This window comes from Halogeometricum rufum (genome assembly GCF_900112175.1).
GTDB classification, from domain to species: domain Archaea; phylum Halobacteriota; class Halobacteria; order Halobacteriales; family Haloferacaceae; genus Halogeometricum; species Halogeometricum rufum.
Map to the genome: position 1 here is coordinate 57,672 of NZ_FOYT01000003.1, position 111,594 is coordinate 169,265.

113 protein-coding genes and 2 pseudogenes (2 of these 115 running past the window's edge) are annotated in these 111,594 nt (G+C 65.3%); 61 read left to right on the forward strand and 54 right to left on the reverse strand.

Features of this window, described 5'->3' with window-relative positions; genetic code table 11:
- A protein-coding gene (locus tag BM310_RS15415) for a helix-turn-helix domain-containing protein (RefSeq protein WP_089809385.1) crosses the window boundary here: on the reverse strand, positions 1 to 307 show its 5' portion. It extends 428 nt beyond the left edge of the window; 307 of the gene's 735 nt are visible here — the first part of the coding sequence; it begins with the start codon at positions 305 to 307; its stop codon lies off the left edge, out of view.
- 88 nt (positions 308 to 395) lie between these two features.
- On the opposite strand from BM310_RS15415, the gene BM310_RS15420 reads away from it, so the two are divergent.
- The 5 genes and pseudogenes from BM310_RS15420 (at position 396) to BM310_RS21480 (ending at position 4,457) form a co-directional block, all read left to right on the forward strand.
- The gene (locus BM310_RS15420; protein ID WP_089809387.1) at positions 396 to 1,508 is read left to right on the forward strand and encodes an MBL fold metallo-hydrolase; all 1,113 of its coding nucleotides are present in this window, start codon (positions 396 to 398) and stop codon (positions 1,506 to 1,508) included.
- Between the two features lie 3 nt (positions 1,509 to 1,511).
- Complete coding sequence (locus BM310_RS15425) at positions 1,512 to 2,804, forward strand: MFS transporter (protein WP_089809389.1); 1,293 nt, start codon at positions 1,512 to 1,514, stop codon at positions 2,802 to 2,804.
- Positions 2,805 to 3,563: 759 nt separating this feature from the next.
- On the forward strand, positions 3,564 to 3,857 hold the full coding sequence (locus tag BM310_RS15430) for a hypothetical protein (protein ID WP_245778513.1): 294 nt from the start codon (positions 3,564 to 3,566) through the stop codon (positions 3,855 to 3,857).
- 157 nt (positions 3,858 to 4,014) lie between these two features.
- Positions 4,015 to 4,293 (forward strand): annotated as a pseudogene (locus BM310_RS15435) (DUF7342 family protein); the annotation flags it as partial.
- 17 nt (positions 4,294 to 4,310) lie between these two features.
- A complete protein-coding gene (locus BM310_RS21480; protein ID WP_177232658.1) occupies positions 4,311 to 4,457 on the forward strand; it encodes a hypothetical protein in 147 nt (48 codons plus the stop codon).
- Positions 4,458 to 4,755: 298 nt separating this feature from the next.
- Here the strand turns inward: BM310_RS21480 and BM310_RS21945 are convergent, their stop codons facing one another.
- The 7 genes from BM310_RS21945 to BM310_RS15470 form a co-directional block, all read right to left on the reverse strand.
- Positions 4,756 to 4,920, reverse strand: coding sequence for a hypothetical protein (locus BM310_RS21945; protein ID WP_177232663.1), 165 nt, complete (start codon positions 4,918 to 4,920; stop codon positions 4,756 to 4,758).
- 161 nt (positions 4,921 to 5,081) lie between these two features.
- The gene (locus tag BM310_RS15445; protein ID WP_089809391.1) at positions 5,082 to 5,936 is read right to left on the reverse strand and encodes an ABC transporter permease subunit; all 855 of its coding nucleotides are present in this window, start codon (positions 5,934 to 5,936) and stop codon (positions 5,082 to 5,084) included.
- A complete protein-coding gene (locus tag BM310_RS15450) occupies positions 5,933 to 6,955 on the reverse strand; it encodes an ABC transporter ATP-binding protein (protein ID WP_089809393.1) in 1,023 nt (340 codons plus the stop codon). Before BM310_RS15450 ends, BM310_RS15445 begins: the two co-directional genes overlap by 4 nt.
- A gap of 100 nt (positions 6,956 to 7,055) precedes the next feature.
- A complete protein-coding gene (locus BM310_RS15455) occupies positions 7,056 to 7,922 on the reverse strand; it encodes a CPBP family intramembrane glutamic endopeptidase (protein ID WP_177232664.1) in 867 nt (288 codons plus the stop codon).
- Between the two features lie 239 nt (positions 7,923 to 8,161).
- Positions 8,162 to 9,160 carry a CPBP family intramembrane glutamic endopeptidase gene (locus BM310_RS15460; protein ID WP_177232665.1) on the reverse strand — a complete coding sequence of 333 codons (999 nt, stop codon included), beginning with the start codon at positions 9,158 to 9,160 and terminating at the stop codon, positions 8,162 to 8,164.
- 344 nt (positions 9,161 to 9,504) lie between these two features.
- Positions 9,505 to 10,185, reverse strand: a complete 681-nt coding sequence (locus BM310_RS15465; RefSeq protein WP_089809399.1) for a helix-turn-helix domain-containing protein — start codon at positions 10,183 to 10,185, stop codon at positions 9,505 to 9,507.
- 202 nt (positions 10,186 to 10,387) lie between these two features.
- Positions 10,388 to 11,347 carry an alpha/beta fold hydrolase gene (locus BM310_RS15470; RefSeq protein WP_089809401.1) on the reverse strand — a complete coding sequence of 320 codons (960 nt, stop codon included), beginning with the start codon at positions 11,345 to 11,347 and terminating at the stop codon, positions 10,388 to 10,390.
- Positions 11,348 to 11,491: 144 nt separating this feature from the next.
- Here BM310_RS15470 and BM310_RS15475 point away from each other — a divergent pair.
- A pseudogene (locus BM310_RS15475) lies at positions 11,492 to 11,848 on the forward strand (YbjQ family protein).
- A 418-nt stretch (positions 11,849 to 12,266) separates the two neighbouring features.
- Here the strand turns inward: BM310_RS15475 and BM310_RS15480 are convergent.
- Positions 12,267 to 13,475 carry a CBS domain-containing protein gene (locus tag BM310_RS15480; protein WP_089809403.1) on the reverse strand — a complete coding sequence of 403 codons (1,209 nt, stop codon included), beginning with the start codon at positions 13,473 to 13,475 and terminating at the stop codon, positions 12,267 to 12,269.
- Between the two features lie 429 nt (positions 13,476 to 13,904).
- On the opposite strand from BM310_RS15480, the gene BM310_RS15485 reads away from it, so the two are divergent.
- From BM310_RS15485 to BM310_RS15495, 3 genes are all read left to right on the forward strand, one after another.
- A complete protein-coding gene (locus BM310_RS15485; RefSeq protein WP_089809405.1) occupies positions 13,905 to 15,683 on the forward strand; it encodes a BCCT family transporter in 1,779 nt (592 codons plus the stop codon).
- Positions 15,684 to 15,988: 305 nt separating this feature from the next.
- The gene (locus BM310_RS15490) at positions 15,989 to 16,720 is read left to right on the forward strand and encodes a CPBP family intramembrane glutamic endopeptidase (RefSeq protein ID WP_177232666.1); all 732 of its coding nucleotides are present in this window, start codon (positions 15,989 to 15,991) and stop codon (positions 16,718 to 16,720) included.
- Positions 16,721 to 17,333: 613 nt separating this feature from the next.
- Entirely contained in the window at positions 17,334 to 17,636 is a 303-nt protein-coding gene (locus BM310_RS15495) for a HalOD1 output domain-containing protein (RefSeq protein WP_089809409.1), read from the forward strand.
- Between the two features lie 30 nt (positions 17,637 to 17,666).
- On the opposite strand, the gene BM310_RS15500 is transcribed toward BM310_RS15495, so the two are convergent.
- Positions 17,667 to 18,470: a TrmB family transcriptional regulator gene (locus tag BM310_RS15500; RefSeq protein WP_089809411.1), complete on the reverse strand. Its 804-nt coding sequence runs from the start codon at positions 18,468 to 18,470 to the stop codon at positions 17,667 to 17,669.
- 390 nt (positions 18,471 to 18,860) lie between these two features.
- On the opposite strand from BM310_RS15500, the gene BM310_RS15505 reads away from it, so the two are divergent.
- Positions 18,861 to 19,658 (forward strand): TrmB family transcriptional regulator, encoded by a 798-nt coding sequence (locus tag BM310_RS15505; protein ID WP_089809413.1) that lies wholly within the window; start codon positions 18,861 to 18,863, stop codon positions 19,656 to 19,658.
- 256 nt (positions 19,659 to 19,914) lie between these two features.
- Here BM310_RS15505 and BM310_RS15510 read toward each other — a convergent pair whose 3' ends face one another.
- Positions 19,915 to 20,250, reverse strand: coding sequence for a DUF7344 domain-containing protein (locus BM310_RS15510; RefSeq protein ID WP_089809415.1), 336 nt, complete (start codon positions 20,248 to 20,250; stop codon positions 19,915 to 19,917).
- 332 nt (positions 20,251 to 20,582) lie between these two features.
- Here BM310_RS15510 and BM310_RS22000 point away from each other — a divergent pair, with 332 nt between their 5' ends.
- The 6 genes from BM310_RS22000 (at position 20,583) to BM310_RS15535 (ending at position 26,048) form a co-directional block, all read left to right on the forward strand.
- Complete coding sequence (locus BM310_RS22000) at positions 20,583 to 20,729, forward strand: DUF7563 family protein (RefSeq protein ID WP_449271707.1); 147 nt, start codon at positions 20,583 to 20,585, stop codon at positions 20,727 to 20,729.
- A 721-nt stretch (positions 20,730 to 21,450) separates the two neighbouring features.
- Positions 21,451 to 23,259, forward strand: coding sequence for an SLC13 family permease (locus tag BM310_RS15515; protein ID WP_089809417.1), 1,809 nt, complete (start codon positions 21,451 to 21,453; stop codon positions 23,257 to 23,259).
- Positions 23,260 to 23,355: 96 nt separating this feature from the next.
- Complete coding sequence (locus BM310_RS15520) at positions 23,356 to 23,778, forward strand: DUF7539 family protein (RefSeq protein ID WP_089809419.1); 423 nt, start codon at positions 23,356 to 23,358, stop codon at positions 23,776 to 23,778.
- Positions 23,779 to 24,046: 268 nt separating this feature from the next.
- Complete coding sequence (locus BM310_RS15525; RefSeq protein WP_089809421.1) at positions 24,047 to 24,619, forward strand: diadenylate cyclase; 573 nt, start codon at positions 24,047 to 24,049, stop codon at positions 24,617 to 24,619.
- Positions 24,620 to 24,773: 154 nt separating this feature from the next.
- Positions 24,774 to 25,067 (forward strand): hypothetical protein, encoded by a 294-nt coding sequence (locus tag BM310_RS15530; protein ID WP_245778515.1) that lies wholly within the window; start codon positions 24,774 to 24,776, stop codon positions 25,065 to 25,067.
- Positions 25,068 to 25,235: 168 nt separating this feature from the next.
- On the forward strand, positions 25,236 to 26,048 hold the full coding sequence (locus tag BM310_RS15535; RefSeq protein WP_089809909.1) for a sodium:calcium antiporter: 813 nt from the start codon (positions 25,236 to 25,238) through the stop codon (positions 26,046 to 26,048).
- 206 nt (positions 26,049 to 26,254) lie between these two features.
- Here the strand turns inward: BM310_RS15535 and BM310_RS15540 are convergent, their stop codons facing one another.
- Both BM310_RS15540 and BM310_RS15545 read right to left on the reverse strand, forming a co-directional pair.
- On the reverse strand, positions 26,255 to 27,388 hold the full coding sequence (locus BM310_RS15540; RefSeq protein ID WP_089809423.1) for an SPFH domain-containing protein: 1,134 nt from the start codon (positions 27,386 to 27,388) through the stop codon (positions 26,255 to 26,257).
- 244 nt (positions 27,389 to 27,632) lie between these two features.
- Positions 27,633 to 27,938 carry a DUF5789 family protein gene (locus BM310_RS15545; protein WP_089809425.1) on the reverse strand — a complete coding sequence of 102 codons (306 nt, stop codon included), beginning with the start codon at positions 27,936 to 27,938 and terminating at the stop codon, positions 27,633 to 27,635.
- Positions 27,939 to 28,335: 397 nt separating this feature from the next.
- On the opposite strand from BM310_RS15545, the gene BM310_RS15550 reads away from it, so the two are divergent.
- Complete coding sequence (locus BM310_RS15550; protein WP_089809427.1) at positions 28,336 to 28,668, forward strand: DUF5789 family protein; 333 nt, start codon at positions 28,336 to 28,338, stop codon at positions 28,666 to 28,668.
- Positions 28,669 to 28,907: 239 nt separating this feature from the next.
- Positions 28,908 to 29,927: a HEAT repeat domain-containing protein gene (locus tag BM310_RS15555; protein ID WP_089809428.1), complete on the forward strand. Its 1,020-nt coding sequence runs from the start codon at positions 28,908 to 28,910 to the stop codon at positions 29,925 to 29,927.
- A 300-nt stretch (positions 29,928 to 30,227) separates the two neighbouring features.
- Here the strand turns inward: BM310_RS15555 and BM310_RS15560 are convergent, their stop codons facing one another.
- Complete coding sequence (locus tag BM310_RS15560; RefSeq protein ID WP_089809430.1) at positions 30,228 to 30,686, reverse strand: pyridoxamine 5'-phosphate oxidase family protein; 459 nt, start codon at positions 30,684 to 30,686, stop codon at positions 30,228 to 30,230.
- A gap of 309 nt (positions 30,687 to 30,995) precedes the next feature.
- Between BM310_RS15560 and BM310_RS15565 the strand changes: the two genes are divergently transcribed.
- The 3 genes from BM310_RS15565 (at position 30,996) to BM310_RS21765 (ending at position 33,861) form a co-directional block, all read left to right on the forward strand.
- Positions 30,996 to 31,889, forward strand: a complete 894-nt coding sequence (locus BM310_RS15565) for a universal stress protein (protein ID WP_089809432.1) — start codon at positions 30,996 to 30,998, stop codon at positions 31,887 to 31,889.
- Positions 31,890 to 32,219: 330 nt separating this feature from the next.
- Positions 32,220 to 33,479 carry an ABC transporter substrate-binding protein gene (locus BM310_RS15570; RefSeq protein WP_089809435.1) on the forward strand — a complete coding sequence of 420 codons (1,260 nt, stop codon included), beginning with the start codon at positions 32,220 to 32,222 and terminating at the stop codon, positions 33,477 to 33,479.
- Positions 33,466 to 33,861 carry an FAD-dependent oxidoreductase gene (locus BM310_RS21765; protein WP_394328067.1) on the forward strand — a complete coding sequence of 132 codons (396 nt, stop codon included), beginning with the start codon at positions 33,466 to 33,468 and terminating at the stop codon, positions 33,859 to 33,861. The genes BM310_RS15570 and BM310_RS21765 overlap by 14 nt, the downstream gene beginning before the upstream one ends.
- Here BM310_RS21765 and BM310_RS15575 read toward each other — a convergent pair.
- Positions 33,833 to 34,252: a universal stress protein gene (locus BM310_RS15575; RefSeq protein WP_089809437.1), complete on the reverse strand. Its 420-nt coding sequence runs from the start codon at positions 34,250 to 34,252 to the stop codon at positions 33,833 to 33,835. The genes BM310_RS21765 and BM310_RS15575 overlap by 29 nt on opposite strands.
- A gap of 319 nt (positions 34,253 to 34,571) precedes the next feature.
- Between BM310_RS15575 and BM310_RS21055 the strand changes: the two genes are divergently transcribed.
- The 5 genes from BM310_RS21055 to BM310_RS15595 all read left to right on the forward strand — a co-directional run bounded on the left by BM310_RS21055 (position 34,572) and on the right by BM310_RS15595 (position 38,179).
- On the forward strand, positions 34,572 to 34,760 hold the full coding sequence (locus BM310_RS21055) for a hypothetical protein (RefSeq protein WP_143105175.1): 189 nt from the start codon (positions 34,572 to 34,574) through the stop codon (positions 34,758 to 34,760).
- A 139-nt stretch (positions 34,761 to 34,899) separates the two neighbouring features.
- Complete coding sequence (locus BM310_RS15580; protein WP_089809439.1) at positions 34,900 to 36,126, forward strand: ABC transporter substrate-binding protein; 1,227 nt, start codon at positions 34,900 to 34,902, stop codon at positions 36,124 to 36,126.
- Between the two features lie 95 nt (positions 36,127 to 36,221).
- The gene (locus tag BM310_RS21490; protein ID WP_177232667.1) at positions 36,222 to 36,398 is read left to right on the forward strand and encodes a hypothetical protein; all 177 of its coding nucleotides are present in this window, start codon (positions 36,222 to 36,224) and stop codon (positions 36,396 to 36,398) included.
- A 516-nt stretch (positions 36,399 to 36,914) separates the two neighbouring features.
- Positions 36,915 to 37,520, forward strand: coding sequence for a hypothetical protein (locus BM310_RS15590; protein ID WP_177232668.1), 606 nt, complete (start codon positions 36,915 to 36,917; stop codon positions 37,518 to 37,520).
- Entirely contained in the window at positions 37,517 to 38,179 is a 663-nt protein-coding gene (locus BM310_RS15595) for a hypothetical protein (RefSeq protein WP_089809443.1), read from the forward strand. Before BM310_RS15590 ends, BM310_RS15595 begins: the two co-directional genes overlap by 4 nt.
- Positions 38,180 to 38,234: 55 nt before the next feature.
- Here BM310_RS15595 and BM310_RS15600 read toward each other — a convergent pair whose 3' ends face one another.
- Both BM310_RS15600 and BM310_RS15605 read right to left on the reverse strand, forming a co-directional pair.
- On the reverse strand, positions 38,235 to 38,699 hold the full coding sequence (locus BM310_RS15600) for a DUF1269 domain-containing protein (protein WP_089809445.1): 465 nt from the start codon (positions 38,697 to 38,699) through the stop codon (positions 38,235 to 38,237).
- A 258-nt stretch (positions 38,700 to 38,957) separates the two neighbouring features.
- Positions 38,958 to 40,286, reverse strand: a complete 1,329-nt coding sequence (locus BM310_RS15605; protein WP_089809447.1) for an AI-2E family transporter — start codon at positions 40,284 to 40,286, stop codon at positions 38,958 to 38,960.
- A gap of 64 nt (positions 40,287 to 40,350) precedes the next feature.
- Between BM310_RS15605 and BM310_RS15610 the strand changes: the two genes are divergently transcribed.
- A complete protein-coding gene (locus BM310_RS15610) occupies positions 40,351 to 40,923 on the forward strand; it encodes a hypothetical protein (protein ID WP_245778517.1) in 573 nt (190 codons plus the stop codon).
- Positions 40,924 to 41,061: 138 nt separating this feature from the next.
- Here BM310_RS15610 and BM310_RS15615 read toward each other — a convergent pair whose 3' ends face one another.
- The gene (locus tag BM310_RS15615; protein WP_177232669.1) at positions 41,062 to 41,658 is read right to left on the reverse strand and encodes an HdeD family acid-resistance protein; all 597 of its coding nucleotides are present in this window, start codon (positions 41,656 to 41,658) and stop codon (positions 41,062 to 41,064) included.
- Between the two features lie 167 nt (positions 41,659 to 41,825).
- On the opposite strand from BM310_RS15615, the gene BM310_RS15620 reads away from it, so the two are divergent.
- The 4 genes from BM310_RS15620 to BM310_RS21875 all read left to right on the forward strand — a co-directional run bounded on the left by BM310_RS15620 (position 41,826) and on the right by BM310_RS21875 (position 48,538).
- Positions 41,826 to 43,178: a TIGR00341 family protein gene (locus BM310_RS15620; RefSeq protein ID WP_089809451.1), complete on the forward strand. Its 1,353-nt coding sequence runs from the start codon at positions 41,826 to 41,828 to the stop codon at positions 43,176 to 43,178.
- Between the two features lie 204 nt (positions 43,179 to 43,382).
- On the forward strand, positions 43,383 to 44,717 hold the full coding sequence (locus tag BM310_RS15625) for a metallophosphoesterase (RefSeq protein ID WP_089809453.1): 1,335 nt from the start codon (positions 43,383 to 43,385) through the stop codon (positions 44,715 to 44,717).
- Between the two features lie 195 nt (positions 44,718 to 44,912).
- The gene (locus BM310_RS15630) at positions 44,913 to 46,580 is read left to right on the forward strand and encodes an MFS transporter (protein WP_089809455.1); all 1,668 of its coding nucleotides are present in this window, start codon (positions 44,913 to 44,915) and stop codon (positions 46,578 to 46,580) included.
- Positions 46,581 to 47,044: 464 nt separating this feature from the next.
- The gene (locus BM310_RS21875; protein ID WP_089809457.1) at positions 47,045 to 48,538 is read left to right on the forward strand and encodes a multicopper oxidase family protein; all 1,494 of its coding nucleotides are present in this window, start codon (positions 47,045 to 47,047) and stop codon (positions 48,536 to 48,538) included.
- Between the two features lie 22 nt (positions 48,539 to 48,560).
- Here BM310_RS21875 and BM310_RS15640 read toward each other — a convergent pair whose 3' ends face one another.
- The 3 genes from BM310_RS15640 to BM310_RS15650 all read right to left on the reverse strand — a co-directional run bounded on the left by BM310_RS15640 (position 48,561) and on the right by BM310_RS15650 (position 51,364).
- Complete coding sequence (locus BM310_RS15640) at positions 48,561 to 49,535, reverse strand: hypothetical protein (protein WP_218156455.1); 975 nt, start codon at positions 49,533 to 49,535, stop codon at positions 48,561 to 48,563.
- Positions 49,536 to 49,544: 9 nt separating this feature from the next.
- Entirely contained in the window at positions 49,545 to 50,291 is a 747-nt protein-coding gene (locus tag BM310_RS15645; RefSeq protein WP_089809458.1) for a DUF4396 domain-containing protein, read from the reverse strand.
- Between the two features lie 404 nt (positions 50,292 to 50,695).
- Positions 50,696 to 51,364, reverse strand: coding sequence for an AIM24 family protein (locus tag BM310_RS15650; protein WP_089809461.1), 669 nt, complete (start codon positions 51,362 to 51,364; stop codon positions 50,696 to 50,698).
- A gap of 135 nt (positions 51,365 to 51,499) precedes the next feature.
- Here BM310_RS15650 and BM310_RS15655 point away from each other — a divergent pair, with 135 nt between their 5' ends.
- Positions 51,500 to 52,882, forward strand: a complete 1,383-nt coding sequence (locus BM310_RS15655; protein WP_089809462.1) for an FAD-binding oxidoreductase — start codon at positions 51,500 to 51,502, stop codon at positions 52,880 to 52,882.
- A gap of 50 nt (positions 52,883 to 52,932) precedes the next feature.
- Here the strand turns inward: BM310_RS15655 and BM310_RS15660 are convergent, their stop codons facing one another.
- On the reverse strand, positions 52,933 to 53,343 hold the full coding sequence (locus BM310_RS15660) for a GlcG/HbpS family heme-binding protein (protein ID WP_089809464.1): 411 nt from the start codon (positions 53,341 to 53,343) through the stop codon (positions 52,933 to 52,935).
- 264 nt (positions 53,344 to 53,607) lie between these two features.
- Here BM310_RS15660 and BM310_RS15665 point away from each other — a divergent pair, with 264 nt between their 5' ends.
- Together BM310_RS15665 and BM310_RS15670 are read left to right on the forward strand one after the other, a co-directional pair.
- Complete coding sequence (locus BM310_RS15665; RefSeq protein WP_089809465.1) at positions 53,608 to 55,023, forward strand: ADP-dependent glucokinase/phosphofructokinase; 1,416 nt, start codon at positions 53,608 to 53,610, stop codon at positions 55,021 to 55,023.
- Between the two features lie 10 nt (positions 55,024 to 55,033).
- Positions 55,034 to 55,687, forward strand: coding sequence for a hypothetical protein (locus tag BM310_RS15670; RefSeq protein WP_089809467.1), 654 nt, complete (start codon positions 55,034 to 55,036; stop codon positions 55,685 to 55,687).
- 48 nt (positions 55,688 to 55,735) lie between these two features.
- On the opposite strand, the gene BM310_RS15675 is transcribed toward BM310_RS15670, so the two are convergent.
- A complete protein-coding gene (locus BM310_RS15675; protein WP_089809470.1) occupies positions 55,736 to 56,380 on the reverse strand; it encodes a phosphoribosyltransferase in 645 nt (214 codons plus the stop codon).
- Between the two features lie 106 nt (positions 56,381 to 56,486).
- On the opposite strand from BM310_RS15675, the gene BM310_RS15680 reads away from it, so the two are divergent.
- The gene (locus tag BM310_RS15680) at positions 56,487 to 57,125 is read left to right on the forward strand and encodes a dienelactone hydrolase family protein (RefSeq protein WP_089809472.1); all 639 of its coding nucleotides are present in this window, start codon (positions 56,487 to 56,489) and stop codon (positions 57,123 to 57,125) included.
- A 57-nt stretch (positions 57,126 to 57,182) separates the two neighbouring features.
- Here the strand turns inward: BM310_RS15680 and BM310_RS15685 are convergent, their stop codons facing one another.
- From BM310_RS15685 to thiL, 3 genes are all read right to left on the reverse strand, one after another.
- Positions 57,183 to 58,052 (reverse strand): universal stress protein, encoded by an 870-nt coding sequence (locus tag BM310_RS15685; protein ID WP_089809474.1) that lies wholly within the window; start codon positions 58,050 to 58,052, stop codon positions 57,183 to 57,185.
- A gap of 142 nt (positions 58,053 to 58,194) precedes the next feature.
- A complete protein-coding gene (locus BM310_RS21495) occupies positions 58,195 to 58,344 on the reverse strand; it encodes a DUF7557 family protein (RefSeq protein ID WP_449271708.1) in 150 nt (49 codons plus the stop codon).
- A 123-nt stretch (positions 58,345 to 58,467) separates the two neighbouring features.
- Positions 58,468 to 59,343, reverse strand: a complete 876-nt coding sequence (gene thiL, locus BM310_RS15690) for a thiamine-phosphate kinase (RefSeq protein ID WP_089809476.1) — start codon at positions 59,341 to 59,343, stop codon at positions 58,468 to 58,470.
- Between the two features lie 60 nt (positions 59,344 to 59,403).
- Between thiL and BM310_RS15695 the strand changes: the two genes are divergently transcribed.
- Positions 59,404 to 60,564, forward strand: coding sequence for a methionine adenosyltransferase (locus BM310_RS15695; protein WP_089809478.1), 1,161 nt, complete (start codon positions 59,404 to 59,406; stop codon positions 60,562 to 60,564).
- Positions 60,565 to 60,658: 94 nt separating this feature from the next.
- Here the strand turns inward: BM310_RS15695 and BM310_RS15700 are convergent, their stop codons facing one another.
- Positions 60,659 to 61,288, reverse strand: a complete 630-nt coding sequence (locus BM310_RS15700; RefSeq protein WP_089809480.1) for a class I SAM-dependent methyltransferase — start codon at positions 61,286 to 61,288, stop codon at positions 60,659 to 60,661.
- Between the two features lie 95 nt (positions 61,289 to 61,383).
- Here BM310_RS15700 and BM310_RS15705 point away from each other — a divergent pair, with 95 nt between their 5' ends.
- A complete protein-coding gene (locus BM310_RS15705) occupies positions 61,384 to 62,391 on the forward strand; it encodes a pyridoxal phosphate-dependent aminotransferase (protein WP_089809482.1) in 1,008 nt (335 codons plus the stop codon).
- 10 nt (positions 62,392 to 62,401) lie between these two features.
- Here BM310_RS15705 and BM310_RS15710 read toward each other — a convergent pair whose 3' ends face one another.
- The gene (locus tag BM310_RS15710; RefSeq protein WP_089809483.1) at positions 62,402 to 63,160 is read right to left on the reverse strand and encodes a ZIP family metal transporter; all 759 of its coding nucleotides are present in this window, start codon (positions 63,158 to 63,160) and stop codon (positions 62,402 to 62,404) included.
- Positions 63,161 to 63,243: 83 nt separating this feature from the next.
- Between BM310_RS15710 and BM310_RS15715 the strand changes: the two genes are divergently transcribed.
- Entirely contained in the window at positions 63,244 to 63,633 is a 390-nt protein-coding gene (locus tag BM310_RS15715; protein WP_089809485.1) for a VanZ family protein, read from the forward strand.
- A 57-nt stretch (positions 63,634 to 63,690) separates the two neighbouring features.
- Here BM310_RS15715 and BM310_RS15720 read toward each other — a convergent pair whose 3' ends face one another.
- Both BM310_RS15720 and BM310_RS15725 read right to left on the reverse strand, forming a co-directional pair.
- Positions 63,691 to 64,119 carry a universal stress protein gene (locus BM310_RS15720; RefSeq protein WP_089809487.1) on the reverse strand — a complete coding sequence of 143 codons (429 nt, stop codon included), beginning with the start codon at positions 64,117 to 64,119 and terminating at the stop codon, positions 63,691 to 63,693.
- 101 nt (positions 64,120 to 64,220) lie between these two features.
- Positions 64,221 to 65,309, reverse strand: a complete 1,089-nt coding sequence (locus tag BM310_RS15725; RefSeq protein WP_245778518.1) for a Na/Pi cotransporter family protein — start codon at positions 65,307 to 65,309, stop codon at positions 64,221 to 64,223.
- A 188-nt stretch (positions 65,310 to 65,497) separates the two neighbouring features.
- On the opposite strand from BM310_RS15725, the gene BM310_RS15730 reads away from it, so the two are divergent.
- Entirely contained in the window at positions 65,498 to 65,785 is a 288-nt protein-coding gene (locus BM310_RS15730; protein ID WP_089809489.1) for an amphi-Trp domain-containing protein, read from the forward strand.
- Positions 65,786 to 65,870: 85 nt separating this feature from the next.
- Here the strand turns inward: BM310_RS15730 and BM310_RS15735 are convergent, their stop codons facing one another.
- From BM310_RS15735 to BM310_RS15750, 4 genes are all read right to left on the reverse strand, one after another.
- The gene (locus tag BM310_RS15735; protein WP_089809491.1) at positions 65,871 to 66,299 is read right to left on the reverse strand and encodes a CBS domain-containing protein; all 429 of its coding nucleotides are present in this window, start codon (positions 66,297 to 66,299) and stop codon (positions 65,871 to 65,873) included.
- 113 nt (positions 66,300 to 66,412) lie between these two features.
- Complete coding sequence (locus tag BM310_RS15740; protein WP_089809492.1) at positions 66,413 to 66,619, reverse strand: DUF7511 domain-containing protein; 207 nt, start codon at positions 66,617 to 66,619, stop codon at positions 66,413 to 66,415.
- Positions 66,620 to 67,249: 630 nt separating this feature from the next.
- Positions 67,250 to 67,603, reverse strand: a complete 354-nt coding sequence (locus BM310_RS15745) for a 4a-hydroxytetrahydrobiopterin dehydratase (protein ID WP_089809495.1) — start codon at positions 67,601 to 67,603, stop codon at positions 67,250 to 67,252.
- Between the two features lie 155 nt (positions 67,604 to 67,758).
- Positions 67,759 to 70,779: an FAD-binding and (Fe-S)-binding domain-containing protein gene (locus BM310_RS15750; protein ID WP_089809919.1), complete on the reverse strand. Its 3,021-nt coding sequence runs from the start codon at positions 70,777 to 70,779 to the stop codon at positions 67,759 to 67,761.
- A gap of 169 nt (positions 70,780 to 70,948) precedes the next feature.
- Here BM310_RS15750 and BM310_RS15755 point away from each other — a divergent pair, with 169 nt between their 5' ends.
- The gene (locus tag BM310_RS15755) at positions 70,949 to 71,329 is read left to right on the forward strand and encodes a VOC family protein (protein ID WP_089809497.1); all 381 of its coding nucleotides are present in this window, start codon (positions 70,949 to 70,951) and stop codon (positions 71,327 to 71,329) included.
- A 54-nt stretch (positions 71,330 to 71,383) separates the two neighbouring features.
- Here the strand turns inward: BM310_RS15755 and aceB are convergent, their stop codons facing one another.
- Entirely contained in the window at positions 71,384 to 72,688 is a 1,305-nt protein-coding gene (aceB, locus tag BM310_RS15760) for a malate synthase AceB (RefSeq protein ID WP_089809499.1), read from the reverse strand.
- A 434-nt stretch (positions 72,689 to 73,122) separates the two neighbouring features.
- Here aceB and BM310_RS15765 point away from each other — a divergent pair, with 434 nt between their 5' ends.
- The 5 genes from BM310_RS15765 to BM310_RS15785 all read left to right on the forward strand — a co-directional run bounded on the left by BM310_RS15765 (position 73,123) and on the right by BM310_RS15785 (position 77,192).
- Entirely contained in the window at positions 73,123 to 73,887 is a 765-nt protein-coding gene (locus tag BM310_RS15765; protein ID WP_089809501.1) for an IclR family transcriptional regulator, read from the forward strand.
- Between the two features lie 180 nt (positions 73,888 to 74,067).
- Positions 74,068 to 74,871, forward strand: a complete 804-nt coding sequence (locus tag BM310_RS15770) for an HpcH/HpaI aldolase family protein (protein ID WP_089809503.1) — start codon at positions 74,068 to 74,070, stop codon at positions 74,869 to 74,871.
- A 686-nt stretch (positions 74,872 to 75,557) separates the two neighbouring features.
- Positions 75,558 to 76,010 carry an ester cyclase gene (locus tag BM310_RS15775; protein WP_089809506.1) on the forward strand — a complete coding sequence of 151 codons (453 nt, stop codon included), beginning with the start codon at positions 75,558 to 75,560 and terminating at the stop codon, positions 76,008 to 76,010.
- A 204-nt stretch (positions 76,011 to 76,214) separates the two neighbouring features.
- The gene (locus BM310_RS15780) at positions 76,215 to 76,766 is read left to right on the forward strand and encodes a type 1 glutamine amidotransferase domain-containing protein (protein ID WP_089809507.1); all 552 of its coding nucleotides are present in this window, start codon (positions 76,215 to 76,217) and stop codon (positions 76,764 to 76,766) included.
- A 108-nt stretch (positions 76,767 to 76,874) separates the two neighbouring features.
- Positions 76,875 to 77,192 (forward strand): hypothetical protein, encoded by a 318-nt coding sequence (locus BM310_RS15785; RefSeq protein WP_089809509.1) that lies wholly within the window; start codon positions 76,875 to 76,877, stop codon positions 77,190 to 77,192.
- A 162-nt stretch (positions 77,193 to 77,354) separates the two neighbouring features.
- On the opposite strand, the gene BM310_RS15790 is transcribed toward BM310_RS15785, so the two are convergent.
- The 4 genes from BM310_RS15790 to BM310_RS15800 are packed head-to-tail and all read right to left on the reverse strand — an operon-like array spanning position 77,355 to position 81,185.
- Complete coding sequence (locus BM310_RS15790; RefSeq protein WP_089809511.1) at positions 77,355 to 77,642, reverse strand: hypothetical protein; 288 nt, start codon at positions 77,640 to 77,642, stop codon at positions 77,355 to 77,357.
- 2 nt (positions 77,643 to 77,644) lie between these two features.
- Entirely contained in the window at positions 77,645 to 77,815 is a 171-nt protein-coding gene (locus BM310_RS21500) for a hypothetical protein (protein ID WP_177232670.1), read from the reverse strand.
- Positions 77,816 to 77,841: 26 nt separating this feature from the next.
- The gene (gene fdhF / locus BM310_RS15795; protein WP_089809513.1) at positions 77,842 to 80,229 is read right to left on the reverse strand and encodes a formate dehydrogenase subunit alpha; all 2,388 of its coding nucleotides are present in this window, start codon (positions 80,227 to 80,229) and stop codon (positions 77,842 to 77,844) included.
- Positions 80,226 to 81,185: a 2Fe-2S iron-sulfur cluster-binding protein gene (locus BM310_RS15800; protein WP_089809514.1), complete on the reverse strand. Its 960-nt coding sequence runs from the start codon at positions 81,183 to 81,185 to the stop codon at positions 80,226 to 80,228. The genes fdhF and BM310_RS15800 overlap by 4 nt, the downstream gene beginning before the upstream one ends.
- A 793-nt stretch (positions 81,186 to 81,978) precedes the next feature.
- Between BM310_RS15800 and BM310_RS15805 the strand changes: the two genes are divergently transcribed.
- From BM310_RS15805 to BM310_RS15815, 3 genes are all read left to right on the forward strand, one after another.
- Positions 81,979 to 85,152 (forward strand): DUF7827 domain-containing protein, encoded by a 3,174-nt coding sequence (locus BM310_RS15805; protein WP_245778519.1) that lies wholly within the window; start codon positions 81,979 to 81,981, stop codon positions 85,150 to 85,152.
- A 51-nt stretch (positions 85,153 to 85,203) separates the two neighbouring features.
- Positions 85,204 to 85,914: a CPBP family intramembrane glutamic endopeptidase gene (locus BM310_RS15810; RefSeq protein ID WP_089809518.1), complete on the forward strand. Its 711-nt coding sequence runs from the start codon at positions 85,204 to 85,206 to the stop codon at positions 85,912 to 85,914.
- A gap of 94 nt (positions 85,915 to 86,008) precedes the next feature.
- Entirely contained in the window at positions 86,009 to 88,057 is a 2,049-nt protein-coding gene (locus BM310_RS15815; RefSeq protein WP_089809520.1) for a glycoside hydrolase family 15 protein, read from the forward strand.
- A 38-nt stretch (positions 88,058 to 88,095) separates the two neighbouring features.
- Here BM310_RS15815 and BM310_RS15820 read toward each other — a convergent pair whose 3' ends face one another.
- Positions 88,096 to 88,830: an ATP-grasp domain-containing protein gene (locus tag BM310_RS15820; RefSeq protein WP_089809522.1), complete on the reverse strand. Its 735-nt coding sequence runs from the start codon at positions 88,828 to 88,830 to the stop codon at positions 88,096 to 88,098.
- A 6-nt stretch (positions 88,831 to 88,836) separates the two neighbouring features.
- On the reverse strand, positions 88,837 to 89,598 hold the full coding sequence (locus tag BM310_RS15825) for a sugar phosphate isomerase/epimerase family protein (RefSeq protein WP_089809524.1): 762 nt from the start codon (positions 89,596 to 89,598) through the stop codon (positions 88,837 to 88,839).
- 563 nt (positions 89,599 to 90,161) lie between these two features.
- Between BM310_RS15825 and tenA the strand changes: the two genes are divergently transcribed.
- From tenA to BM310_RS21505, 6 genes are all read left to right on the forward strand, one after another.
- Positions 90,162 to 90,827: a thiaminase II gene (tenA, locus tag BM310_RS15830; protein ID WP_089809526.1), complete on the forward strand. Its 666-nt coding sequence runs from the start codon at positions 90,162 to 90,164 to the stop codon at positions 90,825 to 90,827.
- Positions 90,824 to 91,669 (forward strand): TenA family protein, encoded by an 846-nt coding sequence (locus BM310_RS15835; protein WP_089809528.1) that lies wholly within the window; start codon positions 90,824 to 90,826, stop codon positions 91,667 to 91,669. The genes tenA and BM310_RS15835 overlap by 4 nt, the downstream gene beginning before the upstream one ends.
- Positions 91,663 to 93,279, forward strand: a complete 1,617-nt coding sequence (locus BM310_RS15840) for a sodium:solute symporter family transporter (RefSeq protein ID WP_089809530.1) — start codon at positions 91,663 to 91,665, stop codon at positions 93,277 to 93,279. Before BM310_RS15835 ends, BM310_RS15840 begins: the two co-directional genes overlap by 7 nt.
- Positions 93,279 to 93,401 (forward strand): hypothetical protein, encoded by a 123-nt coding sequence (locus BM310_RS21880; protein ID WP_255473503.1) that lies wholly within the window; start codon positions 93,279 to 93,281, stop codon positions 93,399 to 93,401. The genes BM310_RS15840 and BM310_RS21880 overlap by 1 nt, the downstream gene beginning before the upstream one ends.
- 39 nt (positions 93,402 to 93,440) lie before the next feature.
- Positions 93,441 to 94,766, forward strand: coding sequence for an NRAMP family divalent metal transporter (locus BM310_RS15845; protein ID WP_089809532.1), 1,326 nt, complete (start codon positions 93,441 to 93,443; stop codon positions 94,764 to 94,766).
- Positions 94,767 to 94,850: 84 nt separating this feature from the next.
- Entirely contained in the window at positions 94,851 to 95,024 is a 174-nt protein-coding gene (locus BM310_RS21505; protein WP_177232671.1) for a hypothetical protein, read from the forward strand.
- A 27-nt stretch (positions 95,025 to 95,051) separates the two neighbouring features.
- Here BM310_RS21505 and BM310_RS15850 read toward each other — a convergent pair whose 3' ends face one another.
- The 4 genes from BM310_RS15850 to BM310_RS15865 all read right to left on the reverse strand — a co-directional run bounded on the left by BM310_RS15850 (position 95,052) and on the right by BM310_RS15865 (position 98,516).
- On the reverse strand, positions 95,052 to 95,288 hold the full coding sequence (locus BM310_RS15850; RefSeq protein ID WP_089809534.1) for a hypothetical protein: 237 nt from the start codon (positions 95,286 to 95,288) through the stop codon (positions 95,052 to 95,054).
- A 105-nt stretch (positions 95,289 to 95,393) separates the two neighbouring features.
- Positions 95,394 to 96,710, reverse strand: coding sequence for a hydroxyacid-oxoacid transhydrogenase (locus BM310_RS15855; RefSeq protein WP_089809536.1), 1,317 nt, complete (start codon positions 96,708 to 96,710; stop codon positions 95,394 to 95,396).
- Positions 96,711 to 97,514, reverse strand: coding sequence for an N-acyl homoserine lactonase family protein (locus BM310_RS15860; protein WP_089809538.1), 804 nt, complete (start codon positions 97,512 to 97,514; stop codon positions 96,711 to 96,713).
- Between the two features lie 144 nt (positions 97,515 to 97,658).
- Positions 97,659 to 98,516, reverse strand: coding sequence for a CPBP family intramembrane glutamic endopeptidase (locus tag BM310_RS15865; protein ID WP_143105176.1), 858 nt, complete (start codon positions 98,514 to 98,516; stop codon positions 97,659 to 97,661).
- A 157-nt stretch (positions 98,517 to 98,673) separates the two neighbouring features.
- Here BM310_RS15865 and BM310_RS15870 point away from each other — a divergent pair, with 157 nt between their 5' ends.
- A complete protein-coding gene (locus tag BM310_RS15870) occupies positions 98,674 to 99,324 on the forward strand; it encodes a hypothetical protein (RefSeq protein WP_089809542.1) in 651 nt (216 codons plus the stop codon).
- 41 nt (positions 99,325 to 99,365) lie between these two features.
- On the opposite strand, the gene BM310_RS15875 is transcribed toward BM310_RS15870, so the two are convergent.
- Positions 99,366 to 100,253 (reverse strand): CPBP family intramembrane glutamic endopeptidase, encoded by an 888-nt coding sequence (locus BM310_RS15875; protein WP_089809544.1) that lies wholly within the window; start codon positions 100,251 to 100,253, stop codon positions 99,366 to 99,368.
- Positions 100,254 to 100,421: 168 nt separating this feature from the next.
- Here BM310_RS15875 and BM310_RS15880 point away from each other — a divergent pair, with 168 nt between their 5' ends.
- The gene (locus tag BM310_RS15880) at positions 100,422 to 101,315 is read left to right on the forward strand and encodes a universal stress protein (RefSeq protein ID WP_089809546.1); all 894 of its coding nucleotides are present in this window, start codon (positions 100,422 to 100,424) and stop codon (positions 101,313 to 101,315) included.
- Positions 101,316 to 101,336: 21 nt separating this feature from the next.
- Here the strand turns inward: BM310_RS15880 and BM310_RS15885 are convergent, their stop codons facing one another.
- From BM310_RS15885 to BM310_RS21510, 4 genes are all read right to left on the reverse strand, one after another.
- Complete coding sequence (locus tag BM310_RS15885; protein ID WP_245778521.1) at positions 101,337 to 101,771, reverse strand: winged helix-turn-helix domain-containing protein; 435 nt, start codon at positions 101,769 to 101,771, stop codon at positions 101,337 to 101,339.
- Positions 101,772 to 101,867: 96 nt separating this feature from the next.
- Complete coding sequence (locus tag BM310_RS15890) at positions 101,868 to 102,503, reverse strand: helix-turn-helix domain-containing protein (protein ID WP_089809551.1); 636 nt, start codon at positions 102,501 to 102,503, stop codon at positions 101,868 to 101,870.
- Positions 102,504 to 102,578: 75 nt separating this feature from the next.
- Positions 102,579 to 103,028 carry a pyridoxamine 5'-phosphate oxidase family protein gene (locus BM310_RS15895; protein WP_089809553.1) on the reverse strand — a complete coding sequence of 150 codons (450 nt, stop codon included), beginning with the start codon at positions 103,026 to 103,028 and terminating at the stop codon, positions 102,579 to 102,581.
- 122 nt (positions 103,029 to 103,150) lie between these two features.
- Positions 103,151 to 103,321, reverse strand: a complete 171-nt coding sequence (locus tag BM310_RS21510) for a DUF7560 family zinc ribbon protein (RefSeq protein ID WP_177232672.1) — start codon at positions 103,319 to 103,321, stop codon at positions 103,151 to 103,153.
- A gap of 162 nt (positions 103,322 to 103,483) precedes the next feature.
- Between BM310_RS21510 and BM310_RS15900 the strand changes: the two genes are divergently transcribed.
- The 4 genes from BM310_RS15900 to BM310_RS15915 all read left to right on the forward strand — a co-directional run bounded on the left by BM310_RS15900 (position 103,484) and on the right by BM310_RS15915 (position 107,406).
- Positions 103,484 to 104,902, forward strand: coding sequence for an APC family permease (locus BM310_RS15900; protein WP_089809555.1), 1,419 nt, complete (start codon positions 103,484 to 103,486; stop codon positions 104,900 to 104,902).
- Between the two features lie 2 nt (positions 104,903 to 104,904).
- Positions 104,905 to 105,690, forward strand: coding sequence for a universal stress protein (locus tag BM310_RS15905; RefSeq protein ID WP_089809557.1), 786 nt, complete (start codon positions 104,905 to 104,907; stop codon positions 105,688 to 105,690).
- Between the two features lie 122 nt (positions 105,691 to 105,812).
- Complete coding sequence (locus tag BM310_RS15910) at positions 105,813 to 106,415, forward strand: plastocyanin/azurin family copper-binding protein (protein ID WP_245778522.1); 603 nt, start codon at positions 105,813 to 105,815, stop codon at positions 106,413 to 106,415.
- A gap of 73 nt (positions 106,416 to 106,488) precedes the next feature.
- The gene (locus tag BM310_RS15915; RefSeq protein ID WP_089809559.1) at positions 106,489 to 107,406 is read left to right on the forward strand and encodes a sodium:calcium antiporter; all 918 of its coding nucleotides are present in this window, start codon (positions 106,489 to 106,491) and stop codon (positions 107,404 to 107,406) included.
- An 86-nt stretch (positions 107,407 to 107,492) separates the two neighbouring features.
- Here BM310_RS15915 and BM310_RS15920 read toward each other — a convergent pair whose 3' ends face one another.
- Complete coding sequence (locus BM310_RS15920; RefSeq protein WP_089809561.1) at positions 107,493 to 108,704, reverse strand: CBS domain-containing protein; 1,212 nt, start codon at positions 108,702 to 108,704, stop codon at positions 107,493 to 107,495.
- Between the two features lie 351 nt (positions 108,705 to 109,055).
- On the opposite strand from BM310_RS15920, the gene BM310_RS15925 reads away from it, so the two are divergent.
- Positions 109,056 to 109,760 (forward strand): type 1 glutamine amidotransferase, encoded by a 705-nt coding sequence (locus tag BM310_RS15925; protein WP_089809563.1) that lies wholly within the window; start codon positions 109,056 to 109,058, stop codon positions 109,758 to 109,760.
- A 30-nt stretch (positions 109,761 to 109,790) separates the two neighbouring features.
- On the opposite strand, the gene BM310_RS15930 is transcribed toward BM310_RS15925, so the two are convergent.
- The 3 genes from BM310_RS15930 to BM310_RS15940 form a co-directional block, all read right to left on the reverse strand.
- Entirely contained in the window at positions 109,791 to 110,183 is a 393-nt protein-coding gene (locus tag BM310_RS15930) for a secondary thiamine-phosphate synthase enzyme YjbQ (RefSeq protein ID WP_089809565.1), read from the reverse strand.
- Between the two features lie 88 nt (positions 110,184 to 110,271).
- Complete coding sequence (locus tag BM310_RS15935; protein WP_089809568.1) at positions 110,272 to 110,601, reverse strand: hypothetical protein; 330 nt, start codon at positions 110,599 to 110,601, stop codon at positions 110,272 to 110,274.
- A gap of 85 nt (positions 110,602 to 110,686) precedes the next feature.
- On the reverse strand, positions 110,687 to 111,594 hold the end of the coding sequence (locus tag BM310_RS15940; protein WP_089809570.1) for a heavy metal translocating P-type ATPase. The gene runs 1,486 nt beyond the window's last position; only the last 908 of its 2,394 coding nucleotides appear in the window; its start codon lies off the right edge, out of view; its stop codon occupies positions 110,687 to 110,689.

Consider the following 111,594-nt stretch of genomic DNA (forward strand, 5'->3'; position numbering starts at 1 on the left):
GAATCGTCGGTGGCTGGTACAGGCAATTGTGTGTCTCGAACCGTTCGATGATAGAATCCTCTAGTGAGCAGAGGCACGATTGTGTGACGACGTGGAGGCCAGTATCGTCGATTGACTCGTGAAGAATTGTTCCTAAGCGGTCGATCTCATCGAGGAGATCGTCAGTCGGAGTCCCCGGCGCTGTGATTTCGATCACTTGGCAGTCGTCCAGATACCACTCACGAATCGTGAGATCCGGATACCGCTCGGAGATCTCTCGATACGGACACTCGTGTTTAACCCGGAACGAGGCCTCGTAGAGACTCATATAGACACATTCGTCTGTACATAATTAACAGTGCCGGTCATGTCCGGCAGTGCCTATATTCTACTACTACTCATACCGAATAACACTGATGTCGGATATTTCCCCCGAGGAACTCGGTGAACGACTGCAGGACAGCAAAAACAACCTGCTCGTAGTCGATATTCGCCACCAAAGAGAGTTCGATGACTGGCACGTTCCGGGTAGCGTCAACGTCGACGTCTACGACGAACTGGCTGGCGACCCTGACGAAGCCAAGGCCGCTCTTTCGGACCTCCCAGAAGCGAAAGAGATCGTTACGGTCTGTGGTGCAGGACTCGCCGCGGAGACGGCAACGGAAGTCCTCCAAGAGATGAACTACAACGCGGAAACGCTCGAAGACGGAATGAACGGATGGAGTCGCGTTCACCGCCATGCGTCGGTCTCTGTCGACCTCGATGAAACGCTCGTTCAGATCGCACGACCAGGGAAAGGCTGTCTCTCACACGTGCTTGTCTCGGACGGTAACGCAGCCGTCTTCGACCCGTCGCACTACCTCGAGGAATACGAGGGAATTCTCGACGAGTACGACGCCGAACTCGTCGGTGTCTTCGACACGCACGCCCACGCCGACCACGTTTCAGGAGGTGCAGAACTGGCCGATCGACACGGCGTTCCCTACTACCTCCACCCGAAGGACGCACTTGCCATCGGTGCAACGCCCATTGAGGATGGACAGACTGTAGCGGTCGGCAGCCTCGATATCGAGGTCATCCACACGCCGGGACACAGCGAAGGAAGCGTCTCGTTCGATATCGAGGGGGCGGCACTGATTACGGGCGACACGCTCTTCCACGAGAGCGTGGGTCGCGTCGAACTTGGCGTCGAAGCCGGAATTGAAGATTCCAACGTCGAGCAGAACGCCGCGACGCTCTACGAGAGCCTCCAGCGACTCCAAGACCGAGCAGACGACGCGTTCGTCCTGCCGGCACACGATCCCGGTTCGCCGGAACCGCCGGTGACCGCCACGCTGAGCGAGGTCCGAGAGCGGAACGAGGACCTCGGCCGCGACCGCGAGGAGTTCATCCAGGTGCTCGCGTCAGATATCCCGGATCATCCGCCGAACTTCGAGCGTGTCAAGCGAACGAACGTGGGGCAAGAATCAGTTCCCGTCGACGAACTGGCCGAGCTCGAACTGGGCCCCAACAACTGCGCAGCGGAGTGATCGATGAGTACAGAAACTGAACTCAAACAGGGCATCCGCGAGCACCTCGGGCAGTTCTCCCTGCACGTCCTGCTGGTGTTCGCCACCGGGCTGACGATCGGTTCCGAACGCGCCGTCGTGCCCGTGTTGGGTCGTGACGTCCTCGGCGTCGAGTCGCTGTTCGTCATCGGCTCGTTCGTCGTCTCGTTCGGCTTCGTCAAGGGACTCCTCAACCTCTACGCCGGCAAATGGGGTGGTGAATACGGCCGCAAGCCCGTGCTCATCCTCGGATGGGTGACCGCACTCCCACTCCCGATCATCCTCATCTTCGCGCCGAGCTGGGGCTGGATCACCGTCGGGAACATCCTGCTGGGCATCAACCAGGCGTTGACCTGGAGTATGGCCATCAACGCGAAGATCGACATCGCGGGGCCCGAACAGCGAGGGCTGGCCGTCGGTATCGACGAGGCCTTTGGGTACAGCGGCGTCGCCGTCGGTGCATGGGTCACGGGCGTCATCGCCGCCCAGACGAGCCTCCGACCTGAGCCGTTCTACTTCCTCGCCGTCGTCGTCGTGCTGGCGTTCCTCATCTCGGTCTTCCTGATCAAGGAGACGGTCCAACTCGCGGAGGCCGAAATCGATGATGAAGACCACTATGACGCGAACCTCCCGTTCGTTGAGGTACTGAAGCGGGCGACCTACGGGGATAAGACGCTGTTCGCCGCGGCACAGGCAGGGCACATCGAGAAGTTCGTCGATACGCTGTTCTGGCTCGCCGTCCCGTTGTATCTCACGAGCCAAGGGCTCGGAATCGCAGCGGTTGGGTTCATCGTCGGTGTCCACAGCGCGATGTACTTCCTCCAGATCGCAACTGGAGGACTCGCCGACCGTATCGGCCGCCGTCCGCCAGTCGTTGCGGGGATGTTCCTCACCGGCGCAGGCGTTTTCGGGATGGTCCTCGTCGAAGGGTACCTCCCGTGGGCCGTGCTCTCCGGCGTGTCCGGGCTCGGGATGGCGTTGCTCTACCCCAATCTCATGACCGTCCCCGGCGACGCCGCCCACCCGACGTGGCGAGCGACCGGAATGGGCGTCTACCGAATGTGGCGCGACTCGGGGTATGGCGTCGGCGCAATCCTCATCGGCCTCTCGATGGAGTTCGTGAACGCCGAAGCCGCGTTCTACATGACCGCCGCCCTGATGTTCGTCTCCGGGGCGATCGTGTACGTGTGGATGGAAGAGACCCACCCCGAGTTCGGAACCCACGAACCACCTGCCCCTGCAGCCGAGCAACCTGCCCGGTCGGTGGCACAAGACTAACTCGGAAGAACAGCTGTTCCACCTTCAGAATATATCATCGAATAACACATAGCTGCTCCAAGTTCCTGACGCTGACAGACCAACAATCATATTTCCTATGATTCTATTCGAGATGGAAATCGAGATTGTTAGAAAGACCGTCGTGCACTTTTCAGACCCAGTATTGCACGATCTGCGTTGAAAGAGCGGATTATTAGCGATTGTAGAAAATGTGCCGCTATTTGGCGTCAACCGGTATTGACTAAAATCGTTCTCAGGTTTCCCTCTATTCCCCGATTTCGCTGGTCTTAGCTACTCGTCAAACACAATTCTCGCCGATTGTCTCCGCTGTATCTCGTCGAGGACATCAATAGGGCCTTAGAACAGCCCGGCGAGCCTATCGCCAAATATGAACGTGTTTCAATTCTCCCTGCACCTTCAGAATCATCCAAAGGAAGGCTAGGGTACACCGGTGCAAACGCCGCGGGTTCTCTCCGCCCGAGGGGGTATCAAACGACAAGTGTCTACAGCAGACATATCAGAATTCACTCATCGGATGGTGACGCGATTCGCGGTGGGTTTTCTCACCCCCCAAGAGGGGTGAGGAGCGCAGTGAGCGCCCATCGAACTACGATGTCTTCAGAACACGAGCGACAGCAATCGCGGCTACGTGGCTAACAGAGAGAACAATCAAGCGAAGCGCCGTGGGCGGATCTCGAACTGACGGTTCCCAACGAGAGAAGTCAGCTCTCCATCGTCTCATTTGTCGAGTGTGTCCTCGTGGAGCTCACCCACGAAGAGGTTGGTGCGAAGTACGTCTCTACGAACGTGTGGGGAGCGAAGCGAACGCAGTTCATCTCCATCGACGACAACGGGGAGATATTTCGGAAACGACACTACGACGAACGACTTGGGTGGCACGAGTCGACGGTCAGTCGGCAGGCTGTTCGTGAGGATCTCATCACCCGGCTCACTCGGTCGTCGTCACAGGCAACTGATCGCAGTCACGGCGTGCCGGTCGACAAGCCAGATACGTTCAGCGTCAAACCTGCTCGAAAGCTCCGGATGCACTAACCTGCGTGGGTTAACCAACAACTCTCTGAGTCCGGGCATACTGTTGGTTAAGGCCGTGCTCCTGTCGAAGCTAACCAGGCGGCACCCAGTACGCCCCACGTGTCGGGAAACTCTACCTCGAAGTAAGAACGATATTCGTAGCCCCGCAAGAACACGTATGCCCGGCACAGTGTCCACGGACGGTCCCCCCTCTTTCGATGACCCATTTAGCGAGGACGACGTCGAACAGCGTATCTATGGAACCATCCTCCAGACTCGGGAACCAGCGACGGCGAGCGCTATCGCCGAACGGGCTGCCAGTGACCTGAAAACTGCTCGGAAGTACCTTAGCTGGTTCAGCGAACTCGGCATCGTCACACGCTATGGCGGTCATCCGGCCACCTACGGGCGCAACGACGCGTACTTCGAGTGGCGACGCATCAACCAGCTCGTCGCCACTGATAAAGGGACACAATGAGTACGTTCGATACAGTGATGGCGTCCAGCACCGATTCCTCGGCGACGGTCGACGAAGAAGTCCGCCGACTGTACGAGCGGTATCAGGCGGCCGAGAGCGACGCCGAACGCCACCAGATCGCCCTCGAGATGGGGGAAACTTGACGGATGCCGACGCGGAGATCTACGCAGCGCTCGAAGACGAGTGAGTGAACAGGGTTCTCAGCCCCTCCGTAGCTATCGACGGCTGCTTTGCTACCCAGTGACGACGCCTCTTGGCCGACCGACCATCGCGACGGGCTGACGCTTGTCCTCGAAAAGATCGAAGAGCGGATCGTGGCCCCCTGGAGTGAGTAGGCGATCCAGCAGGTGTGACTGTTTATGCGCGCCAGTACGCGTGAGGCGCGCTCTCGCGCGTCCTGCGAGATCTATCATGACAGGCCCCGATGCATTCGACGACACGTCAGCCGACCACGAACAATTCGAAGCCAAACTCATCGCTCACGATCAGGATGCCGCCCGGGTCACGACAGCGGACGTCGACCACGAAAGAGCCCGGCAACTCGTCAGTGACCTCGCCGACGCAGACATCATTATCCCAATCGCCGAAAAGCGCGTGTTCATCCACGAGCCGAGTCGTGAAGCGTTCGAATCAGTCATCCAACTCGCCGTCTTCCACCCTGACCGATTTTGTAGAACCAACAGTAGAGTCGCTCTCCGTTCGGTTACTAAACACCACGACAGCCGTTCTATGACATCCTGTATCGTGGTAGGTTTTGGTCGGTGGGGTCAGAGGTCTGCGGCGGCAAAACGCCGGTAGCCGAACACCAGCGGAACGACGAGCCAGACCACGAGGACGGTTACGCTAGCCCATCCCGTGAGGTAGAACGGGACCGGACCGCCCAACATCCCGCCGAGGCTCAGGGCTGCCGTCGTGCCGTCACCGAGGAACCACCCGAGCGCGTTCTGGTAGGCAGCGGACGGCGTGACGACGTTGAGGAAGGCGTACCACCCAGGGACCGTCGTGAGCCCTCCGAAAGAGAACCCGTTCACGACGAACATGACCGCCGGCGCGAGGAGGTCACCGAGGAACTCGAGGAGGACGAACACCCCGACTCCGAACGCCATCGCCCGTCCACCGCTCCCGGTCGTCGCGGAGACGGCGACCATGATGCCCACGTACACGAGGGCGAACAGGAGCGTGACCCCGGCGAAGATCGCGTAGTCGACCGGGGAGAACGACGGGAACAGTGCGAGGATCACCGCCAGCGTGACCGCGAGGCCGACGAGAATGGCGACCGCGAGTACCGCGGTGCGTCCGAGGAGTTTTCCGAGAACTACGTCCGCGCGGCTGTGGGGAAAGCCCAGCAGGAGCTTGCTTGAGCCGCGGTCGCGTTCACCGGCGATCGAGCCCGCCCCGATGACGATGGCCGCGATGGAGACGAACAGCGTCATCACGGCCAGCAGGAGCGTCAGGTAGCCGAGGGTACTCAGTTCGCCGATATCCCGGCTGAGTTCCGGAACCGTCGCATAGAGGACCGCCATCCCTGCCGAGAGGAGCACGAATGCGGCGGTGATGGCCCAGAGGGCTTTCGAGAGCCGCGCGTCCCGGAAATCTTTCCGGGCAACGACGACCCAGCTCATGCGCGCACCTCCTCGCCGCCAGCCGAGGGAGTCGCGGGCTCGGCTTCGCCGTCCTTGCTGCTCGTGTCCGTGTCGTCCTCCGTCGTGTAGGCGGCGAACATCTCCTCGAGGGACGTCTCCTCGATATCGAAATCGACGATAGTCTCTCCAGCCACTTCGACGGCGTGCATCACAGCCGTCTTCGTCTCGGGCGCACAGGTCACCGTCAGGCGAGTCTCGCTGTCAGCGTGGACGTCGGCGACACCCGGAAGAGCAGTAACCGCGTCGATCACGTCGTCGGTCACCGACTGGACGGTGAGGACCAGTCGGGCATCAGTCCCGAGGGCATCTCGCAGTGCGTCGATCGTGTCGACGGCGACCAGTTTGCCGTTCCGGAGGATGCCAACGCGGTCACAGACCGCCTCGACCTGTTCGAGGACGTGCGAGGAGAAGAACACCGTCGCCCCGTGGTCACGCTCCGCCCGAATGATCTCGCGCATCTCGCGAGCGCCGTTCGGGTCGAGTCCCGTCGACGGCTCGTCGAGGATGAGGAGTTCCGGTGAGCCAGCGAGCGCCATCGCGAGGACGAGCCGCTGTTTCATGCCCTTCGAGAAGCCGCCGGCCTTCCGGTCAGCCGCGTCGGCGATGCCGACGCGCTCCAGCAGTTCGACCGGGTCGTCGTCACTGCCCTTCGAGGCGATCGCGAATTCGAGGTGCTGTCGGGCCGTCAGGCGGTCGTAGAGGTGATAGCCGTCGGGAAGGACCCCGACAGCCTGCCGAACGGCTAGCGAATCGTCCTGTGCATCGTAGCCGAGGACGGTCGCCGTCCCTCCCGTCGGGCGAACGAAATCAAGGAGGATGTCGATGGTCGTCGACTTCCCTGCGCCGTTCGGCCCGAGGAAGCCGAATATCTCCCCTCTGCGGACGGTGAGTGTTACATCGTTGAGCGCAGTGACGTCGCCGTACTGCTTGCCGAGTCCAACAAGTTCGATCGCGATCTCGTCGGCGAGAGGGTCGGCTCGTGTATCGAGTTGACTCATACGACTTCCATACGAGCGATTGCAGCAAGGGTGCGCTCGCCGAATACGTCCGTGTTTTAAATACTCGGCCGTCGGTGACGAGCGATCTTTGTCCGGAGGGTCACGATCGGATCAACACCTCCCGCCGGAACAGGACGATGAACACAGCGATCATGACGAGACCGAACACCGCTCCGAGAATTCCTTCGCCAGTGACGAGGAAGACCTCGCCGGCGATGAAACCCTGTTCGTTCGCGTAGATACTTCCCAGAACCCACGGGTTGAGGATGTTCCAGACGAGGTGCAGAATCGCCACGGGCAGGACGCTTCCGTTCGAGAGGAAGTAACAGTACGCGAATGGGAACGAGATGGCGAACACGGCGATCGCCTGAACGACAGCGACGGTGAGGGGGTCACCGACACCGGTCACTGCGGCCGCCCGGTAGAGGAATGCGGAGTGAAACAGCGCCCAGACGACACCCACGGCCGCCGTGGCACCCGCTCGTCCCCATTTTTCGGTCAGTGCCGGGAGTAGGTATCCCCGCCAGCCTAACTCCTCGCCGTACATTCTGACGAGCTGCTCGAATAGGACAATCGCCAGGACGGCGAACCCGAACTGTTCGATGACCATGACCACGAAGTTCTGTGGGCCCGGCTGGTAGACGCCGAGACCACTCGCGAGGGCGATGGCACCGACGCTGCCGATAAACAGGGCCGGGTAGAGGAACGCGAATCCGAGCGACGGGATGGTCGCACCGCGAATCGAGGACACGATCGTTCCGACGATGGACTGACCCTGGATCCGGCGAAGGGCGAGAACGACGACAGCGGGCGTGAGCATCAGCACGGTTGTCGTGTAACCTGGAATCGAATCGGTGACGATCAGTAGCGATATCGACCAGCTAACGACTAATGTAATCACCACGAATGCGCCGATATACACGTCCGGCGGCACCTCGAATTTTGGGGCGGCCCGTTCAACAGCCATCCGGGCCCCTCCAGCCAGTGACATCATCACGTCGCGCGAATTCTACTGCCTCACCGTGGAGTACAGGTCGTGAATCGAATGGATTCATAGACGTCTGATACGGGTCAAAGTTCCAAGATTGCGCTCGCCGTATCTATCCGTGTTTTATATACATCTTGGCTAACGAGTCGGGGATAGAATGGTGTATTAAACGGTGTATCCAATTAGCCTGGGGGGAGCCCATCACGGCAGATTGGATTCTACTTCTCGAGAGTAACGCTCCCGTCGTGGCCAACGTCGATATTAGATTCGGCGTACACGTCATCAACGCGGCTGTCGCCACGTATCCCAGCGCTCTCTTCGTCACTTCGGCCTCGAAGGGTGGGAACGAGCAGGCCAGGATCTATACGGAGACTCCCCTCGACGACGTAGACGTACGTGATGACGCCGACGAGTCCAACAAAGCCTGCAACCACACCCAAGAATCCGGCTTCGAAACCGAAGGCCCCGCCAGTCCAACTGGTCGGTCCCGTCACTTCGAGGGCGAGAATGTGGGCCGGAAGTTCGATGCCACTCACGGGCTGGCCGAACAGGACTCCCATCGAGATGTTCCAACTGGTGTGGAACCCAATCGCGAGCGCGAGTCGACCAGTCAACACGTAGCTCGCTGCGACCGTAATCGCAATAACTGCAATCACGACCACGGAGGCGAGTGAGGCGCCGGCGTTCGCCGAGTGAACGATACCGAACACGACGCTAGAAACGATGATGGCAGCAAGGACGGCCGGGACCGTCCCATAGTTCGCAAACCCCTCGGCAACGTTCTTCAGAACGACCCCACGAGCCACGAGTTCTTCGTAGAAGCCGACGACTGCAAAGAGGAGCAATGCGCCGACCAGTCCCAGAATGAATCCTTCGGGTCCAGCGACGATTGTATCGACCACGACAGCCCATCCTGCGGATAGCGCGACGCCGACAGCAACAGTTTGCGCGATGAGGGCTAGCCCGGCACCAACCACGAGATCACGCCCCCATACCTTTCGCTCTCGAAACCCGTAGTCAGTAACCGGTCGCTGATCGATGTAGCGAGCAACCACGAGGGCACCAATGACGGCCCCGAGACCGAGTCCAAGTGTGGTAAGGACAAGGTAGCCGAACGAGAGTGGTTGCACGAATGCCACTGATACGAGGTCAGCGACAATCGTTCCGACGACAGCGAATGTCGCGATCACGACGAACCCGATGAGGAGTCGGACCAACGCGCGTGGCCGTCGCTCGACACTGTTCCAAACGAGGCTTCGAATGTGCATACATGATGAATGTTCGGCAGAGAAAGAATGGCTCCGTCGTATCCATCAGGCTTTACAAATAGTCTGATCCACTGCGAACTCCGCGGAACGGAGGTGAGATATGCCAACTCTTCGTTTCCACCAAGCCCTCGACAACCCACAACCGCGAGTCATACCGATTGTTTCGATCGGATCGTGGTGGAGCCGAATCCAGCGTCCCAATGCCGTGCTCTTCGAAGGTATCGACCCAGAACTCTCTCCACTCGTCTCAGTTGGCCAGTCGGAAATCAAACGCCGAGATTGCCACCGCTACCTCAATCGTCCGCGGAGCTATCCTGGCTCGTCGGCATAGCCACGCGTAGCGCATCGCCGATGAGCGTGTTCTGCGCTCGGCGAAGGCGGTCAGAGAGTGACTGGGGGGTGATATCGAGTTCTTCAGCGACGGCCGCCATCGACGTCTCCCTCGGAAGATCAAAGAAGCCCATCTGCCACGCTGTTACCAGCGCCTCGTGTTGTTTCGGGGTGAGTCCGAACTGGCTGCCCGTCTGCGCGTAGGACATCTCGTGGAGGCGGACGAGGTCGAACGAGAACCCTTGATCGCGGAGATGGGAGGTAAACTCGCCGATCAATGCATGGTCATCGAATCGGATTCGAAGAACCCACCCGTCGGCCGTCCCCTTGGCTTTCAGGATCGATGTCCCCTCGTTCGTGTACGCCTGTACGAGGGATTCGACGCTCTCTACCCATATCGCACGATACATCGTACCCAGGTCGCCGTCCAGTATCTGCTGGAGGGAATCGATCGACCCGTCCGAACTGGCGGCGGCTTCGAAGGCCGCGTTCGACACCCCGGAGACCATGAAGTACGGGGTCAGGGACTCCATATCCGAGGCGACGACTCGGTCGATCTGGACGACAGCCTCCGGCTCAACCTCGAACGTCTCGGAGAGTGCGAAGGCTCGCGGAGGGACGCGGAACTCTCCAAAGATGGCCATGAGATACTATTTTCAACGTGACTGAATAATTGTTTGGGAGCGAGTCCGTAGTGGCGAGACGATTCGCTGACCGAACGAGCACGGAAGTCACGACGCTGCCTCGGGAATTCAAAACCGGAGACAGGAGGCAGCTCGAGTTGCACGACTCTTCATCCGGAGGCAATCATATCGTGAACGACGACGGAAATGTCCTATATCAGCTTCATTCCTCGGGACCGTACAGTTCAGCCAAGAACGTCCGGATATGGTCGGTCGCACGACCCTGCCCAGTAGTCGAGAGGAAGTGGCGTTCGCCGGCCAAGGTGAGACACTCCACGAGCGATGGCAGCGTTTGCTTGACCTGTGGGCGAATTCGACCCGCGGGGAAGAACGGATCCCGTTCGCCCAAGACCAGCAGGGTCGGTGCGTCGAACCCGGCCAGTGCCGCCGGGTCGTCCGGACCGGGGAAGGCAGCTTTGAGATCACCCGTCCGAAGCGCTTGCCCGACTGTCTCGATCACGACGTCGTCAACAGACCGTATCGAATCGCTGAACATCGGGGCGAGAGCACGGGTCAACAACCCGCGTCGTGGGACGGCCCGATAGACCAGCGAGAGAGCGACGATTCGGGCGAGAGCCGGCGAAAGAGGGGTGCCAAAACCTGCGGGGGCGACCAGTACGGCGCCGGTGATTCGGTCTGGGGCGTGAACGGCCGTCTCCAGGAGAATTCCCCCGCCATGGGACATTCCGACCATCGCTGCCCGATCGATTCCGAGGCCATCGAGTACGTCGACGACCCACGGACCGTACTCGTCGGGTTCGTGCGGGTCGCTCCAGCCCGGCTGTCCGGGGGTATCCGGCGCGATGAGGTAGTATGCATCCGCAAGTCCCTGAACCCATGCGAGGGTCACCGGATTCGTGACGTTACCGCCTTGGAATACCATTACCGGCGGCGCAGTGGGATCCCCGGCAGTGAGGACGTGCGTTCGACCCGCGCGGGTCTCGACCCAGTGATCAGTGATGGCTTCCTCAAGGAGGACACTGATAGCGTTCTCGTAGAGTTCCCCGAACCGAGACACGCCGGCAGAGCGAGTACCGCCGTCGACCGAGTCAGCAGTTGCCCCGGAGATCTCTGGGCTGTCGGTGGCGATGGGTTCGTGACCAGAGCGGGATCGTGTATTCATACCAGTGATACGTCTGATGACACGATATAATTGCTTGGCCAGTCGTTGGCAGAGCGACCGGGGGCTTGCTTAACAGTGGCGGTGCTCTGGGAAGACACAGGTCACTACTGATTTATTAGTTCCACCTCCGGTCCAGTTGGTGACATGTCCTCAGACGCTATTTCGGCAGATGTTCAGCAGTCGCTCGTCGCCACTGTCACGACCGAGACGGTCCCCGGGTCACGAGATTGTAGAAATCCTCGGCATCGCCCCGTAAACACCGTCTGAGCACGGAATGTGGGGAGAGACATCACCTAGGGGCTTCGGAATCTCGCCGGCGGCGAACTCAAGGACTACTCGAAGTTGCTCGGTGATGCCCGAGATCAGGCCATCGAGCGGATGCAAGCGAACGCACTCGAGAGGGGTGCTGACGCCGTCGTCAACGTCCGGATGGGAACGTCGGAGGTCACCCAGAGCGCGTCCGAAGTAATCACCTATGGGACGGCTGTCAAACTCGCTTGAAGTACCATCTATTGATCAAAAGGGCACTGACCACCGGCTCAATAGTGGTCGCAAGTGCCACAGTCTACGTTCCATATGCATTGAGAACTCCAGTCTCAACTATAGGTCGGTTGGGATGTCGAGAATGCAACCGTCGCGCTCTCGCCGGAAGTGACCGCTCTGGCACGGAAAGCAACCGACGTTGTCGGGCTTGACTACGCTGGCGTTGACCCGATAAAGGCGATGATGGCTGGACCGTCCGGGAGGGTAACACGACGGCCGGTTTCAGAGCGCCGTTCGAAGCGACCGGTCGAAGCGTAGCCCCCTATATCGCGTCACCCGATATCCTTTCGGAGTACAGCGTCGACGTGGAGAAGCGAGTCGGCGACACGGACGCTGATTCTGCGTCAAACGGAGAATAGTTGGGTGGACACCGGGGTCACCCGCCGAGCCACCAGCCGTAGAGCTGTTCCTGCTCGTCTGTGTCGGGATGCTTTTTCGACTGGCCGTAGGTCTTCCCCTTGAGGAGTTGGCGTTCGACGGCGTTCGCTGCGAGACGGAGGGCGTGAGAGGCACCGTACCCCTCCCCGTCTGCAGTGAAGTAGCCACGATCAGTTACTAATCGAATCCGTGCGAGCACGAGTGGCACGCCCCGACTCTGTTCCTTGTGCTCCTGAATTTCGATGCTGGCCTTGATCACGCTCATCTCGCCGTACTTCGAGGCCATGCCCTCGATCAGCGAGGCGACGTCGTCGTAGTCCATCCCCTCCAGCAGGTCGAGCCCGAACACCTGCACGGCGTTTCGGTCGTCGCGCTCCCAGGTGAGTGCCTCGATGACGTCCGTCTTCGTGACGATACCGACCGGTTCGTCGGTGTCGTCGGTCGTGACGACGAGTGAGGAGATCTCCTGCTCGAACATCGTCTCGACGACCTCGTCGAGCGGTGCGCTCCGTTCTACCGTCACGACTGCATCGGACATCAGGTTCCGTACCGGTAGGTCGAGCATTCGGTCGGCGTCGCCCTCACGCGAGCCGAACCCGCCACGATTCTTCCCTCCGCCACCGCGGCCGCCGAAGTTACTCGACGAACCACCCTGACTCTTACTGCCACCTCGCGTCGTGAACTCGATAACGTCGTACAGGCTCACCATTCCAGCGAGGGCGTCCCCGTCGACGACCGGGAGATGGGCGATTCCGGCTTCTCGAAGCATGTTGAGCGCTTTCCCGATCGTGGTTTCAGGAGTCGCGCTGATCAGCTTCCCTGTGTAGGTGTCCTCGACAGTCGCCGCGTCGAGAAACGGACGGACAGCCTCGAGGACGGCGTCGGCGGTCACCACACCGACGACACGGTCGTCGTGGAGTACGGGGAGCGTTTTTGCGTCGCTACCGATCATGAGTCGCGCGACCTCACGGACGTCCTCGGTACGGCCGACTGTCGGGACGTGCTGTACTTGTGAGCCGACCTTCGCAGACGGCTGATTCGACGAGGAAGCCAGCTGTCGGCGACTAACGATGCCGCGATACTCGTCGCCGTCTGTGACGACGACGGCATCGAGTTCTTGATTCTCGAATGCCCCGGCAACCTTCGAGAGCGGTGTGCCGATGTCGAACTCCGTGAACTTTGAGGAGAGGATCTCAGAGATATCCATGTGTGACTTCCTACTAAGAGGGTCCCTGGACGGTTATGCCTATCCCACTCCCGTACTGTTCGAGCCGGTCTCTGCGACAGTCTCTCTGTTCGGAACTACCCGAATACACGACAGGAAGTAAGACTCCGTCCGATGGCGACCACACGACTGCAGATCCGAGCGACGTGCGTTCCGTACCTGATACCGTTCGCGTCTGTACCGGAAACCAGATCTCCTTAGAATCCGAGGAGACGAAACGATATACGTGCAGAGTGTTAACAATGAACATGTCGACGCCTGAGCGGTCCCGTTCAGTTCTGACCACGAAGCGGGGAGGCGGTTCAACCGCGCCCGACTCTCGACATCGGACACACACCAGGCTTACACCCGTTCCGTCGATTCGAGATAGAGAGGGTAGTACACGACAACGCCACGTAAGAGGTGAGGCGAGTGTCGTCCGAGACTGACGAGGCCACGGGCGGATCCGGCACTGAGGAGGAGACGGTCGGCGAACTGTCCGAGGGTCTCCAGGTCGAACTGTTCCACCCGGACACCGAGCGTAAGCCGGGCGACACGAACGTCGAACGATGGGGGTTCGACGTCCACCCGCAGGTGTTCCCGATCGCCTGCGCGGTGATCGCACTGTTCATCGGCCTCACGCTGGCGTTCAAGTCGGGGTCGGCGGACGTCTTCGGGACCGGGCAGACGATCATCTCTGCGGGTGGTGGGTGGTTCTACATCCTCGCAGTGAACGTCTTCATCCTCGTCATTCTGTACTTCGCACTGAGCAAGTACGGGAGTATCCGCATCGGCGGCGTCGAGGCTGATAGGGAGTTCACGACCTTCTCCTGGATGGCGATGTTGTTCAGCGCCGGGATGGGAATCGGCCTGATGTTCTTCAGCGTCGCCGAGCCGATCTCCCACTTCGGATCCGTGCCGCCGTTTTTCGCGGGCGTGGAGAGCGGAACCAGGGCCGCTGGCACGGCGGGGATGGCGATGACCTACTTTCACTGGGGCATCCACCCCTGGGCGATATACGCGCTCGTCGGACTCGGACTGGCGTTTTTCTCGTTCAATCGCGGGCTTCCACTGACCTTTCGGTCCATCTTCTGGCCGTTGCTCGGCGAGCGAATCTACGGGTGGCCGGGCCATCTCATCGACATCCTCTCTGTCATGGCGACGCTGTTCGGCCTCTCGACGTCGCTCGGGATCGGCGTCCAGCAGGTCAACGCCGGCTTCACGGTCCTCTCAGGCCAGTATCTCTCGACGACAATCCCCCAAGCAACGTGGGTGCAGGTCGCGCTCATCGCGGGCATCACCGCCATCGCGACGCTGTCGGTCGCCGCGGGCCTCGACGGCGGCGTCCGCAGACTCAGCGAGTTGAACCTGTATCTTATGCTCGCGTTCCTCGCGCTGATGCTCGCCGTCGGGCCGACGCTGTACCTCCTCAGAGGGTTCGTCTCCAGTATCGGAACCTACGTCGGCGTCCTTCCCGAGTTGGCGTTCTGGACCCAGACCGCCGGAGGCACGACCTGGCAGAGCGGCTGGACTATCTTCTACTGGGGATGGTGGATCTCGTGGTCGCCGTTCGTCGGCATGTTCATCGCCCGTATCTCGAAGGGCCGGACCGTCCGCGAGTTCGTGCTCGCAGTCCTCATTTTACCCTCGCTGTTTTCGTTCTTCTGGATGTCCACGTTCGGCGGGTCGGCCCTGTTCGTCGAACTGGAGACGAGTGCTACCCTCGTCGGGGCGGTCGACGAGAACGTCGCGACTGCGATGTTCGAGCTATTCTCGTTTTATCCGCTGACCGCGCTGTTGTCGGTCATCGGGGTCGTGCTCGTGATCACCTTCTTCGTCACCTCGTCGGACTCCGGGTCGCTGGTGATCGACCACCTGACCTCCGGCGGGAAATACGACGTCCCAGTCACCCAGCGGGTCTTCTGGGCTGTCGCCGAAGGTGCCGTCGCGGCCGTCCTGTTGATCGGGGGCGGACTCGGCGCGCTCCAGACCGCCGCGATCGCGGCTGGCCTCCCCTTCGCGTTCGTTCTCTTGTTGATGTGCTATACGGTCTACCTGGGGCTCGACAGCGAATACGAGATCATGGAATCCGACGAGTTCGCCGAGTGGGTAGAACGGATCGAGGCGCAGAACAATATCCCCCCGGCCGGGAGCGAGGACGTCGTGAGAGAGGGAGACGATAGTGGCGATGTGACCAGTGGCGACGACTGACAGCGACCTTCGGGACGCTGCTGTACTGAATGAGTGTATCCAAGGGCCAGCGTGGGGAGGGCAAGGCCGGCTCCGATGACCGTGCCATCGAGGGAAGAGACCAGAACGGCAGCGTCAAGCAACAACACGACGAGCGTGGCGGCGAACTAGCAACAGAGGGCTGACACTGTCCGAAATAAACAAAAACCAAAAACTATCCCCACGTATGTCAGTACGTCTATAAGTTATAGGACGACGTGTAGTGTCCTATGGGATCAGTTGTTGAGCGTCGACCAGTTGCGTTCACTCTCGGCTTCGGCGCTGCGATGATCGCGGTCACAGTCGTCAGTCGCGTCGCACTCGAGGCGCTGTTCCCGAGTCTCACTCTCCACGGTATCGGCCTGATCCTCAACTGGGTCTTCGTCGCCCTGGTCGTCGGTCTCGTCGCGTGGCTCGGTTGGTGGGAGAAGATACGCCTCACGGCACCCGTCAACCGCCGCGCGCTGATCTATCTGCTCCCGTTCGCCGCGATGGTGTTCGTCCCGGTTGCGTTCGGATTCGCCATCCCGGACGTATCGCTGGTCGAGGGCACGACGCTTCCCGCGTGGGCCGCTCTGTTCGTCGTCGTTGTCGGCGTCGCACTCGGCGCAGCCGTCTCGGAGGAACTCCTCTACCGCGGCGTGTTGCTCCGGGCACTCGAACCACGTGGTCGCGTTCTGGCCGTCGTTCTACCGGCCGTCGTGTTCGGCCTCTCGCACGTCTCACAGGTCATCCTCGGCAACTCCCTCGCCGAGTGGCTCCCCCAGATGATCCTGATCATCCCGCTGGGAATCGGCCTCGGGGCCGTCGCCTTCCGACTGGAGAGCCTCTGGCCACTCGTCCTCTGGCATTTCTCGGTCGACGTTACGGGTCTGTTGGTCGCGAATCCCTCGCCCCTGATGGATCTCGCGGCCATTGGCCTGATATTCGTCGTCTTCGTGGTCGGCGTGAGTCTCCTCTGGCAGGATCGACGACTCGAGGCGCCGCGAACGCGTGCGCGGACCGAACTTCCAGAGTGAAATACGAGATTTCCTTCGAACACAGCGGGACGGTTCGTCGGCGGATCCCCGGGGCATCTTCGTCCAGAGACGGGTGTATTTGCCCGCCACGCCGACTGTTTCTACCGAACGACTGATTCAGACTCAGCAGTTCAAGAAATAAGACACGCATCAATTCCATCCTCGGAGGTTGTGAAGTTGGGACTACACCGGGTTTAGCGGGGACGTGGAGCGTGTTTTCGGGCGAATCGGCGAACGGGAACTGCTTGGGACCGCTCTCCGAACGGCGTTCCTGCCGTACACCAAATCACATGGCCGAATTCCGGTGACTTCCGGAGGCGTTGCCAGTTAGAGGCCGTGCTACCCCAGACTGAGAGCGTTACTACTCGACCCCGGTCTCCGTCTTCGACAGCGTCACCGTGTTGTCGGCCGTCACAACGAATCCGACACATCTGCTTCGAAAAGGACACTAGCTTGGCCCGCCGGCGGAAAGTTGCAGTATCTCCAGATCGGATTCGACTCCACCGACCCGAGTGGTGCCAACGTTCGCATCCAGCCCGTTCATCTGAGACCTGTTTTGATAAACCGGGTGAAAAACTTCGGAGTTTTTGATCGCCTAACACGAATCAGAACTGTGGAGTACGAAATCGGGCCGGAAGAGTCGGTCAGCGAGGCCGTCGTACGCGCGGTGAGCGCAGTCGAGGGCCGTAAACCATGTTCCCTCCGACCGCTGGCGGATGTCGTCGATCCGACTGCGTTAGATTCGTTGTTCGACCCGCGGTACGACGGAACACCTCGGACGGGGGGACGCCTCTCGTTCGTGTACAACGATTGTTGCGTTACGATCGACAATGGTGAGTATCTCACGCTCCTGTCGCTCGAAGACCGGGTTTGCGACGAACGCGGTCGAGAACCCTCTGACAGTTGCGTCCGCTGACGGAGTCGCTAATAGTCGCTCGCCGGGAGGTTACTGCTTGGGGTCACGGGCGGTCAACAACCCCTGTGCCATGAGTCGTCGGGCGATGACGACCAGACCGTTCCCGAATCCTTCGCCGAATATCGCTTGTTCCTCCTTGGTGTCGGGCATGAGTGAACTCACGAGAATCGTCGAGCGGTCGATCAGGAGGAGTCGACCGATGGCCGTCTCGTCTTCGGTCACGTTCTCGCCGTGTAGCCACTCCAAGCCAGAGATGAACGTCGTGGCGTCCGGCACGGCCGTTTGTATCTGGTCCTGAAGCGACTCCGTCAACGCGCCGATGAGAAGGTCGACTCCGTCACCGACCTCGTTGAGGCTGGCAACGAGATCCTCCGTCAAGAGCGACTCGTCGCCGACGACGAGAACGACCTCCTCGGATGCTTCCTCGATGAGTTGGTCCGTCCGATTTTCGATCGCGTCCCGTCCGGACATCGCCCATATCTGCTGGACGGGGGTCTCGTCGTCCTGCTCGACGATTTCGACCGTGTCCAGCGCATCGTGGAGTCGCTCGACGCGGTCTTCGTACTGGTCGCGCAGCGTCTCGGTCGCCTCGTCGAGCGGAACCGCTCGGAACTGCTGCGGGCTCGAATGCTGGATCTCGACCAGGCCTTGCGCTTCCAGCACTCGAATCGCATCGTACACCCGCGTTCGGGGAACCTCCGTCATCTCACTCAACTGCTTCGCTGTGCCCGTGTGGAGACGGGACAGGCCGACGAAGCATCGCGCCTCGTATTCCTTCAAGCCGAGTTGTTGGAGGACTTGGGTCGCTTCCTCCAAGCTATTAGTCGTATCCATGTGTCCCAACCTCCCAGGGAGGTTCCCTAGTGGTCCTATAGACGATTCGGCCCCGCCACGGATAGGTATTGTCACTTAGTTCATGACGGCACCGACCGGAGATACGTGGCAGGACCGATCTGATGACCTGAAACTGCGGTCCAACCATAGCTCTCGGAGATTTTGTGAGTATCGTAGTGACAACAACAAAATGAGCGTCTCGACGCGTAGAGATGCAAATATACGAACGAGTAGTAGAGTCACTCGTTTAATCACAAAAGGATTTACCGCGTGGAGTACAACCTCCGAATCGGTGCGCAATCTAGTACTGTGTCCCAACCACGCTACTGCTGCGTGCCGCCCCGGCCACTTCGTGTGGCCGGAACGTGCTGATCCAATGCCGCTAAATCGATGAACAACGATCCAATAGAGGACCCACAGTCCGTCGCAATCGAGCAACTCGAACGGTTCGGGTTGAGTGCCTACGCCGCACGGACGTTCGTCGCGCTTGCGAGCCTCGGCACGGGGACGGCCAGAGATATCAGTCAGGTGTCAGAGGTGCCGCGCACTCGAGTATACGACGCGATCGACGAGTTGCACGACCGGGGGCTCGTCGATATCCTCCAGTCGTCACCCAAGCAGTTCTGGGCAATCTCCGCCGAAACCGCGAGTCGGACATTCGAACACGAGCTCCAGCACCGCACGGAAGTCCTCCAGACGGCACTGAGTGAACTCGAACCGATCGAACAGCGGGCCGAGCAGCGCGGCGTCTGGACGGTGAACGGGCAGACTGCGGTCACGGAACGAGTTCTGAATTTCTTTGCTAGCGCGGAGGATGAAATCGTCTACATGACCGTCGAAGACCTGCTCACCGAGGACCTGATCGAGGGGTTAGGTGAGGCCGCAGAGCGGGGTGTTTCGATCAGGCTCGGCGGGGTGTCGACGGAGGTCCAGGAACGCATTCAGGACGAGATTCCCGGCGCGACGATGTTTGAGTCGCTGTGGGTCTGGACGGATACGTCGGCGGGGCGGCTCATGATGGTCGACGGGCGAAAGACCCTCGTGAGTGCGCTCGTCAACGGCGTGGACACGAGTCCGTCCGATCCGCGGTCGGAGACCGCCATCTGGGGAGAGGGAGACACGAACAGTCTGGTCGTGGTTTTGAAGGCGATCTTCACCTGGCGCCTCCAGACGGACCCGCCAGACTAACGCGACCCGGACTATCGATCAGTTACAACGCGTCCACGTGAATCCACGAGGCGTAGAACGCTGACCGACGTACTGGAACTATCTCTCGTGAGGTGAGTGGGTCGCCGAACAGACCCCGGCTGATACCTGGTGAAACTGTGATGCGGTGGGACGGGTTGTCCTTACGCACTCTCGTCCTCGTCGGCGCCGATAGTGTGCCTCGATTCTACTAACTACCGGAGACCACACCAGTCGAAAGAATAGCTCCGTTCGCGGATCAGGGATTCGGCAGCCACACGTCTCCAGTGAACGAGTCGAGCACTGTCTCGACCTGTTCGTCGGGGTGGTACCGGACGACTCCGCTCCCGTGTTGGAATTCGACGACGCCGTGGGCCGATAACTTCGGCAGATGGACGTGGTGGAGTTGGATGGCGAGTCCTTCGCGATCCAGGGGTGGACCGTTTGTGAAGTCGAAAGCTCGACCGTGTATCTGATCGACGAGGTCGTCGAACGTCGATGTCCCGTCAGTCTCGTGGCGCAAGTGGTGGATTATCCGACGTCGGTGCCGATCGGCGACGAGTTGGAGACACGCGTCGAGACTGTGAATCGACATACCGCGTAACTATCTATCAGGGTACCTCAATTGGGGCGGTTTTCACACTCGAGAATATTTTGATTATGTGAGTTACACTCGGTGAGCACAGGCCCACGAGAGTGGTAGAGTGAATGCGGTAGGCCATCGAAGTCTACGTCACCCGGTTAATCAATAACTGTTTAATTATTAAAATGTCGTCACTTGATGCAGTCGGAGAGCGTTCGTCCCGGTGTCCGCCCACCGGCGGAGAGATTACACGTGGTACGAAACGACATCAGCTCGGATGAAGGTGAACGGCGCCGATAACGACCACAGATCGTCCCTGCCAGGTCCTCCCCAGCGACTGAACGATGCCAAAATGCAACAATTGTGATACGTTTGTAACGCCACGGTTTGCCCGCGTCTTCGGGGACAACGAGGACGACATCTACGGCTGCCGGAACTGTCTGTCAGTCACAGCACTGGTCGAGGGGCACGCGTCACGGGATACCGCGTGACGGCGACGAACGCCTCCGACCTCGATCGATGCTCGGTGTCGGTGCGGTAATTATCAACAGAACATGACAAGCACACACGACTCCGTTTCAGAAGCAACGCTCTACGTATGCCGTGATTGTGGAGACGGCATCGAAGACCCCAACACGAACAACTGTCCTCACTGTGGCGGACCGTTGGTGAACAGTACTGTCCCGCACGATTAGTACGAAATCGTGCGGAACGCACATATTCATAGTCGACCTCGTGACACGAATTCCTCCGCTGAGGGTTCTCTGCGACCTCTAGACGGCGGCTCAACGAATCGAAGACGGGTTCTTCAGCTCGGTTCCAAAGTGGTCATCGATGTGTGCAATCGCGTTCTCTGAGCGTCGTCTTTCTCTCACATTCTCTTCTTCAGTCGCCCCGCCAGAGTTCCCAAAGGGGGCGACCAAATCGGCGCGAAGGGTACGTCCTGCAGGTTGAGGCTGTAGCCGACACCCGAATCGAACGGCACGTGATTCGAGAAGTCTCGGCACTACGGAAGATGGACGACGAGTAGGGAACACCACTCACACACTCCCAGTAGTCTCCGGTGTCCGGGAACACGGACACCTGAAAGAGATGCAGGTGCCCGCGTGGGAAACCAGTTCTTTTCCCTCCAAAGCGCCTCCGTTCGGTATGGCGTTCTTTTCACCAACGCTGGTCGTTCAGGGCTTGGCTTCCACGCCCGTAACGGCCGAGATGCTCGTCGTCTTCGCCCTCATTCTCCTCGCACTCGTGCTCTTTGCGACCGAATGGTTCCCTATCGACGTCACCGCCATTTTGATCATGGTGCTGTTGATGGTGCTCGGGCCGTGGACACAGATCTCCCCGCGGGAGGGAATCTCCGGATTCGCGAATCCAGCGACGATCACGGTCCTGGCGATGCTCATCCTGAGCACGGGAATCAACCGAACCGGCATCGTCCAACTGATTGGCCGGAAGATGGCTGCGTTCGCGGGAACGGATCGGCGAAAGCAACTCGCCGCGACGATCGGGGTCACTGGCCCGGTCTCGGGGTTCGTCAACAACACGCCGGTCGTCGCGATTCTGGTGCCCGTGATCGCCGACCTCGCACACGAGGGGAACACCTCTCCCTCGAAGCTGCTGATGCCGCTGTCGTTCGCGTCGATGCTCGGGGGGACGCTCACGCTCATCGGGACCTCGACGAACATCCTCGCGAGCGACATCGCGGCCCAGCTCGGGGCCGAGTCGCCCGAGCTCGGATTACAAGCCTTCGGGATGTTCGAGTTCACCAAACTCGGTGTGATCGTCTTTGCGGTCGGCGCGGTGTACCTCATGACGGTCGGCGTCCGACTGCTCCCCGAACGGATTCCCGCTGACGAGGACCTCGTCGAGGAGTACGCGCTCCAGGAGTACCTCGCGGACGTTGTCGTCCCGGCGAACTCACCACTGATCGGCCAGACCGTCCGGGAGGCGCTCGGCGAGGACGACCTCGATATCGACGTGTTACAGCTGATTCGCTACGGCGAGCGGTTCGACGAACCGCTCGCTCGGAAAGAGATTCGCGAAAACGATACGCTCCGACTCAGGACGAACCGAGAGACACTGGAGTACATCATGGATGCGGAAGGGCTCACACTGTCGGGAAATCCCCAAACCGAAGACGACCTTCACCCGGACGAGGAGGAACCAGTCCTCGTCGAGGTCGTCGTCCCGTCGGGATCGTTCCTCGTCGGGGAGACGCTGACGAGTTCGACGTTCCGCCAGCGCTACGACGCGAACGTCCTCGCGTTTCGAACACGTGGCGACGTCGTCCGAGACCGATTCGAGGACATCCGTATCAGGGTCGGTGACACTCTCCTCGTGCAGGCACCGCCCGATAGCCTCACCCGTCTCGTCGAGAACGAGGACTTCATCGTCGCCCACGAGTTCGACGAGGTGACCTACCGGAGCGAGAAGATTCCGTTCGCGGTTGGAATCATTGCTGGCGTGGTCGCACTGCCGGCGTTGAACATTCTCCCGATCGTCGTCTCGGCACTTGCCGGCGTCGTGGCGATGGTCTTCACCGGCGTGCTCAAGCCGACAGAACTCTACTCGTCCGTCGAATGGAACGTGATCTTCCTGCTCGCCGGCGTCATCCCTCTCGGCATTGCGCTGCAGCAGACCGGGGCGGCAGCGCTGCTGGGCAACGCCGTGGCTTCGACTGCGACGTTCTTGCCAGCGATCGGCGTCCTGTGGGTGTTCTATCTCGCGACCGGGCTGTTGACGAGCGTCATCAGCAACAACGCGAGCGTCGTCCTCATGATTCCGGTGGCTGCCAACGCCGCCCAGTCGATCGGGGCGAACGCGTTCGCGTTCGTTCTGGCGGTCACGTTCGCCGCCTCGACGGCGTTCATGACGCCCGTCGGCTACCAGACGAATCTCTTCGTCTACGGGCCGGGCGGGTACACGTTTTCCGACTTCATTCGGGTCGGCGCGCCGTTACAGTTCCTCCTCTCGATTGTCACCGTCCTCGGAATCGCGTTCTTCTGGGGCGTCCGCGTGTGAGACGAACCGTTCTGCCCGAGATACCGCGCCGACGTCACCACCTCCGACTGGAGGTGTCGTACGAACGTTGATTCATCTGGCCGTCGTGCTAGAAGTATGGCCGAGTTTCCAGACGAACGACAGCTCGTACTACGGGCGCGTTCCCAGTTGGACCAGTGGACGAGAAGTGCCCGGATAAAGGCGTACTCTGAACTGTTCGAAGGTGACGATCCGATCCTCTCTCCTGAAGAGATACGGCTACTCGATGCGCTCGATTCCGAACTGGAGCGCCGAGGCGGCGACGGTGTCTGGGGGACCGACCAGTACGGAATCCACGCGGCGGGGACCTCGAGTTCGGATAGCCCGCTCGGCGTCGTCTGTGTCTACCATCCACAGATCACGAAGGACTCCGTCCTCCGTGGGGGAGACGATTTAGACGACGAGACCGAAGAGCGACTCAACGCAGCGCTCTGGCGATACAGCGAGCGCGTCGCGACACTCGTCGAAGCGGAACTCGACGAATTCGTGCGTCGAACCTAGCGGTAAGCTCCGATCTGTCCCGGTGTCGGGTGGTCGCGCGCATCGATTTCGAACCGGAAGAGAATCCCGCCGCCGACAGCGCGGGCAATACCACACGCTGGCGACGGAATACATTCGCTAGCGGCCGGAGGGAACAGGGGTCACGTCACTCCACGTCGCTCACCGTCGACGACGCAAACACCTCGGTATTCTTCACCCGGATAATCAATACCCAACCCGGTATGAAATCCGGGGATGCTATCCACCTGACTCCCCGACTTACCATCAAATGACCGACTTCGTTGAGAATGTGAGCACACAGACCTCGGAACGCGAATCGTCGGACGGTATCGCGGTGCTCGATAGGATAGAGAGCTGCGTCAAGGAAATCAGTCACGGGTTCGAGCGATGGGATGACCCCTACGCCCGGGGGCCGGGTCTCTATTTCGTCGTCGAGCGTGAGTCGGTAGCCGAGTTCACGGACCCGATGGGGACGAACCGCTGGCCGGTCGAGGACTGTGCGAGCGTGTTTGATGAAACCGATGCACTCCTCGAGACGGCACGAGGAGTTGCCTTTTCCTGCGACGGCGCAGTCGTCATCCACAACGACGGGACGATTCAAGAGGAGATGGTCAGGGTCGACCAGCTACCGACAGCCGAACGAGCACGGGGCGACGAACTTCCCTATGCGGGATGGATGGGCACCCGCCATATGAGCGCGCTGGAAACCGCGACCCGCAAGGAAGTGGTCGCAGCCATCACACTCAGCGAGGAGGACGGGCGAGTGACGACTTTCACTGACGTAGGGTTCGAAGACTATCGAAGGACGAGAGACGACGAAGACGAACGTGCGACTGACTGACCTACGGAGCGTGAATACCCATGGTCGTTGAGTCGAGCTTGTTACTCACGTTTCTCGCCGGGCTGACTCTCGTCTTGGCCGTTGCGCACACATCGGAGCGGTCGCCGACAGACTCGGGCTTGCGCCGGTCGTCGGTGAACTCCTCAACGGGTTGGTGCTCGGCCCATCGATTCTCGGTTTCGCCGCCCCGAACGTCACGGCTATCGTCGTCCCGATTCCCGATCGGCTGACAGCCCTTGCGTCGCTCGTTCTCCTCCTCGTATTGGCCGGAACTGAAATCGACGGTCAGACGGTACGCCGCTACGTTCGACCGACGATAGCGCTCGCTACCGGAGCCTCCGTCGTACCGTTCCTTTCCGGATTCGTCTCGGGATGGGTTCTCCCAGCGAGATTCCTCGTCATCCCCGAGCAACGACTGCCGTTCTGTGGGGAGGCGAACCGGCGCTGACGCGACTACGGGTCTCGTCGGTCGGGTCAGTGGCGGTGCTTTCGTTGAGAGGTTCTCACCGAACGGTGACCACGATACGTGAGAACGAGGCGTTCTTTCACGGCGGCTTCACGACCCACTCGATGAGTGGTTTTTGCGGCCATCCGTGGGCGTTATTAAGTGCTCGCGATGGTGAGCGACGGAGCTGCTGTCCAGATCGGAATTCTCGTTGCGACAGTCGCGGGGCTCTGGATCGGGGCCCGTCTCCTCGTCGATTCCGTGATCAGGCTGGCCCGTCGGCTCGGGCTGTCGGAGCTCACTATCGGCCTCACCGTCGTCGCCGCCGGCACCTCCACTCCGGAACTGGTGGTCACCGCCGACGCGGCACTGGCCGGTCTGGGGGCGATCGCGGTCGGCAACGTCGTCGGGTCGAACATCTACAATCTCGCGTTCATACTCGGCGTCGTCTCGCTGGTTCGGGTCATTCCGATCGAGCGGTCGCTGGTCCACCGTGACGGAGTGGTTCTGGTCGCGAGCACGCTCGTCGGTGCCGCAGTCATGTTCGACCGAACGGTGGTCCGTGTCGAAGGTGCCGTGCTCCTCGTCTCGTTCGTCGCCTACACGGCGTACCTGCTCCGGACCGGTGATGACCCCCCGGACACGGTTCCCAGTTCCGTGAGAGGGGGGATACCGACAGCGCTGACCGAACGTGTGACGTTCCGCGGACGCGATGCGGTCCTGCTGGTGCTGGGGCTCGCCGTGGTCTTGGTGAGCGGCGACCTGATGGTGGAGACGGCCTCCACGCTGGCACGGGCAGCGGTCATCCAGCCGGTGTCCTTCGGGTCAGTCGCGCTCGAGTCCGTCGCATGGCTCATCGTCGTCGCTGGGGTCGTGGTCGCGGCGCTGTGGACGGGCCGAAAGCTCTCGCGGCCGGAAGGAGCGGTGTTCGCTGCCTCGGAGGTCGGACGGTGGGTGCTGGGACTGCTGGGGCTGGTCGGATGAGAGACGCTCGGCCGCGATGAGTGGTCCTGCGAGAGCCACTGCCGAGAGGTGCGCGCCGTTGAATCGGGAAGCCCCTCGAGAAGGCCTGTTGTAAGTCAGTGCGGGACTTCGCTGAGACGGTCGGCTCTCCGTCTCGGCGGTATCGTGGAATCCGGGGTCGCGACGGGTCGGACGGAGACAGCAGCGATTCGCGGGAGTACGCCGGTCTACGACGAAACCGACGTTTGTTCTTCCGGTTCCGTGGCAGGGTCGTCCTCGACGGCTTCGTCGGCGCTCTCGACGTTCGGGTCACCGTTCTTGACCGCCTTGGCCTGCTGTTCCAGCCCTGCGACGTCCATCTCGGCGGCCTTCTCTATCTCGCCGAGAATCTCCTTGATGTCGTCTAGACCGATGAGTTCGCGCGTTTCGGCGTCGAATTGCAGGCTGTCTAACTGGTGTCCGTTGGCCGCCACGTCACTGCCCGCGAGGTGCTTGCCGTAGCGACCCACCAGCGAGGTGAGTTCCTGGGGGATGACGAACGTCGTCGACTCGCCCTGCCCGATCGCTTCGAGCGTGTCCATTCCTTTGTCGATGATGGCGCGTTCGCCCATCGACTCGGCGGACTTGGCGCGCAGGACCGTCGAGATGGCGTCACCCTGTGCTTCGAGGATCTGACTCTGCTTTTCGCCCTGCGCTCTGATGATGTTCGACTGCTTGTCCCCTTCGGCCTTCTCGACTGCACTCCGGCGTTCGCCCTGTGCTTCGAGGATCGTCGCCCGGCGTCTCCGCTCCGCGCCGGTTTGCTGTTCCATCGCGTGCTGAACCTCCTGACTTGGGTTGACCTCTCGGACCTCGACCGACTCGACGCGAATTCCCCATTCGTCGGTCGGTTCGTCCAGTTCCTTTCGAATGCGAGCGTTGATCTCCTGCCGCTTGTTCAGCGTGTCGTCCAGTTCCATGTCGCCGAGGACCGCCCGGAGCGTGGTCTGGGCGAGGTTCGATACCGCCGTCTTGTAGTCTTCGACCTCCAGAAACGCCTTCTTCGCGTCCATCACACGGAGATAGACGACAGCATCCGCTGTCACGGGGGAGTTGTCACGCGTGATCGCCTCCTGACGAGGCACGTCCATCGTCTGAGTACGCATGTCGAACGTGTACGTGCGCGAGACGAACGGAGGGACGAAGTTGATACCCGGTTCGAGCAAGCCGCGATACTCGCCGAACACGGTGAGCGCCTGTTTGTCGTAGGCGTCCACGAACCGCACCATCTGCCAGACCGTCACCACTGCCAGCACCAGTACGAACAGGCCGACAATCCAGAATCCGAGAGCAGAGATCTGTAGCGTGATCGGAGCGTGCATGTGTTCCGGGTTCCGTCCATAACAGCATCAAGAGCCGACATTTTCACTCTCGTTCGGTTTTTAATTATGTGGGGTACACAAACGGCGGCATACGGACTCGCCTACTCAGAGTAGAGTCCCGTCAGGGCTCCGAACGCTCACAGGCCCGCGGCTTTTCAACCGTCACGTGTGCGCATCCGCCGAGCGTATCACGACCGTTCGCGGTCGGGAACGAGCACTCACTTGGGTAGCGACGGCGAACTCCTCAGAACGAAATGTCGGTTTCGTCCGTGGGCCCTCCCGATGCTCCGGAGAGGTTAGCACCCCGGTCGTCGTAGAATTTGCGCCCGATGTACTCGTCGCTTAGATTACCGATGATGGTCGTGAACAACTCGTCGGCCGACGCGTACGTCTCCTGCCCGACGGGTCCGATGATCGTAGAGACCGTCTCAGTTTCCTGAGCGTCTGGAGCCTCGATATCGACCGCTCCGACCTGCCTGATGACCGAGTCTTGGTGGATCGGAAACGTGAGTTCGTCTTCGAGAAATGCGAGTACGTCACTTATCTCCATAGGACAGGTACACCGACGTTCCCCGGTTACCTCAATTGACAGCGTTTTACTACTCGAGGTGTTTTTGATTAACCGAGTCACTTGGCTCCCCGCACCGTTCACGGTGATACTGTGAACGAGCGCTCTCCTAACGGTGCCCCGGTTGTCGCCGCTTCCGAATCGACAGTACACCGAAATGTGGGACAACGCCCCTCGGCTCTGTGCGGTAGCGTCAGCCGTTGCGTGAACGAGGAGGTCAATCTCGTTCGTGAGGTCATCGACTCCGTGCTTCGACGTTCTATACTGCGCGGTCTATGACACCGGTACGTCGTCCAGGTTCCCGACGAACGCTCCGATATCGAGGGCCACACCGACGAGCGTCCACACAGTTATCCGAATCGGGTGCCTATCTCAGAGCATGCCGGACGACACACGGGACCGAGACGAGACCGCAGACGACGAACAGCGACAACAGCCAGAACGGAAGCGAGAGGACGTTCGCGACCGCGCCCAGGAAGAACGAGCGATGAGCGGTGACCCCGGTGGGCGGCTCGGTGACCTCGATGGGGCGCTCGCAGCCCAAGACTATCCAACCACGACGGACGAATTGGTCGAGGCCTATGGCGACTACGAGATCGAAGCCCAGGGTGGGACGATGTCCCTCGAAGAGGTGCTCGCCCCGACCGATAACCAAACGTACGACTCCGCCGACGATGTCCGAAGCCGCGTACTGGGATTGGTGCATCGGTAACCGCCGTCGTCCCGGTATCCGCTCTCGCCGGTCCATCTTTCTCCCGCACTCGAAGTCGGGCTCACCATCTCACGGCACTCTCTCGGCGATTCTCGGTTCCTCCGGTGGTTCGTCGCGCCACTTCTCGTTCGTGTCCTTCGAGGTGATGCGTCGGACGGCGAAACGACCCGGACCACCGCTCCCGTCAGGGACGCATTTTTAATACCGTCGAACGGTCCGTTTCGGTAAGGGACCACTCTATGGACGACTCGACCCGTTCCGCGTCGGCAGACCGCGTCGTCGACCTCTTGGAGCGTGACGCCCGAGACGAGGCTCTCGAACGTCTCGAGACGGTACAGTCGGCGACGGCGGAGGACCGGAAGGCGACGGTGCGGTCACTCCGAGCGGTGGCCGAGGACCGCCCCGTACTCGTCGGGGAGGTCTGTGCGGCGCTGACGTCGTTTCTCGACGACGAGGAACGGTCGATTCGGTTGACGGCCGCGAAACTGTTCGTCGCTGTCGCGGAGGCGACGCCGAACGCCGTCGTCCCCGCGGTTCCGTCGCTCGCCGACCGACTCGGTGACGAAGGGGAGTTCTACTACGTCCGCGCCCGGTGTGCCGAAGCGCTCGGGTACGTGGCGCTCGACCGTCCCGAGGAAGTCAGCGACCCGGGGACGCTGGCGGAGTTGCGGGTCGGACTGTCGTTCGACGAACCGGAGGTGAGAGAGAAGTTGGCGAAGGCGCTGGCGTGCGTCGCACTGGGCGACCCGAGTCGGCTCCGACACCAGGTCGCCTCGCTGGCCGACCACCTCGACGACGACCGAGAACTCGTCCGCTACCACCTCTGTACGGCGCTGGTGGTAGTGGGATGTGAACACCCCGAGAGGCTCTCCGAATCCGAGGCGGCGTTCCGGTCGCGACTGACGGACGAGAACGAGAGCCCGTACGTCCGGGGGCGCGCCGCGGAGGCTCTCGCCTTGCTCGTTCGGGACGGGACGGCCGTCGAACCGGTCTCCGAACTCGACCCGGGTGCGTTCGAAGACGACGAGGCACCGGCGTTTCTGACCGACCGGGTGCGTTTCCTCCGGCGTCTGCAGACCGGCGAACGGACCACCGGAGTGCCCGATGGAGTCGGGACCGTCGAGGCAGTTCGGGCGGAGACGGCCGGTGTCGCGGACGAGATCGCGTCGCCCGACGGCGACGGCGAGTGTCCGAACTGTGGGCTCGCCCTGCCGGCGGAGGGACCGCCGATGTGCCCGCGATGCGGTGCCCCTCGGTGATGGTCGAGACGGAGCGACGCACCGCGAGGCGACCCGACTCCGACCGGCGTTCGAACGCAACCGACGGCGCGGCGACGTACTCCAACAGCGCGGGTCGCCGTAGTTCTGCCCAGACGCGTGCCGACGTCGAGTCCAGCAGCGTCGAAACGGTTGCTTTCGTGCGGAGTAGAGACGCGAACGCGGTGCTTCTTAGTCATCTTGGCGAGCGCTCGCCGTAGTTTCCGCGTCGCAGTCCCGGATAGCTGCGTCGGTCCCCGTAGAAATCGCGCGCTGCCGTCGAAGCCGTCCCGGTCGCACCGCTCAGTCCCCAGCCTCGGCCTCCCGTTTCCCGGCGACGTCGTCGGGCGAGAGTCGGAAGAACCGGAACTCCAGCGTGAGCGGATGGCTGTCGTACACGTCCACGAACGGGATGGCCACTCGCTCCATCGCATCGGCGACGGCCGAGTCGAGCGCCGATTTCGTGATCTCTTCTAACCTTCCCGTGGCGACGACGCTCCGCCAACCGGCGTCCGTCCGGTCGTGCGTGACGAACGAAACCATCACGTCGTCGTCCACGACGTCCGTCTTTCCAGCGTCGTCGGGACCGACTGCGAATCGGAAGTAGAAGTTTCCAGTCTCCGGGTCGTACCCGTACGACACCGGACGGGAGTACGGCGGTTCGCCGCTCGGAGTATCGACCGATATCGTACCCGTTCCACCGTGGTCCAAAAATTCGTTCCGTTCCTCCTCGCTCATCCGTACCGAGCGGACATCCTCCATACAGGCAGTTCTAGTTGGAACGCAAAAACTGTGGCTCCGCGCGCCGACCGCAATCGGACCTGTGGGTCCGCAATCGAGCGCTCCGTTCGGGAATCGAAGGACCGACCGATTCGGGTTCGCGAGCCCACGGCACCGAGACTGGGGACGTTCGGGCGACCCTGACGCTGCCATCTCCCGTGACGGACCTGCTGAACTCGGTTCTGCCGTGCGGCCCTCGAATCGCGAGACCGAACTCGTTCCGGCCAACGTCGAGAGTCGGAAACGGCCCCAAACGATGAAGATGGTCGCAGGCAAACAGCTCTCTTCGGGATGTACGACCGCATCGTGATTGCTGTCGACGGGAGCGACGAAGCGAGGCGAGCAGCACGACGTGGCCTTCAACTGGCTCAGATGTTCGATGCGACCGCTACTGTTCTCTCCGTCGTCGAACGGAAGGCGCTCCGACTCACGGAGACCTCCGCAGAGAAAACTCGGTTCCGAGAACGAGGAGAGGAAGCCCTCGCAGACGTCGAAGAACTCGCGTCCGAACTGGGCTACCCCGTTCGCACGAATCTGACCGAAGGCAAGCCCGCCGTCCGGATCAGCGAGTACGCGGACGAGCGGGGCGCAGACCTGATCGTCGTCGGGAGACAGGGGGTGACCGGGCTCGGTCGGCGTCTCCTCGGCGGCGTTACCGAACGGGTCCTCCATCGAAGCGACGTGCCCGTACTCGTCGTTCCGGGCGGAGACGACGCCGGGACGGAGTCCGGTTACTCGCGAGTCCTCCTCACGACCGACGGGAGCGAAAACGCCGACGTGGCGACTCCCCACGGAGTAGCGATCGCCCAGCGGTATCGCTCGGAGGTCCACGTTTTGAACGTCGTGGATCTCCAGACCGCGGGAGGCGTATTCAACGCGGGAGGCCTCGAAAGGGAGTTCGTCGAACGACTCGACGAGAGAGGCCGAGAAGCCGTCGACAGCGTTGCGGACGAAATCGCGAACGCCGCAGCGGAGTTGACTGTGACGACTGCCGTCGAACGGACGAGGGCGTACGAAGGGGTCGCCCCCGGTGTCCGCGAGTACGTCGAGGAAAACGAGATCGATCTCGTCGTGATGGGTTCGCACGGCCGGTCGGGCCTTCGGCGTCAGCTTCTCGGTAGTGTCGCTTCCACCGTGCTTCGGACGGTCGACGTTCCAGTTCTCGTCGTAAAGCGGCCCGGCTGACGTCCGCCACGAGCGAGTGTATCGGTCGAGGAAACCGACGACTCACTCCTCGACCCGCCCGACCCGTTCTCGAAGCGAGTGAGCCCGGTCGTTCGTGAGTTCCCCGCTCGGTCACGTCTCCGCTCCCGGCGGCTATCCACCGTTACGGGCACTGGCGACGGGCGAGTCGACGCGACCTGATGAGCGACGCCGACGGACAACCGGTGGTCCCGACGTCGTCGGCCGGCGTCTCGTGAACGGCCGATATGTCGCCCCCAAAGCACAATTCGTCGAGCTTTAGGTCGGCCGAAATCAGAACCGTTTTATTGGATTAGGTGGACCTAAAATCTGGTGTCAGACGACGATCTAGCACACGAGGCCCCGACGCGGCGGGAGTACGTGAAGTACGGGGGAGCGTTCATCGGCGGAGGATTGCTTGCGGGCTGTACAGGCCAGCCCGATACCGGAGGGACGCCGACGGCGGCGAGTACCGACACCGCAGCGGTCACCGAGACGGGAACGCAGACGGAGCAGGGCAGTTACACGGTCGAGATGTTCCCCGTCGGCGAGGTGGAATTCGAGTCCGTTCCGGAGTCGGTCACGACTTACTCGATGGCGTGGGCGGACATGGTAGTCTCGCTCGGACAGGCGGAGAAACTGCAGACAGACAGACTGAGTGGGCCCACGCTCTTCTACGACAGGTTCGACATCGACTACGACATGAACTGGCCACCGCTGTGGCAAGACGGCGGGATGCCCAAAGAAGTGTTCTACGAGCACGACCCAGACGCGTTCCTCATCGACCCGAATCTGATCCAGGCGTGGGACGACAACTGGGAGGACGCTGACGTCGAGGAGATCGAGTCGAACGTCGCCCCCTTTTTCGGGTGTATGAACCGCCGCTTCCGTAACGAGTGGCAGCAGGAGGTGGGGTACCCCGAACGGGCTCCGTCGATGCTGGAGGCGTTCGAGAAGGTCGGAGCGGTCCTGGACGAACGGACCCGGGTGGAGGCCTGGCTCGACCTCCACGAGGACCTCCAGTCCGAACTCCAGTCACGGATTCCGGACGACCCCGAGACGCCGTCGATAGGCCTGATAAATAGCGGCTCCTCTCCCGAAAGCGGCGAGTTCTACGTGCTCTATCTCGAGGACAACGGATACGAGATGAAGCCCTACCGCGACCTCGGGTTGGTCGAAGCGGACGCCTTCGCGGGCGTCGAGACCGGACAGTACGGACTGACCGACTACGAGACGTTGCTGGAAGTGGACCCGGACCTCATCCTCGTCCACTGGGGCATCACCACGGGGTCGGTGACCTTCGGCGGCGACGGCGCGTTCGACGCCGAACAGTTCCGCGAGAAGTTCGTCGCGCCGATGGAGAACGACGACGTCGGGAGCCAACTCACCGCGGTTCAGGAGGGACGCGTCCTCCCCGGTCCGACCGCGGAACAGGGGCCGCTCGTCAACGCGTTCCAGACCGAACTGACCGCACGGCTGTTCTATCCCGAGGAGTTCGGCGAACTCGACTTAGACGCGCCGTTGGACGTCTCCGAGGAAAAACAGTTGTTCGACCGTCAGCGCGTCGCAGACATCCTCGATGGGAACCTCTGAGCAACCGACGAATCACGACGTCGTCGTCGGTGGCGGACCGGCGGGCTCCTCAGCGGCCGTCTGTACCGCTCGGTATAGCCTCGACACGGTCGTGTTCGACGAGGGAAGCGTGGCCCTGCGACGCTGCGCATCTGAGAGAACTACCTCGGGTTCTCCGCCGGTATCGACATCGATACCTTCTACCCTGATGCACGCCCACGTCAGCAAGGTGGGATGTGATGTGATCACCGAGACGGTCACCACTATCACACGCGAGGCGGCCGATTCGTCCGAGTCAGGCGTCGGGAGAGTACCGAGAATCCGATCCACCTCTCTCGTAACACTCCCAGAGAGGTCCGACGCCCGCCCGAAGTTCAGTCGCGGTCACCCGCGGGAACGGTGAGGACGGGAACGGGTGAGAGTCGAACCACTCGTTCGGCGACGCTTCCCACGACGAGACGGTCGATGCCCGACCGTCCGTGGGAGCCGACGACGAGGACGTCGATGCCGCGTTCGGAGACGTACTCCAGTATCTCTTCGTGCGGATTCCCCTCCGCAATCTCGGTCACGACGGAGAGTCCCGCTTGCGTTCCCGTCACCTCGACGTCTCGCAGTGCCTCACGCCCCTCGTCCCGGAGCGCTTCCCGTAACGGTCCCGAGCGTGCGACTCGAAAGTCGACGACGTACAGGGCGTGGAGAGTCGCCTCCCACCGCGTCGCAATATCGATGGCGTGTTCGAGTGCGGCTTCCGCACCCCGGCTCCCGTCGGTTGGAATCAAGATGTCGTCGTACATACCTACCGTTGACGTGGGAGCAGTATCAAAGCCACCGGGTCGACAGTCGCACCGCGTGTCATCGAGACGGTGCTCCGGACACTCCACGTGTTGGGCGTGACTCCCGAGACCGGCCAAGTCGTTCGATACGGCCGTGCCGAAACTAGCACGCACATCGCCGGTCCTCCCGCTTCACCTCCGACGTCGGATGCCCGAATACGACGATGCGAGTCGACGTGACCTCCTCGCGACAGTCGTGGTATCTCCTCGCAAACAAAAGCGCCCGTTTGAGCTATGGTCGTATATTTAACAGATAGACGAGTAGAACGAGGTGAGAACGATGTATCCGGTACAAACCGTCTACCCACTCGCCTTAGCCGGAGTAAACGTCACCGTCGGTTCGCTTCTCTACTACCTGCTCGAATCGCTCCTCGGAGTTTCGCTGGTCGCAGTCGGAGTTCTCGTCGTCTGTGCCGTAATCGGAAGGACAGCCTGCGAACACAACCCTGTACGCGGGAAATCCGCGTGAGTGCTTCCCGCGCACTTCCCTGATTCGGCGGACCGCATCGAGTATCCGCCGACGGAAGCGTCCGAACGAATTGCCTTCGGAGGATTCGGCTCGGAAAGGAACCAGAACTGTTTTGTTGTTTTAGGCTGGCCTAAATCTCATGGGAGAAGACGGCTGTGAAGACGAAGCACCGACGCGGCGAGACTACGTGAGATACACCGGTGCTGTCTTCGGCGGCGGACTGCTGGCGGGCTGCACGGCCGAGAACGGTTCCGGAACGACCCCCCACTCGACGGAGACGGCCGCTCAGACGACGGCCACGGACATCGCCACAGCGACGCAGGCGGAGACGACGGCGGGGAACGACGCCTACACCGTCGAGATGGCGCCGGTCGGAGAGGTGACCTTCGAGTCGGTCCCCGAGACGTGGCTCCCGTACGGTGGCGACTACGCCGACATAGGGGTCGCCCTCGGGCAGGCGGACGGGATGCTGGGTATCGGTCAGGCCGGAGAGTACCACACCGACCCGTACGAGGAACTGCCGGGCGTGAGCGTCGACGAAGACGAGCTAGCGGAACACGACCTCGTCGAGGCCGACATGTCAAAAGAGCTGTTCTACGAACTCGGCGCCGACGTCCACGTCGTCGATACGGGGATGCTGCGAAACTGGTTCGACTGGAGCGACGGCGACGTCGAGGAGATTCGCGAGAACGTCGCGCCGTTCCTCGGGAACACGATCTTCCGGCGGTCCGACGGCTGGCACGACTACCGCTACTACACCCTGTATCAGGCCTTCGAGAAGATGGCCACCCTCTTCGGAGAACGCGAGCGCTTCGAGGCGCTGAAATCGCTCCACGACGAGTTCGTCGCCGACCTCCAGTCGCAGTTACCCCCTGCCGCCGAGCGACCGACCGTCTTCCTCACCTTCGAGGGGACCGACGAACCCGAGACGTTCTCGCCGTATCGACTCGCCGACCAGGGGACGAGCAAGAAACAGTGGAACGACCTCGGCGTCAGCGACGCGCTGGCCGGCACCGGTATCGAGAACCTGAGTACCGAGAACCGCGGCGAACTCGACTACGAGAACCTGCTCACCGTCGACCCGGACGTGCTCCTGATTCGGGGTCACGAGGACAAATCGGTCGCGGAGTTCAGGGACACCGTCCTCGCGTACATGGAAGGCCACCCGGTCGCGAGCGAACTGGCGGCCGTGCAGAACCGGCGGGTGTACCGCGGGGGATACCTCCGACAGGGGCCGATCCAGAATCTGTTCCTCACGGAACGCGCCACCCAACAGCTCTATCCGGACACGTTCGGGGAAGTGACATCCGACGAACGACTGTTCGACCGCCAGCGAGTCGCCGACATCGTCGCGGGGGCGTTCTGACCGTGACGGAAGAGCGCTCGCGCGCGTCGACCCGAGAGCGGAACGAGCGGACGAGACGGGCGGACCGGTCGGCGGACCGTCCCGACAGGCCCCGTATGCGCGCCCGGCGGTGGGTCATCGCGTACCACTACCGCGAACCGGCGGACTACGGAGTTCCGGAACTCCCCGAGTGGACGGTGCGCCGCACGGAGTGCAACGGCATCTCACTCGCCGAGGACGACGACTCGGAACCGTTCATCAGTGCGGACCGACCGGTCCGGGTGCGGAGGTAGCGGAGTCGATACTCGGCCCGTGGCGCGAACGCGTCCCGTGGCACGTCGTTGTCGGTCGAAAACCACCGTAGTGGGGGACGACGACGGTCGAGACGACGATCGCCGAAATCGGAGGCCCGACCGGTCCAGTTAGCCTTCCGGCCGAGAGGACGGGCTAGAATGTCGAGAGAGACACTGGTCAGGCGGAGACAGACGAGCGTCGACGGTGTGACATTCCGCGTTCACGGAGACGAAAGTGGCCGATTTTCGCTCAGTACCATTTCATTGACAATATTGTCTTACGTAGCTACGGGTGTAATGCTTAGGCTGTTTCTCACTGGAACACGAGAGTCGGAGAGACGTGAACGCGTCCACTTCGGAACGGGTCGGTTCTATCGAGGTCACTGCGCACCTCCCCTCACCAGGGACGAGACGAGGGGTATAGGTTGATTACGATTCAGGTTCTCTAGAGGGGCGAGAAGCGACCGAGGTACCGCTGCGACGAGTTCTGTCGGTCGAGTCTCGGGAGAACTCATCATGAGTCAGGCACTTCCAGAAGAGTGGTTCGTTATCGACGACCGGGTGAACGCGGCTATCGCGTGGATACTGACCGCCGTCGTCGCCGCAGTCGGAGTTAGTAATCTCCTCGAGGGAGCGTTCGTCGTCACGGCTCTCGCAGTCGTCACGGCGGGCGTCGCCGTCGTGCCGGCACTGAGTCGTCGCTCCTGGACGAAGACCGTCCCGTGGTGGATGCTGCTGCTCGCGTCCCTCCCGTTGGTCGTCGTCACCTACGACCGGTCACTTCTGGGAGACGCCGTCTTCTCGGTCAGCATCGCTATGCTCGCGCTTCTCGTCGTCGTCGCACTTCAGATGGTCACGACCGTTCGAATGACTCCGAACTTCGCCATCGGGTTCGTGATGGTCGTGACGATGGGGACGGCGGGACTGTGGGCGCTCGGGTCTGGGGCGTCGGCACGGTATCTCGGGACGGCGTTCGTCGAGACCAACGAGGAACTGATGCTCGTGTTCAGCGCCGTGTCGGTGGCGAGTGTCTTCTCGGCGTTCGCGTTCCGCTGGTACTTCAGACGACAACTGGAAGCGAATCTCGAAGACGGCTCGCCCGCGGAGGTGGAGACGGCATGAGACTGACGGCGTACGTGACCGAACGCCGGCAGACCCGGCTCGTTCGGTTCCTCCAAGCGGTGATGGTCGGAATTCTCGCCGTCGGCCTCCTCACTCTCAACCCGGGAATCGTCGTCAACGCCGCCGTCGGTCTCCTCGTGACGTTCCTCCCGGCGTACCTCGAACGGAACTACAAGTTCGCGATGAACGTCGGCCTCGTCCTCTGGATCACGGTGGCGATGTTCCTCCACGCGTTCGGGACGCTTCCCCTCCCGGCGTTGGACTTCCTGAGCCCGTATTCGGCGACGTGGTGGTGGGACCACATGACGCACGCGCTCTCGTCGTCGCTGGTAGCGGGCGTCGCCTACGCGACCGTGGTCGCCCTCGACGAACACTCGGAGTTCGTCCACATGCCGCCGAAGGTCCTCTTCGTCTTCATGCTCATGTTCGTTCTGGCGTTCGGCGTCGTCTGGGAACTGCTCGAGTTCTACATCAGCGTCGGTGCCGGCCTCGTCGGAGCCGACACGGTCCTCACGCAGTACGGCCTCGAAGACACGGTGCTGGACATGTTCTACAACACGGTCGGCGGCCTCCTCGTCGCCGTCTTCGGGTCGGCTCACCTGTCCGGCGTCTCGCGAGAACTCGCCGCGAGACTCGACGCCCGGTCCGCGAACAGGTGACTCGGGCCCTACTCCTCGGTCGTCGGAAGGAGCCGGTGTCGCGCGCTCTCGCGGATTATCCCGATATCTCCTCGGCGGCGAACGCCTCGCGAAGTCTGTCCTCGTCTTCGGGCGAGAGGTTCGTCTCGAGAATCTCGAACTCGTAGTCCGACAGTTCCTGTTCGATTCGCTCCATCTGCGCGTCGCGGGCCAGCAGGAACAACGCGGAGTCGCCCGGTTGGACCGTATTCGCGACCTCTTTGATGAACGAGTCGTCGATACCGATATCGGTGAATTTGCCGCCGAGTGCGCCCGTCACCGCTCCGACGGCCATTCCGAGCCACGGCATCCAGAAGATGACGCCGATGAGGAGTCCCCAGAACGACCCCCCGAGCGCACCCGCACCGACGAGGCTGTAGGCCTGTTTGACCTTCACTTGGCCGTTCTCTTTCCGAACGGCGATGGCGGCGTCGTCTATCGTGATAAGTTCCCGACGCTGCAGTTGGTACATCTTCTCCCGCATGTTCTCCGCGCCGTCCATCGTGTCGAAAGCGAGTACTACTAACGAACTCATTTTGCTTACCCGTCGACACGTATGCACGAAAGCAGCATAAACGATGCTTATAGACCGCGCGACTGTCGTCGATTCGGTAATACGCCGAGGGTCCGCACGGTCGGACGGCCAGCGACGACTCTCGACGAACTCCGTACGTCGAATACGCGACCGGGTCAGGTTCACCGCCTCCTTCGCGGTGCCGACCGACCGTCTCTCCTGTCCGAGATGGCCGAACGGCGGTCCTCACTCGTTCGGGGCAGGGCCGTCGCGCTCGACGGGCCCCGAGACCCGCCGGTCGGCTTCGGAGTTCGAATCGTCCGCCTCTCTGCGCTCTGAAATCGGTGCCTCCGCGGACGGCCGTGGACGCGCCGATTCGCTGTCTGACCCGTCCGCCGGTTCGCGGTCGGATTGCGAGGCGTCGAGGAGCCACGGGAACAGTATCCGGCCGAACTCGAACGCCACGACGAACAGGAGCGGTGCGAGGAAGATGCCGTACCACCCGAAGAGCAGTGGGCCGACGGTGTACGCGAGCATCACAGCACCGACGTGGAGCGTCCGACCGCTGACGTACGGGCGGAGCAACTGGTCGGGGACGTAGTCCACGATGACGAAGGAGACGGCGAAGAAGACGACGGGGAACCAGACCGCTTCCGGGTCGAACCAGAGCGCCCGCCCGAGGAGATACGCCCCGACCGGCCACGTGACGAGTTTGATACCGATAACCGGGACGAGACTCGCCGCGCCGACGAGGATACCGAGGAACGCCGCCTCCGGGATTCGAGTGGCCGTCGGTGCGAAGACGTTGAGCAGGCCGTACGTCGTGGCGGCGAGGATTCCGGTGAGGAGTGCGTTCAGGATGTTTCCGAAGTAGACGTTGTGGAGGTCCCTGTCGACCGTCACGAAGTACGACTCCAGACGGCCGCCTTCCTCGACGAACGTGTTCCGAGCCCACCGCGCGACGAGGTAGTCGTCTCTGAGCAGGTAGAAGACGAGGATGAGGACGATGAACGCGTGAATACCGACGTTGACGGCGACACCGACCCAGCCGAGTATCGACCCGACGGCGTCGCCGACGAAGGCTCCGAGGTCGACGTCGCTGAGCCGACTCGGGTCTCTGAGAACCTCGTCGAGGAACACGCCCAGTTGAGTCAGCAGCGACGTGAGGTCGAGATACGGCTGGACGAACGCCTCGACGTCGCCGAGAACGTCCGACTCGAGCAGGTCGTCCAGCGAAGTGAGCAAGATGGCGAACGTCCACCCGGCGACGAACAGGAGGGGCAATGCCACCACTGAGAGCGTGAGGGCGACAGCGACCGTCCGTGACCCGAACCGAGTCTCGACGCGACGCAGTACCGGACGGGTGACGTAGTAGACGAAGAGGCCCACGACCACGGTGCCGACGTACCGCCACCCCACGTAGAGCAGTCCCGCGACGAGGACGAGCGTGACGAACCAGAGCGCCGCACGTCCGCGGTCGAGAGCGGGCCACTCGACGGTCGCGGCGACTCCTCCGGCGTGGTCCGTCTCGGACGGGTCGGACGCCGACGACTCGGTGTTGGGTTCTTCGGCCATGGTGGAGACGGACGATTGCGGTAGGGGGTGATGCGTCCTGCCGCCTGCCGCCCGTCGAACGCGTGTGAGAACGGGAGGTACCGAGATAGCTCTTTCTCGGGACTCCCCCTCACTGGATGTCGTTCGCGGGTCCGTCGCGGGCGCGACGACCGAGGAATCAATATCCGGTGCGTGTTACCGATTCGGCACGACGGTCGAGGTGATGTTCGGCGTCGTCGTCTCGTACGGCGGTCTGCGGGGAGAAATCGGGACGATTCGTCGGACGCTCCGGCGCACCGACGAGTTCCGCCCGGAGTCCGAACTCGTCACCGAACTCGCCGGGTTCGTTCGAGTGAACGCCGACCGACTGAAGCGGGACGCGGAGGGGCGCGAACTCGACCGCGTGGAGACGGTGGCGCGGTCTCACGACTCCTGTCGGGAGGCGACGGCCGTCGTTCGAGAGCGAGCGACTGCGGAGGAACGGGAGGAGTACGGACGGTTCGTCCGGTGGTGCGCCGAACGGGTCGTCGACGCCGGCGTCGAGGGCGGGGTACTGCGGTTCGGTGGTCGCCGGGTCAGTCCGGCCGAGAGAGCGTTCGTGGACTCCATCGCGGACGCGTTCGACACCGCCGGGCATTCCACCGAGCCGGACGGGTGAGAGACTCGTTCGGCGAGCGTGGGGGTGTCCCCCGACGCCAGCACGTCCGCCCTCGACTCCGGGTCGGCGTACTCCTCACGGCGAGTGCGTCCCCCGTGACGTGTCTCGAAGAAGGGAGGGCCTCACTGCCGAGGCCGTTCAGACACCGGTGTCGGGCCGAGGGGTCCGGGGCGGAGTCGGGGCGAGTTCGGCGCTGGCCGCACGGCCGAGGACGACCATCGAGAGCCCGGTACTCAGGAGGTTGACGCCGAACAGGAGCCCGAGTGCCCACGCGGCAGTCGCCGGGTATCCGGCGAAGAGGAGGCCGGCGAGCAGGAACGAGATGCCCCCCGAGACGGCGGGCCACACCCATCCGCGCTCGGTCCGGAGCGACCACGCAAAGTAGAGCAACGCGACGCCGTCCGCGACGAAGTAGGCGACGAGGAGGAGCGTCAACGACGTCAGCGCGAGCACCGGATTGAACAGCATCGCGAGGCCGGCGACGAGGAAGACGACGGCGAGCAGTATCTCGCCGACGGCCCCTCGCCACCCCGACGCGGAGAACGCGTGAGCGACGTGGGCGACCCCGGCGATAGCGAGTGCGCCGCCGATGAAGAGTCCGACCGTGAGCGAGGACAACAACGGGAAGAGTATCGCCCCGACGCCCAGTACCGCGAGGAGTCCGCCGACGATCATCAGGGTGCGACCCTCGTCACGGAGGATAGCTTCGAGCGGTGCTTCTGTCTCGGTGGCCATCTCCGGCTCGGTAGGGGTAACAGAACTCATGTTCGAACGTATTGTACGTTCATATCAGTCATAAGCACATCCTACGAGCTCCGAGAATATCACGTCTCCCTGACGGCGACGACACCATCCTATCAGAGCACTCATACTTTTTGTTCTCTCGTCGCTTCCTACTGTGCATGCGACTCGTACAGGTGTTGGTACCGGAGGGGAGACGAGAGAGCGTTCTCGACTCCCTCGACGTGCAGGGAGTCGACTACGCAGTCTTCGAAGAAGTCGGACGGGGGGACTTCGAGGCGATGGTACAGTTTCCCGTTCCGCCCAGTGGCGTCGAGACGGTGATGGAGGAGTTGACGAAGGCAGGTATCCGAGACGACACGTACACCATCGTCCTCGCCACGGAGACGGTCGTCTCACAGCGTCTCTCGGCGTTGAAAGAGCGATTCCCCGGCCTCAGGATCTCTCGTGAAGAGCTCCACGCCCGAGCGGAGGACCTCGCACCGGCGAACTCGACGTTTTTCAGTTTCTTGCTACTCAGCACTGTCATCGCCACGACGGGCCTCCTCCTCGACTCCGCGGCGACCATCATCGGAGCGATGGTCGTCGCACCCCTGATGGGACCGGCAGTCTCCGCGTCCGTCGGGACGATACTGGCCGACCGGCGGATGGCGTCTCGCGGCGTCACCCTTCAGGTGACTGGTCTCCTGGCAGCCATCGCGACGGCCGCGATACTCGGGGTGCTGCTCCGAGAGACGCTCCTCATCCCGCCGGGGCTGGAGATTCGAGAGATCCCGCAGGTCGCAGAACGAACCAGTCCGAACGTCCTGTCGCTCTTTCTCGCTCTGGGGTCGGGAATCGCGGGGTCGATCAGTATCATGCGGGGGTCCGGGTCGACTCTCGTCGGTGTCGCCATCGCCGTCGCTCTCGTCCCGCCGGCGGCGACGTCGGGGTTAGGTCTCGCGTTCGGCCTCCCCAGCGTCGCCCTCACGGGCGCGGTTCTCGTCGTCGTCAACCTGCTGGCCATCAACCTCTCGGCGCTGATTCTGTTCTACCTGTCGGGGTTCAAGCCACTGGACGCCGGCGAGCAGGAAGGCGTCAGAGCGTCTATCGTCTCTCGAATCACCGTCATCGGTATAGCTCTCGCGGTTCTCTCTGTCGTCCTCGCCGGGGTGACGTACGCGTCGTTCCAGACCGCCTCGTTCGAGCGGGAGACGCAGATCGAACTCCAGCGACAGTTCGACGAGGCGGACGTCGAAGGGGTCGAACTCGCCAGTGTCACGGTGGACTACGGACCCGCCGACCTACTCCTCGGGAACCAGCCTCGCGTCGACGTGCTGGTCGGTGTCCCGCGTGACCTGGACGTCCCGCCCGACCTCGCACAGCGATTCGACGACCACCTGACCGAACAGATGGGCCGAGACGTGGTCGTCAGGGTCGGGTTCGTCGAAGCACAGATATCCGACGACGCAGAGACGAGGCCCTCGCTCGGAAGACTCGTGCCCGACCGGCCCCCGGTGATTCGCCATGGCTGAGCGCGCGACGGCCTCGTCCGACCGCGAGGGAGTTCGCGCGACGACCGTCCGTCGACGGTCGAGGCGGACGGGAGTCGCCACCGGCGGACGGACGCGATTGAGCGACGGCGGCGGCAGAGTCGCGACGACGCGCGGAGAGCGCCGCCGACGGCGTGTCGCACCGAGACGACCGTTTCGGGCCCGGTCGCAGCGAGGTGGAAGACCGTGACCGACGCGTACTACCTGATAAGTGACCTCCACATCGGCGGCGACGAGCAACTGGAGCACGTCGACTTCCTGGAGGAGTTGCTGTCGTTCCTCCGGATGCTCGAACGGACGGACGAGGACGCCGAGTTGATAATCAACGGCGACGCGTTCGGCCTGTGGGAGTTCACCGGCGTCGACGGACTGGACAAGTTCGACGCCCTCGTCGACCGGTACCCGGAACTGTTCGACCAACTCGAAGCCACCGGCAGTCGGGTTCCCATCACGCTCATCCCCGGGAACCACGACTACGAACTGGCGGCGTATCCCGAGTACGTCGACCGTCTGGCCGAGTACAACGTCACGCTTCGACAGGTGGTCTCGCTCACCCGAGAGGTCGGTGACTACGTCGTCCACGTCGAACACGGGATGCAACGGGACTCCAACAACCGGATTCCGGACTTCGGAAACCCCCACGCGAACCCTCCGGGATACTTCGTCAACAGACAGGTCACGAGTCGCGCCGGGCGTCTCTCCGCGCGCGGGAAGTTCAACTGGCTCAAGGACATCCAAGCGGTGACACCGATGACGCAGATTCCGGCGTGGATGGTGTCCAACTACTTCTATCGGGAAATGAGTCCGTGGCTCAGATACGTCTCCGCGCCGTTCTTCCTGCTGTTTAACGTCGGATTCCTCTACGTTCTCGCGTTCGCACTCGACGCAGTCGGTCTCTGGTCGCTCCCGATGGACCTCGTCGAAGGCGTCCTCGAACTGTTCGGTCCGGTGGGGACGCTGGTCGACCTCCTGTTGACGGCGAACCTCGTCATCACGCTGTTGCTGTTACTCGTCGCCATCCCCCTGTACGTCTTCGTCAGAGACGCTCGCAAGACGCTCAGACGGTTCGGAATCGACCGGCCGGACGACCGAGACCCGCCCGTCGACGACTATCTCGCGGGCGCGAGAGCGTTGTTCGCGTCCGACCCGTCGGTCGCCGTGTTCGTCTACGGGCACACCCACCGACCCGCCGTCACCGAAGTCGACGGGAGGGCCGTCGTCAACACGGGGACGTGGCTGAAGCGACTCCAGCGAGTCGAACCCAGCTTGGGTGTCCTCCCGCCCGTCTTCTACTCCTGGTACCAACTCAACTACGTTCGTCTGTCGGCGGCGGACGACGGCGGCGTCGTCGTCGACTACGAACTCGTCGAGAAGGCGGCACCGGACGACGAGACGTGGTTCCAACGCCTCGTCACGTCGGCACCGAGACGGGAGGACGAGATTCCGGCGCGAACAGTCGTCCGACCGACGAGTGAACCGAACGAGGCAGTCCAAACGGACTCGAATCCGGGAGTCAGGTGACGGGCGGACCGCGACTTTCCCGGAACGGACCGGAGAAGGGACCGAGGCGTCGGAGAACCCGAGTGCCAACTGGTGCCCGCACTGCGGCGAGCGACTCGACTCGGGCGACTCCCACCGCTGAGTCGGGCCTGCCGGAAGACGGACCTCTCGGTCCGTAAGGGAGGTTTATCGAGCGCGGCGCCGTATCGGACGTCTATGGAATCTGACGCGAATGCTTCCGTCCCCGACGACGACACGGTGGCGGCCAGTTCGGCGGGAGGGTTGGCGTACTGGGGACCGGCGGTCGCGGTGAGTCTCGCGATGTTCATCGGCGTCATCGATTCGACGTTGATGAACGTCGCGATTCCGGCCATCGTCGTCGACCTCGACACGACTGTCACGGTCGTACAGGGAGCGATATCGTTCTACGCGATGGTCATGGCGGCGTTGATTCTCCCCGGCGGCAAACTGTCGTCGATGTACGGGATTCGGCGACTGATGACCGCGACGCTTCTCGTGTACGGAGTCGGGACGACGCTGGCGGCGCTGAGCTGGAACGTCGTCGTCCTCTACGTCGGGTGGTCCGTCATCGAGGGCGCCGCGGCCGCCGTGTTACTCCCGCTGACGTTCACCGTCCTCCTCGTCAGTTACGAAGGGCGGGACCGGGCGAAAGCGCTCGGTATCCTCGCCGGGGTGAACGCGGCCGGGGCCGCTTTCGGCCCGCTACTCGGAGGGGCGGTCACGACGTTCGCGAGTTGGCGGTGGGGCTTCGGTATCGAGGTGCTCATCGTCCTCGTCGCACTCTTCTTCGTTCGGTATCTCCCCCGCGAACCCCTGACCGAGACTCGCTCGGCGTTCGACGTCGGTGGGACGGTGCTCTCGGTCGTGGGGACGACAGCCCTCGTGGCCGGCGTGCTGTTCGCAGGCCGGTACGGCTGGGTGGCGTCTCGCCGACCGTTCGTCGTCGGCGACGTTCGGCTGGACCTGTTCGGGGCGTCCCCGACCGTCTGGCTCGTCGGCCTCGGAATCGTCGTCTTCGCGGCCTTCGTCCAGTACGAGCGACGAATCGAGCGACGCGGCGGGTCGCCCCTGGTTCCGGTCCGTCTGCTGGCGAACGGGGCGTTCACCGCCGGCGTCGTCACGAACGCGTCGCGGTCCCTGGTCCTCGCCGGGTTCATCTTCGTGGTGCCGGTCTTCCTCCAGTCCGGCGCGGGATACACCGCGTTCGAGACCGGCGTCGCGATGCTCCCGTTCTCGGTCGCGACGTTCGTCACGTCTCTCTTCACGACCGACTGGCGGCGGTTCGTCCCGTCGAAAACGCTGATTCAGGGCGGAATCGTCCTCATGGGGCTCGGGATACTCTCACTCGTGTCTCGGACGACGCTCGACGCGACGCTGGTGCAACTCGCCGTGCCGATGGCGCTGGTCGGCCTCGGCCTCGGGCTCGTGATGGCGCAGCTTATCGACGTGACGCTCTCGTCGGTCGACGCGAAGGACGCGGCGGCGGCGTCCGGTCTGATGAACGCGACGATGATGCTCGGCTACTCGTTCGGGACCGCTATCGTGGGCACGTACTTACTGCGCCGATTCTACGGAGGCGTCGTCGACGGCGTATTCGCCGCCGTGGGCACGGACGTGTCGGCCGGTGACCGGGCGGGACTCGTGTCCGCTCTCGAAGACGCCGCGGAGACCGCGACCAAAGAGACGCAACGAGAGTTCCTCGACGGCCTCTCCGCGGCGCAACGAGAACTGCTGGTCGGCGTGTTCGACAGCGCGATCGTACAGGCACAGCGAGAGACGCTGTTGCTCCTCACGCTCCTCGTGCTTCTCGTGCTCCTGCTCTCGACGCTTCTCCCGGGCGGCGAGACCGACGCCGAGTCGTAGACCGGTGGCCGGTCGTGACGGTGATTCGACTCGCCGGCCGACGCTACTATACGTGCCACACTTTCGATTCACGATGGCGTCAACCGTCCGCCTCGGCCGCGATGCACCCGAATCTCACTGCTTCGGGAGCCGACGCGGAACGTACTCCTCCGGAAACGAAGGAAATAGGCAGTAGTACGCGAAGCTAGTCGGGTCCTTACGTGGCCATTACTGTAACGTCGAAACCGGTAGAGGCAACTTACCCGTCCGAGGGACGGTCAGGCGGACGGGTCGGTAGCGACGAACCGCCGTCCGAATCCCACACCTGCGCGTCGTCTCCGCTTCGAGCAAAACGGGCCCGAAATACCTATCCGGCGGCGAACGCTACGTTGGAGTACGCTCTTCACAGGGGAGCACAAGACTGTGCGTCCGCGGCGCCGAATCGGTCGACGGCGACCGTCGCGTCCCCGAGACACTCGAAAACGATGGAACCCGACCACAAGCACACGCGCGAAGACGGTACACCGAACGACGACCAGTCGAGACCGCTCTCCCGGCGGGCGCTCCTTCGCTCGGCTCAGGTAGCCGCGGTCGGTGCGCTCGCGGGATGTGTCGGCAGTATCCCGGGAACGGGCTCGAACGGTCGCGAGGTCACGCCACGGCCGACGGTCACCGAGGAACCGGACGAATCGGTCGGTCTCACCGCCGCGCCCGGGACGGCGACCGGACCGACCGGGGCGAACGAGACGTGGGCGTACGAAGGGCGGTTCCCGGGCCCCGAACTCCGCGTTCGAGAGGGAGACGTTCTCGGCGTCGAACTCACCAACGACCTGCCCGACGAGACGACGATTCACTGGCACGGCGTGCCCGTTCCGAACCCCGTCGACGGCGTGCCCGGAGTGACGCAGGAGCCGGTGCGGCCCGGCGAGACGTACGGGTACGAGTTCCGCGCCGAACCTCCTGGCACGTACTTCTACCACAGTCACGTCGGACTGCAACTCGACCGCGGGTTACTCGGTCCGCTCGTCGTCGAGGAACGGGACCCGCACGTCGAGTACGACCGGGACGTGGTCGTCGTGTTCGACGACTACCTCCCCGGCGAACCGCACCTGCCATCCGACACCGGTCCGGGCGGTGGCGGTATGGGGGGCGGCATGGGTGGCGGCGGCGCTGGCGGAACGGGAGGCGCGAGGATGGGCGACGCGCGCCCGCCGTACGAGGGACACCTCGTCAACGGCCGACTCCCGAGCGACCCGGCACGGTTCGAGGTGACGGAGGGTGAGCGGGTTCGGTTCCGGTTCGTGAACGCCGCCAGCGCGACGGTGTACGGCGTCCGGATGGCCGGTCACGAGATGGCGATAACGCACGCCGACGGCCGGCCGGTCGAACCGGTGCAGGCGGACTCGTTCGTCTTCGGTGCCGGAGAGCGATACGACGCCGTGGTCGAAGCGAGCAACCCGGGGACGTGGTCACTCCGAGCGGACGCGCTCGACGGGAACGAACCGCCCGCGAGGGCGGTTCTCGCGTACGACGGGGCGAACGAGTCGGCGACGCCGACGGCCCCGTCGTCGCCGAGCGAGCGACTCGAATACGGGGACCTGCGCGCCGTCTCGTCGCTCGACGGGGTCGACGGGAGTCCCGACAGAACCTTCGACCTGACGCTGTCCCGCGGCAGGGGGGAGTACGTCTGGACGATCGACGGACAGGCCTACCCCGAAGCGGACCCGCTCTCGATTCGCCCGGGCGAACACGTCCGCATCCGGATGACGAACCGGAGCCCCGTCGTCCATCCGATGCACCTCCACGGACACTTCTTCCGGGTCGGCGACGCCGTCAAAGACACCGTCCTCGTGCCGGGTCACATGGGACAGGTCGCCATCGACTTCCACGCCGACAACCCCGGTCGGTGGCTGTTCCACTGTCACAACCTCTACCACCTCGACGCGGGGATGGCGCGCGTCCTCAGATACGTCGAGTGAGCGTTCGCCGAGGCCGCTCCTCCTACCCCTCGTCTCGTTCGGCGTCGGCGAACGGGGCGACCGAGGTGTTCCGCTGGGCGACCCACGAGAGTCGCAGCACGAACGAGAACAGCACCGCGAGGGGAGCGAACCCCGCAGCCAACGAGACGACGACGAACGGGAGCACCCAGCCCGGAGTCGGCGGTGCCGACCCCACGGCGCCGTAGACGGCGAGTACCCCGGCGGTGAGAACCTCCACCGGAACGCCGACGTAGAGCAGGAGTCGCGAGAGGTACGAGAGTTCCTTCTCGATGTACACCGTCCGGAAGTACTTCCGCGCGGTGTCGATGTGGAGCAGTTGCTCTCGGACGCGGTCCAGCAGTCGGCGCTGGTCGTCGGTTAGCTCGTCGAACTCGGACTCTATCGCCGCGATTTCGTACAGCTGTGACGCGTGGTTCGTCCCGAGGGTCGCCTCGATGACACCGAAGATGTCCACGCTCGACCCGTCGAGTGTCGCTCGCACGTCGGCGGCGTCGGACGAGAGGTCGTCGGCGAGTCCCGCGACGCGTTCGGACAGTCGCCCGTCGTCGGTCTCCGAGAGGGAGTCGCGCAGCGCCATCGCGTCGGCGCTGACCGCCTCGTGGAGGAAGCGCAGGAACGCCGTCGGCGAGAGGGGGGTCGGCGACGACCCGGACGTCTCTTCGACCTCGTTCCGGTACGCCATCGCGTCTCGAATCCGGTCGTGGAGTTCCCCGGGGGAGCCGAGTTCGCGCGAGAGGACGAGTTGGTTGATGGAAAGTACGACGGTGACGAGGGTGAGGTTCCCCCCGAAGAGAGAGCTGAACAGGAAGTACATCGGGCTCGACGGCGTCCCGGAGAGGAGTCCGACGGCCGCGGCTATCGAGAACAGGACGAGGATTCCCGCGACGAGAACCGCCGCGACGGCTGGTCGGGCACCGCCGACGAGCGCCCAGCGAACGACCGTCCCGTCGAGCGTGTTTCGGATTCCAGAGGACACGGTGAGGGATCAGTCGCCCGCCTGCGCCTGCGAACGCGTGCTGCGGCCGTCGTCGCCCATCTCGGCGGGGTTCTTCATACCCTCTTTCACGCCGAAGTTGACGAGGACGACGTTGATGGGGAAGGCGGCGACGAACCCGAGCGACAGCGAGAACGCCAGCGCCATCCAGAACAGGACGTCGGTGACGTGTGCCGACGCGGCGAGGAGCAGGTCCGCCCCGATGGCGACTATCTCCATGATGGTGATCGACGGCGTCTCGCTGTAGAGGGCGTCCTTCATCGACTCCCAGAAAGCGACGCCCTCCTGCATCAGGGGGCCGACGGTGAGCGCGTAGCCGAACAGGTACGCGAAGCCGAACGTGATGGCGGCAACCCAGCCGATTGCGAGGCCGAGAATCGCCTGTGCGGTGAGGATGCCGACGACTTCGCCCGCACCGCACCCCGAGTAGCAGTGGGCCGTCGAGCGGAGACCCCGTCGCCACACCGAGTCGTGCGAAATCTGCGTCCGTCCGGAGTACCAGTAGATAGCGAGGCCGAACGGGCCGGAGTAGAGGACGACCAGCGTCCAGACCCCTTTCATCATCGACGGGAGCGCCTGATTCCGATTTCTGACGTCCCACCAGAGCGTGCCGACGGACGCGACGACGAGAAGCGCCCAGACGCCCATCACGGCGGGACTGGAGAGGATCGGTGTCAGCAACTGGCGGGCCGGTGCGAACGTGTGTTCGAGCTGTGTGACGAGTTGTTGAATTGGCATGTGTGGGTCGGTACGCTGCCCGAACCAGACTCGGAGACGCCGCGGGCAGTCACTCACTCTGAGTGCAATCGAGACACCGTTATCGCGGGGAACATTAGACCATTGTGGCTATCGTGCGATACTGCACCACGACATCCGCTCCTCGTTCGGGTGTCCGCACTTCGCGCACGGGACAGTCACCGATGGAGAGAGTTCGACTGAACCACGTCTAGCGATGAACTGGCACCGTTCGATAGTAAATTCGGTCGTTCGTTCGTCTCCCTGTTCGGAAGAGTGGTGTGTGAGAGAGCTCTGTCAGAGAAGGTCCGGTTTTGAGACCACCGCTGCTTCAGATGAGTAACAAACCTATCCGCGAGTAGTTTCGGGAGGCGGAATCCGCGAGTCGCCCCGAACGCGCCGACGGACTACTGTCCGTGTCGTTGACCGCCCTCCTCGTACGGTTGAACGACGACGAAGCCCTCGTTGCCGGTGAACTCCATCTGCACCGCCTCGCCCGACGTCTGACCGATTTCGAACGTCTTGTTCGTCGCGACGGACGGAGAGAGGTTGGTGCTCCACGCGACGGTGGCGTCCGGGTCGGTGAACACCGGCGGCGTCATCACCACCGGGTCGCCGTGCGTCGAGATGGCCACCGTGCCGGGGCCGGTGAGGTAGACGTTCGTCAGACCGCCCGCCGCGGCCTCCGAGAGGCCGCCGATGGTGTTTATCTCGTAGTCGACGCCGGACTCGAACGCGAGGACGTCGTCGCCGTTGACCGAGATGGACTCGTCCGCGTCGAGGTCCAGAATCTGAACTTTCTTGCCCTGGTCGGCGACGTAGAGGTTCCCGTTGCCCTCGGCCTCCATTATCGGCGTCCCTTCGCTGCTGACGGCCTCTTTGATGAACCCGGTGAGTCCGCCTTCGGCGGACGACTTCCCCGTGAACGTCATCTCGCCGGTGTAGGCGACCATCGTCCCGGCCTTTATCATCACCGTCCCGTCGACCGGGACGTTCAGCAGTCGCTTGTTCTCTCGCTGGAATCCGTCGACGCCCGTAGACGGGGCGTTCGACCGCGTGAACTCTGTTAACTCCATTACGGTTCGGAACTGATAGCAGATAGATATTTATATGCTGTCATCTCGATCGGGTCGACGGGTACCGTCCGTGTGGCGCGGTTCCAATCGCCGTGATGAGTAACACCAAAGGGGGCAGACGGCGAACACCGACCAATGCCGAACTGGGACTGCGACTTCCTCGCGACGCTCGAACTCGACGGCCGCGTCGAGTTCGGCGTCGGCGAGCGCGACCGATACGCGGCGGACGCGAGTCCGCACGACCCCGCCGAACCCGACGCCGTCGTGCACGCCGCGTCGACCGAGGACGTGTCGGCGGTGTTGGCTGCGGCCGACGACCGGGGCGTGCCGGTCACGCCGTGGGGCGGCGGGTCCGGCCTGGAGGGAAGCGCCGTCCCCGTCGAGGGCGGCGTCGTCCTCACGACGCGCGGTATCGACCACGTCGACCCGCGGCCGTCGGACCTCGTGGCCACGGTCGGACCGGGCGTGGTCTACGACGACCTGAACGACCGACTCGCCCGCCACGGTCTGCGGTTCGCGCCCGGCATCTCGAGCGGCGACCTCGCCACGGTGGGCGGGATGGTCGCCACGAACGCCTCCGGCTTCAACGCCGTCCGCTACGGCGAGACGCGGGACCACGTCCGCCGCCTCGAAGTCGTCCTCGCGGACGGGACCGTACTCGACTGCGGGACGGCGGCGGTGAAGACGTCCTCGGGGTACAGCCTGGTCGACCTGTTCGTCGGCAGCGAGGGCACCCTCGGCGTCGTGACGGAGGTGACGTTGGGACTCGTCGGCGTCCCGCAGGAGAAGCGCGCGGCGCTCACCACCTTCCCCGACGAGCGCTCGGCGGCCGAAGCCGTCGCGGAGGTGATTCGGTACGGCGTCCGCCCGGGTGCGCTGGAGTTCGTCGGGCCGACGCAGGCGGAACTCATCGACGCCTACAGCGACGCCGCCGACCTCGCGCCCAAACCGACGCTCGTGGTCGAACTCCACGGCAACTCCGCGGCCGGCGTGGAGGCCGACCTCGAGTTCGTCCGCGAGATATTCGACGACTGCGGGATGGACCGGTGGACCGAGGCCGACCGAGGAGAGATGGACGGCGTCTGGGCCGCCCGGCGGGACGCGCTCCCCGCGGCCCGCGCCCACCGGGAGGAGTGGGACGTTGGCGTCGTCGGCGACGTCGTCGTCCCCATCTCCGCGTATCCCGACATCGTCGCCGCCGTCGAGGCGGCCGCGGCGGACCTCGACCTGCTCACGCCGTGCGTCGGCCACGCGGGAGACGGGAATCTCCACTACACGCCGCTGGTGGACCCCGACGACGCGGAGATGGTCGCTCGCGTCCGCGAACTCAACGAACGCGTCGTCACCACCGCGATAGAGATGGGCGGCACGGCCACGGGGGAACACGGCGTCGGCATCGGCAAGCGGTCGTACATGGACCGCGAACACGGCGCCGCCGTGGCGGTCATGCGCGCGATAAAGGACGCGCTCGACCCGAACGGGACGCTCAACCCCGGGAAGATGCTGCCGCCCGAGTGACGGCGACCCCCGGGCGACGGGAAGTGCGAGCGTCGGTCGGCGACGACCCGCTAGCCGGACTCGAACGCCTCCACGGCGGCCGACGCCACGGTGACGTCCTCCTCGGCGCTCCCCCCGGAGACGCCGACGGCGCCGACGACGGTGCCGTCGACTTCGAGCGGGAGACCGCCGCCGAACGTGACGATGCGGCCGTCGTTCGTCCCGCCGAGGCCGTACAGCGACTCGCCGGGCTGGGAGACTTCCCACACCGTCTCCGTATCCATCTCCAGCGAGACGGCGGTGTACGCCTTGTTCTGTGCGATGTCGATGCTGGCGAGGAGCGCGCCGTCCATCCGGTGGAACGCGACGAGGTTCGCCCCGTCGTCCATCACCGCGATGCACATCGGGACGCCCATCTCCTCGGCCCGCGCCTCTGCTGCCGATACTATCTCCTTCGAATCGTCGAGCGTTAGCTTTGTCATGTGAGTCACCCGACTAGTCCTGTCCACTCGCAGCTACGTAAACCCGCTAGCTCGGCGTCCGCAAGGCGGTTCCCAGCCGCTGGCACGGTATTCAGTCAAGTCCGAGAGACTGTGTGATTACAACGATACTCTCGTAAAGTTAAAGCGAACGTCACGACGGCGGGTGGCGCAGCGCTCTCGGCTGGTCGAAGTAGCGAGCAAAGCCGTGCAGACGACCGATTGCCCACCACCAGTTACTTACTCGGGTCGGCGGAATAGGGGTGCATGACGGAGGCTCGCAGTCGACTCGAAGACGACTTGCAGACGGTGCGCGACCTGTCGCTGTTCGTCGCGTACAACGCGAACGTGGACGCGGTGATTCGGGTCGACGAGTCCCTGGAGGCCGCACTCGAACCGCCCGCCGGCGACCCGGGGACGACGGCGCCCCCGGACCGCCTCGCGTCGAAGTCGGACCTCGCGACCGCTATCGCGCACGCGATGGCCGCGGGCGAGGGCGACCAAGGCGCCATGACGGCCGACCTCGCCGACGAACTGGAGGCGAAACTCCGCGCGGACGCGATGCAGATGGGCGGACAGGCGGGCATCATGACCAACCTGCTGTCGACGCTGGCGGCGTCGCCCGTCGTCTACACCTACCTGCTGTCGGAGACGCAGCGGTCGATGTTCGACCGACCGGAGCGAATCCGGTTCCCCCTCGTCGAGGACGGCGAAGTCCGGTTCGCTTCCCTCGACGACGCGCCGACAGCCGAACGAACGAAGATAAACTGGATATTCGAGTTCAGGGAGGGCGCGGAGTTCTTCGGCGTTCGAGCGACGGGCAACACGCGGTTCATCGCCGCCTCGCGGCCGCCGGAGTTCGACCTGCACGCCGGCGAACTCGACGCGGTCATCGACCAGGTGGGCGACGGCACCCACGGCGCACTCCTCGCGGGGTACCACAACCTGACGCCCGAGAACGTCGAGGCGGGCTACGACCGGACGCTTCGCCACGCGCGGGACGTGCTGCGCCGACTTCGGTCCGAACGGGAGTTCCCCGTCCACGTCGAGTACGCGGTCACGCACGACGACGAACTTCGTCGGAGCGTCACGGAGACGATTCTCCCGGAGGCGAACGTGGTCGGTCTGGACCCGCACGAACTGAGCCTGCTGCGGGAGGACCTGAACCTCGCCGCCGAACCGGCGGACGAGGGCGACGGCGCCGTCGGCGCCCTCGAGGAAGCGTCCCTCGAAGACGAGTCGCCGGAGCGGTCCATCGTCGCGCACTACCGAACGCTCGTTGCGCTTCGGGACCGCCTCGGCGTCGACTGCGTCCGGATGCACGCCATGCACTACCACCTCGCGGTGATGGACGACTACCTCCCGCCGGAGGCCGTCGAACGCGGCCTCGAATTCGCCGCCGTCAACGCCGCGACGAAGGCCGCGACCGGGCACATCGACGGGCCGGAGGCGCTCGAAACCGGGCTGGAGTACGAACCGTCGACGGCGGGGAAGCGGGCCGTCGAGTCCCTCGCGGACGCCGTCGACGCGACGGCCGAGGACGGCGTGCTCGCGACCCCGTCCGTCGTCGCCTGCCCGAACCGCGTCGTCGACGACCCCGCGGGTACGGTCGGCATCGGCGACATCGTGTCCGCCGCCAGTTTCGCGCTCGAAGTCGGCGCGACGGTCGAGGACGCTCGGTGACGGAGAACCCGTGTCCGACAGTCTCGTCGCCGGCGGCACCCGATTCGCGCGGACGGTCGGCAGATACGTCAACCACGACGACGTGCTCGTCCGGTTCGCGTCGCTGTGGGTCGTCGTCGCGGCGGCGTTCACCGTCGCGTGGGTCGGCAGTTACGCCTTCCTCCCGCAGAGACTGCTGCGCGGCGGAAATCCGGGCGCGACGGCCGACTACGCCGGCAGCGTCGCGTCGGAGTTCCTCCGTCTCTTCGCGTGGAACGTCGGCGTCACGCTCGTCGCGATAGCGGCCAACACGTTCCGGTCGGTGAACACGCCGCTCGGATACGTCCTCCTCGTCGTTCAGGCGCCCGGGTACGGCGCAATCTGGGGGACTGGGTCGCTGGCGGTGGGGACCGGCGCGCGAATCGCCCCGTCGCTGTCCGTCCTCGTTGCGCGGAGCGGACCGCTGGAGATTACGGCCATAGTCGCCGTCGTCGTCGCCACGCGCGGCGTGATGGTCTGGCATCAGGCGTCCGGACCCCGCTGGAGGGAGGAGTTCGAGCGCGTCCGGTCGCCGCGCGAGTGGTCGCTGACGCGTCGGGAGTGGGTCGTCCTCGCCGTCGGCTACCTCCTCTTGGCGGTCGCGAACTATCGCGAGGCGACGGCAATCGCGCGAATCGCGGGGTGAGACGACCGTCGAGCCAGCGGTCGCGACGCGACGACGCCGACCGGTCGCTCACTCGTCCAGTTCGAGGTAGCTCATCGCCTCCTCGTCGGACACCTGGTCGAACCGCTCGTAGAACTGCCCGACGCCCATGAACCCGCTCGGGGTCAGGAGGCAGACGACGTCGTCGGCCATCGCCGACAACTCGTCGACGGTTCGGGGCGGTCCGACCGGCACCGCCAGCACGATTCGCTCGGCGTCGCGGTCCGCGAGCATCCGCAGACAGGCCCTGACGGTCGACCCCGTGGCGACGCCGTCGTCGACGACGACCACGCGCTTTCCCGTCAGGTCGGGAGCCGGTCGGTCGCCGCGGTACTGTTCGACCTTTCCCCGGGCGTTCTCGGCCTCGCGTTCGCGCTCCCGTTCGAAGTAGTCCTCGTCGGACCCGGTCCGGGAGAACGCCTCCTCGTTGCGCCAGACGGTGCCGTCGCTGGCGACGGCGCCGATGGCGTACTCGGGGTTCCCCGGCGCGCCTATCTTCTGTGCGACGACGATGTCGAGCGGTGCGTCGAGCGCGTCCGCGACGGCGCGGCCGAGGGGGAGCCCCCCGCGGGGAATCGCGAGGACGACGTCCGCGTCGACGCCCCGGTCACGGAGCGCCGCGCCGAGTCGCGCTCCCGCCTCGGCCCGGTCGCTGAATCGGCGAGGGTCTGCCATGCGTGTTCGTGTGTGAACGTCTCCCACTGCCCTGAAACGCGCGAACGTTCCCACGCGATAGGAACGACCCCGACCGCTAAAGCGCGGCGGGCGCGTCGGTTTCAGCATGACGCAGCGCAGCGAGACGCTCGTCGACATCCCGGTCGAGGGCGTCGAACTGGAGGGGATGCTCGAAGTCCCGCCCGGGGCGACGGGACTGGTGGTGTTCGCTCACGGGAGCGGGTCGAGCAGGAAGAGTCCGCGCAACAACTACGTCGCCGAGGTCATCCGCGAGCGAGGGCTCGGAACGCTCCTGTTCGACCTCCTGACCGAGGAGGAGGACCGGCTTCGCGAGAACCGCTTCGACATCCCGGTGCTGACGGACCGCCTCGTCGCCGTCACCGAGTGGGTGCGGGACCGCGACGATACCCGCGACCTGAACGTGGGCTACTTCGGGTCCAGTACGGGCGCGGCGTCTGCGCTTCGGGCGGCGGCGCGTCTGGGCGACGACGTGGGCGCGGTGGTCTCGCGCGGCGGCCGCGTCGACATGGCGTCGGAGGTGCTCGACGACGTCGGGGCGCCGACGCTGTTCGTCGTCGGGGGTGCCGACACGCAGGTGCTGGAACTCAACCGCGACGCGTTCGCCCGCCTCGACTGCGAGAGAGACCTGCACGTCGTCGAGGGCGCGGGGCACCTGTTCGAGGGCGAGGGCGAACTCGAAGAAGTCGCCGCGGTGGCGGCGGACTGGTTCGAGGACGCGCTGTAGGGGCCGACGGGCGGGGCAGACGGTTACGACCGCGAGCCCGCGAGTCGAATCGCTGGCTCACTCCTCGGGACCGCCGTCAGAAATCGTGAAGACGGGCAGGTCGCTGGTCCGGACGACGCGTTCGGTCACGCTGCCGAGGAACCGCTGGTCGAGTCCCGTCTGCCCGTGCGTCCCCATCACGATACAGTCGACGCCGTACTCGTCGGCGTACTCTGTGATGGCCCCGTGCGGCGACCCGGTCAGGACCGACGCCTCGACGGTCCCGACGCCCGCCTCCGTGGCGCGTTCGACTATCGCGTCGAGCACCCGCTGGCCGGCGTCTTCGAGCGACTCCAGGAGGGTGGCGGGGTCGGTGCCGCCGTGGAGGACGCCCGCGTCGACGACGTGGACCGTGTGCAGTGCCGCACCGGTCAGTCGGGCCAGTTCGATGGCGTGGTCGGCGGCGGCCCGCGCGCAGTCGCTGCCGTCGGTCGGCACCAGAATCGCGTCGAACGGGAGGTCGACGATCGTCCCCTCGTGGACCGTGACGACCGGCACGGGCGACTCGCGTATCGTCCGCTCGGCGACGCTCCCGAGTACGAACCGGTCGACGCCGGTCCGGCCGTACGTTCCCATCACGATGCAATCGATAGCGTGTTCGGTCGCGTAGTCGAGGATGGTGCGGTGAATCCGGCCCTCTGATTCGACCGCGGTGACGCTCACGTCGAGACCGGCGTCGGTGGCTATCTCGGCGGCGGGCGACGTCGCGCGCTCTGCGCTCCGCGCGAGTCCGTCGTCCGCTTCGTCCGCCGTCGACGACTCCCCGGGTTCGAGGACGTGAACGACGTGGAGGTGGGCGTCGAACCGCCCCGCGAGTTCGACCGCTGTCTCGGCCGCGGCCCGCGCGACGTCGCTCCCGTCGGTCGGCACCAGTATCGAGTCGTACATGGTCGCTCTACCGGTCGGTACGGCGCGGGGGACATCAACGTGACACTCGGTCCCGGTCCGCAGGAATCGGTCGCGGTTTCCCGGCGGCGGCCGAACCCGCGGCGACGGCGGATTCCGCGGTGCCGTCACGGCGGCGGGCGACTCATTCGGAGTAGCCCTCCTGGAGGAACACCCCCTCGGTCTCGTATATCGCGACGAGTTCGGTGATGAACTCCTCGTACGTCTCGTCATCCTCCAGGTGGTCGTCCAGTCGCTCTCTGAGTTCGTCGCTGATTTCGAGTGTGTGCGTCACGGTCGGAGAGGCCTCCACACTCCCGTACGCGGACGAGCGTCAAATAGACACACACCTGTCGACGGGGCGGGCCGGCGTCGCCACGGACGGTCGAGTCGGCATCCGCGCGGCGACGGAACGGTCTCAGTCGCCGTGGGTGTACCCCCGGTCCGGGACCGGTTCCCCGTCGATGGTCACCGCTTCCTCCGTGACCTCCCCGACGACGGTCACCGGAACGGGCGAGGCCGTTCGCGCGGCCTCCAGTCGGTCGCGAGGGACCGTGAACACGAGTTCGAAGTCCTCGCCCGTGTAGAGGCCGCACTCGCGTTCGTCGGCGTCGGTCGTCGCCTCCTCGAAGACGGCGTCGTCGAGCGGAACGCGGTCCCACGCGACGGCGAAGCCGCAGTCGCTGGCCTCGGCCAACTGGTGGAGCGACCGGGCCAGTCCGTCGGAGGAGTCCATCATGGCCGACGCGTGCGGGGCCAGCGCTCGGCCCGCGGCGACTCGCGGTTCGAACCGGAAGAGGTCGTTCCCCCGGTCGTGTGCCCCTCGCTCGAACGCGCGGATGGCCGCTCCGGTCCGTCCGAGCGTCCCCGTCACGCAGACGGCGTCGCCGACCGCCGCGGTGGACCGATAGACGGGCGCTTCCGTCCGGCCGACGACGGCGGAGGCGACCGTGAACTCGTCGTGAGTGTCGAGGTCACCGCCGACGTACCGGCCGTCGACCAGTTCGCAGACGTCGCGCGCGCCGCGGACGAACGCGTGCAGTTCGTCGCCGTCGAACTCGGGCGCCGCGTAGGCGGCGACGGCGGCCGTCGCCTCGGCCCCCATCGCGGCGACGTCCGACAGCGAAGCGCCGACGGCGCGCCAACCGGCGGTGTACCGCGTCGTCCCCTCGGGGAAGTCGGTCTGCTGGTGGAGCATGTCCACCGTGAATATCAGGTCGCCGACGACGGCGGCGTCGTCGCCGGCGTCCGGGAGCCACTCGTAAATCGCCGCGAGCGATTCGCGTTCGTCCATGTCCGAGGATGGGGACAGCGGCGGATTATTCTTTGCTAGCACACCACAGTCTCTGTACCGATGGCGAACCCAACAGTCACGATTCGATACCTCGACCGGAATCCCATCTCGTCGCGTTCGACGGAGTTCGTCGAGCGGAAGGGAATCGGGCATCCCGACTCCATCTGCGACGGTATCGCCGAAGCCGTCTCCAGACACCTCTCGCGGCGCTATCTGGACGAGTTCGGTCGGATTCTCCACCACAACACCGATAGCGTGCAACTCGTCGCCGGAACGACGGACCCGGCGTTCGGCGGCGGAACGGTCGGCGAGCCGATGTACGTCCTCCTCGGCGGCAGAGCGACGAAGACCGTCGACGGCCGACGAATCCCGGTCGACGACATCGCCGTCGAAGCCGCCGAAGACTACGTCGACGCGCGGTTCCGGGAGGTGTCCAGAGACGACGTCGAGTTCGAATCGAGAATCGGAGAGACGTCCGTGGAGTTACGGTCGCTGTTCGACGCGGGCGCGGTTCCACGAGCGAACGACACCAGCGTCGGCGTCGGCTACGCTCCGCTGTCGGAGACCGAGAGAATCGTCCGCGGGATCGAATCGGAGCTACGCGGAGCGATTCCGGCGGTCGGCGAGGACGTGAAGGTGATGGCGTGGCGCTCCGGGGACGACCTCCGACTCACCGTCGCGGCCGCCGTCATCTCGCGGCACGTCGCCGACATCGACGAGTACGTGGCGGTGAAAGAGTTAATTGGTGAGACCGTCAGACGCTACGCGACCGAGCGGACGACTCGAACGGTACACGTCGACGTGAACGCCGCCGACGACGTCGGGTCGGAACGCGTCTACCTCACCGAGACCGGCCTCTCCGCGGAGATGGGCGACGACGGGAACGTCGGACGCGGGAACCGAGTGAACGGGCTCATCACGCCGCACCGACCGACGAGTCTCGAAGCGACGGGCGGGAAGAACCCGGTCAGCCACGTCGGGAAACTGTACAACGTCGTGGCGACGAACGCCGCCGAACGCGTTCACGAGACGCTCGGTGCCGACCACACGGAGGTGAAACTGCTCTCGAAGATCGGTGACCCGGTCACGGAACCGATGGCCGTCGACATCGACACGACGGCGCGCGACGACGAGGCGGTGCGGCGCGTCGTCGAGGACGAACTCGAAGAGACGCCGTCGCTCACGGAGGCCCTCGTGGCGGGACAGGTGCCGCTGTTTTGACCGCTTCCCGTCCGCGTTGCGGTCCGCGGCACAGAGTCGACCGCGGCGGGTCGTCGGCGGATACGCCTCGACTAGCGTCACCGCGTCCCCGGCGCTATCGACTCGCCTTGATGCCGACGAACGAGCCGTCGCCGTACCCCGACTCGACCGGTTCCGGACCGTCGACGTCGCCCGGCCAGTGGTAGATGGTCTGCACGAAGTCGAAGTCGGTGAAACCGGCGGTCTCCAGCGCCTCGACGAGTTCCTCCGTCGAGACGAACACCGCCTCCCGGTAGAACGGGTTCGCCTCCTTCTTCTCCTGATAGGTTCGACCGACCGGGCTGTCCCTGTCGATGTACCCGACGACGAGCGAACCGGAGGGAGCGAGGACGCGTTCGGCCTCCGCCAGCGTCCGGGGGATGTCGTCAACGAAACAGATGGTCGTCACGATGAGCGCGGTGTCGAACGTTCCGTCGCTGAACGGGAGGTACTCTGCGACGCCTCTGACCGCCTCGATTCCGCGTTCGCGGGCGTACGCGAGCATCTCGACCGCGGGGTCGAGTCCGACCTGCATCCCGAGCGGTGCGGCGAACCGACCGCTGCCGACGCCTATTTCGACGCCGTAACCGGTCGTCGACACGAGGCGACCGAGGGCGTCCAGTTCGGACTGGTAGGCGTCCTCGTGCGCCTCGAACCAGTCCTCGTATCGCTCGGTATGCGTCTCGAACGGGGCTGTCTTCGGCATGGGTGGATGTACGAGCGACGTCGATACCAATGTTCGGGGCGGGACGAGCCCGCTTCCGGGAAACGCTTGTTACGACGCGCTCCGTCAGTCCTCGTATGGCCGACGCCTCGACGGTAGAGAAAGGTGGCGCCGGATTCGAGGGCGTGAAACTCCTCCTCTGTGAGAATCCCCTCCCGCCCATCGACGAGGCGGTCGAAGCCGCCCGGGACGAACTGCCGAGGAGCAACCACTACACAGAACCTCACTCGGCGCCGTTGCGAGAACTGCTCGCCGACCGCGTCGGCGTTTCGACCGACCACGTTCACGTCAACGCCGGGTCCGAACTGATTCTCCGCCAGTTGTTCGACCGGTTCGGACAGCAGGTCCACCTCCTGACGCCGACTTACCCCCTGTTCCCGGAGATTTCCGAGGTGTACACCGAGACGCGGCTCACCCCGGGCGATGACTTCCGGTTCGACCTCCGCGAGTTGGAGGTCCCCGACGGGACGACGCTCGCCGTCCTCGTGAACCCGAACAACCCGAACGGGACCGGATTCGATACGGCGCCGCTCCCGGCGTTGCTCGACGCGAACCCCGAGGTGCGGTTTCTGGTGGACGAGGCGTTCGTCGACTTCGTCGACGAGTCGGTGACGGACCTCGTGCCCGAACACGACAACCTGCTCGTGACCCGGACGCTGTCGAAGGCGCACAGTCTGGCCGGCTTTCGCGTGGGGTACGCGGTCCTTCCCGAAGCCGTTGCCGCCGACCTGAACGCGAGCAACGACGCCTATCCGCTCACGCGACCGAGTCAGGCGGCGGCCATCGCGACCCTCGAACACGAGTCGAAGATTCGAGGGCGCATCGCCGACCTTCGGTCGTGGGCGGGGCAACTGGCCGCCGACCTCCGGTCGCTGGGCGTCGAGACGTTCCCGACGGAGACGTACTTCTTCCTCGCGGACTTCGCCCCGCACGACGCGGCCGACGTCGCGGCGGCGCTACGAGACCGGGATATCTACGTCAAGCCGCTCGACGACGACCGACTCGGTCCGGGGTACATGCGCGTGACGACGGCCCGACCGACGGACAACGAACGGGTCGTGAGCGCGCTGGAGGAGATACTCTGAGGGGGCGGCGTCAGGCGAGTCCGCGACGGAGGAGTTTCACGCCGAGCATCAGTACGATACCGCTCAGAAAGACCGCGAAGTGCAGCGCCGCCTTCCGGACGTCTCGATCCTCTTTTATCTCGGGAATCAGGTCCGAGCTGGCGATGTAGACGAAGTTACCCGCGGCGAACGGGAGGAGGAACACGGGCGTCCACCCGACGACGCCGGCGAGGTAGTGGCCCGCGACGCCCCCGAGGATGACGGTGGACTGCGTGAGGTAGTTGAGGACGAGCGCTTGCGTCCGATCGAACCCGCCGTACACGAGGACGCCGAAGTCGCCGAGTTCCTGCGGAATCTCGTGCAGCGCGATGGCTGCCGCCGTCACGAGTCCGACCTCGACGCCGAGGAGGAACGCGCCCGCGACGACCAGTCCGTCGATGAAGTTGTGAATCGTATCGGAGAGCAACACGAGGTACGACACCGGTTCGTGGTCGTGCGTGGCCGCGTGGTGGTGGTGCCAGTGGATGAACTGTTCGAGGACGTAGAACAGACAGAACCCGGCCACGAGAGACAGAAACAACGGGAGCGTGTCCGCTCGACCGTACTCCTGGATGGCGCGGGGGAGGAGGTGGAGGAAGGCGCCGCCGATAAGGCCACCGGCGGCCAACGCGACGAGCAACAACAGGACCCTGTCCAGCAGTTCGTCGTTCAGAAAGAGCGTCAGAGCGCCGAGCCAGGCGATCAGGCTTATGCAGAACGTCGTCCCGACGGTCCAGACGAGTGGGTCCATCGGCCGAGCATGCGTTCGGGACGACGATAGGTGTTCGGACGGCCATCCCGCAAACCAAAGAGCCAGGGGACGTATGGGAACACATGCAGTCTCGATTCCGTGACTCTCGGTGGACGGCGGCTATCGTCGGGACGGTCGTGCTCTTCGTCGCGTCGGTCGTCCCCTCACCGCTGGAGCGTCATCCGGAGTGGAAGTGGGTCGGCCCGGACAAGGTCCTGCATCTGGTCGCACACGCGGCCTACGCGGTGGCACTCGCGGACGCGCTTCGCGGCGGGCGGTGCGACGAGCGACAGGCCGCCGTCCTCGCCGTCTGTGGCTCGACCGTCCACAGCCTCGTGACCGGCCGGGTTCAAGAGCGGGTTCCGGGACGGGCGTTCGAGGTTGCGGACGTCCTCGCGAGCCTCCTCGGCGCGGTGCTCGCCGTGGGGGGCTGGTACGCGAAGAACGGGACGGGCGTCCGAGACGGCGACTGAGACGGTCGGTCGTCGGCGTTCGACGTGGTGTCGCGGTCGGTAGCGGAGGTCGGGTGGCTATCTGACGACGACCACGGGCGTCGGCGCGCGTCTGACCACCGTCTCGGCGACGGACCCGAGGATCGCTCGGGCGACGAGAGAGCGACCGTGACTGCCGATGACTATCGTATCGACGCCGTGCTCCTCGGCGTACGCGACGATCTGGCGGGCGGGCTTTCCGACCCGCGTCGCCGTCGATATCTCTCGGCCGCGGTCGGCGGCGGTCTCCTTCGCCGACGCGAGCAGGGACGCAGAGCGGTCGTTCGCCCGCTTTCGAAGTTCCTCGGACCCGATTAGCGCCTCGGCCCCGTAGCTCTCCTCCACGTAGTCGACGACGTGGAGCGCGGTTATCTCCGCCCCCGGGTACGTCTCCAGTGCGTGTTCGAGCGCCTTCCGTGCGAGCGGCGTCCCGTCGAACGCCACGAGGAGTCGGTCGATTTCGGGCACGGTCGACGTTCGACGCCGAAGCACAAAAGAGGAACCGGAGCGACCGACTGCGACGGCGCGAGCGGAATCGGGCGCGGATGCGCGCGGCGTTCGCCAGCGGGTCAGAAGGGGAACAACGCGAGGGACACCGGAACCAGCACCAGCGAGACGAGGAAGCCGGCGAGCGCTCGTCGGTCGTCGACGAGACGGGTGTGGAACCCCTCGATGGCGTCGAAGTAGACGGAGAACCACAGTAACTCGACCAGCGTCACCGCCGTGCCGACGACGAGGAGGGCCAAGACGAACGCCACTGCCTCGGGCGATTCCAGGACGACGGCGACGACGACTGTGTCGAACAGGGTTCCGATGTTCGCGCCGAGCACGTAGGGGACCACTTCCCGTCGTTCCAGATAGCCGCGGTTGTAGAGCGGGACGATGACGCCGAGCGAGAAGGCGACGCTCGTGGTGATGCCGGTGACGAGGACGCCGAGGCCGAGCGAGACCCACCGCCGACGGAACCGCCGGAACACGCGCTGACGGAGCCACTCGGTATCGACCCGCTTGAGGACGCGGTCGAAGAGGTTCAGGCTGCCGAACAGAACCAGAACGGCCACGCCGAATCCGGGGGCGGCGCCGACGGCGTCGACGATGGCCGTGGTCGCCGGTTCCAGCACCGACAGCGGCTGGAACGTCAGTTCGAGGTGGCCGCCCACGTCCGCGAACGCGGTCCGAAACCAGGGCAACAGGAGGTAGCCGACGAGGGTCGCCGGCAGGTAGACGGAGTGAGTCAACAGGAACGTCAGCAGCCCCAGACTGATGGCTTTTCCCACCGAGTACCGGCGTTTCTGCAGGTAATCCAGCGCGCCGACGAAGACGACGATTGCGGCCGCGCCGAGTCGCGACCCGGCAACCATCAGATACAGTTGCGTCGCCGTGACGACGCCGGCGTCGAACAGCGAGACGGCCAGGGCGGCGACGACCGAACCGTTCGTCAGGGCGTACGTGGCCACCCAACTGACGCCGAGTGCTCGCACGTCGCCGGCGACGTAGCGGTCGAAGAACCGTCCGAGAGGGACTGCCGCCGCCTCCGTCGCCGTCCCCAGCAGTTGGACTCCGAACAGGAACAGCGCCAGCGAAATCAGGCCACCGAGCCAGAGGGGGCCGGAGACGCGGACCCGCGCTATCGTCCCGCTCACGGTACTCGGTTCCACGGTGTTCGCCTCTGGGCGAGGTCCGCCGGGACCATAACGTTTCGCTCCGCTGACGATGCAGAGCGGACGACGCCGCGGAGTCCGGACGACCGAGAGCCGATGCGGGTCCCGCAGCGACGCGACCACGCCGTTCCTACGCGGTGGGAACCACCGACTCGACTATGAGACAGTGGCGCATACGAACCTGCATGGGAGAACTCGAAACCGAAGAACAGCGGACGCGAGCGGAGGTGGCCACCTACCTCCGCGAGTTGGCGGACCAACTCGACGACGACGGTGAAGTGACACTCGAACTCGGGAACCGGCGGGTGACGCTCGAACCGGTCGACCCCATCACGTTCAAACTCGAAGGCGAGTCCGATTGGACCGCAGGCGAACCCGAAGCCAAGCAGAGTATCGAGTTCGAGATGGTGTGGCGGCGGGCGGTCCAGGGGGACGAAGACGCCTCGCTGAACGTCGAACGGACGGACCAATGAGCGACGCGGGTCGCTCTCGACGGTGAAAGAGTGCGCCGGAGGGTGGCGAGTTCGGCCGTGACGACGGTCCGGGCCACCTGCAGCGTCAGTCGTCCGGCTCGTATTCGCGCGACTGTGCCTCGATGACCGTCGCCACGTCGTCGAGCATCTCGCCCGTCGTCGCGACGACGTCGTCGAGCGTTGCGATGCCGACGAGTTTGCCGTCGTCGTCGACGACGGGAATCCGTCGCACCGCCCCGTCGGCCATAGTCGCCGGGGGGTCCACCGCCGTGGCGTCCTCGTGAATCGTCACCGGGTCCGACGTCATGACGTCGGCGGCGGTCAGTTCGGTCAGGTCGTCGTGGTGAGCCACCGCGAGGGCGATGTCCCGGTCCGTGACGATACCGACCGGTTCGTCGTCCTCGACGATGACGAGGTCACCGAGTTCCTCGTCCGCCATCGTCCGAGCGAGTTCCTTCAACGCCGTCTCTCTGTTCGCCGTTTCGGCCTCGACCGCGAGATTGGATACTGGCATGACACTTGAACTGTCGGTTCGCAGTCACAAGTAGTCCGTCGACACCTACCACCAGTCGAGAATCGTGTGGTACTTTAACACGGCTACAGGGAGTCAGTGTCGACGAGAGAGAGCTATCGGACGTCGTCGAGACTGACGAACGAGCCCTCTTTGGCCGTTATCCAGGTCGTCATGCGTTCGAAGTCGTCCGCATCGGGCGGGAACAGCGTACACTCGGCGGGGCGGCCCTGCGAGACGACGATTTCGGCCGCCAACGCGGGGGCGGAGTCGTCGGGAGTCGGCGGTCGTTCGGCTTCGTCGTCGGTCACGCGTTCGCTCATAGTAGTAAGCCTCCGTGTATGTGCGGCAATCCGACGGTACAGCGGGGGAGCGTATAGTTCCCGAACTGAGTTCTCACGTGGTGGGAAGGGGCGCGCGGGGCGTCGCCTCGGCGGACGTCGCCACGGGAGAACCTCGCCGTCCGAACCGCTACTCGAATAGTAGTAGTTGTATCCAGTCGCGGCGAGCGACGGGGCGAGCGACGGCGGCGCCAACAGACGAAATCCGGGGCCCTGTCGCGTCGCGGTACCGGAGTCGCTGGTGAAAGCGCTTCTCTCGCGGAATATCGCGGCGATTCCCTCGTCGACGGGTCGACGACCGGGCGCGAACCGCGGGCGCGTTCGCATCGTCCATCGCAAGCCGACGTGAGCGTCGATTTCGAACGCTGCCTCTCGGCACCCGTCCGCCGATATGTGGTATTTCGGCGATATCTAACCGTCCATCCACGTCCCAGTCGGCGAACGGACTCTGCCGACGGTCCACCGCCAATTAATCCAAGTATTTATACTGATGTCAGGGCCGCGTCGTCGGTCGTCTTCCCTCTCTCGGGACCCGTCGGCGGTAATTCGGTCGGAGTCGTCGCCGCCGTCGGGTCGAAGCCGTCCCGGGGGCCGTCGCTCCGGACCGGCCCGTCACGCGGGCGCGTACTGCTCGTGAATCCGGTCCATCCGCGCCGCCATCACGAAGTCGGTCTTGTGGAGGCCGTCTATCTTGTGCGTCCACATCTCGACGCGGACTTCGCCCCACTCGAGGTGGAGGTCGGGGTGGTGCCACTCCTCCTCGGCGAGTTCGCCTATCTCGTAGGTGAACTCGAGGGCGTCTCTGAAGTCCCCGAACGCGTACGTACCGTCGAGGTGGTGGTCGTCGACGACTTCCCAGACGTCGTCGTCGAGTTCGGCGAGGTAGTCGTCGTACTCGGTTTCGGTGAGCGGTTCGTCCTCTGAGGTGCACGCCTCGCACTCCTGGTCGGCCAGCGTCGATGCCATGGCAGAAAGTACGGTCGCCATCGGCTTGTATCTTCACCAGCGACGGTCCGCTCCGGGGGCGAAAGTCGGCTGAAGGGACGGTGCTAACGGACGAAACGTACCGTGTCCACGGACGCCCTCGCCGAGCGGAACGCCCCGGCGAGGGCGGCGCGCCGCTACAGTCGGTCGGCGACCGCTTCGACGGGGTGTGGCGGGATGCCGTCGGCGCCATCGCGGTCGCCCAGTTGCGAGCGACACGACCCCCCGGGTGCGACCACTCGCTCCCCGTCGCTCTCGTCGACTTTGTCGAACAGCAGACGGCCGATGGTCTTCGAGAGGTCGTAGTGTTCGTCGTGGTACCCGAAACTGCCGGCCATGCCGCAGCAGGTCGAATCTAACGGGTCCACCTCGTAGCCGACGCGGCGCAGGACGCCGACCGCGTGGTGGTCCTTGTTGGTCGCCTTCTGGTTGCAGTGGCCGTGATAGCTCAGCGACCCGGCCGCGCCGGGCGTCCGGTCGGCTATCGGGAGCGACTCGTCGAGTCGAAACGCGTCGAGGTACTCCAGCACGCCGTACGCGCTGTCGGCGACGCGTTCGACCTCGGGGCCGTCGAGCAGGTCGAGGTACTCGTCCTGGAACATCACGGCGTCGGAGGGTTCGACGAACACGACGTCCCAACCGGCGGCGACGGGGCCGGCGAGTCGGTCGGTGTTCGTCCGCGCCCGGTCGGCGGCGAGGTCCAGCATCCCCGTCGAGTAGGCGGCGCGGCCCGACGGGACGGTGTCGCCGGGGACGACGACGTGGACGCCCGCCGCTTCGAGGGCTTCGACGGCCGCCTTCCCGGCCGCGGGGTACGAGTAGTTCGTGTACGTGTCGGGGAACAGCACGACTCGGCGGTCTGCGGTCGCGCGTTCGACGGTCGAGCCGCCGCGTTCGGCGAACCAGTCCCGGAGCGTCTCCCGCCGGAACGGCGGCAGTTCGCGTTCGGGTGCGATGCCGAACACCGTCTGCATGACCCGTCGCGCGCCCGGAACCGCGGTCGCCCAGTTCGACAGCGGTGCCAGCGCCGAGCCGAGTTTCGAGGCGGCGTCGATGTTCGCGAACAGTCGCTCGCGAAGGTCGACGCCCTCCTTCTGGTGGTGCTGGTGTTTCACCTCGGTCTTGAGCTTCGCCATGTCGACGCCGGTGGGGCAGTCGCTCTTGCAGCCCTTACAGCCCACGCAGAGGTCCAGCACCTCCTCCTGAAACCGCTCGGTGTGAATCTCTTCCTCGGGGAGGTCACCGCTGATGGCCGACCGGAGCATGTTGGCGCGGCCGCGAGTCGTCTGGACCTCCTCGTTCGACGCGCGGTACGTCGGACACATCACGTCGTGTCCGGTCTGCCGGCAGGTGCCACAGCCGTTACACAGTTCGACGAGGTGGGTGAACCCGCCTTCGTCGTCGAAGTCGAGCGTCGTCTGCGGCGCGATAGACTGGTACTCCGCGCCGTACCGGAGGTGTTCGCGGTTGTCCGCGCCGACGCCGCGGTCCGCGTCGGGCCCGACGTCGTCGGGACCCGAGCGGTAGACGACGTTGCCGGGGTGCATCCACCAGTCGGGGTCGAAGGCCGTCTTGACCTCCTTGAACGCCTGCCAGAGCTCCTCGCCGTACATCTTGGGGTTGAACTCCGTCCGGGCCATCCCGTCGCCGTGTTCGCCGGAGAACGAGCCGTGGTGTTCGAGGACGAGGTCGGTCACGTCCTCCGTGATGGAGTGCAGGTCCTCGATGCCGGACTCGCTCTTGAGGTTGAGGATGGGTCGGATGTGGAGCGTTCCCGACCCCGCGTGGGCGAAGTACGCCGCCGACGTGCCGTGGTCGTCCAGCACGTCCTCGAACTTCTGCACGTACTCGGCCAACTCCGCGGGCGGCACCGTCGCGTCCTCGATGAACGGGTACGGCTTCGCGTCGCCCTCCAGACTCATCAGCAACGGGATGGCCGCCTTGCGGAGTTTCCACAGTTTCGCCTGGTCGGCGTCGGTGTACGCCTCCACGACGTCGAACGCCGCACCGTCGGCGACGAATCGCTCGTTCGTCGCCGCGATTGCGGCCTCGAAGTCGTCGTGGAGTTCCGAGTCGTACTCCAGCATCAGGGCGGCGTCCGCTCCGTCCGGAATCGGCTCGACGTACTCGGCGTAGCCGTCCGACTCGGCGGCCATGCGGAACACCTCGTCGTCCATCAACTCCACCGCGCTCACGTCGTACTCCAGGGCGACGGGGACGGCCTCCATCGCCTTCACCAGGTCGTCGAAGCAGTAGAGGGCCAGCGCCGTCTCCTCGGGGACCGTCACGAGCGAGAGTTCCGCCTCGACGATGACGCCGAGGGACCCCTCGCTCCCGACGAACAGTTTCGCGAGGTTCATCACTCGCTCGCCGTCGTCGTTCTCGTACACCACCCGGTCGAGGTTGTAGCCCGACACCCGGCGCTTGAGGTCGGGGTACCGGTCGGCTATCTCGGCCTCGTTCTCCTCGACCACCTCGCGGACGGTCCGGTAGACGTGAGCCTCGCGGTCGTCTTTCGAGACGATGTCGTTCCACTCCTCGGAGTCGAGGACGACTTCGCGCGCCTCGACGACGGACCCGTCGGAGAGGACCGCCGTGACGGCTTCGGTGTACGCGTCCGTGATGCCGTACCTGACGGAGTGAGCGCCGGTGGAGTTGTTGCCGATGCCGCCGCCGACCGTCGCGCGGTTCGAGGAGGCCGGGTCGGGGGCGAACTTCAGCCCGTACTCCGAGAGGACGGCGTCCAGGTCGTCCTGCACGACGCCCGGTTGGATGCGGACGCGCTTCTCCTCGGGTCGCACCTCCACCACGTCGTCCATGTGCCGAGACACGTCGAGGACGACGCAGCCCGGACCGACGGTCTGGCCCGCCAGCGACGACCCCGTCCCGCGCGGGAGTATCGGTACCTCGTGCCGCGTCGCCACCTCGACGGCCGCCCGCACGTCCTCGGTGTCGGTGGGATACACCACGCCCGCGGGCTTCGCGCTGTAGATGCTCCCGTCGGTCGAGTACAACACCTGCGCGTACTCGTCGAATTCGACGCCCCCGTCGACGCGGGCGCGGAGGTCACTCGCCAAGTCGCGGTACTCCGCCACGTCGGGACGGTCGTGGCCGAGTTCGCCGGCCGACCAGGTGGCGTCCCTGTCTTCGATCGCCATGTCGAAATCTATCATCGACAATAGTTAAGTCCTATGCTACACGTAACCAGTTACCGCGGGTTCGGGGGCCGTCGCAAGCGCGGCACGGTACGTCACGACACAGCACGGAACGGAATCGACCCACCGCCGAGACCCACACGTATTTGACCCGGGCAGTTCAGAACCAGATATGCCCAGTGTGTCAGTACTACACGTGTGCCTGAACGTGGCGGACGCCGCGGAGTCCATCGCGTTCTACGAACAGTTCGGCTTCACCGAGTCGTGGCAGTTCACCACCCCCGACGGCGAGACGACGAACTACTACGTCAGCGACGACGACGGCGTGGAACTCCAACTCTCCGAGACGGACGGGGAGACGGAGTTCGAGATGGGAACCGGCTGGGACCACCTCGCTCTCGGCGTCGAGGACGTGGACGAGACGGTGGAACGCATCGACCACTACGGCGTCGAGAAGGAACCGGGACCGCAACCGGAAGCCGGCGCGTACACGGCGTTCGTCGCGGACCCCGACGGTCACTCCGTCGAACTCATCGAACCGCTGGAGGAGTGAAGCGCCGGCGGCGAGAACCGCCGAGAGCGAATCGATTCGCGTCGCGTCGGGCCGTCAGTTACCGACGTTCGTGGCGCGTTCGACGACGTCCGACCCGTACATCTCCTCGAGTTCCTCGTGCTGGTCCGGTCGGTGTTCGTAGACGTCCTGGAACAGCGTAATCGGCGTCTGCGCGGCCTGATAGGTTGCCTCGTCCCACATCCGGTCCTTCTGGAGTTCGACTTCGACGCCGTCGACGACGAGCGTCGCGGACTGGGTCATCGCGATGGCGCCCTTGCCCGCCTCTTTCGCGGCTTCGAACTCCTCCATCGAGTCCACGATGTCGTCCATGCTGGGGACGTAGGCGGTCATGTCGAGCAGTTCCTGCCGGAGTTCGTCCTCGTCGAGTTCGTGTTCCTCGCCGCCGACGCGCAGGACGTAGCCGTCGTCGGTCGACTCCAGTCCCACGTCGTCGCCGCGGTACACCTGCTTGCCGTCCTCGGCGTCGAGTTCTATCTCTCGGTCACCGACCTCCAGCAGCCAACTGCCCGTCTTCGGCGGCAGGGGGGACTTGTTCGCCTCGACGACCTGTCCGGGCGTCAGCGACCAGATGCCGAGCATCCCCTTCGCCTGGTTCTCGACCATCCGCTCGTTGTATCCCTCCACGTCGCGGATGTCGTCGTACGGGCCGTCCACCGCGACGAGGCCGGCAGCGCTCGCACCGCGGGAGGTGTTGTGACGGAGTTCCGGCCACGGCGGCAGTTCGCCCGTCGGCGTCATGGCTCGCATGTCCTTCGTGTAGTCGACTTCGCCGTCGACGAGGAGGAACATGCGTTCGAGGTTGTTGGCGGGCCTGCCCATCTCCGCGCGCAGGTCGCCCATCGCCAACTCGGCCTCGCCGCTCTCGACGATGACCGACATCGACAGGCTGCCCTCTTCGAGGCCGTGCTCGTTCTCCACGATGGTGATGAACTCGTCGGCCTTCTTCCAGTCGTCGATGTCGCCGACTTCGGGCACGACGAACCCGTCGATGTGGTCGACGGCGCCGTTGTCCGGGTCGGCAATCTCCAGCATGTGCTGGAAGCCCTGATACCGTGTGCCCGGGGAGTCCCGGTGCCAGACGATGCGCGGATGAATCTCGCCGGGGAAGTCCGCACCGTGTTCGGACACGACTTCGATGATGTTCTCGACGCCCTCGTCGCGCATCGACGGAGCCGTCGCGTCCTCGTTGTCCGGCACCCACACGTCCGGCGCCTGCATCCCGGAGAGTTGGGCCGCGCTTCGCAGCATCTTCGCGGAGTCGTCTTCGCCCTCCACCGCCGTCGGAGAGGTGAAGAACGTTCGGACGAACTCGCGCTCGTAGTGACGCTTGACGCTCATGTGACGTACGGAAGGCCACGTCCGAGATATTTAATCGAACGTATTGTGGCAAAATGTTCGTGGACGTTGCTGACGCACCGAAACGTCACTTCTCTGTACCGTTCGAAGTGGGGAAACAGGACTCTCGGTGACGGTCGCGGTGGCGGAGCGACGTGTCGGGGAACCCCCGACGATTCCCCCATCGAACGGGACTGCTTTGGCGAGACGGACGACAATCGCGCCCACCGCTTCGCGTTCGGAAGCGTCGACGCCGACCGGCCGCGTTCGTGTCTGTTTTGGGTTATATTTCGTCTTTGCGAACGGCCGGCGGGGGCAATCGACAGAACGTCGGCTCGACCGAGCGGTCGAAACGGACGACAGACGCGGCCGGGGGCGGAGGCGAGGGCAGGTGCCGACGGTAATTTTAATCCGCAGGGAGCGGTATCCGTTTCTCAATGAGAAACGCGAAAACGGCGTCGGTGCGGGCGACCGAGACGTCGCTGTCGGTGCTGTCGGGTATCGAGTCCCTCGGCGGCCGTGCCACCCTGGCCGAACTGGCCGAGGAACTCGACTTCGCCAAGAGCACGATATACAAGCACCTCAACACGCTGGAGAACGGCGGATTCGTCGTCTTCCGCGACGGCGAGTACCTCGTCGGCCTGCGCTGTCTGGAGTTGGGGGGCATCGCCCAGCGATACGACGGCATCTACGACGTGGCGAAGCCCGAAGTGCGACGGATGGCCGTCGAGACCGGCGAGTTGGCGAACCTGATGATAGAGGAACGCGGGTACGGAATCTACATCCACACCACGAGCGGCGACCGAGCGGTGAACCTGGACACGAGTCTGGGCAAGCGCGTGTACCTCCACCAGACGGCCATCGGCAAGGCGTTGCTGTCGAGTCTCTCGGACGACCGGGTCGAAGAGATTCTCGACCGACGCGGCCTGCCCGGCGAGACGGAGCACACCATCACGGACCGCGAGACGCTGTTCGAGGAACTGGCGGCGATTCGGTCCGAGGGCGTCGCCTACGACAAGGAGGAACGAGTGGACGGAACCGGATGCGTCGGTGTCCCGGTGGACACCGGTGACCGACGGGAGGCCGCCATCAGCATCACCGCGCCCATCAACCGCCTCGCGTCGGCCGAACGCGAACGAGAGATCATCGACACGGTGAAACAGGCGGCCAACGTCATCGAGGTCAACCTCGCCCACGAGTGAGTGCCGCGGACAGTCCAACGGCTCCGGGCATTACACTACTACCGCTGTTCGCTTTCGGCGGCCGTTCGGACTCGGCGTTCGCGAAACGGCGGGCCGAACCGCCGACACACTCGCCAGCGACTGACTGTCCGCCGTCGACGCAGACAGCGTTATGACGACGGGGAGTGTCACCTGTGGGATATGACAGACACGCAGTCGACGAACGACCTGCGGGCGGCTTTCGAGAGCGGCGGCGTCGCACTCGGCGTCCTCGAGAACGCGTACAGTCCGACGCTGGTGGAGTTGTACGGTGAACTCGGCGCGGACTTCGTCTGGATCGACCTCGAACACGGCGGCCCCTCGCCCGACCACGCGCCGGCGATAGAAGAGTTGCTCCGGGCGGCCGAGCGAACCGGCACGGAACTGCTGGTCCGGGTGCCGGACACGGCGCCCGCGACGGTTCGGAAGGCGCTGGACACCGGCGTTCGGAACGTGTTCCTCCCGCGCGTGCGGGAGGCGGAGACGGTGCGGGCGGCCGTCGAGGCGGCGCGGTTCCGGTACGAGGGCGGCCCCGGGGAACGGGGACTGGCGGCCCCGCGCGCCCGCCGGTGGGGACTCGCCGACGACTACCTCGCCACCGAGGACAGAGAGACTCTGGTCGGGACCACGATAGAGACGGCGGCGGCCGTCGAGAACGTCGAGGAGATTCTGTCCGTCCCGGAGTTGGGGTTCGTCTTCGTCGGACCGTTCGACCTCTCGGTGTCGCTCGGACACCCCGGCGAGATAGACCACCCGGAGGTGCAGGAGGCCGTCGAACGCGTCCGGTCGGCCGCCGTCGAGGCGGACGTTCCGCTCGGCGGACTCGGGTTCGGGATGGACGACGTGAACGGGAAGGCCGAGACGGGCTACCAACTCCTCCACCTCGGAAGCACGGCCGGCGTCCTCAGCGAGACGGTCAGGTCGTGGCTCGACGCGTTCGAGGGTGACCGCGCGGGGCAGACGTAGCGACGGCCGTCCCCGTCGTTCCGCACTCTCGGCTCACTTCTCCTGTGCGTCCACCGCCACGGCGGCCGGGTCGACGACGCCGTTCACCCCGTCACCGCCCGGGTGACGTGGGCGGGTCGTCCACGCCGACGGGTATCGGTCCGACTGCTTCGGCGTCGCCCGGTCGCTGGAGCAGTCTGTAACCGGCGACGCGTACAACTGCAAATGTTTTATCGTCGGAAAGCTTTTCCGAAAACGGACGTCGGCGTACCTCGCCTTCGAGTGGTTTCGCCGAGCGAAAGCGGCTAAAGCGTCTCTTTTCACCTCGTCCGGAGGGGGTCGGCAGGCTCACTCTCGACCGGTCGGACCGACAGAGACGTAACGCTTCGGAGTCGCGTTGAGCGAACTAGAGGGCACTCTACCGCGAGAATCGGAGACTGCGTCGGCCGAACGCGGCACCGACTCGGCGCACTCGAAGTCCGTCCCGAACGAGGGTTTCGAATGTAAATAATTGTATTCAATACCTTGTCGAAGCCCGCAAGCCGTGATAGGTTTCAGTAGCCGTGTCGAGTACCGGCGCACGTCTGGCCAGTATCCGTCACTGTCGGACGTTTCCCTGATATATACCTTGTGACTCCTCTCATCTGATAAAAATTTGAGATGAAGCTTTGGTGCTCGTTATCGAATCTTACGGCGGGGAAGCAGTCATGTCAACGAAATCAGAAGATAACAAGCGTATCGTCCGCCGAATCCGTGACGAAGTCGAGGAGCAGGGAGATCTCGGCGCAGTCGACGAGATATTCGCCGAGGACGTCGTGGTACACACGCCGATGGGGGAGTTCAGCGGTCGTGAGGCGATCAAAGAGATGTACGAAGGTGACCGCAAGGCGTTTTCCGACTCCACGGAGACGATCCACGACTTCGTCGCCGAAGGGAACACCGTCGCCATTCGGATGACGGAGCGTGGCACCCACGACGGTGAGTTCATGGGGATGGAGCCGACAGGCAAGGAGTACGAGATACAGACCACCGCCTTCCTCCACCTGGAGGACGGGAAGGTCGCTGAATGGTGGATCCAACCCGATACCCTCGGCTTCTTGCAACAACTCGGTGTGAACCCCGAGAACCTCAGTGAAGCGATGCCAGCCGAGGACGACTGAATCCGGTTCGTCGTCACACCCTCACGTGAGTCGAACCAGACGTCGAAGTCTCCCTCCTCCCGTGAAACGGCGAGGCTTCGCTCGGACCGTGAACGACGCAGTCGACGACGAGTTCGCGGAACTGCTTCCGCCGGACCGGCGAGAGCGTCGGTCGCACCACGTCGGCCACTTCGTTTAGGCGCGTGGGGAGGAGATAATTAGTCGATGTCAGACCGACTCGACGAGACGAACGTCGCCGTCGTCCTCGCACCGCGCGGGACCGAACAGGTAGAGTTCACGGAACCGAAGGCGACGCTGGAGAACGCCGGCGCGAACGTCGACGTCGTCGGCACAGAGACGGGCGAGGCGCAGGCCGTCCACGACGACCTGGAGGCGGGCGACACGTTCGAGGTGGAGCGGTCGTTCACCGAGATAACCGCGGACGACTACGACGCACTCGTCGTCCCGGGCGGGACGGTCGGTGCCGACACGCTTCGCGCGAACGAGGAGGCTGTCGAGTTCGTGCGGGCGATGGCCGACGACGACAGGCCGATGGGCGTCATCTGTCACGGCCCGTGGCTGCTGGTCGAAGCGGGCGTCGCCGAGGGCCGGACGCTCACCTCGTACCCGAGCCTCCGGACGGACGTTCGGAACGCCGGCGGCGAGTGGGTGGACGAGGAAGTCGTGGTTGACGACGGCGTGATAACGAGCCGGAATCCGGACGACTTGGACGCCTTCTGCGACGCTCTCGTCGAGGCGTTCGGCGAGGACGCGTAGAGACGGAATCGACGGCTGCAGAACCGCCGGCGTCGCAACCGACGGCCGGCCGCCACGCGGGAAAATCTGCCGTTGCTTCTATACGCTCGGCCCGGGTCGTTGCCGACGATGGCAGACGACGCAGACAGCGGCGCGACCGGCGAATCGGCCACCGAACACACGACCGACGCGTGGGAGGCCCAGGGCGTCGTGGACGACCGCGGTGGCTACCCGGCGCACGCCTCGAAGTCAGAGGGGCAGGGCGACGAAGGACTCCTGCGGGTCGGCTTCCGCGACGACGACGAGGACCTCAAACGAATCTCGTGGGACGAGTTCCGGGATGAGTTCGAGGAGAAGGAATTGGCGCTGGCGTACTCGACTGACGACTCGCCCGTCGAGGGCGAGAAGACGGCGACGCTGGTCGAACGCGACCACGCGGACGGCTGAGTCGAATTCGGGTCCACGCGGGGCGACTCGAACCCGACCTCGCGTTCGAGAGCGCGCGACGCGGTGCCGCGACGGCCATTACACCGCTACGGCTGTACGGCTAAAGTGTTGTGGCCGAGCGAACCGTCCGTTCGATGGCGGTCCGGCTCTCAGCCCTCCCTCTCATCGGTTCTTCGGGGCGTCCTTCGGAATCTGGCCCGTGAGGAGGTTGTAGAGGACGCCGAATCCCGACAGCACCAGAACGAACAGGAGGTTCAGCGCCGCGTTGGGGACGACTGTCTTCGTTCGGAAGATTCGGCTCCCGCAGGACGGGCACGTCGTCTCGTCCGCGTCGAACCGGGTGTCGCAGACGGTACAGTCGTGTGCGTCGTGCTCCCGGTCGCTGCGGACGCCGACGGGACCTCCGGCGTCGAGGCCGAGGAGTCGCTTGGCTCGGTGGGTTCGCTCCATCCTCAGCCCTCCTCGGACGGGTTCTCGACGCTGGCGTGTTCCGCCTCGACGTGGTCGCGCACCGCCGCCTCGGTGTCGAACGACTCGTGGCAGAACTGACATTCGTGGTCCTCTGCGGTCGGGTTGTCTGACTTCGCGTCCTCGGCTTCGGGGTGGTCGTATTCGTCTGACATGGTGTGTGGATTCGGTTTCGGGAGCGTCAGTCGTCCGCTTCCGACGGCGACTTCGACGAAACCGCGGTGTCCGTCGTCGTCTCCGCGTCCTCGGCGCGTTCGAGTCGGACTCTCGTCACCTTGAACTCGGGGACGTTGGCCTGTTCGTCGAGGTGTTCCTCGTCGGTGAGTTGGTTCGCGACGTCGCCGCCGAGGTAGTGCATCGGGACGAACACGTCGTCGGGGCCGATGCGGTCGGTCACCTGCGCCATCGCCGCTATCTCCCCCTTCCGCGAGGCGATTCGAACCGTCTCGCCGTCGTCGACGCCGAGCGATTCGGCCGTCTCGGGGTTTATCTCGACGAACAGTTCGCCGGTGTAGGAGTGAATCCCCTCTTCGCGGTCGGACATCGTGCCCGTGTGGTACTGGTAGAGCACGCGGCCGGTCGTCAGCGAGTAGGGGTAGTCCTCGGTATCCAGGTCCGTCTCGGCGGGACCGGTGATGTCGGTGGGGAACATGTGGGCCTTCCCGTCGGCCGTGTTGAACTCGTCCAGGTAGAGGTGCGGCGTCCCGGGGTGGTCCTCGTCCCAGCACGGCCACTGGAGTTCCTCCCCCGCTTCGAGGCGTTCGTGCGTGATGCCGCCGTAGATGGGCGTGAGGTCGTTCACCTCGTCCATGACGTCGCTGGGCGAGTCGTAGTCCCAGTCGTAACCGAAGCGTTCGGCGAGTTCCTGCGTGATGACCCAGTCGGGTTTCGCCTCGCCCGGCGGGTCCACGGCGCGCTTGACGAGTTGGACGTGTCGGGTCGAACTCGTGTACGTCCCGTTCGTCTCGACTGACGAGGTGGCCGGGAGGACGACGTCCGCGTGCTCTGCCGTCTCCGTGAGGAAGATGTCCTGCACGGCGAGGAAGTCGAGGTCCTCCGCCAGAATCTCCTCCGCGTGGTCGACGTTGGGTTCCGAGTAGACGGGGTTCTCCCCCTCGACGAACATCGCCTTGACGTTGCCCTTGTCGGCGGCGAGGAACTGTTCGGTGATGGTGAGACCGGCCTGGTCGGGCAGGTCATCGACCCCGTACGCCTCCTCGAACTTCTCGCGGGCCTCGTCGTGCGTCACCTTCTGGTAGCCCGGGAAGTTCCCCGGAACCGGCCCCATGTCGCCGCCGCCGCCCTGCACGTTGTTCTGCCCGCGGAACGGGGCGAGGCCCGACCGTTCCGTGCCGACGTGGCCCGTCACGAGTGCGAGATTCGCCATCGAGATGATGTTCTCCGTCCCGTGGCTGTGTTCGGTCAGGCCGAGCGTCCAGATGAACACGCAACTGTCGGCCTCGGCGATGGACTCGGCGGCGCGCTTCAGTTTCTCCGGCGGGACGCCGGTGTGTTCCTCGACGTACTCGGGCGTGAACTTCCGGACGCCCTCCTTCACCTCGTCGAAGCCGACGGTTCGCCGTTCGATGAACTCCTCGGCGTGCAGACCCTCCTCGATGATGTGCCGGGTCAGCCCGTTGAGCCAGACGGTGTCGAAGCCGGGTTCGACCCGGGCGTACTGGGTGGCGTACTCGGCTATCTGCACCTTTCGCGGGTCGAAAACGAACGCCTCGGCGTCCGTCTCCTTGAGGTTCTGCTTGATGTCGGTCGCCAACACCGGGTGGGCTTCGGTGGTGTTCGACCCGGTGATGAGATAGCAGTCGGCGTTGCCGAGTGCCTCCGGGCCGACCGACCCGGCGCCGTAGCCGACGGTCTGGGAGAGACCCGCGACGGTCGGCGAGTGGCAGAGCCGGTTGCAGTTGTCGATGTTGTTCGTCCCGAGGACCTGCCGGGCGAACTTCTGCATGAGGTAGTTCGCCTCGTTCGACGTCTTCGAGGAGGAGACGAGACCCAGCGCGTCGGGTCCGTGGTCGTCGGCCGTCTCCTGCAGTCCGTCGGCGACGCGGTCTAAGGCCTCCTCCCACGACGCCTCGCGGAACTCGCCGTCCTCTTTCACGAGCGGCGTCGTCAGCCTGTCCTCGTGGTTCGCGTAGCCGTAGCCGAACTTCCCCTTCACGCAGGTGGAGATGCCGTTGATGGGGGCTTTCTCGGGGTTCGGCCGGACGCCGAGTACCTCGTCGTCCTTCGAGAGCACGTCGAACCGGCAGCCCACGGCGCAGTAGCCGCAGGTGGTGTCGGTCACGTCCACCTCGGAGAGTCGGTAGTCGCTCAGGGCGTCGGCGACGTCGAACAGTCGCCCCTCCGACATCGAGTTCGCCGCGACGGACTCGGCGACGTGTTCGAGCGGTGCGAACGGCCCGCCGTGTCCCTCGTCGGTCCCGTGACTGGTCGACGTGTCGCTCCGCTGCTGTGCCGACCGCGCTTTCTCGCGGGCGCGGGCCATGAAACCCGCGACGCCGGATTTCTCGCTCGGGTCCGTCTCCGTCTGGTTCGGTTGGTGGTCGCTCATTCGTCCTCCGAAAGGTTCGGTCGCTCGTCCTTCTTCATCGGCGTCATCTGGCGGGACTGACGCTCGTAGTCCTCGCCGACGACCGTGCCGATGCTGTTCTTCTGGTTGAACCCCGGTAGGGGTATCGTCGCCACGTCGGTCAGTCCCTGCTCGACGAGTGCGCCGGTCGGACACACCGTCGCGCAGTGCCCGCAGGAGACGCACGTCGAGTCCATCATCGTCTCCGCGCCGTTCTGGAACGCGATGCGCGTGTCCGGACCGCTCCCCTCGATGCGGAGGACGCCCTCCACCTGCACGTCGTTGCACGCCTCGACGCAGCGGTTACAGAGGATGCACTTGTTGCGGTCGATCTGGATGAACGGCGAGGAGTCGTCGATGGGTTCGTACTCCTCCCGGTCGTCGAAGACGCCGTAGCGCGGGTCTTCCACGTCCTGTTCGATGGAGGCGTCCTGCAGTTCGCACCGACCGTTCTGGCCGCAGGTCGTACACCGGAGGTTGTGGTCGGACAGGACGAGGTCGAGGTTGACCTCGCGCGTTCGCGTCGCCTCCTCGGTGTCGGTGCGGACGGTCAGTCCCTCCTCGGCCGGGAAACTGCACGACGGAACCATCCCGTGCGCGTCCGTCTCGACGACGCACGTCCGGCACTCGCTGCGCGGGCCGATTCGCTCGGCGTCCTCGGTGTCGGCCTCGTAGTTGCAGAGTGCGGGGACGTCCTCGGCGTCGCCGACGGACGCGATGGCGTCGTAGACGGTGTCGCCCTCGGGGACGGACACCGACGCGCCGTCGACGGTTATCTGAACCTCCTCGCGCGTCCCCACGTCCGGGTCGTTCGCCGTCCCGGGCTCGAAGTCGTCCGTCACCCGGTTGCTCGGCGTCGGGTCCGCGACGTTCGGGACGGTCGGAAGCGGTTCGGTATCGGTACCAGTCGTTCGACTCGGTGTGTGGTCCGTGCTCATTTCGTGTCCTCCGTGGGGTCTCGCTACGCCGCCCCGGCCGCCCGCACCCGGATGCCGCGTGAGACCGCCGGATGCTAATCGCCCGCGCTCGGGCGGCGCGGTGCCAGCGGCGCGTCCAGAGTTCGCCGGGGCAGTGGCGGAGACCGTGCACAGCGTCTCTCGTTCGGGTCCGTGCCGCGACCGTCTCGAGACGTTAATTTACGCCACTCACCACGCGTTGTAAAGTATTTGGGCCGGTCGGTGGGCGTCCATCTCACCGTGCGTACTCGCCACCTCACGAACGCTGGGTCGCCGGCGACGACCCCGTGGCGACCGATTAGCGAGGTAATAACTTCTCGTTCCGAGGGTTACGAACCCGTTAATCGCCCGTGTTCGGCCCGTGCCGGCCGCACGAAGGGGGAGCCGTGTGCGTCAGCAGCGTCGAGAGTGAAAGGTCATCGAGAGGGTCCGAAGCCGGCGGCAATCCGGGACGCGCTGGGGTGACGGCGGCCAGTTTCGATCCGAGGGACTCGGTTGGCGAGGCAGTCGCGGACCGCGGGTGCGGGAGTCGGATTCGAGGCGGGGAGCGAGCGACCGCAACGACGGCCCTCGCCCTGTCAGACGCGGTGAGCGTGTTCCTAATCAATCATTCCGGTACACAAACTACTTAACGCAGTCGTCACGTGGTTTACATGCTCCCTCCACGCGGCGACGACATCGCGAGCGACTCTCCAGACAGCCCCCCGTCGCCGCAGATATTCAGACAACAATGACAGCAACCACGACTCAGTTACGCACGCTACTCCTGGCAGTGATGGTGGTGACGTCCGTGTTCGCCGGCGTACCGGCGTTCGCGGGGACGGCCGCCGCGGCCGCCGGTACCGTCTCTGGCCCGGCATCGGACGTCGAAATCGGGTCCGACGCGGACTTCACTGTCAGCGACTCCGACCAGACGACGAGCACGGAGATAGTCTACTTCAGCAGCACAGACGACACGTTCAACCAAACAGTCACGCGGGACGGTGACGGGACGAACACGACGTTCAACGTCGGCACGGTCCCCATCGTCGACGACGACCTGGACGGACTACTCACCGACGAGGTCAACGTCTCGAACGCCTCCACGGGCGCGAAGTACAACGTGACCGGAATCGACCCGGTCGCCGGCGACGTGACCGTCGAGAACGCGCCCCCCGCGGGTACCGACAACGTCCGAATCGAGTACACCCTCGCGCCGGAGGCGCAGAGCATCAACCCCAACGGCGGGTCGACGACGGCGACCATCGGCACGTCCAGTTCGTCCTCCTCGACCGGCGACGACGTCCTGCAGGTGACCGACGGCGACACCATCACCGCCGCCTACTGGGACGATAGCGAGGGCGAGTACCAGTCCGACACCGTCGGCGTGACGGCCGCCAACACGGCGCCGACGGCGAACGACGACAGCGTGACGATAAACGCCACCGAGAGCGTCGTGATAGACGTCCTCGACAACGACGACGACGCCGACGGCAGCCTCAACGCCTCCACGGTGACCGTCGTCTCACAACCGAGCGACGGGACGACGACGGTCTACGACAACGGCAGCATCCGGTACACCCACACCGGCGACGAGACGGACTCGACGACGGACTCGTTCACCTACGAGGTCGACGACGACGACGGCAACACGTCGAACACCGCCACCGTTGACGTGACCGTCGACGCCGCCGCGCCCGACGAGGAAGCGCCGGAGTACCTCGAGAGCGTCCACTACGACGAGGACACGGGCGACGACGAGACCGAGATAGAGATTTCGTTCTCCGAACCGGTCCAGAACCTCGGCGACGCGCGCCTCTACATCGACGACGCGCCGCAGGGAACGCTGTCGGAGTACGCCTCGGACATCTCGAACGACGACGGCCGGTACGTCGCGACGGTCGACAGCGACCAGGTGAACAACGGGGACATCCAGATACGCCTCACCGACGACGTCACCGACGACTCCGGCAACGAACTGTCGAACACCGGCAACAAGACCGTCGCGACCGCACCCGTGACCGTCTCCTCGTCGCGACGGGACGTGACGGCGTTCGTCGGGTCGAGCGTCGCCATCGTCGCCGCCGACGACCAGACGCCCGTCGAGATTACGGACGGCGACTTCTTCCGCTCCGGGTCGACAGGGCTGAACAGCAACGTCTACGTGTTCGAGACGGCGAACCGCGAGACCGACGACTACGACGTGGACGTCGGAAGCGGCGGCAGCGAGTACGACGCCGAAATCGTCCTCCGCCAACTCGGCCTCGACGTCGACGTGGACGACGAGAACGTCACCGACGAGGACGAAATCGAGGGGACCATCACCGCGAACGCCGGCAACCGACCGGTGACCGTCGAACTCCTCGACGACGACGGCGAGGTGGTCGAGGACGGGACCATCACCGGAAACCTCGACGGACAGGCCGAGTTCGAGTTCAGCTTCGACGCGTCGGACCTCGACCTCGAACCGGGCGAATACACGGTGCGAGTGACCGACGAACAGTCCGGCGTCGAGACCGAGTCCGACGACATCGTCGTCAGAGAACAGGGCGAAGGCACCGCCGACATCGGCGGCAACGGCATCTTCACCGAGAATCGCGGTGACGTGGCGGAGATAGAGATAGAGATTCGCAACACCGACACGGCGACGCTGACCATCGGCGACGAGGACGTCGGGTTCGTGTCGAACGTGACCGTCGTGGACGACGACGGCGACGGCGAAGTCGTCCTCGAGTTCAACACGTTCGCCGTCACCGGTCTGGAGGGCGAACTCTCCAACGACCAACGCGACGCCGTCTTCGACACGGCCGACGACGCGGACGACGTCGACAGCGCCGACGTGGACGAGGAGTACTCGGTCAGCAACCTCCTCGAACGCTCCGAGTACCCCCTCGAAGTCCAGTCCGGCGAGCGGTCCGACCGGGACGACACCGAGGGCGTCGGCACCCTCGTCCTCGAAGAGCGCAACACCACGTCCGTCCAGAGTTGGACCGCGCCGTCGCGGTCCAGTCTGGACGAGAACGAGGAAGTGTACCAGGCTCTCGCCAACAACAACCTGACGCGGGACGACGAAATCGCCTACGGTGACCTCGCGGTCCACCGAATCGAGGCGTCGGGCATCGAGGGCGCAATCGCCGCCGAGGGCGACGACGCGACGGACGCGTTCTTCGACATGGTGAACGACGGCACGGTCCTGTTCTCGGTCGAACAGGACGACCCCGGTCCGAACCGTGACCCGTACCAGTTCGTCCTCGACGACGGGAGCGCCGACGTCGTCGCAGACGCGGACAACGACACGTACTACGTCGTCGTCGACACCGACGACGTCGAGGCGACGGAGCGAAGCGTGGGCGAGGACGACTCGCTGACGGCGAACTTCACCGTCCCCGAGAACTCCGACCTCGCCGGCGACGACGAGGAGACGGTCCTGACCGAGTACGAACTCGTCGAGGCCGAACACGAGGTGGAGGAACCCGTCGAAGTGTCCGCGACTACCGGGCAGGTCGTCCGCGGCGAGACGACCGTCGCCCCCGGGACGCGCCTCGACATCCGGATTCGGTCCAGCGGCGACACGCGGCCGCCGTTCATCAAGACCGGCGTCGCCTACGTCTCCGAGAACGGGTCGTTCCGCGGCACCTTCGACTTCAGCGAAGAGCAGGTCAACGACACGTTCGAGGTGGTCGTCCAGGGCGGCCCCGCAGGCACGCTCACCGTGGACGGGAGCATCGTCGACGACGGCGAGACGCCGACGCCGACGGACACCCCCACGGACACCGAGACGCCCACCGACACGGTGACGCCCACGGAGACGACCGACACCCCGACGGACACGCCGACCGACACCCCGACTGACACGCCGACGGCCACACCGACGGAGACGCTGCAACCCGTCGGGACGCCCGGCTTCGGCATCCCCGTCGCCGTCGTCGCACTCCTCGCCGCGGCCCTCCTCGTGAGCCGCCGCGACTGAGGACGCACCGCCTCCCAAACGGTTTTCTCGCCGTCGCGCGACGAGAGAGACATGGAACTGTCCGTTCGCGCGCGCGGCGTGGCCCGTCCGGCGCTCGAAGTCGTCGGACTCACCGTCGTGGCGTTTCTCGTCGCGCTGGTGGCCGGCGTGGTGTTCATCGTACCGCTGGTGGCGCTGGGCTACGACGTCCGAACCACCGCGGTGCTGCTCGGCGCGACGGCCGTCGGACAGGCGGGCTTTCTCGCCGTCGGTTACGCGTACGCACGGGTTCGGGACGTGCGCGTCTCGGTCGCACTGCCGTCCGTCCGCGACGTGGCCGCCGTCGCCGTCGGAACGATCGTCGCGCTGGTTCTGGCCGTCGCCCTCTCGGTGCTGCTGTCGGTTCTCGGACTGGTGCCCGAGTCGGTCATCGGCGAGGCGGGGATGGAAGACCCGACGTTCCTGCTCGGATTGGCCGCGCTCTCGGTGGTGCTCGTCGCACCCGCCGAGGAGTGGCTGTTCCGGGGCGTGATTCAGGGGCGCCTGCGCCAGCGTGTCGGGCCGGTTCCGGCGGTGGTCGGGTCCAGCCTCCTGTTCGGGTCGATGCACCTCACGAACTACACGGGCGCGCTCGCGCCCATCGTCGCGGGCGCGGCGCTCATCGCCGTCGTCGGCGGCGTCTTCGGGGCGCTGTACGAGTACACCGACAACCTCGCGGTGCCCATCGCCGCGCACGCCGTCTACAACGTCGTGTTACTGTCGGTGTCGTACGCGGCGATGTAGGGCGGGCGGAGGCAGAAGCGGAGAAGACGACGGAGCGGGGAACAACCCGGCGAGGCGACCAATTTTTCCCCGGTCCCGCGCAACGTGGTGTCGAATGTCGTACGAGGAGTACGTGGTCCGGCAACCCAGCGACAAGGACGCCATCGTCAGCGCCCCCCTCGGCGAGGGGATGGAGGTGCTCGCGACGGTCAACCAGTACGCGCAAGTAGACGACCGAGGGTGGAACGGCGCGCTGGTCGAGGAGACGTCGGCGTTCAGACTCGACATCGAGCAGTTCTACGACATGCACACGCTGTTGTGGGACGAGGCCTGCGGGCAGACGCTGGACGTCCGCAACGACGCCGTCGAGAGCAGTGTCGACTACGAGTCGAGCCGCGTCCCCGAAGTCCACCTCTACAACGCCTTCGAGTTCGACGACGGGACGACGGCGACGCTGGACCAGGACGTTCTCGTCACTCCCGACACCGCCGCGCTGTTCGTCCAGAACCGCGCGCGGTTCTCCGCGCCGTCGAACCGGACGATATTCACGCTGTTCGGACTGGGGATTCACGACGGGACGGGGTCAGACGACGTCGACGAAGCGTACGTCGTCCACGACCACGGCTACGACTTCGTCGTCGCCCACGACTCCGGTCGGTACCTTGCCATCGCACAGCGTCGGCCCTCGACGGGTCGGACCACGTTCGACGGCCACCGGGTCGGCAGACAGGGAGTGACCACGGGGGCCGACAAGAGCGCGTGGCAGGACATCTACGAGGAGAACGAGGGGCGGATAACGGAGAACGACCGACTGGAGGGAAAGGTCGACGCCGGGTTCGGCCTCTCCGTCGGCGACGACACGGACGTGCGCTGGGTGACCGCCATCGGGTTCGGTCACAGCGAGCAGAGCGCAATCGAGCACGCGTTGACGAGCATGTGGAACGGCTACCACGCGGAACGGTCCACGTTCGCCGCCGTCTGGGAGAGTTGGCACGAGAACAACGCGCAGAGTCCCGTCGACGACGCCTACGCGACGGCGATGTACGAGATGTCGCTGACGAGCATGAAGTGCGCGCAGGACCGGCGCGGCGGCATCATCGCCGGCGCGTTCAAGCCGAAGGAGTTCGCCTACCGGTTCGTCTGGCCGCGCGACCTCGTCGCCGACATCCAGGCGTTCCTCTCGGCCGGGGCCGTCGTCGAGGCCCTCGAAGCGCTCGATTGGCTCTCGCACGCGCAGATAACCGACGACGTGACCGACAGGCGCGGCATCGAGCGCCGGGGGACGTGGTGGCAGAACTACTACGGCAACCTCGACCCTCACTGGGTCGAACTGCAACTCGACCAGGTCGGCGGGCCGATATACGCGCACTGGCTCTGCTGGCGGCAGACGGGCGACGACTCCGTCCTCGACGCGTACTATCGGACGAGTCGCCTCGCCGCCGACTTCCTCCTCGGGTGGGGCGAGGAGTTCCCCCGCAAGCACCAGGACCCGTGGGAGGAAGTGTGGGGCCACTCCACGGAGGGGAGCGCGGCGGCCATCGCCGGACTGCGGTCGATGGCCGAGTTGGCCGAGGCGGCGGGCGACGAAGAGTACGCCGCACGCTGTCGCGACAGAGCGTCCGCGTGGGCGTCGAACTTCGAGGCGCACTGTTTCAAACGGGACGCGCTCCTGGGCGACCACTACGTCACCGCCGACGACCCGGAGACGACCGAGTCCCCGGCCGCCGACCGACGCCCCGACGCGGCGGCGTTCATGGCGTACTGGCCGTGGAACGTCGTCGACGCCGACAGCGAGGCGATGCGGTCGACCGTCTCGCACGCGGACGACGCACGGTGGCGTGCCAGCCGGAACCCCTGCGTCGGACGCTACCCCGGCGACGACTACACGCCGACGGGGAGGGACGAGGACGGCGGGTGGCCGCTCTGCGAGGCGTACGCTGACGTGGTCCGCTGGCAGTCGGGCGTGGACGAGGACGCCGTCGCCGACTACGTGTTCGACGACAGTCGGGCGTGGCGGACCGCCGCCGGGTTGCTCCCCGAACGCGTCGACGGCGACGGCAGGGTGCGCTGGAACTCGAACCTCCAGTGGAGTCAGGCGATGTACGTCCTCCTCGCCGAGAGTCACGCGCGTGGGAAGCCGTTCGGGTTCGCGCCGGGGGAGTGAGCGAGCGCTCTGCCTGCCGGTCCGTCCTCCCGACGGGGTCACTCGGGGAGGGCGGACTCGATGGAGTCGACGAGAGCGCCTTCGAGGCCCGTCCGGACGAAACTCGGGCACGGGTTGAGGTCGACGGCGTACCAGCGGTCGTCCGTCCGAATCAGGTCGACGCCGATGGCGCGCATGTCGAGTCGGTCCATGAGCGAGGTGATTCGGTCCGCGTGGTCGGGCACCGGGTCGACCGCCCCGAGGACGCGCTTTTGCCCCCACAGCTTCGAGGTGACGCGCAGCACCACCGTGCGGTACGTCGACCCGTCGTGGACGACGTAGTACTTGTAGTCGACCGGGTCCGCGGAGAGGAGTTCCTCGTACACGTCGCCCTCGCCGTTCACCTCGGGGGACATGTCCCAGTGGTAGAGCGCCTTGGCGACGTAGTCGCCGTCGGGCCTCGTCCGCGACGCTGTCGGGACGGCGAAGCCGACGCCCGAGAGGAGGCACAGCTGCGAGAACCGCGAGACGCAGGCGACGACGCCGGTGGCGCTGTTCCACGTCGGGACGCCGAGTCGTTCGGCCGCGAGGAGCGCGCGGACCGACGCCGGACGCGTCTGCTTGGTGACGAACAGCGCGAGTCGTTCGAGTTCGTCGGGGGCTATCGACGCGTTCGGGTCGTAGTTGGTGACGCGGTGTCCCCGCTCCCGCAGGCGTTCGCCGACCACCGAGAACACCGGGTGGTCGTCCGGGCAAGTGATGCCGATTCGCGGGGGGTTACCGGTCGGCGACACGCCGTCTCACCCCGCGACGCATCGCTCGACGTCGGCGAGCGACTTCATCTCGAGCACGTTGTACTCGGCGCCGATGCGCTCTGCGACCCGTTCGTACTCGGGGAGGGGGTCGTGGTGGTCGCCGGAGCCGTCGTTGTCGTGCAGGTGGACGACGCGAATCCGGTCGCCGAACGCCTCGACGAACTCCTCGACGGCGACGCCCGTCACCTTCGCATGGCCGACGTCGAGCGTCACGCCCAGGTAGTCCGAGTCGACGTCTATCTCGTCGAGGAAGGACGCCAGTCGCGCCGGCGTCTCCGTGTTCCGCAGGTGCGCCGCCTTCCGGCGCTGGTTCTCGATGCAGAGGGGCATCCCGACGTCGTCGGCGTGGCGCGCGCACTCGCGGAGCGACCGGACGGCCTGCCGCCGGGAGTGTCGGCGGACGTGGTCCGGGTAGCGCCGCGGGACGGACCCGCCGTGGACGACGACGGCGCCGGCCCCCGCGGCGACGGCCGCGTCGAGGGTTCGCCTGACGCCCTCGGCGGCCGCGCGGCGGAGCGGTTCGTTGAGGTTCCCGAGGTTCGCGGCGCGGAACGGCGCGTGGAACGTGTACGTGACGCCCGTCGAGTCGGCGAGTTCCGCGAGTTCCCGCGGCGAGGGCGCCTCGGGGTCGACGTCGAGGTAGCCCTGCCGCAGTTCGACGTGGTCGAGGCCGAGGTCCACGAGAAACTCGACGAACTCGGTGACCGACTCGGTGAATCGAAGGTCGAGCGACGCCCCGAACCGCACTACCGACCACCCGTCCGCGCCGACGTGTCTCCGTCGTACATACGCTCTCGTGGCGTCGGAGCACCTTCACGCTTCGTCTCGGTCCGCGTTCGACTGCGTCTCGTGGACTGCCGAAGCGACCGCACGCACCGCGTTCGCGAACGGTGACCGAATCGACGCCCGAAGCGAGGTGGCCGAGCGCGCCGCCGCCGCCCTCGCGGGCATCGAATAAGTTCTGTGGTAGTTTCAGATTCCATAGACGAGGCGGCCGGGAGAGCCCATCTCTCGCGTTCGGCCTCGGACGGATTCCCGCTTTTCAGCCCCCTTTGTCCCTTTTACTGGCGTCTCGCAGAACACTTCTCCCGTCGCGCCGCATCTCGGAGTCGTTACGCGAATAGTGATGTAATTGGATTCCGTACTGTCAGCCTGAGTAACGTACGTTCTACCGGCGAACCGAACCGCGAACGAGCGGAGGCGGCGACGCCGCGGACGGCCCCGCTCGGAACCCGAAGAGGGCGTAGCGAACCGCCAACAATCGGGTGGTATTACTAAGGTATATTACCTCCGAGTCGGTACGGACCGGTATGACGTTCACCGACGAACTCGCGCCCGTGGCCGACCCCGTGTGGGACGCCATCCTCGACCACCCGATGGTCCGGCAGTTGGGCGACGGGAGCCTCGACACAGAACCGTTCGAGTACTGGGTCAAGCAGGACTACGTCTACCTCGTGGACTACGCTCGGGTGTTCGCCTACGGCGCGGCGACGGCGCCGGACCTGGAGACGATGGGGACGTTCGCGGACCTGTTGGACTCGACTATCGACACCGAGATGGACCTCCACCGCGCGTACGCCGCGGAGTTCGGCATCACCGAGTCGGAGTTGGAGGCGACGACGGCGTCGCCGACGACGCGGGCCTACACGGACTTCCTCGTCCGCGTCGCCGCGACGGGGACGTTCGGTGACCTCGTGGCCGTCCTCCTCCCGTGCATGTGGGGGTTCAACGAGACGGGTCTGCGACTGGCCGCGGACGGGATGCCGGACGACGACCGGTACGCCGAGTGGATACGGACGTACTCGGGCGAGGAGTTCACCGAACTGACGACCTGGTGCAAGGAGTTGATGGACGAGGTGGCCGCCGGCGCGGGCGAGGAGGCGAGAGACCGCTTCCGCGACCTGTTCTACACCTCCGCCCGGTACGAGTACAGGTTCTGGGACGCCGCGTGGCGGCAGGAGGACTGGGAGCTATGACCGGCGACGACGCCTCCCGCGACGAGAGCGCGTCGTCGGGCGACGCTCCGTCGTCGAACGGCGGCCCGGCCGACGAGAGCGACGCCCCCGCCCCGGTTCCGGAGACGTTCGAGGCGTACGCCGAGACGGTCGAAGCGCCTCGGTTCACCGACTGGCTCCGCGAACGCGCCGAACCCGACTGGTCGGCGGCGACGACGCATCCGTTCACGCGCGAACTGGGCCGAGACGAACTCGACGACGACGCGTTCCGGCGCTATCTCGTGCAGGACTACGCCTTTCTGGAGACGCTGGTCGGACTCGTCGGCCACTCCGTCGGCGACGCGCCGACGATGGCCTCGAAGGCGCGACTCGCCGACTTCCTCGGGACGCTGACGGCCGAGGAGAACGACTACTTCGAGCGCTCGTTCGACGCCTTGGGCGTCCCGCCGGAGACGTACGAGGACCCCGAGCGGACGCCCGTCACGCTGGCGATGGAGGACCTGCTCGAACGCGCGGCGCGAGAGGGCGGGTACGCCGAGACGCTGGCCGTCCTCGTCCCCGCCGAGTGGATGTATCGGGAGTGGGCGACGGCCGTCGCCGACGCGTCGCCGTCGCGGTTCTACCTCGACGAGTGGATACGACTGCACGCCGTCGAGGAGTTCCGGACGTTCGTGGGGTGGATTCGCGAGGAACTGGACCGCGAGGGCGCCGCCGCGTCGCCCCGCCGCAGGCGGCGTCTCGACCGCCTGTTCCGGCGGACGGCGTCGCTGGAAGTCGCGTTCTTCGACGCGGCGTACGAACCCGGCGACGCGAGACCGACCGGGGAGACGGACGACTCGTCGGAGGGTGAGCGCCGATGGTGAGTTCGGGGGTCGCACTCGCGCTCACCGTCGCCACGCTCGCCGTCTTCACCGGTCTGGGCGTCTGGTTCTCGCGGGGGAAGGTCGGCTCCGTGGAGGACCTCATCACCGCCCGGAACGAGACGGGCGAGGGGCAGTTGAGCGCGACGCTCGTCGCCTCGGTGATGGGCGTGTGGATACTCCTCTCGGCACCCGAGGCCGGCGCGCTGTACGGCATCGCGGCCGTCGTCGGCTACGGCGTCGGCGAGGCGGTTCCGATGCTCGCGTACTCGCGACTCGGCCCGCGGATTCGAGCGCTGATTCCCGAGGGGCACTCGCTGACGGAGTACGCCTACGCCCGCTACGGCGGGGCGATGTACGCGTTCGTCATCGTCGTCAGCGTCCTCTACATGTTCGTCTTCCTCGCCGCCGAGTTGACGGGTATCTCGCTGGCGCTGAACTACGTCGCCGGCGTGCCGCAGTGGCAGACGGCGCTGCTCGTCGGCGGGTTCGTCCTCCTCTACACCGGGTACGGCGGCCTCCGCGCGAGCATCTTCACCGACACCGTGCAGACGGTGGTGATACTGCCGTTGCTCGTCCTCAGCGTCGGCGCGGTGGTGCTGACGCTCGGCGGCACCGGCGCGATTCACGAGGGCGTCGTCGCGGCGAACCCGACGCTCCTGGACCCCGGGTTCGTCCCCGGACTCAGGTTCGGAGTCGCGCTCGTCTTCGCCGTCCTCGGCGCGGAACTGGTCAACCAGACGTGGTGGCAGCGCATCTACGCGGCGACCGACTCGGGCGTGGTCGAACGCGGCTTCCGCACCGCGACGGTGGCGAACGGGCTCGTCCTCGTGTTGGCGACGCTGCTCGGCATCGTCGCCGTCGGCGGCGCCGACGTGGTGATGCGACTCGGGAGCGCCGACTACAACGCCGGCATCGCCTTCTTCGTCCTGCTGGACGGGACGTTCGCCGACCCCCTCGTCCTCGTCGTCCTCCTCCTCGCCGTCGCACTCGTGATGAGCACGGCCGACACGCTGTTCAACGCGCTTTCGAGCCTCGTCACCGCGGACCTGCCGCGACTCCTCTCCGACCCGGACGACCGGACGCTCCGCCTCGGCGCGCGGGCGGTGACCGTCGTCGTCGCCGTCGGGGCCGTCGCCGTCAGCCTCCGCGCGCAGAGCGTCCTCCGACTGTTCTTCGTCGCCGACTTGCTCGGCGCCGCCGTCGGCTTCCCCCTCGTCTACGGCCTGTTCACCGGTCGACTCACCGGCGGCGGCGCGCTGGCGAGCAGTCTCGGCGGACTCGCGGCGGGAAGCGCGTTCTTCCCCTTCCCGTTCGGACTGCACGGCGCGGCGGACTCGCTCCTCGGCGGCGCGCTTCCCGCCCCGGACCCGACGTACCTGCTCCCGTTCGCGGGCGCGTTCCTCGTCTCGACGGTGCTGGCGCTGACCGCCGCCCGACTGTCGAGCGACGAGTTCGACCTGAGCCGACTCTCCGGGGAGATTCGCCGCCTCGACGAACCCGTGGCCGACGGCGGACGCGTCGGTGGTGGCGGACGTGCCGGCGGTAGCGGGCGCGTAGGCGACGGCCGCGGGGAGTCGGAGGCGGCCGACGCCGAGGAGGTGCGCGACTGATGGCCGTACTCGGCCCGACGGCGTTCGGGGTGCTCCTCTGGGGGAGCCTCGTCGGCGTGTTCTGCGTCTTCGTCTACGAGGTGTACGCCCTGCTCGGGCGGCCGGGAACCGCGGAGAGCTGAGGAACAGGCTTTTTTATTAGTTGGTGATATTACCCATATATGAGCCAACAAACGACCGACCTCACCGCCGTGAGTCGCGGCACGGTCAGAGAGTACGTCGACGAGATGGGGCCTTCGTGGGTGGCGGGCGCCATCGCCGCCGGGCCGGCGACGATGGCGAGTCTGATAACCGCCGGCGCGGGGTTCGGCTACTCGCTCCTGTGGGTGGTGGTGCTCTCCGCCGTCGCAGGGACGGTGGCCCAGTACCTCGCGATGCGCCTGGGTTTGCTCTCGGGCGACGGCATCGTGAGCGTCGTGGAGTCGAACCTCGGCGAGTCGTGGGCGTGGGTGCTCGTCGCCGACGTCGTCGTCGCCGCCGGCGTCGCGCAACTGGTCATCATGAAGACCGTCGCCACCGTCTCGGCGACGATGACGGGCGTCGACGCGCGGATGTGGGGCGTCGCGTGGGCCGTGATTCTCCTCGTCGGACTGGCGGGGCGGGGGTACCGGTTGCTGGAGTGGGCGGCGAAACTGCTCGTCGCCGCCGTCGTCGTCGCGTTCGTCGCCTCGTCGCTCGTGGTCCGCGTCGACGCCGGGGCGGCCGTCGGCGGACTCGTCCCGACGCTCCCGTCCGGGAGCGCTCTCGTCGCCGCGGGCATCCTCGGCGGCGCCGTCCACATCACGCTCGTCACGATGCACTCGTACACGATGCAGGCCCGCGGGTGGACGGAGTCGGACTACGGGCTGGCAACCTTCGACGTCGTCGCCTCGATGCTCGTCGCGTTCGGCGTCTACAGCGTCGCCATCTTCCTCGTCGCCGCGAGCGTCCTCACCGACCCCGGCCTGACGACTGTCGGCGCGGCGCAGGCGCTCGGCCCCGTCGCCGGCGAGAGCGCGCGGTGGTTGTTCCTCCTCGGTCTGGGCGGCGCGGCGGTGTCGACGCTCGGCGGCAACACCGTCGTCCCGCCGTTCGTCGTCGCCGACAAACTCGGCTGGGGGACGACGGTGGAGGACGGGCGCTATCGGGCGCTCCTGGCTGCGTTCGCTCTCCTGTCGGCACCCGGCGCGTTCGTCGGCGGCGAGGTGCTCGGCCAACTCGTCCTCGTCCTCGCCCTCGGGACGGTGGGCACGCCGTTCGCCATCGGCGTCGTCCTCTACCTCCTGAACTCCGAGGCGGTGTCTCGGCCGAACTCGACGCTCGCGAACGTCGCCGGCGTCGGCATCCTCCTCGTCTCGGGGACGCTGGCGGCGAACTTCGTCCGCGAACAGGTCGCCGGCGGCGTCGGGTCGCTGTCGGGCGCCGTCCTCGCGTTCGCCGTCGTCCTCGGCGTCGCTCTCGTCGCTCTCGCCGGGAAGTTCGTCCGCGAGGAGGCGTTCGCCGCCTGACGGCCCGACCCTCCTCCCCGAGTGTCGGGGCGTCGCCTCCACCGCGCGTAAGACTCACAAGCGAAGGAGTCGCTACGTTCGAACATGTACCGCGTGCTGATACAGACGGGGAGCATCGAGTGCGACGACTACCAGCACACCGACCACGGCATCGAACTGCACGAGGACGGCGAGTTCGTCGCGTTCGTCCCGTACGAGACGCTCACCGCGGTGGTGGACGAGTCGCGGAAGTCCGCGGAGGACCGAGCGATACTCTGACCCGACCGCCGAGCGACGGATACCTCGTCAGGTGCTCAGTCCGGACCCGGGCTGAAGGTCGCCGTGTCGATGCAGGAACACGTCGATACCGACGTTCGGGTCACGAGCCGCCCGCTTGGCCGCATCGGGGTCCGGGCAGATGCGCGCGTAGGTGTTGAACAGGCTGGCGGGTGGCGGCCCGAACGCGTTCTCGTAGCGGTCGCCCGTCTCGACGGTGATTCGGTCGCTGAACGGCGCGCCGCAGTTCGGACAGTCGTCCGTCATACGCGTTCGTCGGTGTCGAGCACTGAAGTGCCTGCTGCAGGCATATTCGTCGACGGCCGAGAGTCGCCGGCGGTGGCTCCGCGGTGACGCCTCCCTGATGCCGCCTCAGTCCTCCCAGTTGTGGAGTGCGTCGAGGAAGATGTCGCGCACGTCGTCCTCGGTCACCGGACGCGGGTTACACCGGAGCAGTCGCTGCTGCGTCTCGACGGTCTGTCTGGCCAGCCAATCGACGTCCTCCTCGGTGATGTCGGCGAGTTCGGCGAGTCCGCTCGGCAGGACGTTCTGGTCCTGTTGAAGCTGGACGTACTGCGATTGGAGGGCGTCTGCGGCCTCCCTGTCGGTCATGCCGGTCGTGTCGACGCCGAACATCTCCGCCACGTCGGCGAATCGGCCGGGGTCGCTCGCGGCGTTGTAGTCGATGGTACTGGCGGGCGTGAGGACGGCGATGGTCTCGCCGTGTTTCGTGTGGTAGCGATTGCCGACCGGGTACGCCATCGCGTGGCAGAGGCTCGCGCCGGCGGTCAGCCCCGCGATTGCACCGAACAGCGCCCCCTGCAGCATGTTCTCGCGCGTCTCCAGGTCGTCGCCGTTGTGGACCGCCGCCCGGACGTTGTTCGACAGCAGGTCGATGGCCTTCTCGGAGAACATCTCCGTCAGGGGCGTCCGCCCGGCGTAGACGGGTCGGTCCGCCGGGTCCGTCGGTCGCAGGAGCGAGTCGTACTCGTGCGTCGTGTACCCTTCGATGGCGTGCCCGAGGGCGTCCATCGCCGTCTTGGCGGTGAGGTCCGGCGGGAGCGTCGTCGTGAGCGTCGGGTCGAGGACGGCGGCGTCGGCGCGCACGTGGTTGCTGGAGATGCCCTCCTTTATCTCCTTCTCGGGGACCGAGAGGATGGCGACGGGCGAGATCTCCGCGCCCGTGCCGGCCGTCGTCGGCATCAGTACGAGGGGGTCGCCGGACTCCGTCAGCGCCTTCCCGTCGCCGGTCGGTTCGGCGATGTAGTCGAGGGGCGACCCGCCGTTGGCGATGACCGCGCGCGCCACCTTCGCGGTGTCCATGCAACTGCCGCCGCCGAGGCCGACGTAGAAGTCGTACCCCGCCTCGCCCGCGGACTCGCGGACGTACTCGATGCAGCGTTCGGCGGCCTCGACGGACGGTTCCCGCTCGGACTCGTCGTAGACGTCGACCGAGAGGCCGGCCGCCTCCAGATGCTCGGTGACGCGGTCGGCGTGGCCGATGTCGACGAGGGTCTCGTCGGTGACGACGAGTCCGTGCGCGTCGTCGTCGACGCCGAGGTCACGGAGTTGGAACGCGAGTTCGTCCGTCGAGTCGCGGCCGAACCGAATCTCGGGCATCGTGACGTGCCAGACCGTCTCGGTCGAGAGTTCGTGGTTCGGCGCGGAGACCGACCGCTCGTACCCCATCTACGACCACCCCGACCGAATCTCCTCGAACTGCTCGGGGTCGTGCCCGTACACCACCTCGGCGTCGTGACGCCGCTGGAGGTCTCTGAGCGTCTGCAGGCTGTCGAACCAGTGGCGTCCGCTCCAGAGGAGGCCCGCGCCGAGGGGCACCTCGTCCTCGTAGTTGACGTCCTGATAGATTTCGTCGCCGGCGAACAGCAGTGTGCCGTGGTCGTCGAGGTGAATCATCGTCCCGGTGAGGCCGGGCGTGTGGCCCGGGAGACGCAGGAACTCGACGTCCTCGAAGTGCGTCTCGCGGTCCTGATGGAGCACCTGCCAGTTCAGGTCGTGGTCGAAGTCGTCGAGGACGTACGCGGCGCTTCCCTCGTCGGTCTTCGCGGAGTAGTAGGCGAACTTCAGTTCCTCCTCGTGGACGTACACGGGCACGTCCGTGCCGTCGAAGTGGTGCAGGCCGCCGGCGTGGTCGAGGTGCAGGTGCGTCTGGAAGACGGCGTCGATGTCCGAGAGGTCGTAGCCCGCGTCAGCGAGGTCACCGTCGAGGGAGTGTTCCCGCGCGTCGTGCGGATAGAACGCCTGCGTGAGTCCCTCGGGCCAGTGGCCGTCGAGGGCGTCCTCGTGGTTGCCGGTGTCCCACAGAATCGTCGCCTCGGGGTGGTCGATGACGAGGTTCCACACCGGAATCTCGACGTAGTCCGTGTCCGGATTCGGTTCGTCGTGCGACCCGAGGGTGTTCCCCTCGACGAGGTAGTTCAGGTCGCACTCCAGTCCGCCGCGATGGATGACGTCGATGGTCGCCTCTACCATGTTCCGAACTATCGTTAACGATGTAAAAAGATTAGCACGGTTACAGAAGCAGTAGTGTATGTTTCGGCGAAATTCTTTGTTCTGGAAATTAGGCAGCCGACGAGACGGCGTCGTCGCCACACCTCTCGAACCGGGACCGAGTGTCTACTCGGCGGGTGACCCTCGTCCGGGCGGGGCGGTGCCGGGACGGGACGAACGCATCGTCTCGCCGTCGAGTGCGACCAGGAGGAGTGCGGCGGCCCAGACGACGGCCGCCGACGCCGCGGGCGCGAGGAGCGGCGACTCGCCGCTCAGCGCGAACAACACGCCGCTGTCGAAGACGTTCCACTGCGCGTGGAAGACGGCGGCGAGGAGGACGCTCCCCTTCGCCCGGACGTAGAGCCACGCCAGCACGACGGAGAGGCCGACGACGCCGAGCAGGTAGACGGCGAAGGGACCGCTCTGTCTCGTCCCCTGAACGAAGAACAGGGGGAGGTGCCAGACGGCCCAGCCGACGCCGACGACGAGTGCCGCGGCGGTGGTGCTGTAGCGTTCGAGCAGGTGCGGGAGCGCGTAGCCGCGCCAGCCCATCTCCTCGCCGAACCCCCCGCGGAGGAGGAGGACGTAGAGGAACACCGTCGCGTAGACGACGGGCAGCGTTCCGCTCGCGAGACTGAACGACGCGCCGGAGAGCGCGACGTAGACGCCGTAGCCCGCGAGCGACAGGAGGGGCGCGCCGAGGAGGGCCACCAGCCACCATCGGGCACCCGTCCGCCACCGAACGGCCTGCGCGGCCCACGCGCGGAGGTCACCGTCGCGCCAACTCAGGATGCCGGCGGCGACCAGCGGTCCGAAGCCGGCCAGCGTACTCAGTATCGGCCACGCGCCGGCGGTCGTTCCGAGGAACGCTCCGAGTCCCCACAGGACCCACGAGACGAGGAACGTCAGCGCGAAGAACTCCGCGACTCGAACGAGCGGCCGCGAACTCGCCGACCGCTCCGAGGAGGGGGTGTGTTCGGTCATCGTCGCGTTCACATTCTACATCTGACAGTAAATAACCGGCCAGTGATTGCCGACGCCCGAGAAGCGGTCGGTTCGCCGTTCGAGCGGCGGCCACTTCGGGTCGACAGTAGGAGAGAGTTCAATAGAGTTAATCGGCTCCCGGCGGGCGTTCTTCGTGATGCCCTCCACGAACGAAGTCGAACGACCGCGGGAAGCGGTGACCGTCGCGAAGCGATACCTCAGACGTGAGCGCCCTCTGAACGTACTCGTCGTCACGCTCGCGGTATCGGTGTTTCTGGGGACCTATCTGACGGCGTCGATGCTGTCGGCGATAGCCGTCGCAGCCGTCCTCGTCGTCGCCGCACGCGCGCCGGTCTTCCGGTCCCGCGGGACGTTCCGGCTCCGGACGGACGACCCGCCGGCGGCGGTGGTCGAAGAGTTCGCCGGTCCGACGCCGCCGGTGCTCGCGCTTCAGTGGGGAATCGCGGACGGGGTGTCCGTCGGCGACGACGCGGTGCGGTACCGGACGTCGTACTTGTTCGGCCTGCGCTCAGTGACGGTGGCGGTTCGGACGCGGACCGACACCGCCGCAGACGGAGAGCGACGGGTCGAGTTGGAACTCACGGCGGACGACCGGCCGTGGGCGACGTACACCGCGACGGTGAGCGGCGAGGGCGACGGAACGGTCGTCGACGTCGAATACGAGTCGGACCGGCGTTTCGGAGTGCGGCGCGTTCCGCAGCAGTTCGTCGCGGAACGGTACCGCGACGACGTGCTCACTGCACAGGGGTACACGGTCGTCGAACGCGACGCGAAGTTCGGTCTCTGAGGGGATTCGTCGCGTCGTGACCCGCCGAGCGACGGACCCCGTCAGGCCGTCGGTCGAACCTCGTCCGAGGACTGCGGCCCGGAACCGCGTGAACCCGAGACGACCGGCCAGACGACGACGAGGACGACGGCCAAGACGACGGTGAGGAAGTTTCCCGACACCGGCGTCTCCACCAGCATCGTGGGCGCGTTGCCGACGGCGTGAACGCCGACGGCGACGAGGAGGTTCCCCGTCCGGTGGTAGACCAGCGCGAACAGCAGTCCCATCAGGAACAGCATCCCGAGACTGACGAGGAGCGCGTCGAGCGGGAACCCCTGATAGAGCCGGTTGGGGACGTGCAGAAGCGAGAACACCGCCTGCGACCCCACGAGTGCGAGCAGGAAGCCGCGCCTGCGGTGCCGGAGCTTCAGCACCAGTTGGTCGAGCAACACGGCGCGGTAGAGCACCTCCTCGAACAGCGCGTTTCCGAACAACTGAGCGACGAGGAGTCCCAGCACGGCACCGACGCCGGCCGTCGACCAGAGGGGGTCGAGCGCGACCGACCCGGTCTGGACGTACGCCACCGCCGCGCCGACGACCTGAATCGTCGCCCAGAGCCCGGCGGTGACCGCCGCCGCGAGCGGGAGTTTCGAGCGTTCCAGCCCGAGGTCACGGAGGCGCAGTCCGCCGACGAGTATCAGCAGACCCACCAAGACGAGCAGGACGTTCACGGCGTTCACCAGGAGCGTGGGACCCACCAGCCCGCCGGTGGCGACGAAGACGGGCCTGAACACCGTCTCGAGGAACCACTCGCTCCGGAAGACGACCAGATTGAACGCCGCGCTCAGAACGACTTCGACGGCGAGGACGGCGGCGAGGAGGCGCCAACTGATCACCCGCCGGTCGGACAGGTCGACCGCCACGTGGGGGATTCGGACGTTTCGGTTCATGTGAGACGATACGCGAGCGAGCGAGGTAACGGCAGTCGCTGGTTCTCAGTTCGCTGGAGACGGAGGCGCGTCCCACACGCGTCGTGTCCCCGCGGCACCGTTCCTATCCGATGGCGATGACCGCCACCGTTTATATCTAGACGTGTTCGATACGTGAGTAGAACGACGATGTACGACACCATTCTCATCCCGACGGACGGTAGCGAGCACGCGGTTCGCGCGGCCGAACACGGCCGATACCTCGCGCGACTGTTCGACGCGACAGTACACGTCGTCAACGTCGCGGACGTGCAGGCGGCGGCCGGCGTGTTCGGCGCCGGCGGCGTGGACGAGGAGTTCATGTCGCGACTGGACGCGAAGGGCGAGGAGGCTATCGAAGCGGTCGAAGACGCCCTCGCGGACGCCGACTCCGTAGAGACGGCAATCGTCAGAGGCGACCCCAGAGAGGCGATACTGGAGTACGCCGAGAAGCACGACGTCGAACTCCTCGCGATGGGAACGCACGGCCGAACCGGACTGAGCCGGTACATCACCGGGAGCGTGACGGAACACGTGGTTCGAACGGCCGAGGTACCCGTCCTCACGGTTCGAGCGACCGACCGGAGCGAAGTCGTCGACGGCTACGACGAGATTCTCGTGCCGACGGACGGGAGCGAACCGGCGAGTGCGGCGGTCGAACACGCCATCGCCATCGCGCAGAAGGCCGGCGCGCGCGTCCACGCGGTGAACGTGGTGGACGTGGGCAACGTGACGGCCAGTCCGACGTACACGCTCCCCTCGGAGGTGATAGCGGAGCTAGAGGAGAACGGGCAGACGATGACGGAGGGCATCGCCTCGCAGGCCCGCGCGGCCGGACTCGACGCCGTCACCGAGGTCCGTGAAGGGTTCGCGGCGCGAACGCTCCTCGACTACGCCGAGGAGAACGACGTCGACGCGATAGCGATGGGGACGGCAGGGCGGACGGGGCTCGACCGATACCTGCTCGGGAGTACGACCGAACGCGTCATCAGACACTCGGACGTGCCCGTGCTGGCGGTCAACGCCCGAGAACGCTCGGACTGAGTCGTCGAATCGGCACTCCGCTCAGTTCGTGCGCTCGTCGCGGGGGGCGCCCGGGAAACGTCCCCCGAACTGGTCGGCGCACGGGCGGTGAGAGACGCGCAGTTCCATCTCGCCGCAGGAGTCGATGGAGATGACGACGTCCTCGACGACGCGGGCGTACTCGCTGGCGTGCTTCCCGGAGCGACGGATGCGCGTCCGCTCTTCGACCAGACCCGCGTCGGTGAGTTGGTCGAGTTTCCGGTACGCCGTCGAGAGCGGGAGGTCGCACGCCTCCGAAATCTCGTTCGTGGACAGCGCTTCGTCGCTGGTCGCGTCGAGAATCGCGCGGGACCCGGCGTCGTTGAACGCGTCGAGGAGGTCCTGAATCGCGTCCTCGTCCCGAACCACCGTCTCCTCGGTGGACGACTGTCCGTCGGCGAACTGAACTGACGAGGGGACCATCGGTGACTGGCTCATACCTACTGCTGATGCGGTACAGTGAGAGTAACGGACCGCCCCAACATCCGGGGAGGTTTATAAGCTCCACCCGGGCGTGCCGTTCTCGAACCGCCGCTACAAGATGTCCGTGAACAGTTTCGACTGCGCGGCAGAGAGATGCTCGGCGAACGTCGACGGGGAGATGCCGAGTGCCGCCGCAACCTCCGTCGCGTTGGCTCGCCGCGGCCGTTCGAAGTACCCCATCTGGTGTGCCGTTTCGAGCACTTCGAGCTGTCGCGAAGTGAGTTTGCTCCGGTCGACGAAGACGCTGTCCCGGCTCTGTTCGCCCGCCGGCGAGCGAACGAACCGCTTGATGTCGACGTCGGGAAACCGCTCGCGGAGTTCCGCGACGACGTCCCGGAGTTCCTCGTAGTCCGCGGCGTGGAAGACGAGCGTCAACTCCCCGTCCTGTGCGACGTACCGGGCGACCGGACACCCGAACTGCCCGAGGCACTCACACGGGCACGTCACGCCGTCGTCGTGCGTGAACCGGTATCGGTTCGTGCCCCCGTGCGAGAACACCGGCGTGAGGTCCGCCTCGGCGTCGCAGTCCGCGTCGACAGAGAACTCGGTCACGCTCTCGTCGTCGCCGGACGGCGTCACGTTCGTCGTCACCGAGTCGATAGTCGTCTCGGCGGTGTTCGAGAGTTCGACTATCGGACAGATGTCGGGCGTCGTGAACGCCACCGTCGCACGGATTCCAGTGGGCATCGACGCTGAGAGCTTCGTCGAGCACTCACTTGAACCCACAGGTGGCGAACGGGGACCGCGACCGGACGGAGTCTCCTACTCCCGTTCGACCTCGACCCGGCGGCCGCTCAGTTCGTCCGGTTCGAGCTGATAGAGCTGGACGTCGAGGTTGCGCTTCGATTCGCCCCATATCTCGAACAGGGGGCGCTTGGCCTCGCCGTACTGTTCGACGTGCTCGACGGTCAACTCGTCCTTCGATATCTCTTCCAGCGTCCCGATGGCGACGACGCTCCGGTAGACGGGTTCGGCCTCCTCGTACACGACGAGTCGAGCCTTCGGCGAGGAGGCGAGAAATTCCCGCTTCTCGCTCTGCGGCGTCGAGACGAGTCGGAGATAGAAGCGACGCGTCTCGGAGTCGTAGCCGTAGGAGATGGGAATCGAATACGGGTCGTCGTCCCGCGCCAGCGCCAACACGCCCGTCTCGTGACGGGCGAGTAGCGCGTCCGTCTCCTCACGGGAAAGTCCGGTCTCCTGGTCCAGCGTCATGCTCTTGTATGACGTGAGACGGGAGGTGAACTAATACCTGTCTGTGGGCGGCCGCGGTCGCGTCGTGCCGAAATCGACCACTCCGGCCGGTCGAGACGGTCACGCGTGCGTGTTTCGGAGGGCTACGGACAGTCGGTCGAAGAGACGACCGTGAACGCGTCGCTCGTGACCGGGGCTCCGCAGAGGACGCACCCACGTTCGACGAGCGCGGTTTTCATGGAGTCGTTCACCTCCAGCGCCTCGTCGCACTCCGGGCAGCGGAAGGTGTAGTCCCCGTCGTTTTCGCAACTCATCACGTTCACTCCTGCGTAGTCCAGTAATAAAGGGTATCCTATTTTTCCGAGCTGGTGAGAACACGTGCTGACGTGTTCGTCTGCGGGCGACGCCGGGACGAGGCGGGGAGACGCGAAACACGGGGGAATCTATTAGGGCCGTAGATACCATCGTCTCGGTGGATGAGCGAACCAGAGACGGGAGGCGATTCGACGGCGGAGGGGCCGCCCGGTTCGACCGCCGAGACGGTGGACGAGGCAACCATCTACGACGACGAACTCGAACTGGAGCGGACCATCGACCTTCGCGGCGGCATCGCCATCGGCGTGGGGACGATGATCGGTGCCGGCATCTTCGTGTTCCCCGGCCTCGCGGCGGGACGTGCCGGACCCGCCGCCGCCGTCTCGTTCGCGCTCGGAGCCGTCGTCGCCCTCCTCGTCGCGCTCCCGACGTCAGAGCTGGCGACGGCGATGCCCCAGAGCGGCGGCGGCTACTACTTCATCTCCCGCGGGATGGGAACCGCCTACGGCGCGGTGGTGGGGCTGAGCCTGTGGCTGGGGCTGGTGTTCGCCTCGGCGTTCTACCTCGTCGGCTTCGGGCAGTACGCCGCGGCGATACTGGCGGAAGTCGGTATCGACGTCGGCGCGGGGATACTCGCACCCGCGCTGGCCGTCCTCGTCGGGGTGGCGCTGACCGCGTCGAGCATCGTCGGCACCGAGAACACGGCGAAACTCCAGAACGTCATCGTGGGCCTCCTACTCGGTATCCTGTCGGTGTTTCTCGTCTACGGCGGACTCGACACGCTCGGGTTCTTCGGCCGACAGACCGTCCCCGAGGCGTTCGCCCCGTTCGGCGTCTTCCCCATCCTGACGACGACGGCGTTCGTGTTCACCGCCTACCTCGGCTTCGCGCAGGTGGCAACCGTCGCCGGCGACATCAAGCGCCCGGGTCGGAACCTCCCGCTGGCGATGATCGGGTCCGTGGTCCTCGTCGCGGTGTTCAACGTCGTCACCGTGCTGGTCGCCACCAGCGCGTTCGGGAGCGGGCGACTGGCCGCCTTCGGCGAAACCGCCCTCGTCGAAGTCGCGCGGAGTTACGTCGGCATCGGCGGCGCGGTGATCATTCTCATCGCCGGCCTGCTGGCGACCGTCTCCAGCGCGAACGCGTCGATTCTGAGTTCGTCGCGCGCGCTGTACGCGCTCAGCCGCGACGCGATCGTTCCCTCGAAGGCCGGGACGCTCAACCGAAAGTACAACACGCCGCACGTGGCCCTGAGCCTCGCGGGGGGGCCGGTGCTCTTCCTGGTGGTGTTCGGTCCCGTCGAGGTGCTGGCGGAGGTTGCGTCGTTCCTCCACCTCCTGATGTACGGGCTGATGTGCGTCACGCTCGTCGTCCTCCGGCGGCAGTCGCCCGAGTGGTACGACCCCGACTATCGCATCCCGGGCTACCCCGCGTTGCCGATACTCGGCGCGGTCGCCAGTTTCGCCCTCCTCGCACTCATGCAACCGCTGTCGCAGGCCATCGGAGTGGCCGTCATGCTCGCGGCCGCGGTATGGCAACGGTTCTATGCCGCGGACGTCGAACTGAGAGGTGTGCTCTAACGATGACCGAACGCATCGACACCGGGGAAGGACTGACCGTTCTCGTCCCCGTCCGGACGTTCGAAGGCGAACAGGTCCCGACCGCGCTGGTGGAACTGCTCACGGCGGCGTCGATTCCGGTCGTGTTGCTGGGCTACCACGTCATCCCCGAACAGACCGCGCCCGAACAGGCGCGCGAGCAGTTCGGCGAACAGGCGCGGGCGGAGCTAGACGACCTGGCCGACGCGTTTCGCGAGACGGACGGCACAGTCGAGACGCGGTTCGTCTTCACGCGAGACCCGACGCAGACGTTCGAACGCGTCGCCGTCGACGAGCGAGTCGACGCGATTCTGTTGCTCAACCCCGCGCCGAGCGTCGACAGAATCTTCGTCCCGCTCAGCGCGGGAATCAACACCGACCGAATCACCGCGTTCGCCTCCGCGCTGGCGGTCGGTTCGGACGTCACGGTGAGGCTGGTCCACGTCGCCGACTCCGAGGAGGCGCGCCCGGCGGGTGACCGACTGCTCGAGGAGGCGGCCGACGCCCTCTCTGCGAACGGCGTCCCGCCAGACGCCATCGAGCGAACCGTGGCGGTGAGTCAGGCACCCCTGCAGGCGCTGAGCGAGATGGCGTCCGACGACACGGACCTCATCGTCCTCGGCGAGAGCCAGCCCACGGTGCGAGAACTCGTCTTCGGCGAACCGTCGGAGCGACTCGCGGAGCGAACGCTCGCGCCGGTCCTCGTCGTGCGGCGACTCCCGGCCGTCGAGTCGGCGGACGGGACGGCCGAGGAGTCGAAAGACGAGTGAGCGACGGGCGGGGAGCGAACCCCCAGCGGTGACGCCCTTGGAGTCGGCTCGGCCGTGCGAGGAGCTCTCACCGAGTAGGAATCGACCCGAAAGATTATTGACATGGTGAGGGACCACTACGCATGGACGGGAACCCGACCACCATGTCGCGACGGGGGTTCGTGCGAACCGCGGGCGGTGTGGCCGCACTGAGCGCCGCCGCGGGAACCGCGACGGCACAGGAGGGACAGCGCCACACGGTCGATATGACGGACGAACTGGTGTTCGACCCGGATGCGATCACCGTCGCGCCGGGCGACACGGTGGTCTGGGAGAACGTCGGAACCATCGGTCACTCCGTCACTGCGTACGAGGACGACATCCCCGGGGAGGCCGAATACTGGGCCTCGGGGGGATTCGACTCCGAAGACGCGGCCAGGAGGGCCTACTCGTCCGGTGACCCCGACAGCGGCGACGTCGGCGGCGGCGAGACGTACGAGCACACGTTCGAGGTCGAGGGCACGCACGAGTACTTCTGCATCCCCCACGAATCCGTCGGGATGCTCGGGAGCGTGACCGTCCAACCGGGCGGGGCGACCGAAGCGTCGGGCCCGGAGGTCCCGCAAGTTCCGGATTCGGCTCGAACGCTGGCCATCGCGACGGGCATCGCTCTGGTGAGCGTCATCGCCCTCGCGTACTTCTTCGTGAAGTACGGCGGCGACTACGAGGTCGGCGACGAGGAGTAGTCTGCCCCCCACCGTCGGACCCCCACGGTGCGACGGGCACACTTTACTCGTCGGACCCTGTTGGGCCGGATAGATGCTGGTCGAACTGGGAGGGTTCGTCGTCGGTCTGGTCGTCCTCCTCGTGGGTGCCGACAGGACGGTCCGGGCGGCGGCCGAACTCGCCCTCTACTACGGCGTCTCGAGCTTCTTCATCGGTGTGACTGTCGTCTCCATCGGAACGTCGGTGCCGGAGATGACCACCTCGCTGTACGCCGCCTACTACGGCGCCGGCGACATCGTCGTGGGGAACATCGTCGGGTCGGAGACGGCACAGATAACGGTGGGAATCGGCGTCGTCGCCCTCGTCGCGCCGATCGTCGCCGAACGGAAGAACGTGCTCGTCTACGGGGGCGCGATGCTGCTGTCGATGATAATCATGATTCTCACCCTCGAAGACGGAATCACGCGGTCGGAGGGGTTCCTGATGATGCTGGCGTACGCCATCTTCGTCCACGACCTCTACTCGAGCGAGGGGGGCGAAGAGATAACCGAGGAGGTCATAGAGGAGGAGGAACCGCCGAAGCGGACGATTCCGTGGATACTGTTCGGACTCCTGCTGGTCGTGGGCGGCGGGCATCTGATGGTGACGAACGGCATCGCAGTCGCGACGGTCGTCGGGATTCCGCCCTACCTCGTCGGAATTCTGACCGGACTGGGCACGACGACACCGGAGATAGCCGTCGCGGGCGTCGCCGCCAGAGACGGCGAAGAGGGCATCTCGGTCGGGTCGTTGCTCGGGAGCAACATCACCGACCCGGTGTTCTCTCTGGGCATCGGCGCACTCGTCGCCGACGTGACCCTGAGCGACCCCGAGGCGGTGCTACCGTCGGTCGGCTACATGTTGACCGTCTCGCTCGTGGTCCTCGCGGTGCTGTACTGGCGGCGGGGTATCGACCGGCGCGCGGCGGTCGGCTGTCTGCTCCTGTACCTCCCGTCGTTCGTCGTCCTCTGACCCTCCGTCGAAAAATGCGAACCGGCGTTCGGCGACCGCGCCGGCGTTTTGCCCCCGAGGCCCCCGTCAGGAGTCGTCCGGCCCGGTCAGGCGACCTCTTCGAGTATCCAGCCGAAGCGTTTCTCCCAGAACGCCTCGTCGGGGTGCTTCTTGGTCCGTCCGTGGGTCTTCTTGTCCCGGAGTTGCCGCTGGAGGATGTCGAGCGCCTCGTCGAGCGCTTGCTTCGCGCCGTAGCCCTCGCCGGAGGCGATGTACATTCCGCCGTCGGTGTACAGGCGGACGCGGGCGAGGAGCAACGGCGTCCCGCGGAGCGTCTCGTCGTGCTCGTGGAGGTGGACTTTCGCGTCCAGCACGTTCGTTCCGTGGTCCTTGTCGTCGAACGAGTCGACCATCGCCACGAGGTCCTCGTAGCTGACGTCGTCCAGCAGGTCGGCCCCGTATATCTGGACCGCCCTGTTGCCCTCGGCCTCCCACGTCAACGAGTCGAGGACGTCCGTCTTCGTGACGATACCGACGGGGCGTCCCTCCTCCACGACGACCAGCGAGGAGGCGTCCGCGTCGAACATCGCCTCGACCGCCGCGTCGAGGGTCTCGCTCGGTTCGATAGTGCGGACCGGCGACACCATCACGTCGCGGACCGGGAGGTCGAACGCCCGGTCGGTTTCGCCCTCGCGGGCGCCGAACCCGCCGCGGCGAGTGCGACCGGAACCGCCCCCGAACGCGTCTCGACCGCTCGGGTCGCCCCCTTGACTCCCCGTCTCGGGGCGGACCGTGAGGTCCACGATGTCGTAGAGGCTGAGGATGCCGACCGCCGCGTCGTCCTCGACGACGGGGAGGTGCGTGAAGTGGTGTTCGCGGAACCGGCTGACGGCCTCGCCGACCGTCGAAGTGGACGCGACCGAGACGAGTTCGTCCGAGTAGGCGTCTCCGACGCTGGCGGCGTCGAGGAACGGCGCGACCGCATCGAGGAGGTCGTCGGCGGTGACGACGCCGACGAGATCGTCGCCCTCGAAGACGGGGAGGACGTGCGAGTCGCTATCTATCATCAACTGGGCGACCTTGCGCACGTCCTCGGTGGGGGCGAGTCGAGGAACGTGCCAGACGAGCGACCCGACCTTCTGGTCGGGCGGGTGACGGGAGGTGGTGAGTTGCCGCCGCGTGACGACGCCCTCGAACTCGTCGCCGCGGACGACGACTCCCTTGACCGTCGGGTCCTCGAACGCACCGACGAGTTTCGAGACTTCGGTCTCGGGGTCGAATTCGACGTACTCCTTCGAAACGATATCAGTTATATCCATAGCTGTGGTTTGTGTCCGGCTTCAGTCACGCGCTGTACAGTCGGTCGTCGGGCGGATGCCCTACGGATAGGAGTTGGAGGGACGACTGCAAGTACGGGTCGCTCGTTCTCAGAATCTGATATCCACCGAAGCCGTTCAACCCAGTCTTTATTTTACCATCCGTGCAAGTTCGATTTCGGAGCGGAAGGGGTCGCCTCATCCGGGTTCGAGATTCCGAGGGAGTCTGAAGGGCTCCGGTCGCAGATTTTGATGGATGCGTGCGCCCCGGAAGATGTCTCCCCGTGCGCGTTCGACAGTAGTATTGTCCATACTATGCAAAACTAAAAGGGGCGGGGGTGCGTACGTTCGACCATGAGCGCGACAATCGCACTCCTCGACGCGTCCGTCGGCGACACACCCGCAGAGCGGAACTTCAGGCGCGTCCTCGACGCCGAGGTGACGACGTTCAAACTGAGCGACGGCGAACTCCCCCCGCCGGTGTCTTCGCGGGCGTGGACGTACGACGGCGTGGTGATAAGCGGGTCGCAGACGTCCGTCTACGACGACCACGAGTGGATTCACGAGGTCACCGACTGGTTCCGCCGCGCGCACGCCGCGGGCGTCCCGACGCTCGGCGTCTGCTGGGGGCACCAGTTCGTCGCGCAGGCTCTCGGCGGACGTATCGTGGACGTGGCCGAGTACGAACTCGGGTACCGCCGTATCACTCGCGTGGGCGAAGACGACCTGTTCGAAAACGTCCCGCGGACGTTCACCGCGTTCGAGACGCACTCCGACCGGGTGGCCGAACTCCCGTCCGGGGCGGTGACCCTCGCGCGCAACGACTTCGGCGTGCAGGCGTTCCGCGACGGCGCCGCCTACGGCGTCCAGTTCCACCCCGAGTACGACCGCGAGACGGCCGAGTGGGTGACGAAGAACAAGGAGTTGCCCGACGAACGCATCCGGTCCGTCCTCGACGGCATCACGGACGAGACTGCCGCGGCGGCCGAGGCGGCGGCGCGGGTGTTCGACAACTTCCTGCGACTGGTGGAGACGCAGTCGCCGGTGGAACGGCGGTGAGCGCTCGCTCGTCGCCGGGCGACAGGAGCACTACGACGGCGTCGTCGTGACTCGCAGTCGGCGCGTCCGCGGCCCGTCGCACTCGACGAACAGCACCGACTGCCACGTTCCGAGGGCCAACTCGCCGTCTTCGACCGGTATCGAGACGTTCGAACCGAGAAGGGTCGCCCGCAGGTGCGCGTCCGCGTTGTCGTCGATGGCGTCGTGGTCGTAGTCGTCGCCGCGGGGGGCCAGTTCGGCGAGCAGTCGTTCGACGTCGCGCAGCAGTCGGCTCTCGTTCTCGTTGACGACGACGCCAGCCGTCGTGTGGGGCACGAAGACGGTGCAGACGCCCGCGTCGAGTTCCTCGGGGACGGCCGCGGCCACCTCCGAGGTGACGTCGAGGAGTTCCACTCGCTCGTCGGTCGAAATTTCGAGTGACACGGCCGCCGGTACGGTCGCTCGACGGAAAAGTGCGGCAGTCGCCTCAGCGAACGAGCGTCACGGTGACAGTCGCCCGCCGCGCGGCGGTTCAGTCGCGTTCGCCGCCGACCGTCGCGCGGCGGTCCGGTTCGGGAGCGAGACCGTCGAGGTACGACTGGACGGCCGACGCGACGGCGTCCGCGCGGGTGTAGCTCTCGCCGAGACCGACCTCGACCCGCGTCCAGTCCTCGCCGTCGCGTTCGTACACGTCGACCCACCAGTACAGCGACAGCCCTCGGGAGAACTCGGTTATCTGGACGCGGCGCGTCCCGCCGGGCGACTCGTACGTCGTCCTGTCGCCCTCGGTGACGGCGGTCCAACCGTCCGGGAGGTCGATGCGGTACGGGTCGTCCGCGCCTCGGGTGTCCTCGTCGGGCATCGGGTCGTGCCGAGTTGTCGCCCCGACGGCCTAAATCACACCCTACCGGCACGACCCGCCGCCTCGCGCCCGGCGTCGCCCCGACTCACTCCACCGACCGAGAGGAGTTGAGGACCACGAGGAGGCTGCTCGTCCCCATCGCGACGGCGGCGAGCAGGGGGTTGAGCAGGCCGAAGGCGGCCAGCGGGATGGCGACGAGGTTGTAGACGAACGCCCACGCGAGGTTCTCCCGGATGCGCCGGTGCGTCCCGGCGGCGACGGCGAACACCGTCGGGACGGCTTCGAGGCCGCGTTCGACCACGACGGCGTCGGCGGCGCTCCCGGCGAGGTCGGTGCCGGACCCGAAGGCGATGCCCACGTCCGCCGCGGCGAGTGCGGGGGCGTCGTTGGAGCCGTCGCCGACCATGGCGACGGTGCCGCGCGAGCGGAGGCGTTCGACCGTCTGGGCCTTCGCCTCCGGCGGGACGCCCGCGAACACTTCGTCGACCGCGGGGTGCGAGCGGAACTGCGCCGCCGCGCGTTCGTCGTCGCCGGTGAGGACGACTATCTCCCGGCCGGTGCCGAGTTCCGACAGCGTCTCGTCCCACGTCGCCCGGGGCGCGTCGCCCACGTCGAGGACGGCGCGCGCGGTCCGGTCCCACCCGACGAACACCGGCACGCGGCCGTCGTCGCGAACCGACTCGCCGGCGGCCGCGAGCGTCGCCGGAACCGAGAGCCCCTCCTCGCGGAGGAGGTCCGGATGGCCGACAACGACGCGCCGGCCGTCGACGGTCCCCGCCGCGCCTCGCCGGTGAATCGACGAGTCCGTCACCTCGGGGAGGCGGTCCGGGGCGCGTTCGACGACGGCCTTCGCGACCGGGTGGGCGGCGTGGCGTTCGACGGCCGCGGCCAGTTCGACCGCCGTCGCCTCGTCGGCCTCGCCGGTGGTCACGCCGCGGACGTGCATCCGGCCGTCGGTCAGCGTCCCCGTCTTGTCGAAGACGAGCACGTCCG

Excerpts from the sequence above, each read along its gene's own strand:
- BM310_RS15420 (WP_089809387.1), top strand. The coding sequence starts at position 396 with ATGTCGGATATTTCCCCCGAGGAACTCGGTGAACGACTGCAGGACAGC.
- BM310_RS15425 (WP_089809389.1), top strand. The coding sequence starts at position 1,512 with ATGAGTACAGAAACTGAACTCAAACAGGGCATCCGCGAGCACCTCGGG.
- BM310_RS21480 (WP_177232658.1), top strand. The coding sequence starts at position 4,311 with ATGAGTACGTTCGATACAGTGATGGCGTCCAGCACCGATTCCTCGGCG.
- BM310_RS15445 (WP_089809391.1), bottom strand. The coding sequence starts at position 5,936 with ATGAGCTGGGTCGTCGTTGCCCGGAAAGATTTCCGGGACGCGCGGCTC.
- BM310_RS15450 (WP_089809393.1), bottom strand. The coding sequence starts at position 6,955 with ATGAGTCAACTCGATACACGAGCCGACCCTCTCGCCGACGAGATCGCG.
- BM310_RS15455 (WP_177232664.1), bottom strand. The coding sequence starts at position 7,922 with ATGGCTGTTGAACGGGCCGCCCCAAAATTCGAGGTGCCGCCGGACGTG.
- BM310_RS15465 (WP_089809399.1), bottom strand. The coding sequence starts at position 10,185 with ATGGCCATCTTTGGAGAGTTCCGCGTCCCTCCGCGAGCCTTCGCACTC.
- BM310_RS15470 (WP_089809401.1), bottom strand. The coding sequence starts at position 11,347 with ATGAATACACGATCCCGCTCTGGTCACGAACCCATCGCCACCGACAGC.
- BM310_RS15480 (WP_089809403.1), bottom strand. The coding sequence starts at position 13,475 with ATGGATATCTCTGAGATCCTCTCCTCAAAGTTCACGGAGTTCGACATC.
- BM310_RS15490 (WP_177232666.1), top strand. The coding sequence starts at position 15,989 with ATGATCGCGGTCACAGTCGTCAGTCGCGTCGCACTCGAGGCGCTGTTC.
- BM310_RS15500 (WP_089809411.1), bottom strand. The coding sequence starts at position 18,470 with ATGGATACGACTAATAGCTTGGAGGAAGCGACCCAAGTCCTCCAACAA.
- BM310_RS15505 (WP_089809413.1), top strand. The coding sequence starts at position 18,861 with ATGAACAACGATCCAATAGAGGACCCACAGTCCGTCGCAATCGAGCAA.
- BM310_RS15510 (WP_089809415.1), bottom strand. The coding sequence starts at position 20,250 with ATGTCGATTCACAGTCTCGACGCGTGTCTCCAACTCGTCGCCGATCGG.
- BM310_RS22000 (WP_449271707.1), top strand. The coding sequence starts at position 20,583 with ATGCCAAAATGCAACAATTGTGATACGTTTGTAACGCCACGGTTTGCC.
- BM310_RS15515 (WP_089809417.1), top strand. The coding sequence starts at position 21,451 with ATGCTCGTCGTCTTCGCCCTCATTCTCCTCGCACTCGTGCTCTTTGCG.
- BM310_RS15520 (WP_089809419.1), top strand. The coding sequence starts at position 23,356 with ATGGCCGAGTTTCCAGACGAACGACAGCTCGTACTACGGGCGCGTTCC.
- BM310_RS15525 (WP_089809421.1), top strand. The coding sequence starts at position 24,047 with ATGACCGACTTCGTTGAGAATGTGAGCACACAGACCTCGGAACGCGAA.
- BM310_RS15535 (WP_089809909.1), top strand. The coding sequence starts at position 25,236 with ATGGTGAGCGACGGAGCTGCTGTCCAGATCGGAATTCTCGTTGCGACA.
- BM310_RS15540 (WP_089809423.1), bottom strand. The coding sequence starts at position 27,388 with ATGCACGCTCCGATCACGCTACAGATCTCTGCTCTCGGATTCTGGATT.
- BM310_RS15545 (WP_089809425.1), bottom strand. The coding sequence starts at position 27,938 with ATGGAGATAAGTGACGTACTCGCATTTCTCGAAGACGAACTCACGTTT.
- BM310_RS15550 (WP_089809427.1), top strand. The coding sequence starts at position 28,336 with ATGCCGGACGACACACGGGACCGAGACGAGACCGCAGACGACGAACAG.
- BM310_RS15555 (WP_089809428.1), top strand. The coding sequence starts at position 28,908 with ATGGACGACTCGACCCGTTCCGCGTCGGCAGACCGCGTCGTCGACCTC.
- BM310_RS15560 (WP_089809430.1), bottom strand. The coding sequence starts at position 30,686 with ATGGAGGATGTCCGCTCGGTACGGATGAGCGAGGAGGAACGGAACGAA.
- BM310_RS15565 (WP_089809432.1), top strand. The coding sequence starts at position 30,996 with ATGTACGACCGCATCGTGATTGCTGTCGACGGGAGCGACGAAGCGAGG.
- BM310_RS21765 (WP_394328067.1), top strand. The coding sequence starts at position 33,466 with ATGGGAACCTCTGAGCAACCGACGAATCACGACGTCGTCGTCGGTGGC.
- BM310_RS15575 (WP_089809437.1), bottom strand. The coding sequence starts at position 34,252 with ATGTACGACGACATCTTGATTCCAACCGACGGGAGCCGGGGTGCGGAA.
- BM310_RS21055 (WP_143105175.1), top strand. The coding sequence starts at position 34,572 with ATGTATCCGGTACAAACCGTCTACCCACTCGCCTTAGCCGGAGTAAAC.
- BM310_RS15580 (WP_089809439.1), top strand. The coding sequence starts at position 34,900 with ATGGGAGAAGACGGCTGTGAAGACGAAGCACCGACGCGGCGAGACTAC.
- BM310_RS21490 (WP_177232667.1), top strand. The coding sequence starts at position 36,222 with ATGCGCGCCCGGCGGTGGGTCATCGCGTACCACTACCGCGAACCGGCG.
- BM310_RS15590 (WP_177232668.1), top strand. The coding sequence starts at position 36,915 with ATGAGTCAGGCACTTCCAGAAGAGTGGTTCGTTATCGACGACCGGGTG.
- BM310_RS15595 (WP_089809443.1), top strand. The coding sequence starts at position 37,517 with ATGAGACTGACGGCGTACGTGACCGAACGCCGGCAGACCCGGCTCGTT.
- BM310_RS15600 (WP_089809445.1), bottom strand. The coding sequence starts at position 38,699 with ATGGACGGCGCGGAGAACATGCGGGAGAAGATGTACCAACTGCAGCGT.
- BM310_RS15605 (WP_089809447.1), bottom strand. The coding sequence starts at position 40,286 with ATGGCCGAAGAACCCAACACCGAGTCGTCGGCGTCCGACCCGTCCGAG.
- BM310_RS15615 (WP_177232669.1), bottom strand. The coding sequence starts at position 41,658 with ATGGCCACCGAGACAGAAGCACCGCTCGAAGCTATCCTCCGTGACGAG.
- BM310_RS15620 (WP_089809451.1), top strand. The coding sequence starts at position 41,826 with ATGCGACTCGTACAGGTGTTGGTACCGGAGGGGAGACGAGAGAGCGTT.
- BM310_RS15630 (WP_089809455.1), top strand. The coding sequence starts at position 44,913 with ATGGAATCTGACGCGAATGCTTCCGTCCCCGACGACGACACGGTGGCG.
- BM310_RS21875 (WP_089809457.1), top strand. The coding sequence starts at position 47,045 with ATGGAACCCGACCACAAGCACACGCGCGAAGACGGTACACCGAACGAC.
- BM310_RS15645 (WP_089809458.1), bottom strand. The coding sequence starts at position 50,291 with ATGCCAATTCAACAACTCGTCACACAGCTCGAACACACGTTCGCACCG.
- BM310_RS15650 (WP_089809461.1), bottom strand. The coding sequence starts at position 51,364 with ATGGAGTTAACAGAGTTCACGCGGTCGAACGCCCCGTCTACGGGCGTC.
- BM310_RS15655 (WP_089809462.1), top strand. The coding sequence starts at position 51,500 with ATGCCGAACTGGGACTGCGACTTCCTCGCGACGCTCGAACTCGACGGC.
- BM310_RS15660 (WP_089809464.1), bottom strand. The coding sequence starts at position 53,343 with ATGACAAAGCTAACGCTCGACGATTCGAAGGAGATAGTATCGGCAGCA.
- BM310_RS15665 (WP_089809465.1), top strand. The coding sequence starts at position 53,608 with ATGACGGAGGCTCGCAGTCGACTCGAAGACGACTTGCAGACGGTGCGC.
- BM310_RS15675 (WP_089809470.1), bottom strand. The coding sequence starts at position 56,380 with ATGGCAGACCCTCGCCGATTCAGCGACCGGGCCGAGGCGGGAGCGCGA.
- BM310_RS15680 (WP_089809472.1), top strand. The coding sequence starts at position 56,487 with ATGACGCAGCGCAGCGAGACGCTCGTCGACATCCCGGTCGAGGGCGTC.
- BM310_RS15685 (WP_089809474.1), bottom strand. The coding sequence starts at position 58,052 with ATGTACGACTCGATACTGGTGCCGACCGACGGGAGCGACGTCGCGCGG.
- thiL (WP_089809476.1), bottom strand. The coding sequence starts at position 59,343 with ATGGACGAACGCGAATCGCTCGCGGCGATTTACGAGTGGCTCCCGGAC.
- BM310_RS15695 (WP_089809478.1), top strand. The coding sequence starts at position 59,404 with ATGGCGAACCCAACAGTCACGATTCGATACCTCGACCGGAATCCCATC.
- BM310_RS15700 (WP_089809480.1), bottom strand. The coding sequence starts at position 61,288 with ATGCCGAAGACAGCCCCGTTCGAGACGCATACCGAGCGATACGAGGAC.
- BM310_RS15705 (WP_089809482.1), top strand. The coding sequence starts at position 61,384 with ATGGCCGACGCCTCGACGGTAGAGAAAGGTGGCGCCGGATTCGAGGGC.
- BM310_RS15710 (WP_089809483.1), bottom strand. The coding sequence starts at position 63,160 with ATGGACCCACTCGTCTGGACCGTCGGGACGACGTTCTGCATAAGCCTG.
- BM310_RS15715 (WP_089809485.1), top strand. The coding sequence starts at position 63,244 with ATGCAGTCTCGATTCCGTGACTCTCGGTGGACGGCGGCTATCGTCGGG.
- BM310_RS15730 (WP_089809489.1), top strand. The coding sequence starts at position 65,498 with ATGGGAGAACTCGAAACCGAAGAACAGCGGACGCGAGCGGAGGTGGCC.
- BM310_RS15735 (WP_089809491.1), bottom strand. The coding sequence starts at position 66,299 with ATGCCAGTATCCAATCTCGCGGTCGAGGCCGAAACGGCGAACAGAGAG.
- BM310_RS15740 (WP_089809492.1), bottom strand. The coding sequence starts at position 66,619 with ATGAGCGAACGCGTGACCGACGACGAAGCCGAACGACCGCCGACTCCC.
- BM310_RS15745 (WP_089809495.1), bottom strand. The coding sequence starts at position 67,603 with ATGGCATCGACGCTGGCCGACCAGGAGTGCGAGGCGTGCACCTCAGAG.
- BM310_RS15750 (WP_089809919.1), bottom strand. The coding sequence starts at position 70,779 with ATGGCGATCGAAGACAGGGACGCCACCTGGTCGGCCGGCGAACTCGGC.
- BM310_RS15755 (WP_089809497.1), top strand. The coding sequence starts at position 70,949 with ATGCCCAGTGTGTCAGTACTACACGTGTGCCTGAACGTGGCGGACGCC.
- aceB (WP_089809499.1), bottom strand. The coding sequence starts at position 72,688 with ATGAGCGTCAAGCGTCACTACGAGCGCGAGTTCGTCCGAACGTTCTTC.
- BM310_RS15765 (WP_089809501.1), top strand. The coding sequence starts at position 73,123 with ATGAGAAACGCGAAAACGGCGTCGGTGCGGGCGACCGAGACGTCGCTG.
- BM310_RS15770 (WP_089809503.1), top strand. The coding sequence starts at position 74,068 with ATGACAGACACGCAGTCGACGAACGACCTGCGGGCGGCTTTCGAGAGC.
- BM310_RS15775 (WP_089809506.1), top strand. The coding sequence starts at position 75,558 with ATGTCAACGAAATCAGAAGATAACAAGCGTATCGTCCGCCGAATCCGT.
- BM310_RS15780 (WP_089809507.1), top strand. The coding sequence starts at position 76,215 with ATGTCAGACCGACTCGACGAGACGAACGTCGCCGTCGTCCTCGCACCG.
- BM310_RS15785 (WP_089809509.1), top strand. The coding sequence starts at position 76,875 with ATGGCAGACGACGCAGACAGCGGCGCGACCGGCGAATCGGCCACCGAA.
- BM310_RS15790 (WP_089809511.1), bottom strand. The coding sequence starts at position 77,642 with ATGGAGCGAACCCACCGAGCCAAGCGACTCCTCGGCCTCGACGCCGGA.
- BM310_RS21500 (WP_177232670.1), bottom strand. The coding sequence starts at position 77,815 with ATGTCAGACGAATACGACCACCCCGAAGCCGAGGACGCGAAGTCAGAC.
- fdhF (WP_089809513.1), bottom strand. The coding sequence starts at position 80,229 with ATGAGCGACCACCAACCGAACCAGACGGAGACGGACCCGAGCGAGAAA.
- BM310_RS15800 (WP_089809514.1), bottom strand. The coding sequence starts at position 81,185 with ATGAGCACGGACCACACACCGAGTCGAACGACTGGTACCGATACCGAA.
- BM310_RS15805 (WP_245778519.1), top strand. The coding sequence starts at position 81,979 with ATGGTGGTGACGTCCGTGTTCGCCGGCGTACCGGCGTTCGCGGGGACG.
- BM310_RS15810 (WP_089809518.1), top strand. The coding sequence starts at position 85,204 with ATGGAACTGTCCGTTCGCGCGCGCGGCGTGGCCCGTCCGGCGCTCGAA.
- BM310_RS15815 (WP_089809520.1), top strand. The coding sequence starts at position 86,009 with ATGTCGTACGAGGAGTACGTGGTCCGGCAACCCAGCGACAAGGACGCC.
- tenA (WP_089809526.1), top strand. The coding sequence starts at position 90,162 with ATGACGTTCACCGACGAACTCGCGCCCGTGGCCGACCCCGTGTGGGAC.
- BM310_RS15835 (WP_089809528.1), top strand. The coding sequence starts at position 90,824 with ATGACCGGCGACGACGCCTCCCGCGACGAGAGCGCGTCGTCGGGCGAC.
- BM310_RS15840 (WP_089809530.1), top strand. The coding sequence starts at position 91,663 with ATGGTGAGTTCGGGGGTCGCACTCGCGCTCACCGTCGCCACGCTCGCC.
- BM310_RS21880 (WP_255473503.1), top strand. The coding sequence starts at position 93,279 with ATGGCCGTACTCGGCCCGACGGCGTTCGGGGTGCTCCTCTGGGGGAGC.
- BM310_RS15845 (WP_089809532.1), top strand. The coding sequence starts at position 93,441 with ATGAGCCAACAAACGACCGACCTCACCGCCGTGAGTCGCGGCACGGTC.
- BM310_RS21505 (WP_177232671.1), top strand. The coding sequence starts at position 94,851 with ATGTACCGCGTGCTGATACAGACGGGGAGCATCGAGTGCGACGACTAC.
- BM310_RS15850 (WP_089809534.1), bottom strand. The coding sequence starts at position 95,288 with ATGACGGACGACTGTCCGAACTGCGGCGCGCCGTTCAGCGACCGAATC.
- BM310_RS15855 (WP_089809536.1), bottom strand. The coding sequence starts at position 96,710 with ATGGGGTACGAGCGGTCGGTCTCCGCGCCGAACCACGAACTCTCGACC.
- BM310_RS15860 (WP_089809538.1), bottom strand. The coding sequence starts at position 97,514 with ATGGTAGAGGCGACCATCGACGTCATCCATCGCGGCGGACTGGAGTGC.
- BM310_RS15865 (WP_143105176.1), bottom strand. The coding sequence starts at position 98,516 with ATGACCGAACACACCCCCTCCTCGGAGCGGTCGGCGAGTTCGCGGCCG.
- BM310_RS15870 (WP_089809542.1), top strand. The coding sequence starts at position 98,674 with ATGCCCTCCACGAACGAAGTCGAACGACCGCGGGAAGCGGTGACCGTC.
- BM310_RS15875 (WP_089809544.1), bottom strand. The coding sequence starts at position 100,253 with ATGAACCGAAACGTCCGAATCCCCCACGTGGCGGTCGACCTGTCCGAC.
- BM310_RS15880 (WP_089809546.1), top strand. The coding sequence starts at position 100,422 with ATGTACGACACCATTCTCATCCCGACGGACGGTAGCGAGCACGCGGTT.
- BM310_RS15885 (WP_245778521.1), bottom strand. The coding sequence starts at position 101,771 with ATGAGCCAGTCACCGATGGTCCCCTCGTCAGTTCAGTTCGCCGACGGA.
- BM310_RS15890 (WP_089809551.1), bottom strand. The coding sequence starts at position 102,503 with ATGCCCACTGGAATCCGTGCGACGGTGGCGTTCACGACGCCCGACATC.
- BM310_RS15895 (WP_089809553.1), bottom strand. The coding sequence starts at position 103,028 with ATGACGCTGGACCAGGAGACCGGACTTTCCCGTGAGGAGACGGACGCG.
- BM310_RS21510 (WP_177232672.1), bottom strand. The coding sequence starts at position 103,321 with ATGAGTTGCGAAAACGACGGGGACTACACCTTCCGCTGCCCGGAGTGC.
- BM310_RS15900 (WP_089809555.1), top strand. The coding sequence starts at position 103,484 with ATGAGCGAACCAGAGACGGGAGGCGATTCGACGGCGGAGGGGCCGCCC.
- BM310_RS15905 (WP_089809557.1), top strand. The coding sequence starts at position 104,905 with ATGACCGAACGCATCGACACCGGGGAAGGACTGACCGTTCTCGTCCCC.
- BM310_RS15910 (WP_245778522.1), top strand. The coding sequence starts at position 105,813 with ATGGACGGGAACCCGACCACCATGTCGCGACGGGGGTTCGTGCGAACC.
- BM310_RS15915 (WP_089809559.1), top strand. The coding sequence starts at position 106,489 with ATGCTGGTCGAACTGGGAGGGTTCGTCGTCGGTCTGGTCGTCCTCCTC.
- BM310_RS15920 (WP_089809561.1), bottom strand. The coding sequence starts at position 108,704 with ATGGATATAACTGATATCGTTTCGAAGGAGTACGTCGAATTCGACCCC.
- BM310_RS15925 (WP_089809563.1), top strand. The coding sequence starts at position 109,056 with ATGAGCGCGACAATCGCACTCCTCGACGCGTCCGTCGGCGACACACCC.
- BM310_RS15935 (WP_089809568.1), bottom strand. The coding sequence starts at position 110,601 with ATGCCCGACGAGGACACCCGAGGCGCGGACGACCCGTACCGCATCGAC.